104 protein-coding genes and 2 riboswitches (1 of these 106 cut by a window edge) are annotated in these 113,707 nt (G+C 70.8%); of the genes, 40 read left to right on the forward strand and 64 right to left on the reverse strand.

All coding sequences use genetic code 11. The features are described 5' to 3' along the window. Positions 1–282 precede the first annotated feature (282 nt). From ACYSUO_RS26890 to rsmH, 16 genes are all read right to left on the reverse strand, one after another. Positions 283–1,446 carry a DivIVA domain-containing protein gene (locus tag ACYSUO_RS26890; protein ID WP_461778822.1) on the reverse strand — a complete coding sequence of 388 codons (1,164 nt, stop codon included), beginning with the start codon at positions 1,444–1,446 and terminating at the stop codon, positions 283–285. Between the two features lie 55 nt (positions 1,447–1,501). After that, positions 1,502–1,786, reverse strand: coding sequence for a YggT family protein (locus tag ACYSUO_RS26895; RefSeq protein WP_461778823.1), 285 nt, complete (start codon positions 1,784–1,786; stop codon positions 1,502–1,504). Positions 1,787–1,860: 74 nt separating this feature from the next. After that, a complete protein-coding gene (locus ACYSUO_RS26900; RefSeq protein ID WP_461778824.1) occupies positions 1,861–2,505 on the reverse strand; it encodes a cell division protein SepF in 645 nt (214 codons plus the stop codon). A gap of 126 nt (positions 2,506–2,631) precedes the next feature. Beyond that, positions 2,632–3,360 (reverse strand): YggS family pyridoxal phosphate-dependent enzyme, encoded by a 729-nt coding sequence (locus ACYSUO_RS26905; protein WP_461778825.1) that lies wholly within the window; start codon positions 3,358–3,360, stop codon positions 2,632–2,634. 6 nt (positions 3,361–3,366) lie between these two features. Next, a complete protein-coding gene (pgeF, locus tag ACYSUO_RS26910; protein WP_461778826.1) occupies positions 3,367–4,107 on the reverse strand; it encodes a peptidoglycan editing factor PgeF in 741 nt (246 codons plus the stop codon). A gap of 45 nt (positions 4,108–4,152) precedes the next feature. Then, a complete protein-coding gene (gene ftsZ / locus ACYSUO_RS26915; RefSeq protein ID WP_461778827.1) occupies positions 4,153–5,394 on the reverse strand; it encodes a cell division protein FtsZ in 1,242 nt (413 codons plus the stop codon). 298 nt (positions 5,395–5,692) lie between these two features. Then, a complete protein-coding gene (locus ACYSUO_RS26920) occupies positions 5,693–6,496 on the reverse strand; it encodes a cell division protein FtsQ/DivIB (RefSeq protein ID WP_461778828.1) in 804 nt (267 codons plus the stop codon). A 28-nt stretch (positions 6,497–6,524) separates the two neighbouring features. Beyond that, positions 6,525–7,613, reverse strand: coding sequence for an undecaprenyldiphospho-muramoylpentapeptide beta-N-acetylglucosaminyltransferase (murG, locus tag ACYSUO_RS26925; RefSeq protein ID WP_461778829.1), 1,089 nt, complete (start codon positions 7,611–7,613; stop codon positions 6,525–6,527). A gap of 6 nt (positions 7,614–7,619) precedes the next feature. Next, entirely contained in the window at positions 7,620–8,948 is a 1,329-nt protein-coding gene (gene ftsW, locus ACYSUO_RS26930) for a putative lipid II flippase FtsW (RefSeq protein ID WP_461778830.1), read from the reverse strand. Between the two features lie 91 nt (positions 8,949–9,039). Then, on the reverse strand, positions 9,040–10,470 hold the full coding sequence (gene murD, locus ACYSUO_RS26935) for a UDP-N-acetylmuramoyl-L-alanine--D-glutamate ligase (protein ID WP_461778831.1): 1,431 nt from the start codon (positions 10,468–10,470) through the stop codon (positions 9,040–9,042). Beyond that, positions 10,452–11,525: a phospho-N-acetylmuramoyl-pentapeptide-transferase gene (gene mraY, locus ACYSUO_RS26940; protein ID WP_266720569.1), complete on the reverse strand. Its 1,074-nt coding sequence runs from the start codon at positions 11,523–11,525 to the stop codon at positions 10,452–10,454. The genes murD and mraY overlap by 19 nt, the downstream gene beginning before the upstream one ends. Continuing rightward, positions 11,525–12,925, reverse strand: a complete 1,401-nt coding sequence (locus ACYSUO_RS26945) for a UDP-N-acetylmuramoyl-tripeptide--D-alanyl-D-alanine ligase (RefSeq protein WP_461778832.1) — start codon at positions 12,923–12,925, stop codon at positions 11,525–11,527. The genes mraY and ACYSUO_RS26945 overlap by 1 nt, the downstream gene beginning before the upstream one ends. Positions 12,926–12,929: 4 nt before the next feature. Then, positions 12,930–14,477 (reverse strand): UDP-N-acetylmuramoyl-L-alanyl-D-glutamate--2,6-diaminopimelate ligase, encoded by a 1,548-nt coding sequence (locus ACYSUO_RS26950; RefSeq protein WP_461778833.1) that lies wholly within the window; start codon positions 14,475–14,477, stop codon positions 12,930–12,932. Positions 14,478–14,626: 149 nt separating this feature from the next. Beyond that, the gene (locus tag ACYSUO_RS26955) at positions 14,627–16,642 is read right to left on the reverse strand and encodes a peptidoglycan D,D-transpeptidase FtsI family protein (RefSeq protein ID WP_461778834.1); all 2,016 of its coding nucleotides are present in this window, start codon (positions 16,640–16,642) and stop codon (positions 14,627–14,629) included. Positions 16,643–16,646: 4 nt separating this feature from the next. Then, positions 16,647–17,207: a septum formation initiator family protein gene (locus ACYSUO_RS26960; protein WP_461778835.1), complete on the reverse strand. Its 561-nt coding sequence runs from the start codon at positions 17,205–17,207 to the stop codon at positions 16,647–16,649. A gap of 36 nt (positions 17,208–17,243) precedes the next feature. Further along, positions 17,244–18,200: a 16S rRNA (cytosine(1402)-N(4))-methyltransferase RsmH gene (rsmH, locus tag ACYSUO_RS26965; protein WP_426904077.1), complete on the reverse strand. Its 957-nt coding sequence runs from the start codon at positions 18,198–18,200 to the stop codon at positions 17,244–17,246. 392 nt (positions 18,201–18,592) lie between these two features. Between rsmH and ACYSUO_RS26970 the strand changes: the two genes are divergently transcribed. The 4 genes from ACYSUO_RS26970 to ACYSUO_RS26985 all read left to right on the forward strand — a co-directional run bounded on the left by ACYSUO_RS26970 (position 18,593) and on the right by ACYSUO_RS26985 (position 24,299). Then, a complete protein-coding gene (locus ACYSUO_RS26970) occupies positions 18,593–19,210 on the forward strand; it encodes a beta-class carbonic anhydrase (protein WP_461778836.1) in 618 nt (205 codons plus the stop codon). 225 nt (positions 19,211–19,435) lie between these two features. Then, entirely contained in the window at positions 19,436–20,479 is a 1,044-nt protein-coding gene (locus tag ACYSUO_RS26975) for an AAA family ATPase (RefSeq protein WP_461778837.1), read from the forward strand. Beyond that, a complete protein-coding gene (locus ACYSUO_RS26980) occupies positions 20,479–21,900 on the forward strand; it encodes a DUF58 domain-containing protein (RefSeq protein ID WP_461778838.1) in 1,422 nt (473 codons plus the stop codon). Before ACYSUO_RS26975 ends, ACYSUO_RS26980 begins: the two co-directional genes overlap by 1 nt. Continuing rightward, positions 21,897–24,299 carry a transglutaminase TgpA family protein gene (locus tag ACYSUO_RS26985; RefSeq protein ID WP_461778839.1) on the forward strand — a complete coding sequence of 801 codons (2,403 nt, stop codon included), beginning with the start codon at positions 21,897–21,899 and terminating at the stop codon, positions 24,297–24,299. Before ACYSUO_RS26980 ends, ACYSUO_RS26985 begins: the two co-directional genes overlap by 4 nt. A gap of 165 nt (positions 24,300–24,464) precedes the next feature. Here ACYSUO_RS26985 and ACYSUO_RS26990 read toward each other — a convergent pair whose 3' ends face one another. From ACYSUO_RS26990 to ACYSUO_RS27000, 3 genes are all read right to left on the reverse strand, one after another. Further along, on the reverse strand, positions 24,465–24,887 hold the full coding sequence (locus tag ACYSUO_RS26990) for a DUF3040 domain-containing protein (protein ID WP_461778840.1): 423 nt from the start codon (positions 24,885–24,887) through the stop codon (positions 24,465–24,467). Between the two features lie 283 nt (positions 24,888–25,170). Continuing rightward, positions 25,171–25,974, reverse strand: a complete 804-nt coding sequence (locus tag ACYSUO_RS26995; protein ID WP_461778841.1) for a methyltransferase — start codon at positions 25,972–25,974, stop codon at positions 25,171–25,173. A 115-nt stretch (positions 25,975–26,089) separates the two neighbouring features. Next, positions 26,090–26,653, reverse strand: a complete 564-nt coding sequence (locus ACYSUO_RS27000; RefSeq protein WP_461778842.1) for an SAV_6107 family HEPN domain-containing protein — start codon at positions 26,651–26,653, stop codon at positions 26,090–26,092. 161 nt (positions 26,654–26,814) lie between these two features. Here ACYSUO_RS27000 and ACYSUO_RS27005 point away from each other — a divergent pair, with 161 nt between their 5' ends. The 4 genes from ACYSUO_RS27005 to ACYSUO_RS27020 all read left to right on the forward strand — a co-directional run bounded on the left by ACYSUO_RS27005 (position 26,815) and on the right by ACYSUO_RS27020 (position 32,310). Further along, the gene (locus tag ACYSUO_RS27005) at positions 26,815–27,633 is read left to right on the forward strand and encodes an ATP-binding cassette domain-containing protein (protein WP_461778843.1); all 819 of its coding nucleotides are present in this window, start codon (positions 26,815–26,817) and stop codon (positions 27,631–27,633) included. Further along, the gene (locus ACYSUO_RS27010; protein ID WP_461778844.1) at positions 27,605–29,689 is read left to right on the forward strand and encodes a YhgE/Pip family protein; all 2,085 of its coding nucleotides are present in this window, start codon (positions 27,605–27,607) and stop codon (positions 29,687–29,689) included. The genes ACYSUO_RS27005 and ACYSUO_RS27010 overlap by 29 nt, the downstream gene beginning before the upstream one ends. Before the next feature lie 35 nt (positions 29,690–29,724). Then, positions 29,725–30,351: a TetR/AcrR family transcriptional regulator gene (locus tag ACYSUO_RS27015; RefSeq protein ID WP_461778845.1), complete on the forward strand. Its 627-nt coding sequence runs from the start codon at positions 29,725–29,727 to the stop codon at positions 30,349–30,351. Between the two features lie 462 nt (positions 30,352–30,813). Further along, entirely contained in the window at positions 30,814–32,310 is a 1,497-nt protein-coding gene (locus tag ACYSUO_RS27020; RefSeq protein WP_461778846.1) for a phytoene desaturase family protein, read from the forward strand. A 110-nt stretch (positions 32,311–32,420) separates the two neighbouring features. Here ACYSUO_RS27020 and ACYSUO_RS27025 read toward each other — a convergent pair whose 3' ends face one another. From ACYSUO_RS27025 to ACYSUO_RS27050, 6 genes are all read right to left on the reverse strand, one after another. Continuing rightward, complete coding sequence (locus ACYSUO_RS27025) at positions 32,421–33,305, reverse strand: hypothetical protein (protein ID WP_461778847.1); 885 nt, start codon at positions 33,303–33,305, stop codon at positions 32,421–32,423. A gap of 45 nt (positions 33,306–33,350) precedes the next feature. After that, on the reverse strand, positions 33,351–34,271 hold the full coding sequence (gene metF, locus ACYSUO_RS27030; protein WP_266720542.1) for a methylenetetrahydrofolate reductase [NAD(P)H]: 921 nt from the start codon (positions 34,269–34,271) through the stop codon (positions 33,351–33,353). Between the two features lie 94 nt (positions 34,272–34,365). After that, a complete protein-coding gene (gene thiE, locus ACYSUO_RS27035) occupies positions 34,366–35,016 on the reverse strand; it encodes a thiamine phosphate synthase (protein ID WP_461778848.1) in 651 nt (216 codons plus the stop codon). Positions 35,017–35,096: 80 nt separating this feature from the next. After that, complete coding sequence (locus ACYSUO_RS27040) at positions 35,097–35,462, reverse strand: Rv2175c family DNA-binding protein (protein WP_461778849.1); 366 nt, start codon at positions 35,460–35,462, stop codon at positions 35,097–35,099. An 84-nt stretch (positions 35,463–35,546) separates the two neighbouring features. Beyond that, entirely contained in the window at positions 35,547–36,788 is a 1,242-nt protein-coding gene (locus tag ACYSUO_RS27045) for an NAD(P)/FAD-dependent oxidoreductase (RefSeq protein WP_461778850.1), read from the reverse strand. Between the two features lie 119 nt (positions 36,789–36,907). Continuing rightward, positions 36,908–37,255: a hypothetical protein gene (locus ACYSUO_RS27050; protein WP_461778851.1), complete on the reverse strand. Its 348-nt coding sequence runs from the start codon at positions 37,253–37,255 to the stop codon at positions 36,908–36,910. 52 nt (positions 37,256–37,307) lie between these two features. Beyond that, positions 37,308–37,421, forward strand: a riboswitch (TPP riboswitch). Here ACYSUO_RS27050 and thiO point away from each other — a divergent pair. The 6 genes from thiO (at position 37,419) to ACYSUO_RS27080 (ending at position 43,161) form a co-directional block, all read left to right on the forward strand. After that, a complete protein-coding gene (gene thiO / locus ACYSUO_RS27055) occupies positions 37,419–38,597 on the forward strand; it encodes a glycine oxidase ThiO (RefSeq protein WP_461778852.1) in 1,179 nt (392 codons plus the stop codon). Its footprint overlaps the riboswitch before it by 3 nt. After that, the gene (thiS, locus tag ACYSUO_RS27060; protein WP_266720532.1) at positions 38,594–38,794 is read left to right on the forward strand and encodes a sulfur carrier protein ThiS; all 201 of its coding nucleotides are present in this window, start codon (positions 38,594–38,596) and stop codon (positions 38,792–38,794) included. The genes thiO and thiS overlap by 4 nt, the downstream gene beginning before the upstream one ends. 7 nt (positions 38,795–38,801) lie before the next feature. Beyond that, complete coding sequence (locus ACYSUO_RS27065) at positions 38,802–39,596, forward strand: thiazole synthase (protein WP_461778853.1); 795 nt, start codon at positions 38,802–38,804, stop codon at positions 39,594–39,596. 100 nt (positions 39,597–39,696) lie between these two features. Then, entirely contained in the window at positions 39,697–41,652 is a 1,956-nt protein-coding gene (gene pknB / locus ACYSUO_RS27070; RefSeq protein WP_461778854.1) for a Stk1 family PASTA domain-containing Ser/Thr kinase, read from the forward strand. A 48-nt stretch (positions 41,653–41,700) separates the two neighbouring features. Next, positions 41,701–42,564, forward strand: a complete 864-nt coding sequence (locus ACYSUO_RS27075; RefSeq protein WP_461778855.1) for a deoxyribonuclease IV — start codon at positions 41,701–41,703, stop codon at positions 42,562–42,564. 51 nt (positions 42,565–42,615) lie between these two features. Further along, a complete protein-coding gene (locus ACYSUO_RS27080; protein WP_461778856.1) occupies positions 42,616–43,161 on the forward strand; it encodes a DUF4396 domain-containing protein in 546 nt (181 codons plus the stop codon). A gap of 36 nt (positions 43,162–43,197) precedes the next feature. Here the strand turns inward: ACYSUO_RS27080 and ACYSUO_RS27085 are convergent, their stop codons facing one another. Next, positions 43,198–43,830: a sulfite oxidase-like oxidoreductase gene (locus ACYSUO_RS27085; protein ID WP_461778857.1), complete on the reverse strand. Its 633-nt coding sequence runs from the start codon at positions 43,828–43,830 to the stop codon at positions 43,198–43,200. 175 nt (positions 43,831–44,005) lie between these two features. Between ACYSUO_RS27085 and bfr the strand changes: the two genes are divergently transcribed. Next, positions 44,006–44,485 (forward strand): bacterioferritin, encoded by a 480-nt coding sequence (gene bfr, locus ACYSUO_RS27090; protein WP_399234629.1) that lies wholly within the window; start codon positions 44,006–44,008, stop codon positions 44,483–44,485. Here the strand turns inward: bfr and ACYSUO_RS27095 are convergent. Next, a complete protein-coding gene (locus ACYSUO_RS27095; protein ID WP_461778858.1) occupies positions 44,482–44,757 on the reverse strand; it encodes a (2Fe-2S)-binding protein in 276 nt (91 codons plus the stop codon). The genes bfr and ACYSUO_RS27095 overlap by 4 nt on opposite strands. Before the next feature lie 158 nt (positions 44,758–44,915). Then, positions 44,916–46,268 (reverse strand): class II 3-deoxy-7-phosphoheptulonate synthase, encoded by a 1,353-nt coding sequence (locus ACYSUO_RS27100; RefSeq protein ID WP_461778859.1) that lies wholly within the window; start codon positions 46,266–46,268, stop codon positions 44,916–44,918. Positions 46,269–46,554: 286 nt separating this feature from the next. On the opposite strand from ACYSUO_RS27100, the gene ACYSUO_RS27105 reads away from it, so the two are divergent. Continuing rightward, entirely contained in the window at positions 46,555–48,444 is a 1,890-nt protein-coding gene (locus tag ACYSUO_RS27105) for an anthranilate synthase family protein (RefSeq protein ID WP_461778860.1), read from the forward strand. Here the strand turns inward: ACYSUO_RS27105 and ACYSUO_RS27110 are convergent. From ACYSUO_RS27110 to ACYSUO_RS27130, 5 genes are all read right to left on the reverse strand, one after another. Further along, a complete protein-coding gene (locus ACYSUO_RS27110; protein ID WP_461778861.1) occupies positions 48,384–49,394 on the reverse strand; it encodes a 2-hydroxyacid dehydrogenase in 1,011 nt (336 codons plus the stop codon). The genes ACYSUO_RS27105 and ACYSUO_RS27110 overlap by 61 nt on opposite strands. Positions 49,395–49,411: 17 nt before the next feature. Further along, positions 49,412–50,440, reverse strand: a complete 1,029-nt coding sequence (locus tag ACYSUO_RS27115; protein ID WP_461778862.1) for a 6-phosphofructokinase — start codon at positions 50,438–50,440, stop codon at positions 49,412–49,414. A 52-nt stretch (positions 50,441–50,492) separates the two neighbouring features. Next, positions 50,493–51,173, reverse strand: a complete 681-nt coding sequence (locus ACYSUO_RS27120) for a response regulator transcription factor (protein WP_327670071.1) — start codon at positions 51,171–51,173, stop codon at positions 50,493–50,495. A 47-nt stretch (positions 51,174–51,220) separates the two neighbouring features. After that, positions 51,221–52,435 (reverse strand): MacS family sensor histidine kinase, encoded by a 1,215-nt coding sequence (macS, locus tag ACYSUO_RS27125; RefSeq protein WP_461778863.1) that lies wholly within the window; start codon positions 52,433–52,435, stop codon positions 51,221–51,223. A 68-nt stretch (positions 52,436–52,503) separates the two neighbouring features. Next, positions 52,504–53,265: a lysophospholipid acyltransferase family protein gene (locus ACYSUO_RS27130; protein WP_461778864.1), complete on the reverse strand. Its 762-nt coding sequence runs from the start codon at positions 53,263–53,265 to the stop codon at positions 52,504–52,506. A 307-nt stretch (positions 53,266–53,572) separates the two neighbouring features. Here ACYSUO_RS27130 and ACYSUO_RS27135 point away from each other — a divergent pair, with 307 nt between their 5' ends. The 4 genes from ACYSUO_RS27135 (at position 53,573) to ACYSUO_RS27150 (ending at position 56,799) form a co-directional block, all read left to right on the forward strand. Beyond that, positions 53,573–54,370 carry an alpha/beta hydrolase gene (locus ACYSUO_RS27135; RefSeq protein WP_461778926.1) on the forward strand — a complete coding sequence of 266 codons (798 nt, stop codon included), beginning with the start codon at positions 53,573–53,575 and terminating at the stop codon, positions 54,368–54,370. Beyond that, the gene (locus ACYSUO_RS27140) at positions 54,261–55,019 is read left to right on the forward strand and encodes a hypothetical protein (protein WP_461778865.1); all 759 of its coding nucleotides are present in this window, start codon (positions 54,261–54,263) and stop codon (positions 55,017–55,019) included. The genes ACYSUO_RS27135 and ACYSUO_RS27140 overlap by 110 nt, the downstream gene beginning before the upstream one ends. A gap of 156 nt (positions 55,020–55,175) precedes the next feature. Continuing rightward, positions 55,176–55,802, forward strand: coding sequence for an RNA polymerase sigma factor (locus tag ACYSUO_RS27145; RefSeq protein ID WP_461778866.1), 627 nt, complete (start codon positions 55,176–55,178; stop codon positions 55,800–55,802). After that, positions 55,795–56,799 carry a CU044_5270 family protein gene (locus ACYSUO_RS27150; RefSeq protein WP_461778867.1) on the forward strand — a complete coding sequence of 335 codons (1,005 nt, stop codon included), beginning with the start codon at positions 55,795–55,797 and terminating at the stop codon, positions 56,797–56,799. Before ACYSUO_RS27145 ends, ACYSUO_RS27150 begins: the two co-directional genes overlap by 8 nt. Here the strand turns inward: ACYSUO_RS27150 and ACYSUO_RS27155 are convergent. The 6 genes from ACYSUO_RS27155 to ACYSUO_RS27180 all read right to left on the reverse strand — a co-directional run bounded on the left by ACYSUO_RS27155 (position 56,796) and on the right by ACYSUO_RS27180 (position 61,694). Further along, positions 56,796–57,560 (reverse strand): endonuclease/exonuclease/phosphatase family protein, encoded by a 765-nt coding sequence (locus ACYSUO_RS27155; RefSeq protein WP_461778868.1) that lies wholly within the window; start codon positions 57,558–57,560, stop codon positions 56,796–56,798. The two genes, ACYSUO_RS27150 and ACYSUO_RS27155, sit on opposite strands and share 4 nt — an antisense overlap. Before the next feature lie 67 nt (positions 57,561–57,627). Next, positions 57,628–58,581 carry an ROK family glucokinase gene (locus ACYSUO_RS27160; RefSeq protein WP_461778869.1) on the reverse strand — a complete coding sequence of 318 codons (954 nt, stop codon included), beginning with the start codon at positions 58,579–58,581 and terminating at the stop codon, positions 57,628–57,630. 66 nt (positions 58,582–58,647) lie between these two features. After that, the gene (locus ACYSUO_RS27165) at positions 58,648–59,121 is read right to left on the reverse strand and encodes a DUF5304 domain-containing protein (protein WP_461778870.1); all 474 of its coding nucleotides are present in this window, start codon (positions 59,119–59,121) and stop codon (positions 58,648–58,650) included. A gap of 68 nt (positions 59,122–59,189) precedes the next feature. After that, the gene (locus ACYSUO_RS27170; protein ID WP_461778871.1) at positions 59,190–60,290 is read right to left on the reverse strand and encodes an ArsA family ATPase; all 1,101 of its coding nucleotides are present in this window, start codon (positions 60,288–60,290) and stop codon (positions 59,190–59,192) included. Positions 60,291–60,403: 113 nt separating this feature from the next. Further along, a complete protein-coding gene (locus ACYSUO_RS27175; RefSeq protein ID WP_461778872.1) occupies positions 60,404–60,841 on the reverse strand; it encodes an SRPBCC family protein in 438 nt (145 codons plus the stop codon). Between the two features lie 91 nt (positions 60,842–60,932). After that, on the reverse strand, positions 60,933–61,694 hold the full coding sequence (locus tag ACYSUO_RS27180; protein WP_266725529.1) for a metallophosphoesterase family protein: 762 nt from the start codon (positions 61,692–61,694) through the stop codon (positions 60,933–60,935). A 322-nt stretch (positions 61,695–62,016) separates the two neighbouring features. Here ACYSUO_RS27180 and ACYSUO_RS27185 point away from each other — a divergent pair, with 322 nt between their 5' ends. Beyond that, positions 62,017–63,813 carry an AMP-dependent synthetase/ligase gene (locus ACYSUO_RS27185; protein ID WP_461778873.1) on the forward strand — a complete coding sequence of 599 codons (1,797 nt, stop codon included), beginning with the start codon at positions 62,017–62,019 and terminating at the stop codon, positions 63,811–63,813. Between the two features lie 1,406 nt (positions 63,814–65,219). On the opposite strand, the gene ACYSUO_RS27190 is transcribed toward ACYSUO_RS27185, so the two are convergent. Next, on the reverse strand, positions 65,220–66,371 hold the full coding sequence (locus ACYSUO_RS27190; protein WP_461778874.1) for a glycosyltransferase family 4 protein: 1,152 nt from the start codon (positions 66,369–66,371) through the stop codon (positions 65,220–65,222). Positions 66,372–66,463: 92 nt separating this feature from the next. On the opposite strand from ACYSUO_RS27190, the gene ACYSUO_RS27195 reads away from it, so the two are divergent. Further along, positions 66,464–67,708, forward strand: a complete 1,245-nt coding sequence (locus ACYSUO_RS27195; RefSeq protein WP_461778875.1) for a glycosyltransferase 87 family protein — start codon at positions 66,464–66,466, stop codon at positions 67,706–67,708. Between the two features lie 8 nt (positions 67,709–67,716). Here ACYSUO_RS27195 and ACYSUO_RS27200 read toward each other — a convergent pair whose 3' ends face one another. From ACYSUO_RS27200 to ACYSUO_RS27220, 5 genes are all read right to left on the reverse strand, one after another. Continuing rightward, entirely contained in the window at positions 67,717–68,928 is a 1,212-nt protein-coding gene (locus tag ACYSUO_RS27200; protein WP_461778876.1) for a hypothetical protein, read from the reverse strand. A 35-nt stretch (positions 68,929–68,963) separates the two neighbouring features. Next, entirely contained in the window at positions 68,964–69,995 is a 1,032-nt protein-coding gene (locus ACYSUO_RS27205) for a C40 family peptidase (RefSeq protein ID WP_461778877.1), read from the reverse strand. 266 nt (positions 69,996–70,261) lie between these two features. Beyond that, positions 70,262–71,287, reverse strand: coding sequence for a C40 family peptidase (locus ACYSUO_RS27210; RefSeq protein ID WP_461778878.1), 1,026 nt, complete (start codon positions 71,285–71,287; stop codon positions 70,262–70,264). Positions 71,288–71,588: 301 nt separating this feature from the next. Further along, positions 71,589–72,941: an NYN domain-containing protein gene (locus ACYSUO_RS27215; RefSeq protein ID WP_461778879.1), complete on the reverse strand. Its 1,353-nt coding sequence runs from the start codon at positions 72,939–72,941 to the stop codon at positions 71,589–71,591. Between the two features lie 32 nt (positions 72,942–72,973). Further along, positions 72,974–73,213 (reverse strand): hypothetical protein, encoded by a 240-nt coding sequence (locus ACYSUO_RS27220; protein WP_009309707.1) that lies wholly within the window; start codon positions 73,211–73,213, stop codon positions 72,974–72,976. A 112-nt stretch (positions 73,214–73,325) separates the two neighbouring features. On the opposite strand from ACYSUO_RS27220, the gene ACYSUO_RS27225 reads away from it, so the two are divergent. The 7 genes from ACYSUO_RS27225 to ACYSUO_RS27255 all read left to right on the forward strand — a co-directional run bounded on the left by ACYSUO_RS27225 (position 73,326) and on the right by ACYSUO_RS27255 (position 79,616). Continuing rightward, on the forward strand, positions 73,326–74,069 hold the full coding sequence (locus ACYSUO_RS27225; protein WP_461778880.1) for a rhomboid family intramembrane serine protease: 744 nt from the start codon (positions 73,326–73,328) through the stop codon (positions 74,067–74,069). Further along, positions 74,066–74,347: an Lrp/AsnC family transcriptional regulator gene (locus ACYSUO_RS27230; protein ID WP_266720470.1), complete on the forward strand. Its 282-nt coding sequence runs from the start codon at positions 74,066–74,068 to the stop codon at positions 74,345–74,347. Before ACYSUO_RS27225 ends, ACYSUO_RS27230 begins: the two co-directional genes overlap by 4 nt. Positions 74,348–74,428: 81 nt before the next feature. Further along, the gene (locus ACYSUO_RS27235; protein ID WP_461778881.1) at positions 74,429–74,740 is read left to right on the forward strand and encodes a small secreted hydrophilic protein; all 312 of its coding nucleotides are present in this window, start codon (positions 74,429–74,431) and stop codon (positions 74,738–74,740) included. Then, positions 74,637–76,208: a sensor histidine kinase gene (locus tag ACYSUO_RS27240; protein WP_461778882.1), complete on the forward strand. Its 1,572-nt coding sequence runs from the start codon at positions 74,637–74,639 to the stop codon at positions 76,206–76,208. The genes ACYSUO_RS27235 and ACYSUO_RS27240 overlap by 104 nt, the downstream gene beginning before the upstream one ends. Continuing rightward, positions 76,205–76,867: a response regulator transcription factor gene (locus tag ACYSUO_RS27245; protein ID WP_327663722.1), complete on the forward strand. Its 663-nt coding sequence runs from the start codon at positions 76,205–76,207 to the stop codon at positions 76,865–76,867. Before ACYSUO_RS27240 ends, ACYSUO_RS27245 begins: the two co-directional genes overlap by 4 nt. 84 nt (positions 76,868–76,951) lie before the next feature. Continuing rightward, positions 76,952–78,364 (forward strand): SLC13 family permease, encoded by a 1,413-nt coding sequence (locus ACYSUO_RS27250; RefSeq protein ID WP_461778883.1) that lies wholly within the window; start codon positions 76,952–76,954, stop codon positions 78,362–78,364. A 19-nt stretch (positions 78,365–78,383) separates the two neighbouring features. Next, positions 78,384–79,616, forward strand: coding sequence for a glycerate kinase family protein (locus ACYSUO_RS27255; RefSeq protein WP_461778884.1), 1,233 nt, complete (start codon positions 78,384–78,386; stop codon positions 79,614–79,616). Here ACYSUO_RS27255 and ACYSUO_RS27260 read toward each other — a convergent pair. From ACYSUO_RS27260 to ctaE, 6 genes are all read right to left on the reverse strand, one after another. Beyond that, positions 79,568–80,953 (reverse strand): aminotransferase class V-fold PLP-dependent enzyme, encoded by a 1,386-nt coding sequence (locus tag ACYSUO_RS27260; protein ID WP_461778885.1) that lies wholly within the window; start codon positions 80,951–80,953, stop codon positions 79,568–79,570. The genes ACYSUO_RS27255 and ACYSUO_RS27260 overlap by 49 nt on opposite strands. Positions 80,954–81,128: 175 nt before the next feature. Further along, a riboswitch (SAM riboswitch) is annotated at positions 81,129–81,246 on the reverse strand. An 87-nt stretch (positions 81,247–81,333) separates the two neighbouring features. Then, positions 81,334–82,398, reverse strand: a complete 1,065-nt coding sequence (gene trpD, locus ACYSUO_RS27265; protein ID WP_461778886.1) for an anthranilate phosphoribosyltransferase — start codon at positions 82,396–82,398, stop codon at positions 81,334–81,336. 133 nt (positions 82,399–82,531) lie between these two features. After that, positions 82,532–84,172 carry a cytochrome bc1 complex cytochrome b subunit gene (gene qcrB / locus ACYSUO_RS27270; protein ID WP_461778887.1) on the reverse strand — a complete coding sequence of 547 codons (1,641 nt, stop codon included), beginning with the start codon at positions 84,170–84,172 and terminating at the stop codon, positions 82,532–82,534. Beyond that, positions 84,169–85,224, reverse strand: a complete 1,056-nt coding sequence (gene qcrA, locus ACYSUO_RS27275; RefSeq protein ID WP_461778888.1) for a cytochrome bc1 complex Rieske iron-sulfur subunit — start codon at positions 85,222–85,224, stop codon at positions 84,169–84,171. The genes qcrB and qcrA overlap by 4 nt, the downstream gene beginning before the upstream one ends. Continuing rightward, entirely contained in the window at positions 85,221–86,030 is an 810-nt protein-coding gene (gene qcrC, locus ACYSUO_RS27280) for a cytochrome bc1 complex diheme cytochrome c subunit (RefSeq protein WP_327663716.1), read from the reverse strand. Before qcrC ends, qcrA begins: the two co-directional genes overlap by 4 nt. Positions 86,031–86,111: 81 nt before the next feature. Beyond that, on the reverse strand, positions 86,112–86,732 hold the full coding sequence (gene ctaE / locus ACYSUO_RS27285; protein WP_326014682.1) for an aa3-type cytochrome oxidase subunit III: 621 nt from the start codon (positions 86,730–86,732) through the stop codon (positions 86,112–86,114). A 174-nt stretch (positions 86,733–86,906) separates the two neighbouring features. On the opposite strand from ctaE, the gene ACYSUO_RS27290 reads away from it, so the two are divergent. Next, positions 86,907–87,308 (forward strand): DNA-binding transcriptional response regulator, encoded by a 402-nt coding sequence (locus tag ACYSUO_RS27290; RefSeq protein ID WP_404004414.1) that lies wholly within the window; start codon positions 86,907–86,909, stop codon positions 87,306–87,308. Between the two features lie 95 nt (positions 87,309–87,403). Here ACYSUO_RS27290 and ACYSUO_RS27295 read toward each other — a convergent pair whose 3' ends face one another. From ACYSUO_RS27295 to ctaC, 4 genes are all read right to left on the reverse strand, one after another. Then, complete coding sequence (locus ACYSUO_RS27295; protein ID WP_461778889.1) at positions 87,404–88,660, reverse strand: L,D-transpeptidase; 1,257 nt, start codon at positions 88,658–88,660, stop codon at positions 87,404–87,406. A gap of 144 nt (positions 88,661–88,804) precedes the next feature. After that, on the reverse strand, positions 88,805–89,203 hold the full coding sequence (locus ACYSUO_RS27300; protein WP_461778890.1) for a cytochrome c oxidase subunit 4: 399 nt from the start codon (positions 89,201–89,203) through the stop codon (positions 88,805–88,807). Further along, on the reverse strand, positions 89,200–90,930 hold the full coding sequence (gene ctaD, locus ACYSUO_RS27305; RefSeq protein ID WP_327663713.1) for an aa3-type cytochrome oxidase subunit I: 1,731 nt from the start codon (positions 90,928–90,930) through the stop codon (positions 89,200–89,202). Before ctaD ends, ACYSUO_RS27300 begins: the two co-directional genes overlap by 4 nt. Beyond that, positions 90,927–91,886: an aa3-type cytochrome oxidase subunit II gene (gene ctaC, locus ACYSUO_RS27310; protein WP_326024159.1), complete on the reverse strand. Its 960-nt coding sequence runs from the start codon at positions 91,884–91,886 to the stop codon at positions 90,927–90,929. The genes ctaD and ctaC overlap by 4 nt, the downstream gene beginning before the upstream one ends. Before the next feature lie 514 nt (positions 91,887–92,400). Here ctaC and ACYSUO_RS27315 point away from each other — a divergent pair. After that, positions 92,401–93,780, forward strand: a complete 1,380-nt coding sequence (locus ACYSUO_RS27315) for an aminotransferase class V-fold PLP-dependent enzyme (protein ID WP_461778891.1) — start codon at positions 92,401–92,403, stop codon at positions 93,778–93,780. Positions 93,781–93,887: 107 nt separating this feature from the next. On the opposite strand, the gene ACYSUO_RS27320 is transcribed toward ACYSUO_RS27315, so the two are convergent. Continuing rightward, positions 93,888–94,862: a carbohydrate kinase family protein gene (locus ACYSUO_RS27320; RefSeq protein WP_461778892.1), complete on the reverse strand. Its 975-nt coding sequence runs from the start codon at positions 94,860–94,862 to the stop codon at positions 93,888–93,890. Between the two features lie 135 nt (positions 94,863–94,997). Here ACYSUO_RS27320 and ACYSUO_RS27325 point away from each other — a divergent pair, with 135 nt between their 5' ends. Both ACYSUO_RS27325 and ACYSUO_RS27330 read left to right on the forward strand, forming a co-directional pair. Beyond that, complete coding sequence (locus ACYSUO_RS27325; protein ID WP_461778893.1) at positions 94,998–95,207, forward strand: hypothetical protein; 210 nt, start codon at positions 94,998–95,000, stop codon at positions 95,205–95,207. Between the two features lie 83 nt (positions 95,208–95,290). After that, the gene (locus ACYSUO_RS27330; protein ID WP_461778894.1) at positions 95,291–96,817 is read left to right on the forward strand and encodes a hypothetical protein; all 1,527 of its coding nucleotides are present in this window, start codon (positions 95,291–95,293) and stop codon (positions 96,815–96,817) included. A 67-nt stretch (positions 96,818–96,884) separates the two neighbouring features. Here ACYSUO_RS27330 and ACYSUO_RS27335 read toward each other — a convergent pair whose 3' ends face one another. Further along, complete coding sequence (locus ACYSUO_RS27335; RefSeq protein WP_111661853.1) at positions 96,885–97,241, reverse strand: HesB/IscA family protein; 357 nt, start codon at positions 97,239–97,241, stop codon at positions 96,885–96,887. Positions 97,242–97,479: 238 nt separating this feature from the next. Here ACYSUO_RS27335 and nadA point away from each other — a divergent pair, with 238 nt between their 5' ends. Next, positions 97,480–98,685 carry a quinolinate synthase NadA gene (nadA, locus tag ACYSUO_RS27340; RefSeq protein ID WP_426904020.1) on the forward strand — a complete coding sequence of 402 codons (1,206 nt, stop codon included), beginning with the start codon at positions 97,480–97,482 and terminating at the stop codon, positions 98,683–98,685. A gap of 109 nt (positions 98,686–98,794) precedes the next feature. Here the strand turns inward: nadA and ACYSUO_RS27345 are convergent, their stop codons facing one another. The 5 genes from ACYSUO_RS27345 to ACYSUO_RS27365 form a co-directional block, all read right to left on the reverse strand. Then, a complete protein-coding gene (locus ACYSUO_RS27345; protein WP_461778895.1) occupies positions 98,795–101,929 on the reverse strand; it encodes an efflux RND transporter permease subunit in 3,135 nt (1,044 codons plus the stop codon). A gap of 176 nt (positions 101,930–102,105) precedes the next feature. Then, positions 102,106–102,804 (reverse strand): response regulator, encoded by a 699-nt coding sequence (locus tag ACYSUO_RS27350; RefSeq protein WP_461778896.1) that lies wholly within the window; start codon positions 102,802–102,804, stop codon positions 102,106–102,108. Continuing rightward, on the reverse strand, positions 102,801–104,084 hold the full coding sequence (locus ACYSUO_RS27355) for a sensor histidine kinase (RefSeq protein ID WP_461778897.1): 1,284 nt from the start codon (positions 104,082–104,084) through the stop codon (positions 102,801–102,803). Before ACYSUO_RS27355 ends, ACYSUO_RS27350 begins: the two co-directional genes overlap by 4 nt. A 1,079-nt stretch (positions 104,085–105,163) precedes the next feature. Continuing rightward, entirely contained in the window at positions 105,164–105,442 is a 279-nt protein-coding gene (gene pspAA / locus ACYSUO_RS27360) for a PspA-associated protein PspAA (RefSeq protein ID WP_461778898.1), read from the reverse strand. A 43-nt stretch (positions 105,443–105,485) separates the two neighbouring features. Further along, on the reverse strand, positions 105,486–106,286 hold the full coding sequence (locus tag ACYSUO_RS27365; RefSeq protein ID WP_461778899.1) for a PspA/IM30 family protein: 801 nt from the start codon (positions 106,284–106,286) through the stop codon (positions 105,486–105,488). Between the two features lie 252 nt (positions 106,287–106,538). Between ACYSUO_RS27365 and ACYSUO_RS27370 the strand changes: the two genes are divergently transcribed. After that, complete coding sequence (locus tag ACYSUO_RS27370) at positions 106,539–107,135, forward strand: DUF3043 domain-containing protein (protein ID WP_461778900.1); 597 nt, start codon at positions 106,539–106,541, stop codon at positions 107,133–107,135. 35 nt (positions 107,136–107,170) lie between these two features. Then, positions 107,171–107,935, forward strand: coding sequence for a class I SAM-dependent methyltransferase (locus tag ACYSUO_RS27375; RefSeq protein ID WP_461778901.1), 765 nt, complete (start codon positions 107,171–107,173; stop codon positions 107,933–107,935). 166 nt (positions 107,936–108,101) lie between these two features. Here the strand turns inward: ACYSUO_RS27375 and ACYSUO_RS27380 are convergent, their stop codons facing one another. Beyond that, positions 108,102–108,335 (reverse strand): hypothetical protein, encoded by a 234-nt coding sequence (locus tag ACYSUO_RS27380; protein ID WP_461778902.1) that lies wholly within the window; start codon positions 108,333–108,335, stop codon positions 108,102–108,104. 85 nt (positions 108,336–108,420) lie between these two features. Between ACYSUO_RS27380 and ACYSUO_RS27385 the strand changes: the two genes are divergently transcribed. Continuing rightward, complete coding sequence (locus tag ACYSUO_RS27385; RefSeq protein WP_461778903.1) at positions 108,421–109,626, forward strand: bifunctional adenosylcobinamide kinase/adenosylcobinamide-phosphate guanylyltransferase; 1,206 nt, start codon at positions 108,421–108,423, stop codon at positions 109,624–109,626. Positions 109,627–109,641: 15 nt separating this feature from the next. Here ACYSUO_RS27385 and ACYSUO_RS27390 read toward each other — a convergent pair whose 3' ends face one another. Continuing rightward, positions 109,642–110,715, reverse strand: coding sequence for a class I SAM-dependent methyltransferase (locus ACYSUO_RS27390; protein WP_461778904.1), 1,074 nt, complete (start codon positions 110,713–110,715; stop codon positions 109,642–109,644). 234 nt (positions 110,716–110,949) lie between these two features. Between ACYSUO_RS27390 and cobT the strand changes: the two genes are divergently transcribed. From cobT to ACYSUO_RS27405, 3 genes are all read left to right on the forward strand, one after another. Next, complete coding sequence (gene cobT / locus ACYSUO_RS27395; protein ID WP_461778905.1) at positions 110,950–112,026, forward strand: nicotinate-nucleotide--dimethylbenzimidazole phosphoribosyltransferase; 1,077 nt, start codon at positions 110,950–110,952, stop codon at positions 112,024–112,026. Between the two features lie 208 nt (positions 112,027–112,234). Next, entirely contained in the window at positions 112,235–113,005 is a 771-nt protein-coding gene (locus ACYSUO_RS27400) for an adenosylcobinamide-GDP ribazoletransferase (protein ID WP_461778906.1), read from the forward strand. Between the two features lie 132 nt (positions 113,006–113,137). Next, positions 113,138–113,707, forward strand: partial view of a leucyl aminopeptidase gene (locus ACYSUO_RS27405; RefSeq protein WP_461778907.1) — the 5' portion only. Its footprint extends 969 nt past the window's final position; 570 of the gene's 1,539 nt are visible here — the first part of the coding sequence; it begins with the start codon at positions 113,138–113,140; the stop codon falls past the right edge of the window.

Below are 113,707 nucleotides of genomic sequence, written 5' to 3' on the forward strand. Positions count from 1 at the left end.
GATCTTTCCAGCCCCGCCGGCGATTGAGGCGCGGGGTCCGGGGCAGAGCCCCGCGGCCGGAGGACGGCCGACCGCAACGATCAACATCCCAAGGGCCGCCCCGCCAGAAACGTTTCTGTCGAGACGGCCCTTCGGCGTTTCGTACCCCCTACGTACACCAGAACGCCCACCCCCACCGACCAGCAAAAAGACCTTGGCCCGGATCGCAGAAACGATCCGGGCCAAGGCCTGAATGAATGCCGACGCCTAGCTACTACCTGGCGCTACAAGCAAACGCGCCGCTCAGTTGTCGTCCTCGTCGATGAGGAACCCACGCATCGGCGAGGGCGCCTGCCCCATCGGCGACGGACCCTGCGGCCGCACCGGAGCCATCGGCTGCGTCATCGCGGGCGACATCTGCTGCTGGCCGCCGCCGTACGACGGACCGCCGCTCTGCTGGTTGCCACCCATCGACTGGTTGCCACCGTAGGACGGCGCACCCGCACCGGCCGGAGCCATGGAAGGCGCCGGGGACGGCGGCAGGCTCGCGGTCGCCGGCGTACGCGGCGGGGCCAGCGAGTCGTCGGCCTGGGTCTCCAGCTGGCGCAGCTGCGACTCCAGGTACGACTTCAGACGCGTGCGGTACTCGCGCTCGAAGCCGCGCAGGTCCTCGACCTTGCGCTCCAGCGTGGCTCGGGCGGACTCCAGGGAGCCCATCGCCACGCGGTGCTTCTCCTGCGCGTCCCGCTCCAGGGCATCGGCCTTGGCACGGGCGTCACGCTCAAGACCCTCGGCACGGCTGCGCGCCTCGCCGACGATCTTGTTCGCCTCGGAGCGGGCCTCGGCGATCGCCTGGTCGGCGGTCTGCTGGGCCAGCGAGAGGACACGGGCGGCGCTGTCGCCACCGGGGCCCTGACCGGGCTGCGGCAGCTGCGGGCCACCGTGGCCGCCCATGGGACCGCCCATCGGGCCGCCCAGCTGCGGCTGCTGGCCCATCGGCCCCTGGCCCATCGGGCCGGGACCCTGCGGGCCACCCTGCGGACCGTGTCCGCCAGGACCGGCCGGCAGCTGCGGGGCACCGCTCGGCAGCTGGGGCGGGCCGCCCATGGGGCCGCCCATCTGCTGCTGCGGCGGGCCCGATATACCGGCGGGCACCGGAGCGCCCGGGCCTCGCATGCCCTGCGGAGGACCCTGCTGCTGGTCCTGCGGACCGTCGGGTCCACCGGGACCGCCAGGCCCACCAGGACCGCCGGGGCCCTTGCGCATGCCGCCCTGCTGCTGGTTCTGCGCAGCGGCGCGGGTGGCTGCGGCAAGTTTCGCGCGCAGGTCCTCGTTCTCACGTAGGAGACGGGTCAGTTCGGCTTCGACCTCATCGAGGAAGGCATCGACCTCGTCCTCGTCATAGCCTTCTCGGAGGCGGACGGTCGTGAACTGCTTGTTCCGCACGTCCTCGGGGGTCAACGGCATCTCTTCACCTCAACGTTGTCGTCGGCATTCGGCAAGACCGTAGTTGACATCGCGCTCACACCGAGCCCACGAGGGTAATCAGGATGTAGACGATGATCATGAGTACGAAGAAGGACAGGTCGAGCGCCACGCCCCCGAGACGCAGCGGCGGAATGAACCGCCGCAGAAGCTTGAGCGGTGGATCAGTGACAGTGTAGGTGGCCTCCAGAACGACCACCATCGCCTTGCCGGGTTGCCACGAGCGGGCGAACTGGAAGACGTAGTCCATGACCAGCCGGAAGATCAGCACGATGAGGAAACACATCAGCGCGATGTAGACCACATCAAAAACCACGCCCATGTCGGCGGTTCCCTCTCCCCTGTTACTCGTGCCTTGTGACTAGTTGGTAGCTAGCCGTCGTACTTTGCTGCGTCTCAGCTCTGGTTGAAGAACCCGCCCTCTGCGATACGGGCCTTGTCCTCCGCCGTGACATCGACGTTAGCAGGCGACAACAGGAACACCTTCTGTGTCACTCGCTCGATGCTCCCGTGAAGACCGAACACAAGACCGGCGGCAAAGTCGACAAGTCGCTTCGCATCGGTGTCGTCCATCTCCGTCAGATTCATGATCACCGGAGTGCCCTCACGGAAGTGTTCCCCGATGGTACGGGCCTCGTTGTAGGTCCGGGGGTGCAATGTGGTGATGCGGTAGGGCTCCCGCTCGGACACGACCTTGGGCATGATCACCGGTGCGTTCTTCTCCAGGCTCTGACGTTCAGGTGTGATGGATGCCACGGGGGCGATTCGTGCCGGACGTCCGGATTCAGCGGCAAGCGAAGCAGGTTGGCGCACCGGCTCACGCGGAGCCGGGGGCTGCACTACTCTGACCGATTCGTCCACATCCGTCACGGCGTGGGAATTGTGTGACTGATGCGACGGCTCGTGCCGTCGACGGTCACGCTCGGGCTCCGGGTCGAGTTCGGGCTCGAAGTCGTCATCGGGGTCGAACCCCCGGCCGTCGTACCCATCGTCCTCCACGAGGCCGAGGTAGACCGCCATCTTGCGCATCGCGCCGGCCATTCTCTGAGTCCTCCGCTCTGTGGTGGATCGGCTGACGTCAACCAAAGTGCCCGCGATCCACGTGGCCTCCCCGCCCATCAGCGAGAATGACCATATTTTCTGCTGTGGTCCGACTTCTTCGCGACGTTACCCGAGCCGGGGTCGGACACCGAGGACCGCGGTACCGACGCGCACATGTGTCGCTCCGGCCGCCACAGCCTGCTCGAGGTCCGAACTCATCCCTGCCGAGACCATGTTCGCAGCCGGATGGGCCGCGCGCACGGCAGTCGACAAATCCATGAGCCGCTCGAACGCCGCCTGTTGCCGCCCCGCGTAGTCCCCGGTGAGCGGTGCGACGGTCATCAGTCCGTCGAGCCGCAGCCCCGGAGCCTCGGCCACGCGCGCGGCCAACTCCTCCACTCCGCCGGGGCCGATGCCCCCGCGCTCCCCCCGGCCGTCCGCGTCGGCGTCGAGCGCGACCTGGATCAGACACCCCAGTTCGCGCTCGGCCCGCACGGCTTCCTTGGACAGCGCCGTGACGAGCTTGCCCCGGTCCACGGACTGCACCAGACCGGCGTAACTCGCCACGGAACGGACCTTGTTGGTCTGAAGCTGACCGACAAAGTGCCAAGTAAGCGGCAGATCCGAGCATTCCGCGGCCTTGGGCGCCGCGTCCTGGTCCCGGTTCTCCGCCACGTGCCGCACCCCGAGCCCGGACAGGATCCGCACATCGCTCGCGGGGTACGTCTTGGTGACCACGATGAGGGTCACGTCGTCCCGCTTGCGCCCGGCCGCCGCGCAGGCCGTGGTGATACGTTCCTCCACCGTGGCCAGGTTCGCGGCGAGCTCTGCCGTACGTTCCTGAAGGTTCGTCATGTCGTCTCAGTCCAGCCAGACATAGCCGGCGAGTCGGCCGGTGGCCTTGTCGCGGCGGTACGAGAAGTGATCGTGCGACTCAAGTGTGCACACCGGCGACTGCTCCCGGTCACGCACCCCGAGCCTCTCCAGCTGCGCATGCACACCCGCGGTCACATCGACGGCCGGAGTGCCCCAGCTGGTCTCGGCGTACGCCGCCGGTTCCACCGCCGCGACCTCGGCCCGCATCTCGGCCGGCACCTCGTAGCAGCGCCCGCAGACCGCGGGCCCCGTACGGGCGATGATCCGGGCCGGCTCGGCGCCCCGCTCCACCATCGCCCGGACCGCGGCCGGGACCACTCCGGCGACCATGCCGGGGCGTCCCGCGTGTGCGGCGGCGACGACCCCGGCGACCGGGTCGGCGAGAAGAACGGGGGTGCAGTCCGCCGTCAGCACGGCGAGCGCGAGTCCGCGCCGCGTGGTGACGAGGGCGTCGACGCACGGAATGTCGGCTTCGGTGGGCCAGGGCCCGTCCACCACCGCCACGTCGGGGCCGTGCACCTGGTTCATCCACACGACTCGGGAGGCCTCGAGACCGAGCGCCTGCGCGGCCAGCTCCCGGTTGCGCAGCACGGCTTCGGAGTCGTCGCCGACCGCGCCGCCGAGATTCAGCTCCTCGTACGGAGCGGCGCTCACCCCGCCCCACCGGTCGGTGAAGGCGAAGTGCGCGCCACTCTCGGAAGACACTGTGTGATGTTGTCCTGTCACTGCGGTGATCCGACCTGCTCCACGATCACGTTCAGAAACACGTGATCACTTGAGGAAGTCCGGCACGTCGAGCTCCTCGGCCTGGCTGTCCGGGTAGGACGGCCGCGGAACCTGCGGGGCGGTGGCCGGGGCCGCCGGGGCCTCGTTGACCGGGGCGGGCGCCTCGGCAGGCGGGGTCGGCGTCTGCGGCTGGGACTCCTCGCGCTGGGTGACGCTGCCGAGGTTGCCGAAGGCCGGACGCGCGGGCTCGGGGGCCGGCGTCGAAGGCCGCGCCGGCGTCGCCGGCTCCTCGCGCTTGGCGGTCGACGAACCGACCACGTTGTCCCGCTTGTTCGGCGGCTGGCCGCCGTCGAAGCCGGCGGCGATGACGGTGACCCGCACCTCGTCGCCGAGCGCGTCGTCGATGACGGCGCCGAAGATGATGTTCGCCTCGGGGTGGGCCGCCTCGCTGACCAGCTGCGCGGCCTCGTTGATCTCGAAGAGACCGAGGTCCGAGCCGCCGGAGATGGAGAGCAGCACGCCGCGGGCGCCGTCGATGGACGCCTCGAGGAGTGGCGAGGAGATCGCCATCTCGGCCGCCGCCACCGCGCGATCGTCGCCGCGGGCGGAGCCGATGCCCATCAGGGCCGAACCCGCCTCGGACATCACGGACTTCACGTCCGCGAAGTCGAGGTTGATGAGCCCCGGGGTGGTGATGAGGTCGGTGATGCCCTGGACACCGGAGAGCAGGACCTGGTCCGCCGACTTGAAGGCGTCGAGGACGGAGACCTGCCGGTCCGAGATGGACAGGAGCCGGTCGTTCGGAATGACGATGAGGGTGTCGACCTCTTCGCGGAGCTCGGCGATGCCGTCCTCCGCCTGGTTCGCCCGGCGCCGGCCCTCGAAGGTGAACGGCCGTGTGACCACACCGATCGTGAGGGCGCCCAGCGAGCGCGCGATGTTGGCCACGACGGGTGCGCCGCCGGTGCCGGTGCCGCCACCTTCACCGGCGGTGACGAAGACCATGTCGGCCCCCTTGAGGACCTCCTCGATCTCCTCGCGGTGGTCCTCGGCCGCCTTGCGTCCGACGCCCGGATTGGCTCCGGCGCCGAGTCCGCGGGTGAGTTCACGGCCGACGTCGAGCTTGACGTCCGCGTCGCTCATCAACAGGGCTTGCGCATCGGTGTTGATGGCGATGAACTCGACGCCCTTGAGACCGACCTCGATCATCCGGTTGATGGCATTGACACCACCGCCGCCGACACCGATGACTTTGATGACTGCGAGGTAGTTCTGCGGTGCTGCCACGTCGAAGGCCTCTCGCCTCGAGTTACGTGTCGCCGCCTCGCGTTCTACGGTGCGACGACTGATGCCGAATTGGGGCGGTCCGGACTACTAGTTGACTACTAGTCGACTGCCGACCCGAACCCTAACGCTGAAGTTTAGGGTTACCAGTGTGTCTGTTTCCTGGACTCTTCCGAACCTGACACTAAGTCGACAAGTGGCGCCCGTTCAACGAACACGCCGAACCTCCCGTTTTTCTTTTCACCCTATGTGATCAGCCATGTCGATGCCCAACCAGGGTGCTGGCCTGCATCGATGTGCGTCAACTCCCGGACGCGGCAGGGGCCGTGGGAACACTCACGTCCAAGTGCCTGCCCTTCGGCTCGGCTTTCATGAGAGCGATGAGAGTGCGTGCCTTCGTGTCACCCTGCTCGGCACTCCCCCAGTCGACGGTCCGCCCTCCGGTCAGCTCCAGCGAGATGGCGTCGTACGAACGGACCTTGACGGTCCGCGTGTCACGGGCGACCGACTTCGGAAGCTGCCCGGCGACGCGCACCGCTTCCCGTACGAGCCGGTCGGGTCCGAAGCGCCGCAGACTTGCTTCGGCGCGCCCCTGATCCGGCGTCAATTCCAGGCGGGGAACGTGCTTCAGGGGCTTGTCGACCGTCGCGAAACGAACGCCTTCACGGTCGACTTCGACGAACTTGTCTGAATTTCCGCCGTCTTCGACAATCAGGACCGGCTTGCGCTCCGTCACTTTCAGCCCGATTCCGTGCGGCCATGAACGGACCACATCAACGGAGTCGATTCGGGGCAATTTCCGGCGCAATCGGTCCTCAATGGCATCCGTGTCGACGGAGATCAGCGGGGCGCCGACCGGCACGGCGGCCGCGTCCCGGACCTGAGACGGCGTCAGGACCCGGGTGCCGGAGGGCTTGACGCGCTCCACGCGCAGCCACGGCGAGCCGTACAGCAGCCAGGTGCCGCCCGCGCCGATCAGCACGAGCAGCACTCCGGCCACGACAAGGGTGCGCACGCTCGGCATGCGCACCCATCGCGCGGCGGGGGGCGGCTCGGACGCCTCGGACGACTCTCGTTCGCGATCGGTCGTGGTGGGTCCGGCCACTGTCCCCTGCCTTACATTCGTCCACTCGCTAACGACGCGAGTTGATCGCCTCGTACACCATCCCGACGAGCAGGTCGTCGGCGTCCCTGCGGCCGAACTCGGCGGCCGCGCGGGACATCTCGTACAGCCGGTGCGGGTCGGCGAGCACGGGCAGGACATTGGCCTGGACCCACTCGGGGGTCAGCTCCGCGTCGTCGACCAGCAGGCCGCCACCGGCCTTGACCACCGGCTGGGCGTTGAGCCGCTGTTCGCCGTTGCCGATGGGCAGCGGGACGTAGGCGGCCGGGAGTCCGACGGCGGAGAGCTCGGCGACGGTCATCGCGCCCGCGCGGCAGAGCATCATGTCGGCCGCGGCGTACGCGAGGTCCATCCGGTCCACGTACGGTACCGGGATGTAGGGGGGCATCCCCGGCATCTGCTGGACCTGCGGCAGTTCGTTCTTGGGGCCGACCACGTGCAGCACCTGGATGCCGGACTGCTGGAGGAACGGCGCGACGCGCGTGACGACCTCGTTCAGGTGGCGGGCGCCCTGGGAGCCGCCGGAGACGAGCAGCGTCGGCAGGTTCGGGTCGAGGCCGAACGCGGCGCGCGCCTCGGGACGCTTCTGCGCCCGGTCGAGGAGGGCGATGGTGCGGCGCAGCGGGATGCCGATGTAGCGCGAATTGCGCAGCTTGCTGTCGGGCGAGGAGACCGCGACCTGCGCCGCGTACCGCGAACCGATCTTGTTGGCCAGACCGGGCCGCGCATTGGCCTCGTGCACCACGATCGGCACGCCGAGCCGCTTGGCCGCGAGATAGCCGGGCAGCGCCACGTATCCACCGAAGCCGACGACCGCGTCCGCCTTGGTGCGCTCCATGACCTGCTCGGCCGCCTTGATGGTGCCGCGCAGCCGGCCGGGAACCGTGATCAGTTCGGGCGTGGGCTTGCGCGGCAGCGGTACGGCGGGGATCAGCGCCAGGTCGTAGCCGCGCTCCGGTACGAGACGGGTCTCAAGGCCGCGTTCCGTGCCCAGGGCCGTGATGCCCACGGTCGGGTCCTGCCTGCGCAGGGCGTCCGCGAGGGCGAGCGCCGGCTCGATGTGGCCGGCGGTCCCCCCACCGGCGAGTACGACATGCACCGAAATTCACCGCTCTCTGGACGGACGCGCCGAGGCGCGCCGTCGCATCGTGTTCCATCTCATCCCCCGGACTCCCGGGCTCCGCCGCATGGCGAGGGCGGCCCGCGCCGCCGGCTCGTCCCGCGCGAACGCGATCAGCAGCCCCACGGCGAACATCGTCGGAAGCAGCGCGGACCCACCGTACGAGAACAGCGGGAGCGGGACTCCGGCAATCGGCAGCAGGCCGAGCACCGCACCGATGTTGACCACGGCCTGTGCCGTGATCCACGTCGTCACGCCTCCCGCGGCATAGCGAACGAAGGGGTCCTCCGTGCGTCCGGCCACGCGGATACCCGCATAGCCTAGAGCCGCGAACAGGGCGAGCACCGACAGCGTCCCCGCCAGGCCCAGTTCCTCACCGGTGATGGCAAAGATGAAGTCGGTGTGCGCTTCGGGAAGTTGTCCCCATTTTTCCACACTCGCCCCGAGGCCGGAACCGAAGAGTCCGCCGGAGGCCAGGGCGTAGATCCCGTGCAGCCCCTGCCAGCACATGTCGCCGGGCCCCGCATCGGCGCTGCCCAGGCAGGCGAGGCGTGCCATGCGGTTCGGGCTGGTCTTGATGAGGAGCAGGCCGATCACGGCGGCCACCGAGAGCACGCCCACGAAGAGCCGCGTAGGTGCTCCGGCCGTCCACAACAGGCCGAAAAGGATCGCGGTCAGCAGGATCGCGGTGCCCATGTCGCCGCCGAGCATGATCAGCCCGAGCAGCATGAACGCCACCGGAACGAGCGGCACCAGCATGTGCTTCCACTGGGTCAGCAGCCGCTTGTCGTGTTTGCGCGCCAGCAGATCGGCGCCCCACAGGATCAGCGCCAGCTTCCCGAACTCACTGGGCTGCAGCATGAAGGGGCCGCCGAGCGAGATCCAGTTCTGGTTGCCGTTGATCGACACCCCTATCCCCGGCACCTGCACGAGGACCATGAGGAAGACGCTGACGGCGAGGATCGGATAGGCGAGCGCCCGGTGCAGTTTCACGGGCATCCGCATCGCGATCAGCAGCAGGAGGCCGCCGATGACGGCCGCGACGAACTGCTTGCGGAAGAAATACGAGCTGGACAGGCCCATCTGCAGGGCCGTGATCATCGAGGCCGAGTAGACCATGACCAGGCCGAGGACCGTGAGCAGCAGCGCGGCCCCGATGATCAGGTAGTACGCCGTGAGCGGCCGGTCCCAGGCGCGCTTGGCCTGGGCGTACAGGCGCTGCATCGGGTTGACCCGGGCCCGGTAGACCTTGCTGGTCCTCCGCGGCGGTGCGGCGGGGCGCCCGGTCGTGCGGGGAGGACTGCTACCGGCCATGACCGTCCCCCACCGATGAGCCGTACGTCTGCGCTGCCACGTTCCCCTCCCGAAGGGTGCCCGGCGTCACCGGGCGCCCTCTCGAGCCCCGTCAGACGCTGGTGGCGCCCAGTTCGCGGACCGCTTCCGCGAACGCCTCGCCACGCTTGTTGTAGTTGGTGAACATGTCCATCGACGCGCAGGCCGGGGCCATCAGCACGGTGTCCCCCGTGCGGGCGAGCCGCGCGGCCTCCTGGACCGCCGCCGACATCGCCCCAGTGTCGGTCCGGTCGAGGTCGACGACCGGTACCTCCGGGGCGTGTCGCTGCAGGGCTTCCCGGATCAGGGCCCGGTCCGCGCCGATCAGGACGACGCCGCGCAGCCGCTTCGCCGCGCCCGTCACCAGCTCGTCGAAGGTCGCGCCCTTGGCGAGCCCGCCCGCGATCCACACGATGGACTCATAGGAGGCCAACGACGCCTGGGTGGCATGGGTGTTGGTCGCCTTGGAGTCGTCCACGTACGCGACACCGTCCACATCGGCGACGTGCTCGATGCGGTGGGCGTCGGGGCGGAAGTTCCGCAGCCCCTCGCGTACGGCCTGGGGCTCGACGCCGAAGGCGCGGGCCAGGGCCGCCGCGGCGAGCGCGTTGGCGATGTTGTGCGGGGCCGGCGGGTTGACGTCCGCGACCTCGGCCAGCTCCTGGGCGTTCTTCTGCCTGTTCTCGACGAAGGCGCGGTCGACCAGGATGCCGTCCACGACGCCGAGTTCGGAGGGGCCCGGGGTGCCGAGGGTGAAGCCGATGGCGCGGCAGCCCTCCTCGACGTCGGCCTCGACGACCAGGTCCTCGGTCGCCTTGTCCGCCACGTTGTAGACGCAGGCGACCTGGTTGCCCTCGTAGATGCGGCCCTTGTCGGCGGCGTACGCCTCCATGGAGCCGTGCCAGTCGAGGTGGTCGGGCGCGAGGTTCAGGACGGCGCCGGAGTGGGCGCGCAGCGAGGGCGCCCAGTGCAGCTGGTACGAGGAGAGCTCGACGGCGAACACGTCGTAGGCGTCGTCGCCTTCGAGGACGACGTCGATGATCGGCGTACCGATGTTGCCGACGGCCGCGGTGCGCAGGCCCGCCGCGTCCAGGATCGACGCGAGCATCTGCGTCGTCGTGGTCTTGCCGTTGGTGCCGGTGATCGCGAGCCAGGGCGCGGCGTTCGGGCCGCGAAGGCGCCAGGCGATCTCGACGTCGCCGACGACGTCGACGCCGGCGGCCGCGGCCTCGGCGAACAGCGGCGAGGAGGGCTTCCAGCCGGGCGAGGTCACGACGAGTTCGGTGCCGTCGGGCAGCGTGGTCGAGTCACCGAGCTGGACGGAAATCCCCTCTTCTTTAAGAAGGGCCGCCTTTTCGCGGTGCGCCTCGCTGTCGCCGCCGTCCACGACGGTCACCGACGCGCCGAAGCCGGCCAGGGCGCGGGCGGCGCTGATGCCGCTCACGCCGAGACCGGCGACGGTGATGTTCATGCCCTGCCAGGAGGTCACTTCTTGGCTGCCCATCCTGCGTAGAAGAGGCCGAGTCCGACGATCACGCACATGCCCTGGATGATCCAGAACCGGACCACCACAAGGACTTCGGACCACCCCTTGAGTTCGAAGTGGTGCTGGAGTGGCGCCATCTTGAAGACCCGCTTGCCGGTCATCTTGAAGGAGCCGACCTGGATCACGACGGACATGGTGATCAGGACGAACAGGCCGCCCAGGAGCGCGATCAGGAGCTCCGTGCGGGAGCAGATGGCGAGGCCCGCGAGGGCGCCGCCGAGGGCCAGCGAGCCCGTGTCACCCATGAAGATCTTGGCGGGCGAGGTGTTCCACCACAGGAAGCCGAAGCAGGCGCCCATCAAGGCCGATGCGACCACCGCCAGGTCGAGTGGGTCTCTGACCTCGAAACACGCACCTGGGTTGGTGAGGGTCTGCGCGTTGGCGCAGGACTCCTGGAACTGCCAGACACCGATGAAGGTGTAGGCGCCGAAGACCATCACGGAGGCGCCGGTGGCGAGGCCGTCGAGGCCGTCCGTCAGGTTCACGCCGTTCGACATCGCGAGGATCATGAACAGCGCCCAGACCACGAACAGGACCGGGCCGATCGACCAGCCGAAGTCCTCCACGAAGGAGAGCTTGGTGGATGCGGGCGTATTGCCGCGCACATCCGCGAACTGGAGTGAGATCACCGCGAAGGCGATACCGACGATCAGCTGTCCGGCCATCTTGGCCTTGGCTCTGAGGCCGAGCGAGCGCCGCTTGACGATCTTGATGTAGTCGTCGAGGAAGCCGACGAGCCCCATGCCCGCCATCAGGCCGAGCACGAGCAGACCCGACAGGGTCGGCGCGGCGCCGGTGATCAGCTTGCTGAGGAAGTACGCGATGAGGGTCGCCAGGATGAAGGCGATACCACCCATGGTCGGCGTGCCGCGCTTGCTGTGGTGCTCGCGCGGGCCGTCGTCACGGATGAACTGGCCGTAGCCCTTGCGCGCAAGGAGCTTGATCAGCAGCGGCGTTCCGGCGAGCGTCAGGAAGAGACCGATGACACCCGCGAACAGGATCTGCTTCATCATCAGGCATCAACCCCACCCTGCACGTCCGCGAGCAGCGCCTGTGCCACGCTCTCCAGGCCCACCGACCTGGATGCCTTCACGAGCACGACGTCTCCCGGGCGCAGCTCGCTGCGCAGCAGGTCGATCGCCGCCTGTGCGTCGGACACGTGCACCGACTCCTCACCCCACGAACCCTCGTTATAGGCGCCCAGTTGCATCCAGGACGCTTCCCTGCCCCCGACTGCAACGAGCTTGCTGACGTTGAGCCGGACGGCGAGCCGTCCGACGGCGTCGTGCTCGGTCAGCGACTCGTCGCCGAGCTCGGCCATCTGCCCGAGCACCGCCCACGTCCTGCGTCCCTTGCCCATGGCCACCAGCGCGCGCAGCGCCGCTCGCATGGACTCGGGGTTCGCGTTGTAGGCGTCGTTGACGATCGTGACGCCGTCCGAGCGCTCGGTGACCTCCATCCGCCAGCGGGACAGGTTGCCCGCCTCGGAGAGCGCGAGGGCGATCTCCTCCACGGACATGCCAAGGTCATGGGCGACGGCGGCCGCGGCGAGCGCGTTCGACACGTGGTGCTCACCGTACAGGCGCAAGGTCACGTCGCTGCACCCGGAGGGTGTGTGCAGGCTGAAGGAGGGCTGCCCGGTCTCCGTGAGTCGGACATTCTCGGCGCGTACGTCGGCGCTGTCGGCCTCTCCGAAGAAGAGCACCTTCGCCTTCGTCCGCGAGGCCATGGCGCGCACCAGCGGGTCGTCCGCGTTGAGGATCGCGGTCCCGTCCTCGGGCAGCGACTCGACCAGCTCGCCCTTGGCCACCGCGATCTGCTCGCGGCCGCCGAACTCGCCGATGTGCGCGGTCCCGACGTTCAGGACGACTCCGACCTTCGGGGGCGTAAGGCCCGTCAGGTACCTGATGTGGCCGATGCCGCGGGCGCCCATCTCCAGGACGAGGAACTGCGTCTCGTCGGTGGCGGTGAGCGCGGTCAGCGGCAGGCCGATCTCGTTGTTGAACGAGCCGGGCGTGAAGACCGTGTCGGCCTTGCGGCGCAGCACCTGGGCGATCAGGTCCTTGGTGCTGGTCTTGCCTGCCGAGCCGGTGAGGCCCACGAGGGTGGCGCCGAGGCGGGCGACCACGTGCCGGGCGAGCGCGCCGAGCGCCGCCTGGACGTCGTCGACGACGATGGCGGGGGCACCGACCGGGCGCGACGCCAGCACGGCGACGGCTCCCTTGTCGACGACTTCGCGCGCGTAGTCGTGGCCGTCGACCCGCTCGCCCACGAAGGCGGCGAACAGGCTTCCCGGCTCGACCTTGCGCGAGTCGATGACGACCGGCCCGGTGACCCGGACCTGCGGGTCCGGTATGTCGTACGTCTGCCCGCCGACGGCTGAGGCGATCTCGGCGAGGGAGAGGGCGATCACAACTTCATCCCTGGGTTTTCTGGTGGTCGACGGTGACTGCGGCCGCCTCGATGGACGCGCGGAGCACCTGGCGGTCGTCGAACGGGCGGATCACACCGGCGATGTCCTGGCCCTGCTCGTGGCCCTTGCCCGCGATGAGCACCGTGTCGCCGGGCTCGGCGCGCGCCACGGCGGCGGCGATGGCGGCGGCCCGGTCCTCGAACACGGCGACGTCGCCCCGCTCGTGGGCCGGCACGTCGGCGGCGCCCGCGAGCATCGTGGCGAGGATCGCGAGGGGGTCCTCGGAGCGCGGGTTGTCGGAGGTGAGGATGGCGGTGTCGGCGAACCGGGCCGCGGCGGCGCCCATCGGCATCCGCTTCGTCTTGTCCCGGTCGCCGCCGCAGCCGAGCACGATGTGCAGCTTGTTCTCGGTGACCTTGCGCAGCGCCCGCAGGACGGACTCCACGGCGTCGGTCTTGTGCGCGTAGTCGACGACGGCGAGGTACTTCTGGCCGGCCTCCACGCGCTCCAGGCGGCCGGGCACGCCGGGTACGGCGGCGACGCCGTCGGCCGCGGTCTGCGGGTCGATCCCGGCGACGGCGAGGGTGACGATCGCGGCGAGGGTGTTCGCGACGTTGAAGGGGCCCGGCAGCGGCGCCTTGGCGCTGATCCGCTCGCCCTTGGGGCCGATGACGGTCAACGTCGAGCCCAGCTGGCCGACTTCGACGTCCTCGGCGCGCCAGTCGGCGTCCGGGTGGCCCTCGGCGGAGAAGGAGACGACCGGGACCTCGGACTCGTCGATGAGCCGGCGCCCGTACTCGTCGTCGTAGTTCACGACGCCCTGTTTGCTGCGGGCCCGCTTGAACAGCCGCGCCTTCGCCTGGAAGTAGTCCTCCATGTCGGAGTGGAACTCCATGTGCTCCGGGCTCAGGTTGTTGAAGACCGCCACGTCGAAGACGCAGCCGTCGACCCGGCCCAGCACGAGGGCGTGGCTGGAGACCTCCATGGCGACGGCGTCGGTGCCGCGCTCGCGCATGACCGCGAACAGCGCCTGGAGATCGGTGGCTTCCGGAGTGGTGCGCTCCGACTTGATCCGCTCGTCGCCGATCCGCATCTCGACCGTGCCGATGAGGCCGGTGCTGCGGACCGTCTTGAGACCGCCCTCGATGAGGTACGCGGTGGTGGTCTTGCCCGAGGTACCGGTGATGCCGATCTGGAGCAGGTCCTTGCCGGGGTGGCCGTAGATCGTGGCAGCCAGCTCGCCCATCCTGCCGCGCGGGTTCTCCACGACGAGCGGCACCAGGCCGGCCTCGGAGACGCGCTGCCAGCCCGCCGGGTCGGTCAGCGCGGCGACGGCGCCGAGCGAGGCGGCCTGCGCGGCGAAGTCTGCGCCGTGCGCGCGGGCTCCGGGCAGCGCGGCGTACAGATCGCCCGGCCGCACCGCACGGGAGTCATGGGTGATGCCGGTGACCTCTGCTACGGCCTTGGGCGTCGAGACACCCAGTTGATCGGCGAGTTCCGCGAGGGGGGTGGCGGAGACCTCAGCCGGTCGCGGCGGCCCGGGGTATGTCACGGGTGCGCCCTTCTGGGTGGTTTGGGACTGATCAGCGTGTGGCACGGCGTGAGCGTACCGGGCGCACCCCCCGCCGGGCGAAGCGAGGGGCGTGGCGCGAGACGGTTCCCTGAATCGGGGGTGATGGCCGTCACGAAGATCACCGTCGGTCACGGCTCGAACGTCACGGGCAGCCGGGCCGGCTTGTTGCCCGTGGGCGGGGCCTGAAGCGTCTTCAGGGCGAACTCCATGACCTTCTTGTAGATCGGTCCGCAGATCTGGCCGCCGAAGTAGCCGCCCTTGGTGGCGTTCTGGATCGCGCAGTAGACGGTGACGCGCGGCTTGTCGGCGGGCGCGAAACCGGCGAACGACGACGTGTAGCCCTTGTAGCGGCCGGTGGCCGGATCCACACGGTTGGCCGTGCCGGTCTTGCCCGCGACGCGGTAGCCCGGGATGCGGGCCTTCGTACCCGTGCCCTCTTCGTCGTCGACCACGGACTCCAGCATCTGCGCGACGGTCTTCGCGGTCTTCTTGCTGACGACGCGGGTCTCCTTGGGCTTCGCCGCCGGCGTGAACCGCCCGTCGGGGCCCTTGGTGCCGCGGACGAGGCTCGGCTCGACCCGTACGCCGTCGTTGGCGATGGTCGAGTACACGGAGGCGGCCTGCATCGCGTTGATCGAGAAGCCCTGGCCGAAAGGGATCGTGTACTGCTGCGAGGTCGACCACTTGTCGGCGGGCGCGAGGATGCCGGACGTCTCACCGGGCATGCCGAGGCCGCTCTCCCTGCCGATGCCGAACTTGCGCAGGTACGAGTAGAGCGTCTTGTTGGCCGCCGGCTGCGTCTTGCCGAGCTGGCCCGTCGCCAGGATGGTGCCGATGTTGCTGGACTTGGCGAGCACGCCGTTGAGCGTGAGGTGCCAGGTCGGGTGGTCGACGTCGTCCTGGAAGAGGCGGTCGCCGCGGTGCAGCCGGTTGGGCACGGTCACATGGGTCCCCGGCGTGGCCGCGTTCTCCTCCAGGACGGCCGCCATCGACATGACCTTGGCGGTGGAGCCGGGCTCGTACGCGTCCTGGAGCGCGGCGTTGCCGAGGGCCTCGGCCTTGGCGTCGGACAGGTCGTTCGGGTCGAAGCCCGGCGCGTTCGCCATGGCCAGGACCTCGCCGGTCTTGGTGTCCTGCACTATCACGTAGCCGCGGTCCGCCTTCGACTCCTTGACCTGCTCGTCGATGGCGTTCTGCGCGGCCCACTGGATGTCGCGGTCGATGGTCAGCTCGACGTTCGAGCCGGGGACCGCGGGCTTTTCGGTGCTGCCCGCGGTCGGCACCTGCTGGCCGCCGGACTGGGCGTAGCGGATCTTTCCGGCCTTGCCCGCGAGCTCCTTGTCGAGCTGCTGCTCCACACCGCCGCCGCCCTTGCCGTCGGCGTTGACCCAGCCGAGGACGCCCGCGGCGAGGTCGCCGTTCGGGTAGACGCGCTTGCTGCTGGGGTCGGCGACCACGCCGGAGAGCACGCTCGCCTCGCGGCCCGCCGCGTTCGCCTTCTCGTTCAGCGTGGTCCTGAGGTCCTTGATCTGCTTCCAGACCTGCGGCGTCTGCCGCGGGGCGAGCCGCACGTACCGCGTGTTCTTCGTCTTCAGCTTCTTGGTCAGCTCGGCCGCGTCGACCCCGATGATCGGCGACAGGAGCGCCGCCGCCTGCTCGGGCGCGTCGTCGACCTTGGTGGCCTTCTTCGTGAAGAGCGTCGGGTCGGCGGTGATGTCGTACGCGTCCACGCTCGCGGCGAGTTCGACGCCACTGCGGTCCGTGATGCCGCCGCGCTCGGCGGCGATGGAGTGACTGACGTACCGGTTCAGCGAGGCCTTCGCCGCGTACGCGCTGGCGTCGACGCCCTGCACCTGGAAGAGGCGGACGACGAAGACCATCAGGACCAGCGTGAGGCCCAGGCTCACCATGCGCAGGCGCGGCCGGGGGCTGCCCAGGCGGAGCCGGGAGGGCGCCTTCGGCTTCGGCGGGGCGGGGCGCGGGCGGCGGGCGGCCGGGCGTGCGGCCTTGGAACCGGGCTTCGGCGCGGGCCTGGCGGTGCGCTTGGCCGCCCCCTTCGGCGCGGGCTTGGGCGCGGGCCGTCCGGTGCGCGGCGGGCGCGCGGGTCCTGGCACGCGGCGGCGCGGGGGCTCCCTGTCGGTCATGGCGTCACCTGCCGGTGCTCGAAGGGGAAGGCTCGACCGAGGAGTTCGGACTCGCCGACTCGGACGGATTGGCGGAAGGAGAGGTACTGGCCGACGGGGACGGGCTCGTGGAGGGCGACGGACTCGCGCTCGCGGCTTCCGGCGTCTGCGTCGGCTCGACGAGGGGCGGGGCGGGCGGCCCGGCCGCCGGGCTCGGCCTGCCCTTGACGGTGCCGTTCGGCTCCAGGAACACCGGGTCGCCGCCGGGCACCATGCCGAGCCCGCGGGCGCGCCGCAGCAGGGCGTCGGGGGCCGAGTAGGAGTCGACGTCGCGCTGGAGTTCCTGCTCGTCGTCGGTGAGCTCGGTGGTCTGCTTCTTGAGCTTGGTGAGCTGGAACGAGCCCTCGTTGAGCGAGGAGTTCAGCATCAGGAGCGTGATCAGCCCGCCGCCGAGGAGCAGCACGACGAGGAGGACGAACGGGGTGCGTGCGGCCTGCGTGCCGCCGGACGGGCCGAGCGGGAGCAGCCGCGCAAGGCGGGCGGCCCTGCCGCGCAGCGAACCTTTCGAGCCACTGCTGGCGCTCATGACCACCCCTCCACGCACGCGTACGTCACTCGGCCGTCACCCCTCGACATCCTCGCGGATGCGCTGCGCACCCCGCAGCCGTGCCGGAGCGGCCCGGCGGTTCTCCGCGACCTCTTCCTCCGTGGGGAGTTCGGCGCCGCGCGTGAGCAGCGTGAGCCGGGGCTGGTACTGCTCGGGGACGACGGGCAGTCCGGCCGGCGCCGTATTGCTGGCTCCGGCCGCGAACACCTGCTTGACCAGCCGGTCCTCGAGCGAGTGGTACGACAGGACGGCGATCCGGCCGCCGACCGCGAGCGACTTCACGGCTCCCGGGATCGCCCGCTCGAGCACGCTCAGCTCGCCGTTGACCTCGATGCGCAGGGCCTGGAAGGTGCGCTTGGCCGGGTTGCCGCCGGTGCGCTTGGCGGCCTGTGGCAGGGAGTCGCGGATCAGCTCGACGAGCCGGGCGCTGTTGCTGAACGGCTCCTTCTCGCGCTCGCGCACAATGGCCGAAACAATGCGCTTGGCCTGCTTCTCCTCGCCGTACTGGCGGAGAATCCGCACCAGTTCACCCGGCGGGTACGTGTTGAGGACCTCGGCAGCGCTCATGCCCGTCGTCTGGTCCATGCGCATGTCGAGCGGCGCGTCCTGCGCGTACGCGAAACCGCGGTCGGCCTCGTCGAGCTGCATGGAGGAGACGCCGAGGTCGAACAGGACGCCCTGCACCTTCGGGATGCCCAACCGGTCGAGGACCTCGGGCAGTTCGTCGTAGACGGCGTGCACGAGGGTGGCCCGGTCACCGAAGGGCGCGAGCCGCTCGCCGGACAGCCGCAGCGCTTCCTTGTCGCGGTCGAGCGCGACGAGGCGGCAGGAGGGGAACGTGGAGAGCAGCGCCTCGCTGTGCCCGCCGAGGCCGAGCGTGCAGTCGACGACGACCGCCCCCGGCTGGGCGAGTGCCGGAGCCAACACGTCCAAGCAGCGTTGGAGCATGACCGGAACGTGTCGCTGGCTCAAGGGTCCCTCTCAGGTCCGGCGTGGGGGCGTACGCACTGCCGGGTCCCCGCCCGCTCGTGAAGGGGAAGTGGTCCGTCGGCGCCGGGGAAGTGACGCCGGCCGACCGGAGCGGGAGGAGGCCGAGCCGTACGTACGCGCCGCGCACGCGGGGAGCGTTCCGACAGGTGCCGAGGCGGCAGTGCCGGGATCTCCGTGTTGCATCGTTGCGTGGTTATCTGGGGTCGGCGTCACTTTAGTCCACGGTGCCCCCCGGTCAATCAACCGGTCGACGAAGCCGACTGCGCGTCGCGGCCACGACGGCCCGGAGGCGCGAATCGGGTGAATTCACCCGAGCGGCCGAGGTCGCACCTCCCTGTGGGCACGCTCTGTGGACTCGCTCACAACAACGCTCAATGATGTTCTTTGTCCGCTCTCACAGCGGGCCCGGACCAGGCGTGACGGCTACCGTCATAGCCATGACGACTTCTGCTCACCTCCCCTCTGGAGCCCCCTCCGAAGGCGCCATATCCGCCGACGGCAGCGTGACCGACCGCCTCGTCGACGCGAACGAGCGGTACGCCGCGGCGTTCTCCGACCCCGGCATGGACGCGCGTCCTGTGCTGCAGGTCGCGATCGTCGCCTGCATGGACGCCCGCCTCGACCTGCACGCCGCCCTCGGTCTCGAACTCGGCGACTGCCACACGATCCGCAACGCGGGCGGCGTCGTCACGGATGACGTGATCCGCTCCCTCACCGTCAGCCAGCGCGCGCTCGGCACCCGCAGCGTGGTCCTCATCCACCACAGCGGCTGCGGCCTCGAAGGCCTGACCGAGGACTTCAGGACCGACCTGGAGATGGAGGTCGGCCAGCGCCCCACCTGGGCGGTCGAGGGCTTCCGCAATGTCGACCAGGACGTGCGCCAGTCCATCCAGAAGGTGCGCACCTCCCCCTTCCTGCTGCACACCGACGACGTGCGCGGCTTTGTCTTCGACGTGAAGACGGGCCTGCTGCGGGAGATCGAACCGGCCTGACACCCCGCCCGGCCGCGGTCGACCTTCCTCCCAAAAGGCTCCAAGCCCTGACATATCGCGGCCAGTTGTCCACAGGCGAGTGACACGAACCGGTAACGCCAACAAGAATGCGTGTGTGACATCCGCACGAGCGGCGAACATCTCGTGCGCGCTGTCCGTGTATCGGGGTGGGCCGGTTCGCGTCGTTGCGCGTCGGCTTGGAAAGTACGGGCCGAGGAGGGCTGGGTGACGACCTATGACGATCGAGCGAGCCTCACTGATCTGACCACCACCGCAGAGCGCGTGCGGGGGTCGGTGGAAGCTGTGATCGAGGGCAAGCCGGAGGTCGTACGGCTCTCGCTGACCGTGCTGCTCGCCGAGGGGCACCTGCTCATCGAGGATGTTCCGGGCGTCGGCAAGACGATGCTGGCGAAGGCGCTCGCGCGGTCCATCGACTGCTCGGTGCGCCGCATCCAGTTCACGCCCGACCTGCTGCCCTCGGACATCACCGGGGTGTCGATCTGGGACCAGCAGCGGCGGGACTTCGAGTTCAAGCCGGGCGCGATCTTCGCGCAGATCGTGATCGGGGACGAGATCAACCGCGCGTCCCCGAAGACGCAGTCCGCGCTCCTGGAGTCCTTGGAGGAGCGCCAGGTCACCATCGACGGCACGACCTACGAACTGCCCAGCCCCTTCATGGTGGTGGCCACCCAGAACCCGGTCGAGATGGAGGGCACCTACCCGCTGCCCGAGGCCCAGCGCGACCGCTTCATGGCCCGCGTCTCCATCGGCTATCCGAGCCCGGAGGCCGAGCTGCAGATGCTGGACGTGCACGGCGGCGTGAACCCGCTGGACGACCTGCAGCCGGTGGCGCACGCGCACGAGATCGTGAAGCTCATCGACGCCGTGCGCACGGTCCATGTCGCCGACGCCGTACGGCGCTACGCGGTGGACCTGGTCACCGCCACGCGCACCCACCCCGACCTCAGACTCGGCGCATCCCCGCGCGCGACGCTGCACCTGCTGCGCGCGGCCAAGGCGACCGCGGCCCTCAGCGGCCGCGAGTACGCGCTGCCCGACGACGTGCAGTCGCTGGCCGTGGCGGTCCTCGCGCACCGTCTGCTGCCCACCGCCCAGGCCCAGTTGAACCGGCGCACCGCCGAGCAGGTCGTCCTCGACATCCTGCAGCGCACCCCGGTCCCGGCCGCGGAACCCCGCGCCGCGCAGCCCTTCGATTCGACGACGCCCCCGCTGTACGGCCAGCAGCCGCCCGGTCCGCGGAGGCTGTGATGACGTCGGGGGGACAGGCAGGGAGCTACGCGCCGGATCCGGGGGGCGGATTCACGGACGGCGGCGCGGGCAAGAACGTCGGCGACAAGAGCGGGCTGCGCACCGCCCTCGCCGGACTCACCACGCGCGGCCGTTCGTTCCTGGCCGCCGGCATCGCGGCGGGGATCTGCGCGTACGTCCTCGGGCAGAGCGATCTGCTCCGGGTCGGTCTGCTGCTCGCGGTGCTGCCGCTGGTGTGCGCGGGCGTCCTGTACCGCACCCGCTACCGGGTCGCGGGCAGCCGCAAGCTCTCCCCCGCGCGCGTACCGGCGGGTTCCGAGGCGCGCGTGCACCTGCGCATGGACAACATCTCCCGGCTGCCGACCGGCCTGCTGATGCTCCAGGACCGGGTGCCGTACGTGCTCGGGCCGCGGCCCCGGTTCGTCCTCGACCGGGTCGAGGCGGGGGGCCGCCGCGAGGTGTCCTACCGGGTCCGCTCCGACCTGCGCGGGCGCTATCCGCTGGGGCCGCTGCAGCTGCGCCTGTCCGACCCCTTCGGCATGTGCGAACTGACCCGGTCCTTCTCCACGTACGACAGCCTGACGGTGATCCCGCGCGTGACGGCGCTGCCTCCGGTGCGGCTCACCGGTGAGGCCAAGGGGTACGGGGACGGGCGGCAGCGCTCGCTCGCGCTGGCCGGCGAGGACGACGTGATCCCGCGCGGCTACCGGTACGGGGACGACCTGCGCCGCGTCCACTGGCGACTGACCGCGCGCTACGGCGAGCTGATGGTGCGCCGCGAGGAGCAGCCGCAGCGGGCCCGCTGCACCGTGCTGCTCGACACCCGCGCGCCCGCCTTCCAGGGCGCCGGGCCCGACTCGGCCTTCGAGTGGGCGGTGTCCGCCACGGCCTCCGCCCTGGTGCACATGCTCGAACGAGGCTTCTCCGTCCGCCTGTTGACCGACACGGGCAACGCGGTGCCGGGCGAGGGCACCGACGGCTTCGCGGGCGCCAGCCAGGAGTCGGCCGACGCGGCGGGCCTGATGATGGACACGCTCGCCGTCGTCGACCACTCCGACAGCGGCACGCTCTCCGCCGCGTACGACGTGCTGCGCGGCGGCAACGAAGGACTTCTGGTGGCCTTCTTCGGCGATCTGGACGAGGAGCAGGCCTCCGTCGTCGCCAAGATGCGCCGCCGCAGCGGTGGCGCCCTCGCCTTCCTCCTGGACAGCGGCTCCTGGACCCAGGGCCCCGGGGCGCCGGTCTCGGAGCGCTGCACCGAGCGGCTGCGGATGCTGCAGGAAGCGGGCTGGACCGCGGTGGCCGTGCCGCACGGCGCCTCCCTCGAGGAGCTGTGGCGGCAGGCGGACCGGGAGCGTACGGGACTGTCCGCGCCGGCCGGTCCCCCGCGTTCCCCGAACACTTCAGGGGGTTGGTCATGAGCGGCGGCGCCCGCCTGTCGATCTGCGCCACGCTGGCCACGTTCCTGGCCTCGTGCGCGCTGCTCCCGCTGGTCGACCGGTCCACCTGGCTGATGCAGACCGCGATCCTGCTGGTGATCCAGGCCGTGGTGGGCGCGCTCGCCCGCCGGGTGCCGCTCGCCCGCGCGCTGACCGTGGCGGCGCAGGCCCTGGTGTCGCTGCTGCTGCTCACCGTCCTCTTCGCCCGCGACCAGGCGATCGCCGCGGTCCTGCCGGGCCCCGATGCCTTCCGGCACTTCGGCCAGCTGCTCCAGGCGGGCGGCGAGGACGTGGGCCAGTACGCCATACCGGCGCCGCTGACCGACGGCATCCGGCTGATGCTGGTGGGCGGCGCGCTGGTGATCGGTCTTTTCGTGGACGCCCTCGCGGTGACGTTCCGCAGCGCGGCCCCGGCCGGGCTGCCGCTGCTCGCCCTGTACTCGGTCGCCGCCGGGCTCTCCGAGGGCGGCGCCGACTGGCTGTGGTTCCTGCTCGCGGCCGCCGGCTACCTCCTGCTGCTGCTCGCGGAGGGGCGCGACCGGCTCTCCCAGTGGGGCCGCGTGTTCGGCGGCTCCGGGCGGGTGCCCGGCGCGTCCACGCCCGTGCAGGAGGGCGGCGGCGCCCTCGCCCCGGTCCGCACCGGCCGCCGGATCGGCGCCGTCGCGCTGGGGCTCGCCCTGGTGGTGCCGCTCGCCCTGCCCGCCCTGGACGGCGGGATCCTCGGCCCGTCCGGCAAGGGTGTGCGCGGCGGGACCGGGGGCGGCGGCACGATCTCCGCGGTCAACCCGCTGGTCTCGCTGCAGAACAGCCTGAACCAGCCGGAGGACCGGGAGGTGATGACGTACCGGACGAACACGGACGAGACGTCCGACATGTATCTGCGGATCGTGGCGCTCGACGAGTTCGACGGGACGACCTGGCGCCCCTCCGTGCGCAGCATCGACGACGTGCCCTCCCCTCTGCCGGATCCGCCGGGTCTGGGCGCCGACGTGCGCAGGACCCAGGTGCGGACGTCGATCTCGGCGGCCGACTGGTACGCGCAGGACTGGCTGCCGATGCCCTATCCGGCGACGCAGGTGGGGATCGACGGGCGCTGGCGCTTCGAGCGGGTCGGCCGGACCCTGGTGGGCGACCACGGGCAGACCACGCGCGGGAAGACGTACACCGTCGACAGCCTGATCGTGCGGCCGACACCGCAGCAGCTCGCCGACGCTGGAGCGCCGCCCGGCGACATGGTCCGCGAGTTCACCAAGGTGCCCGCCTCGCTGCCGGACGTGGTGAGCACGACCGCGCTCAAGGTCACCGAGGGCGCGTCGAACAACTACGAGCGTGCCGTGAAGCTGCAGGACTACTTCGCGGTCAACGGCGGCTTCACGTACAACACGGAGGTGCGGGCCGGCAGCGGTTCCGCCGCGATCGCCCGGTTCCTGAGGCAGAAGGAGGGCTTCTGCGTCCACTTCTCCTTCTCGATGGCCGCCATGGCGCGCACGCTGGGCATTCCGGCCCGCGTCGCGGTCGGCTTCACGCCGGGCGTGCCCGCGGGTGAGGGGAAGTACTCGGTGGGCCTGCGCGACGCGCACGCCTGGCCGGAGCTGTACTTCGAGGGCGTCGGCTGGACTCGCTTCGAGCCCACGCCCAACCGCGGCACGGCCCCGGACTACACGGTCGAGAACAACCCGGCGGGCAGCCCCAGCAATCCGGCGGCGCCCAGTGAGTCCGCCTCCGCCACGCCCTCGGCCCCGGAGCCCTCGGCGTCCGAGAGCTGCTCGATCGCCCAGCGCAGGGAGGGCAGCTGCGCCGTCACCGAGCCCGCGATCGTGGGCGCCTCGCCGGACGACGGGCCGCCGTTCGGCACGATCGCCGTGGTCGCCCTGATCGCGCTGCTGGTCGTCGCGGTGCCGCTGCTGCCGATGCTGTGGCGAAGGCGGCTGCGGGCACTACGGCTCGGTTCGGCGGGCCGTACGGACGCGGATGCCGCCGGGCGCACGCTGGCCGCCTGGCGTGAGGTCACGGACACGGCGTGGGACCACGACATCGCGCCGGACGAATCGCAGACCCCGCGGACGGCGGCGGCCCGCATCGTCCGGATCGGTGAACTCGAGCCCGACGCGGCCGACAGCGTGCACCGGGTGGCGGCGGCGGTGGAGCAGGTCCTGTACGCGCCCCGGCCCCGGCCCGCGTCGGGTCTGGGCGAGGACGTGCGCCGCCTGCACGACGATCTGCACGCGAAATCGAGCCGGTCGACGCGGCTGCGTGCAACGTTCGCGCCCCGCTCGACCGTCCGGGTGGTGTGGGCGGCGGGGCGGCGCTGGGAGGCGTTCACGCTGAGCGTGCGCGGCCGATTCACCCGGCCGACGCGGCCGAACCGCCAGGAGGGCTGAGCGGGCCGGTCCGCCAGGGCCGGGGCGGTCCACCAGGGCCGGGCCGGCCGCCACCGCCAGAAGGGTTCTTACAGCCAGGGCTCTACAGCCAAGGAGCCTCGTTACGCAGAAAGGGTGACCGCGCGACGCGGTCACCCTTCACACTCGTATGCCGACGGCCTGTTCCTAGCGGCCGCCGCCGCCCTGCTCGTCCCGGCGGCGCTGCCAGCGCTGCTCGATGCGGTCCATCATGGAGCGCTTCTGTTTGCCCTGCCGTCGGGTCGTTGGCGCGCCCGGCACGGCTCCGGCGGACCCGGCCGCAGGCTGCTCCCCTGGTTTCGGCGCTTTGCGCCAGCCGGTGACGGCGAGCACCGCACACCCCAGCATGACGAGGAACCCCACCACGCTGATCCAGATCTGCTGCGCGACCATTCCTGCCATGAGGAGCGCGATACCCACCAGGAAGCCCACGACTGCCTGGTAGACCCGACGTCGGGTGTATGTACGCAGCCCGCTTCCCTCAAGCGCTGTCGCGAACTTGGGATCTTCGGCGTACAGCGCTCGCTCCATCTGCTCGAGCATGCGCTGCTCGTGCTCCGAGAGCGGCACGGAGTCCTCCTCATCGTGCAGTCGCCGGGGCGACCGGGGGTCCCCTTCAGGATAGGCAGGGAATCGCCCCCGTGAAACCCGCCCCTCTACGCCAACTTCGCCATTACCGACCGCGACACGGCGTCCCGGCTCACAGGGCGACATGCCCCGGAGGCCGACCCGTCATGCCGGACCGTCACCTCAGATCATACGGCGCCGAGCGCCCGATCGGGGGGCCTGTGGCGTACTCCATCAAACGCTGCGCCGCTGATCAGCGGCAGCTCCCGGCCACCGGTCGGCGCGGTCAGCCCTCTTCGGCCACTCGCTTCTCACCGAGCACGTGCAGTTGCGTGGCCACGGCATGGAAGGCGGGCAGCTCGGCGGCGGCCGCCTCGAGCTTCAGCAGCTCCCGCTGCGCGCTCGGCTCCGTGTCCACGAGGACGCCCGGGACGAGGTCCGCGAAGACCCGCACACCGTGCACCGCGCCGACGTCCACTCCGGCCCCACCGAGGAGCTCCGTGAGCTGCTCGGCGGTGAAGCGGCGCGGCACCGGGTCGCCCTCGCCCCAGCGGCCCGCCGGGTCGTCGAGCGCCTGCCTGGCCTCCTTGAAGTGCCCCGCGAGGGCCCGCGCGATGACGGCGCCGCCGAGGCCCGCGGCGAGCAGGCTGAGCACGCCGCCGGAGCGCAGCGCGCCCACGGCGTTGCGCACGCCCTCCGCCGGCTCCTCCACGTACTCGAGGACGCCGTGGCACAGGACCGCGTCGTATCCGTCGCGCTCGACCACGTCGAACAGGCCCGAGACATCGCCCTGGACGCCGCGCACCCGGTCGGCGACTCCGGCCTCCGCCGCCCTGCGCTCCAGGGCGAACAGCGCGTTCGGACTCGGGTCGACGACGGTGACGCGGTGGCCCAGCTGGGCGACCGGCACCGCGAAGTTGCCGCTGCCGCCTCCGGTGTCGAGGACATCGAGGGCCTCGGTCCCCGCCGACTTGGTGCGCCGGTCGAGGGCGTCCTGGAGGACGTCCCAGACCACGGCGGTGCGGAGGGAGGCGCGGGGCCGCGAGGAGTCGGAGCGCGGTGACGTGGTTCGAGGGTGGTGATCCGACACGGCAGGTGACTCCTCGGGGCGGCTCCGACCGGCGGCGGAGCAAGTACTGGTTCGGGCGCCTCCACCCTAATGGGCGCCGCCCCGCGCCCATGCCATCCGTGCGCGAGCCCCTGCGCTACCCGGCGTCCTGAACCTTTCCCCGGCCCGCGCGCTCGTCCCCCTCCCGCCGGGGCTGGGGCAGCACCGGCTGCAGCACGAGCGTGCGCTCGACCAGGCGCAGGAACATCGCCACGTCACGCAGCAGGTCGTCGGCGTCGCGGGCGGTGGCCGCGTCGCGGATGCCCGCCTCCGCGCGCGCCCGCTTCGTGGCGCCCGAGGCGAACAGGGCGCCCCACTCCGCCAGTTCGGGGGCTATCTCGGGGAGCACTTCCCACGCGCTGCGTATCTTGGCGCGGCGCCTGGGCGTGGACTCGGGCCTGCCGCGGGCCGCGAGCACGGCGGCCGCGGTGCGCAGCGCGGCGAGATGGGCCGTGGCGTACCGCTCGTTCGCGGTCTCCAGCACGGACGCCTCGTCGAGTCCTGCGCGGGCCTGGGCGAGCAGATCGAGGGCGGCGGGCGGAGCACCGGCCCGGCGGAGCACCGGGTGGATGTCGCTCGCCGGTCCGGTGGGTGAGGGGGCAGGGCCGGTGGCGCCGCGGCGGCGTGGGGCAGCTGTGGTGGGTGCCTTGCGTCCAGCCATGACGAACCTCCTGTCGTCTGTGTGACGGCACTGTGGCCGTATGTGTCCATCGTGGGGTACGCCACTGACAATCGGCCCTGACCAGGCATTTTGCTTCGATCGGAGGTTCGGGCTAACTTTTGCACTGACCAGTCAGTTCAAAGAAGTGCCCAGGGGGAACCATGGACGGCCCGGCAGACGGGGCGACGAGCGCGGACGAGCACGGGGCGACGGCCGGAGCCTCGGTCGCCGCCACGGAGTTCGGCCTGAAGGGGCCGCGGGGCTGGGCCTTCCGGGGCATCGACCTCGACGCGGCGGCGGGCTCGCTCGTCGCGATCGAGGGCCCCTCCGGCAGCGGGCGCACCTGCCTGCTGCTCGCGCTGACCGGGCGGATGAAGCCGAGCGAGGGCACGGCGCGGGTCGGCGGGATGCGGCTGCCGAAGCAGATGACCGCCGTACGCAGGATGAGCGCGCTCGCGCACGTACCCGGCGTCACCGAGCTCGACCCCGCCCTGACCGTGGCCGAGCACCTGCGGGAACAGGCGCTGCTGCAGCGGCGGTTCGACGGAACGCTCCGCGGGCTGCTGCGCACGCCCGCCGAGCGGCGGGCCGAGGCGAGCCTGCGCATCGACGCCGCGCTCGCCGCCGCGGGGCTCGACACCGAGACGCTGCCGAAGGGCTCCCGCACCTCCGTGCGCGACCTGGAGCGCCTCGAAGCGCTGCGCCTGTCCCTGGCGCTCGCGCTGATCGCCCGGCCGCGCCTGATCGGCGTCGACGACACCGACCTGAAGCTCGCGGACGCCGAGCGGACCGAGATCTGGGCCCAGTTGCGGGCCGTGGCCGACGCGGGCACGACGGTCGTCGCCGTGTGCAGCGAGGCCCCCGAAGGGGCGGTCGTCGTATCGACCGCCCCGGTGAACACCACGAACGACACCACTGACGCCGCGAACGACACCGCGAAGGAGACGGCCGATGCGCTCGCCGAAGCTCGCCGCGCTTGAACTCAGGCGCTTCGGCAGGGGAAAGCTGCCGCGTGCCGCACTCGTCGCGCTCCTGCTGCTGCCGCTGCTCTACGGGGCGCTGTACCTGTGGTCCTTCTGGGACCCGTACGGCAAGCTCGACAAGATCCCCGTGGCGCTCGTCAACGACGACAAGGGGGCGACGGCCGCGGGCAAGAAGGTCACCGCGGGCGACGACATCACCAAGGGGCTGTACGACAGCGACACCTTCCAGTGGCACGAGGTCGACTCCGCGCAGGCCAAGAAGGGCCTGGAGGACGGCACGTACTACCTGTCGCTGACCATGCCGAAGGACTTCAGCAAGCGCATCGCGTCCAGTTCGGGCGACTCCCCCGAGACCGGCGCGCTTCAGGTGCGCACGAACGACGCGAACAACTACATCGTCGGGCAGATCTCCCGGACGGTCTTCTCCGAGGTGCGCTCCGCGGCGTCCAGCAACGCCTCGCGCTCGTTCCTCGACAAGATCTTCGTGTCCTTCTCGGACATCCATGACGCGACGCAGAAGGCGGCCAAGGGCGCGGACCAGCTCGAGGGCGGCATCGGCAAGGCCAAGAAGGGCTCGAAGGACCTGGCCGACGGCCTGAAAGACGCCAAGAAGGGCAGCGGCGACCTGGAGAGCGGTCTGACCAAGCTCACCACCGGAGCCGGTGACCTGGAATCGGGCTCCCGACAGGTCTCCGACGGCACGCAACAGCTCGCCGACAAGGTGAATGGCGCCGCCGACCAGGTACGCCCCTTCCTGAAGAACAACAAGAAGGCGATCGCCGACACGGCGCGGCTCGTCGCCGACTCCGCGGCGGGCGTGCGGCACAACCTGGACGACCTGGTGAGGATCGCCCCCACCGCGCGCACGGGCGCGCACGCGGGCTCCGACGCCCTGGACGCCGTCTACGAAAGGCGCTGCGAGAAGTCGGTCATCGACGACCCCGCCTGCCCGGACCTGAAGAAGGCCAAGACCGCGGCGAACGACGTCGCCAAGATCTCCGACGACCTGAACACGCTCATCCAGGACGAGCACGGGAACCTCGCCCAGATGGACAGCCACCTGGCGACCCTCCAGGAGCAGTCCGAGTCCCTGGCCAAGCACGCCCCGACGCTCGACCAGGACCTCGACAACGCGGTCGCCCAGATCAACAAGCTCAACGACGGGGCCGGCCAGGTCGCCGCGGGCGCCCAGAAGCTGCACACGGGGCTCGGCACGGCGCACTCCGGATCGGCCGAACTCAACTCCGGGGTCGGCGAGTTGAAGACCGGCGCGAACGACCTGAACGGCGGCATGTTCCAGCTGGCCGACGGCTCGGGCAAGCTCGCCGGCGGACTGCACGACGGCGTACAGAAGATCCCCGACTACGACAAGAAGGACCGCGATCAGCGCACCGGGGTGATGGCCGACCCCGTCAAGCTGGCCTCCCAGTCGCTGCACAAGGCGCCCAACTACGGGACGGGCTTCGCCCCGTACTTCATTCCGCTCTCCCTGTGGGTGGGCGCGATGGTCGCCTACATGTTGATCCAGCCGATGAACCGGCGCGCCCTCGCGGCCGGCTCCTCGTCCTGGCGTGTGGCGTTCGCGGGCTGGCTGCCCGTGGCGGCTCTCGGGTTCCTCCAGGTGGCGGCCCTGATGTCCGTACTGCACTGGGCACTTGGTCTTGAGATGCTGCACGCGGCGGGAACCGTCGGTTTCCTGTTCCTGGTCACGGCGTGCTTCGCGGCGATCGTGCAGTGGCTGAACGCACGCTTCGGAGCGGCGGGCCGCATCCTTGTGCTCGCCTTCCTGATGCTGCAGCTGACGTCGGCGGGCGGCACCTATCCGGTGCAGACGAGCCCCGGCTTCTTCAACGCGCTGCACCCGTTCCTGCCGATGAGTTACGTCGTCGAGGCCCTGCGGCGACTGATCTCCGGCGGCGGGCTCGGGCCGGTGTGGCAGGCCTGCGTGGTGCTCACGGCGTTCACGGTGGGCGCGCTCGCCCTCACCGCGTGGACGGCCCGGCGCAAGCAGGTGTGGACGCTGGACCGGCTGCACCCGGAGCTGAGCCTGTGAGCGCGCCCACATCGGCTCCTGTGAGAATCAGGGGCATGGAAAGCAGCACACGGCGCCAGGCCACCCGGCAGAAGCTCTACGAGGCCGCGGTCACGCTCATCGCGGAACAGGGCTTCTCCGCCACCACGGTCGACGAGATCGCCGAGCGGGCCGGGGTGGCGAAGGGCACGGTCTACTACAACTTCGCCAGCAAGTCGGTCCTCTTCGAGGAGCTGCTGCGGCACGGCGTCGGGCTCCTCTCCGCCTCCCTCCGGGAGGCAGCGCAGAAGTCGGACGAGAACGGCGGCAGCAAGGTCGACGCCCTGGACTCGATGATCCGTGCGGGTCTCGAGTTCATCGACCAGTACCCGGCCTTCACCCAGCTCTACGTCGCCGAGCTGTGGCGCACCAACCGTGCCTGGCAGTCCACGCTCGCCGTGGTCCGCAACGAGACGGTGGCCGTGGTCGAGGACGTTCTGCGGTCCGCGGTGGACAGCGGTGAGCTGAGCGAGGAGATCGATGTGCCGCTCACGGCGGCGGCCCTCGTGGGCATGGTCCTCGTGGCCGCCCTGGACTGGCAGGCGTTCCAGCCGGAGCGCTCGCTGGACGATGTGCACGGCGCGCTCTCGCTGCTGCTCCAGGGGCGGGTCGGCGGCGGCCAGCCGCTGACGGGCAAGGCCTGAGGCACGGCTGCCGGGGCCCGGCACAAATGAAGCGCCGGTCCGGCAGGGCCTGTGGTCGTTCTCAGGCCTCACCGGACCGGCGCATCCCCCGTGGATCCCCCGTTTTCCCCCGTGGGATCCCCCGTTCCCCCGTTTCCCCCGTTGGACCCCCGTCAGGTCTCCCCCAGGGCGGTCCCCCGTGCTCACTCCCGCCCTTGCGGGCGAGAGGAGCGGCAAGAGGCACTCGATCCGTTCCGCCGCCCCGTGTCGGCGGTGCCGCATCCGTGCCCCTCTCCGTGGCCTCCACTCTTCCGTCTGCGCAGGTCCGGACCCATCCGCGTACCTACTCATCTCGCCGACTAGGTACGGATACTCAGGCGTGCGTGCTCAGGCCCAGGGGTACTGCGTGCCCGCACTCAGCGGGCCGCCGGCCGGTGCGACCTGGCGGCGGTGTTGTCAGTGGTGGCGGATAAGGTCCCTGGCATGGCACGAATTGCGGTGATCGGCGCGGGGATGGGCGCCATGGCGGCCGCCGCTCGGCTGGCCGTCGCGGGCCACCGACCGGTGGTCTTCGAGCGCGCGTCGACGTACGGCGGGTCACTGGGCCGCATCGAGCGCGACGGCTTCGCGTTCGACACGGGCCCGGGGCTGCTCCATCTGCCCGCGGTCCACCGGGACTTGTTCATCAAGACCGGCAAGGAGCCGCTGGAGGACCTCGTCGGCCTCACCCAGATCGAGCCCGCCGTGCGGCACGTCTTCGCGGACGGCACGACGACGGACCTGCCGAACGCGCGGCGGGCAGGCGTCGCCGAGGCGCTGGACGCGGCGGTCGGCCCGAGGGCGGGCGCGCGCTGGTCCGCGTTCATGAACCGCGCGCGGGACGCCTGGGACCGCTCGCGGCGCCCGCTGCTCGAAGAGCCGCTGTGGCCGAACTGGCAGGTGCTGGCCGACCGCGAGCCGTACCCCGCGGTCGTGCACAAGCGGGTCCTGCGCAAGGACCGCGCGGCGACGACGCTCGCCGAGATCGGCGCGCTCGAGCTGGGCGGGGAGCCGCACCTCGTGGCACTCCTGGAGCAGTACGCGCTGGCGAGCGGCCTCGACCCCCGTACGGCCCCGGCGAGCGCGGCCGTACTGCCCTACATGGAGCAGACGTTCGGGACCTGGGCGGTGACCGGCGGAATGCGCGCCCTCGCGGACGCCGTGCACGCGCGCTGCCTGAAGCGGAAGGTCGAGTTCAGATTCGGCTCGGCCGTCACCCGGATCGTGGAGAAGGACGGACGCGCGGCCGGCGTGGAGCTGGCCGACGGCACCGTGGAGGAAGCCGAGTTCGTGGTGGCGGGCGTCGCCCCGGGCGTGCTCGACGGGCTGCTTCCGGGGCGGCCCGTGCGCTCCGAGGGGCCGGCCCAGCGCGAGTCGGCGTGGCCGAGCCGCCTGACGGTGCACCTCGCGCTGCGCGGGGCCCGGCCGGAGGCCACCCCGCACCGCACGGTGGTGCACGCGGCGGACCGGGACGCCGAGTTGGCCTGGCTCTTCGAAGGCGGCGCGGCGCCTTCGAGACCGACGGTGGCGGTGCTGCGCACCGATGAGCCGGCGGCGGTGCCGGACGCCGAGCACGAGGCGGTGACGCTCACGGTGACCGTGCCGTCGCACGCGCGCGTGGGCGAGGCCGACGTGGAGCGGGTCCTCGCGGCGGCCGAGCGCGCGGTGCCCGACCTGCGCGAGCGGCTGCTGTGGCACGAGGTGCGCACCCCGCAGGACATCGCCGAGGCCACCGGGGCCGAGGGCGGCGCCGTGCCCGCCCCCGCGCTCGCGGCGGCGCGCGGCGAGCTGCTGCACGCGTCGAACACCACGGCCCTGCCCGGTCTGACGACCGTGGGCGGCTGGTCCCACCCGGGCGGCGGCCTGCCGCACGCGGGCATGTCCGGCGCGCTGGTGGCGGGCCTGATCGTGGAGGGGCCGGACTTCCAGGGCTCGCAGTGAGCCCTGGGCGCCTACGTGAACTGCGGTAGCCCGCAAAGAGCCCCGAGCGCCTCAGGCTGCTCGGGGCTCCGCGTTCAGTGACTGGTTCGGTACCTGGTCCGGTACGTGGCTCAGTACCTGTACTGCTGCTCGTTGTACCCGTTGTTGTCGTACCCGGTGTTCGGGTCGTGCTGCGGGTACGCCGGGTACTGCTGCTCGGGCGGCAGTTCACCACCGTAGTCCTGCTGCCCGTCGCCGTTGCGCTGCTGCGGCACCCAGACGCCGCCGGGAGGCGTGTCACCGCCGTAGCCCGGAGCCGTCGCGTACGGGTCGGCGTAGCCCTGCCCGGTGGCGTACGGGTCGCCGTACTGGGGCTGCGCCGGGTAGGTCTGCGTGCCGATGTACGGGTCCGAGTACGGGGCGGCGTACGGCTGCTGAGCCGGGTCGTAGCCGTAGCTCTGCTGGTCGTAGCCGTAGGACCCGGCGTCGTAGCCGTAGTCCTGCGTCCCGTGCGCCGCTTGGGCGGTCTGGGCGTACGGCGAGTCCTGGTAGACGCCGTACTGGCTGGTGTCGTCGGGCATCGGCTCGGGGGCGTACACCGCCGTGCTCTCGGCCGCCGACTCCGGGACCTGCGCGTACTCGGGGACCGGCGCGTACTCCTGCGGCGCCTGCTCGTACTCCAGATCCGAGACCTGGAGCGTCGGGTCCTGGTGCAGCTCCTTCTCGGAGCGCCGCCCCCCGCCCATGCCGGGAACACCCGGCACACCCTTGAGCGCCCAGCCCGCGGCGAACCCGCGGCGGAACGACAGCGTGACGTATGTCTGCCCGATCGCGAACGCGATGGCCCCGACCCCGATGACGTACACCGACGGAATGAGGACACCGATCACGACTCCGAGGAAGCCGCCGAAGGCCAGCAGCCGCCAGCGCAGCCGCGCCTTGTACTGCAGCAGGACCTCACCGAGGAGCCACAGTGCCACCAGTCCGAACGCGACATAGAGGACCGCCCAGCCCATGTACGCCCCTCTCGTACGGCCGTAGCCCTGGTGGGTACGGCGAAGTCAGCCCCGCTCTTGGTGCAGGCCCAGGTTCTCGTAGATCTCCAACGTTGCCGTGGAGTTGTTGAGCGTAATGAAGTGCAGACCCGGCACTCCCTCGTCAAGCAGCTTGGCGCAAAACTCCGTAGCGAACTCGATGCCAATGGAGCGTACAGCGGCTGGATCGTCTTTTGCTGTGAGGATTCGCTCTTTCAACTCCGGAGGGAAGTCCGCGTTGCTCAGCTTGGGCAGGCGTTCGAGCATGCGCACGCTCGTCACCGGCATGCATTCCGGGATGATCGGCGTCTCGCAGCCGGCCGCCGCGACCTTGTCGCGCAGTCGCAGGTACTCCTCCGGGTAGAAGAACATCTGCGTGATCGCGTAATCGGCGCCCGCGCGGCACTTGTCGACGAAGTGCCGCACGTCGGAGTCCCAGTCCGCGGAGCGCGGGTGCATCGCGGGGAATGCGGCGACGCCGACGCAGAAGTCCCCGGACTCCTTGATCAATTCAACGAGTTCGGCCGCGTACGTGAGGCCCTCGGGGTGCGAGATCCAGTCGCCCATGGGGTCGCCGGGCGGGTCTCCGCGGACCGCGAGCATGTTCCGGATCCCGGCGTCGGCGTACTGGCCGATGATGTTGCGCAGTTCGGCGACCGAGTGCTCGACGGCGGTGATGTGGGCCACCGGCGTCAGCGTCGTGTCGGCGACGATCTGCTGGGTCTCCTTGACGGTGCCCGCGCGCGTGGAGCCGCCCGCGCCGTACGTCACGGAGACGAAGTCGGGCGAGACCGCCTCTACCCTGCGCAGGGCGTTCCACAGGTTGCGCTCGCCCTTCGGGGTCTTCGGCGCGGAGAACTCGAACGAGAAAGCCGTCTTGCCGGGCGCGAGCATGTCGCGCACGGTGCGGGCACGATCAGTCCTGGTGGAAGCGGTACCTAGGGCCATACGGGCAGGTTACTGACGGATATCCAAAGCCCCTAATCCCCGTCCACCTTGCGGACAGGGGCACGCAGCGGCCGTGCCGGAGGGGTCGCGCAGGTCAGGCGGCGCGCAGGCGCTTCGCGAACTCGGCTGCCGCGGCCGCCGGATCGTCGGCCTCCGTGATGGCCCGGACGACGACGGCTCTGCGGGCGCCGGCCTCCAGCACCTCGTCCAGGTTCGTGAGGTCGATGCCGCCGATCGCGAACCAGGGGCGGTCCGTGTCCAGGCCCGCCGTGTAACGCACCAGGTCCAGGCCGGGGGCGTAGCGCCCGGGCTTGGTCGGGGTCGGCCAGCAGGGGCCCGTGCAGAAGTAGTCCACGCCCTCCTGGACGGCGGCCGCGGCGGCCTCGTCCTCGGCGTGCGTGGAGCGGCCGATGAGCACGTCCTCGCCGAGGACGGCGCGGGCCGCGGGGACCGGCAGGTCGCCCTGGCCCAGGTGCAGCACGTCCGAGCGGATCGCGTGGGCGACGTCCGCCCGGTCGTTGACCGCGAAGAGCTTGCCGTGGCGGCGGGCCGCATCGGCGAACACCTGGAGGTGCTCCAGCTCCTCGCCGGCCTCCATGCCCTTGTCGCGCAGCTGCACGATGTCGACGCCGCCGGCCAGCACGGCGTCGAGGAACTCCGGCAGATCGCCCTGGCGCCTGCGCGCGTCGGTGCACAGGTAGAGCCGCGCATCGGCGAGCAGCGCGCGCTTGGACGATTCCGCCATGAAGTCCCCCCGTGGGTCGTGCGATGTCGGTGGCGTGCGCACCACGAGAATCGCGGTGCGCACGCCGGACGGTTGTCAGCTCAGAGGGCGAGCGCCTGGGCGCGGCGCTTCACCTCCGTACCGCGATTCTCGCTCAAGGCCTGCGCGGGCGTGCCCGGCAGGCTCGGGTCGGAGGTGAAGAGCCACTCCAGCATCTCTTCGTCACTGAAGCCGTCGTCCCTCAGAACCGTCAGGAGGCCGACGAGCCCCTTGACGATCTTGTCGCCGTCGATGAAGGCGGCGGGCACGTACAGCGCCCTGTTCTCACCGCGGCGCACGGCGATCAGCTGGCCTTCCTTGACCAGCTGTCGCACGCGCGTCACCTCGACATCGAGCTGTTCCGCGATGTCGGGGAGGGCGAGCCAGGCAGGGACAAGAGCATCGATCTTTGCGTCAATCTCGGTCACACGACAAGCGTGCCATCCCGGACTGACACTCGGAAGCCGAGCCGGTGCGGATGGGCCACGACTCCTCCCGTTTCGCCCCTTCTGTCACGCCTTGGAGGCCACCGCGGACTTCAGCGGGCGGGCCGGATCCGCGAGGAGCTCCGGGTCGAGCGCGGTCCCCGCCTGGATGAGTTTGCGCCCCTGGGCCAGGTCACGCGGCTTGCCGACGGCGAGGACCGCCACCAGGGCGCCGTCACGCAGCCAGCACACCGACCAGGCCGCGCCGGCGGGGTCGCCGCGCCACACCGTCGTGTCGGCGCCCGCGTGGTGCCCGGCGTACTGCACGAACCGGCCGAACTGCTCGGACCAGAAGTAGGGCACCGGGTCGTACACCGCCGGGGTCTCGCCGACGATGTTCGCCGCCACCGTGCGCGGCCCCTGCAGCGCGTTGTCCCAGTGGTGGACCATGAGGCGCTCCCCGTAGCGCTCCGAGGGGAACGAGGAGCAGTCCCCCACCGCGTACACGTCGGGCACGGATGTGCGCAGCCCGTCGTCCGCGAGGACCTCGCGGTGGGCGCCGAGCTCGATGCCGGAGCCGGCCAGCCAGCGGGTGGCGGGGCGGGCGCCGATGCCGACGACGACGGCTCCCGCGGGCAGCCGCGTGCCGTCGTCGAGGACGACGACGCCCGGCTCGACGCTCTCCACGCGCGCGTTGGTGCGCAGCTGCGCTCCGGCGTCGGCGTACCAGGCCGCCATGGGGGCGGCGATCTCGGCGGGCAGCGCCCCGGTCAGCGGCCGGTCGGCGGCCTCCACCACCGTGACCCGGCAGCCGGCCTCGCGGGCCGCGGTGGCGAACTCGGCGCCGATCCAGCCGGCACCCACGACCACCACGTCGTGCTGCTCCGCAAGGACGGGCCGAAGCCGCTCGGCGTCGTCGAGCGTGCGCAGCAGGTGCACGCCGGGGGCGGACCGCGCGCCCGGCAGCTGCACGGGCTCGGCGCCGGTCGCCACGACCAGCACGTCGTACGGGACCGGGCCATCGGCCGTGTCGAGCTCGTGGTCGCCGGGCCGCAGCCCTGTCACCTCGCGGCCCAGTTCCAGGGAGACGCCGAGCGCCTCGAAGTCCACGTCGAAGGCCGAGCCCTCGGCCTTGCCGAGCAGCACCGCCTTGGACAGCGGTGGCCGGTCGTACGGCTGGTGGGGTTCGGCGCCGAGCAGCGTGACCGCGCCGGTGAAGCCCTGCTCGCGCAGCGCCACCGCCGTCTGCACACCGGCCATGCCCGCGCCCACGATGACGACGTTCCGCTGCCCCGAAGGCGCTCCGCTCCCGCTCCGCTGCTCGCTCACGGGATCAACCTTAGGCACGCGATCTTGCGTCGGTCAGCGGTGCGGGCCACTCCCGCGCCGTGACGTCCTGCACATGTGCCGGCGGTTTAGCGATCAAGGCAAGGGCGGCGCCGCGGCGTTCACACCCGGCCGGGGAGCTCCTCGACCACGCTGGTGCCGCTGCCTTCCTGCGACTCCCACTCCCAGGTCTCGTCGAGGCGCACCCGGCCGTCCGGGAGCTCGGACACGGTCGAGACGCAGTGCCCGGAGGAGGTCGTTCCGTCGGTCTTCAGCTGTACGTAGCGGAAGTCGATCCCGTCCCCGGAGCGCGTGCCCACAAGGTGCCCCTCCACGACATCGCCGCCTACGTAAGCGGCCGAAATCCGGCCGTCCTTCTCCCGGTACGTGAAGCGGGTCCGCGTACCCACCTGACCCGGGGCCTGGTCGACAACGGGGGACAGAACAAGACCGTCAAGAGAACGGGCCACGAGCTGAGACTCCCTTACTGGAGGCCATGGTGAACGGCTAGGGTGGCCAACGTAGAGCACTCGCGGGAGCCCGTACGCAGCGGGCTGAGAGGGAGGCTGGAGCGGCCTTCGACCGTACGAACCTGATCCGGGTCATACCGGCGAAGGGAGGGGCTTGACGCCCATGTCGTCGACGCCATCCGTTCATTCGCACACCTGCGACGTCCTCGTCGTCGGTGGCGGCATCATCGGTCTCGTCACCGCCTGGCGGGCCGCGCAGCGCGGTCTCTCCGTCGCGGTCGCGGACCCCGAACCCGGCGGCGGGGCCGCCCAGGTGGCGGCCGGAATGCTGGCCGCCGTCACCGAACTCCACCACGGCGAGCAGACGTTGCTCGGCCTGAACCTCGCCTCCGCGCGCCGCTACCCGGACTTCGCGGCCGAGCTGTCGGAGGCCACCGGGCAGGACCTCGGCTACCGCGCGTGCGGCACGCTCGCGGTCGCGCTCGACGCCGACGACCGCGCGCACCTGCGCGAACTGCACGCGCTGCAAACGAAGTCGGGGCTCGAGTCCGAGTGGCTCTCGGGCCGCGACTGCCGCCGCCTCGAACCGATGCTCGCGCCGGGCGTGCGCGGCGGACTGCGCGTCGACGGGGACCACCAGATCGACCCGAGAAGGCTCGCGGGCGCCCTCGTGACGGCCTGCGAGCGCTCCGGCGTGACCTTCCACCGGTCGTGGGCCGAAAGGCTCCGTGTCGTCCGCGACCGGGCGTGCGGCGCGGTCCTCGCCGACGGCACCGAACTCGCCGCGGACCAGGTCGTGCTGGCGGCGGGCAGCCGCAGCGGACAGCTCGCGGGGGTGCCCGACGCGGTGCTGCCGCCGGTCCGCCCCGTGAAGGGCGAGGTGCTGCGCCTGACGGTGCCGAAGCGGTACGCACCCTTCCTCAGCCGCACGGTCCGCGCGGTCGTGCGCGGCGGCCACATCTACCTGGTGCCGCGCGTCAACGGCGAGCTCGTCGTGGGCGCCACGAGCAACGAACTCGGCTGGGACACCACGGTCACCGCGGGAGGCGTCTACGAACTCCTGCGGGACGCCCACGAACTCGTCCCCGGCATCACCGAACTCCCGCTCACCGAGACCCGCGCGGGCCTGCGCCCCGGCTCCCCCGACAACGCACCGCTGCTGGGGCCGACCGCCCTGCCCGGCCTCCTCCTGGCGACCGGCCACTACCGCAACGGCGTGCTCCTGACGCCGATCACCGGCGACGCCATGGCGCACGTCCTGACCACGGGTGAACTCCCGGAAGAAGCCCGCCCGTTCACACCGCAACGCTTCGGCACAGCCCTCCTGGAGCAGCCCGCATGAAGGTCCACATCAACGGCGAACCGCGCACCGTAGTAGCGGGCACCACGCTCGACCTCCTGGTCACCACGCTCACCACCGCCCCAAAGGGCGTCGCCGCCGCGCTCAACGAAATCGTCGTCCCCCGCACCCAATGGCCCGCCACGGCGCTCTCCGATGGAGACCGCGTCGAGGTCCTCACGGCCGTACAAGGAGGCTGAACCGTCCATGGCCGACGACACTTTCGTCCTCGGGGGCGACGCGTACTCCTCGCGTCTGATCATGGGTACGGGCGGGGCGCCCAGCCTCGACGTCCTGGAGCGCTCCCTGGTGGCCTCCGGGACCGAACTCACCACCGTGGCGATGCGCCGGGTGGACGCGAGCGTGCACGGCTCGGTGCTCTCCGTCCTGGAGAAGCTGAACATCCGGGTGCTGCCCAACACGGCGGGCTGCTTCACCGCGGGAGAGGCCGTCCTGACGGCCCGCCTCGCGCGCGAGGCGCTCGGTACGGACCTGGTGAAGCTGGAGGTCATCGCCGACGAGCGCACCCTGCTGCCCGATCCGATCGAGCTGCTCGACGCGGCGGAGACGCTGGTGGACGACGGCTTCACGGTCCTGCCGTACACGAACGACGACCCGGTCCTGGCCCGCAAGCTGGAGGACGTGGGCTGCGCGGCGATCATGCCGCTCGGCTCCCCCATCGGCTCCGGGCTCGGCATCCGCAACCCGCACAACTTCCAGCTGATCACCGAGCACGCGCGCGTGCCGGTGATCCTGGACGCGGGCGTGGGCACGGCCTCCGATGTGACACTCGCCATGGAGCTCGGCTGCGCCGGTGTGATGCTCGCCTCGGCGGTGACCCGCGCGCAGGAGCCCGTCCTCATGGCCGAGGCCATGCGGCACGCGGTGGAGGCGGGGCGGCTCGCGTTCCGCGCCGGGCGCATCCCCAAGCGCCATTTCGCGGAGGCGTCCTCGCCCATGGAGGGGCGCGCGCACCTGGATCCGGAGCGCCCCGCCTTCTGACGCGGGCGCACGGCGGCGCCGGTCACAGCTGTGCTGCAGTACGGGCCCGGTCCTGCGGCACGAGAGCTGAGTGTCGGTCACTCCTCGTACACTCGCCTGCGTGGACACGACCCTTCAGGACCCGTTGCTCGGGCACGTGCTCGACGGCAGGTACCGCGTCGACGCACGCATCGCGGTCGGCGGGATGGCCACGGTCTACCGGGCCGTGGACACCCGCCTCGACCGCGTGCTCGCGCTCAAGGTGATGCACCCCTCGCTGGCCGCCGACGCCTCGTTCGTGGACCGTTTCATCCGCGAGGCCAAGTCGGTGGCCCGCCTCTCGCACCCCAACGTCGTGGGGGTCTTCGACCAGGGCACCGACGGCGCGTACGTGTATCTGGCGATGGAGTACGTCGCCGGCTGCACCCTGCGCGACGTGCTGCGCGACCGGGGCGCGCTGCGGCCCCGCGCCGCCCTCGACATCCTGGAGCCGGTCCTCGCCGCACTGGGCGCGGCCCACCGCGCCGGCTTCGTGCACCGCGACATGAAGCCGGAGAACGTCCTGATAGGGGACGACGGCCGGGTCAAGGTGGCGGACTTCGGCCTGGTCCGCGCGGTGGACACGGTCACGAGCACGACGGGCGCGGTCCTCGGCACGGTCTCGTACCTGGCGCCCGAGCAGATCGAGAACGGCACGGCGACACCGAGCGTCGACGTCTACGCGTGCGGTGTCGTGCTCTACGAAATGCTCACGGGCGGCAAGCCGCACGCGGGCGAGTCCCCCGCCCAGATCCTCTACAAGCACCTCCACGAGGACGTTCCCCCGCCCTCGGCCGCGGTCCCCGGCCTCCCCTACGAGCTCGACGAACTGGTCGCGTCGGCGACGGCGCGCACCCCCGAGGTGCGCCCGCACGACGCCGTGGCCCTTCTCGGGCAGGCCAGGGGCGCCCGGTCGGCGCTCACCGACGCCCAGTTGGACACGGTGCCGCCGCAGGCGCTCGACACGGAGCACGTGGGGGCAGACGACCGTACGAGCGTGATCCCGCGCGCGCTGGGCACGTCCGTACAGCTGCCGCTGCCCACGGACTCCGCGGACCAGGCGCAGCTCAACCGGACGAGCCGCCTGGAGATGCCGCCGCCCATGCCGCCCACGGCCCCCGGGCCTGCGCACGGCAGCGGTCGCGGTCGCGGCCCGCAGCGCCGCACCCTCGCGATCCTCGCGGCGGTCCTGCTGGTCCTCGGCCTCGGCACCGGTGTCTGGTACATCAACTCCGGCCAGTTCACGAAGGTCCCGTCCGTCCTCAACCAGACGCAGACGCAGGCCGAGAAGCGCCTGGCCGACGCGGGCCTGGAGCGGGGCACGGTCACCCGCGCGTACAGCGACACGTACAAGCGCGGCACCGTCATGGACAGCGACCCGGGTTCCGGCGACCGCATCCGCAACGGCGGCACGGTGGACCTGACCGTGTCCAGGGGCGCGAAGACCGTGAAGGTCCCCGACCTCAGCGACACCCCGCTGAACCAGGCGAAGAGCGAACTCAAGAAGCGCGACCTCGAACCGGGCATGACCACCAAGAAGTTCAGCGACCAGATCTCCAAGGGCTCGGTGATCAGCACGGATCCCGGCGCGGGCGCGACCCGCAAGGCCGGTTCCGCCGTCGCCCTGGTCGTCTCCAAGGGCTCCCCCGTCGACGTCCCCGATGTCACGGGCGAGTCCGAGCAGGACGCCATCGCCGACCTCGAGGACGCGGGCCTGAAGGTCGAGATCTCCACGAAGCGGGTCAACTCCGAGGAGGACAAGGGCAGTGTCGCCCGGCAGTCCCCCGCCGAGGGCAAGCAGCTCGCCGAGGGCGACACGGTGACCCTGACGATCTCCAAGGGCCCCGTCATGGTCGAGGTCCCCGACGTCACGGGCCTGAAGGTCGACGAGGCGAAGTCGCGGCTCGGCGCGGCGGGCTTCGACGTGGAGGAGAACCGCGGGCTGCTCGGCCTGTTCGGTGACACGGTCAAGAGCCAGTCCGTGGAGGGCGGCGACGAGGCCCCGAAGGGCTCCAGCATCACGATCACCATCCGGTAGCGGCGGCCCGGCCCCGGGCGTTCGAACACCCATGACACCCTGGGCCGGGTGAACAGCAGCATCCGCAACCCGATCGGCGGTCACGTCCCCGTGGCCGGCGGCCTCGCGTCCGTAGGCCTCTCCTACGCCCGTGACCTCAAGGCCGAAACCGTCCAGGTCTTCGTGGCCAACCCCCGCGGCTGGGCCACCCCGCCCGGCAACCCCAAGCAGGACGAGGACTTCCGCGCCCAGTGCGCCGCCGAGAACATCCCGGCGTACGTCCACGCCCCGTACCTGATCAACTTCGGCTCGCACACCGAGGCGACCGTGGAGAAGTCGGTGGAGTCCCTGCGACACTCCCTGCGCCGGGCCCGCGCCATCGGCGCCCTCGGCGTCGTCGTGCACACCGGCTCCGCGACCGGCGGCCGGGAGCGCGAGGTCGCCCTCGCGCAGGTCCGCGAGCGCATGCTGCCGCTGCTCGACGAGCTGACCCACGACGACGACCCGTTCCTGCTCCTGGAGTCGACCGCAGGCCAGGGCGCCTCGCTGTGCTCGCGCACCTGGGACTTCGGCCCGTACTTCGACGTCCTGGACCGCCACCCCAAGCTGGGCGTCTGCCTCGACACCTGCCACATCTTCGCGGCGGGCCACGACCTCACGGGTCCGGCCGGCATGAAGCAGACCCTCGACCTGCTCGTGGACACGGTCGGCGAGGGCCGCCTCAAGCTGATCCACGCCAACGACTCCAAGGACGTCGTGGGCGCCCACAAGGACCGGCACGAGAACATCGGCTCCGGCCACATCGGCGAGGACCCGTTCCGCGAGCTGCTGGCCCACCCCGCGACCGAGAACGTTCCCCTGGTCATCGAGACGCCCGGCGGCAAGGAAGGGCACGCGGCCGACGTCGCACGCCTCAAGGAACTTCGAGTCTGACGACTTCGAATCCGCGAATCCCACAACCTGAGGAATACCCCTGGGGGGTATATGGTTCTCCTGGTGACAGCATCCGCAGCGACGACTGGGGGAACCATGCAGCACGAGACGCACGCCGGGCACGAACACCACGGCACGCACGGCGCACCCGGCACCGGCGGCAAGGTCAGCTGGTCCATGGCTGCCCAGGCCACCCTGCACTGCCTCACCGGCTGTGCCATCGGGGAGGTCCTCGGCATGGTGATCGGCACCGCGCTCGGCTGGGGCAACGTACCGACGATGATCCTGGCGATCGTGCTCGCCTTCTTCTTCGGCTACTCGCTGACGCTGCGCAGCGTCCTGCGCGCGGGCGTCGATTTCAAGACGGCCTTCCGTGTCGCACTCGCCGCGGACACCCTGTCGATCGCGGTCATGGAGCTGATCGACAACGGCGTCATCGCCCTCTGGCCGAACGCGATGGACGCCCATCTCTCGGACGCCCTGTTCTGGGGCGCTCTCGCCGCCTCGCTGGCGATCGCCTTCGTGGTGACGACCCCGGTCAACCGCTGGATGATCGGCCGCGGCAAGGGCCACGCGGTGGTGCACCAGTACCACTGACCCCCAGGGGGTACCCCGAAGCCCGGGGTGAGGGGTCTAGAACTCGGGCCCTTCGTCGGGCCCCTCCTGGTACGAGTACCGCTGCTCGCGCCACGGGTCGCCCACGTTGTGGTACCCGCGCTCCTCCCAGAACCCGCGCCGGTCCGCCGTCATGTACTCGACGCCGCGCACCCACTTCGGGCCCTTCCAGGCATACAGGTGGGGCACCACCAGACGCAGCGGGAAACCGTGCTCCGCGGTGAGCAGCTCGCCGTCCTTGTGCGTGGCGAAAATGGTCCGCTCGGACACGAAGTCGGACAGTCGCAGGTTGGACGAGAATCCGTATTCGGCCCACACCATCACATGGGTGACATCGGGCCCGGGAGGGGCGAGCTCCAGGATCGTGGAGGCGCGTACGCCGCCCCATTCGGCGGCGAGCATGCTGAACTTCGTGACGCAGTGCAGATCGCCGAGCACGGTCGCGTACGGCAGCGCCGAGAACTCCTCGTGGTTCCAGCAGTGCTTGTCACCGTCGGCGGTCGCGCCGAAGACCCTGAACTCCCAGCGCTCGGGCCGGAACTTGGGCACCGGGCCGTAGTGCGTGACGGGCCAGCCGCGCTGCAGACGCTGCCCCGGTGGAAGCTCCGGCTGCACTGCTCCCCCAGACTCGCGACCCACCGGATGACCCATGCCTCCATCCTGACAGACCAGGAGCAGTGGACGTGACCACGCCCACCCCGCCCGGACCTGCCACGACCGCTGATTGGGGCAACTCCTACTAAGCGTGCACTTACTGGACGCACTCGTGTGCCGGTGCAAGGATGCGCGAAACCTGCCCAGTAACCGCTTGGAAGGAGCCTCTGCGATGCAGGGCGACCCCGAGGTCATCGAGTTTCTCAACGAGCAGCTGACGGCCGAGCTCACGGCCATCAATCAGTACTTCCTGCACGCGAAGATGCAGGACAACTTCGGCTGGACGAAGCTCGCGAAGTACACACGCTCCGAGTCGTTCGACGAGATGAAGCACGCGGAGGTGCTGACCGACCGGATCCTGTTCCTGGACGGTCTGCCGAACTACCAGCGGCTCTTCCATGTCCGGGTCGGCCAGACGGTCACCGAGATGTTCCAGGCGGACCGGCAGATCGAGGTCGAGGCGATCGACCGTCTGAAGCGGGGCATCGAGCTGATGCGCGGCAAGGGCGACATCACGTCTGCGAACATTTTTGAGTCGATCCTCGAGGACGAGGAGCACCACATCGACTACCTGGACACGCAGCTGGAGCTGGTGGAGAAGCTGGGTGAGGCGCTGTACATCGCGCAGCTCATCGAGCAGCCGGAGAGCTAGGCCGCTTCCGGCAGCTCGGCCGATTCCGGCAGTCCCGCCGACTCCGCTTGCGACGCGAGGGCCACGGCCGACCCGCCCTGGTCGACGAGCTCCCTGCGGGGGCACGCGCTCCGGCCGAGCAGCGCCTGGATCCGGCGGACGCAGGAGCCGCAGTCGGTGCCGGCCTTGCAGGCCGACGCTATCTGGCGGGGGGTGCAGGCACCGTCCTCCGCGTGCTTCTTGACCTGTGCCTCGGTGACACCGAAGCAGTTGCAGACGAACACGCGGTTCACCTCCCGGTCGGACTGTCGTCGGGACTCATAGGCAACGCCGTCCCGATTGATCGGTGAGGCTAACCTAACCTTACCCGCCGGGCCGGATGTACAAAAGTGCCGTGGGGCGCGGATCCCTGTGATCCGCGCCCCACGGCATTTGTTCGAAGACCCGAAGGTCACTGGTCGCTGTACATCTCCGCCACCAGGAACGCCAGGTCGAGCGACTGGCTGCGGTTCAGGCGCGGGTCGCAGGCCGTCTCGTAGCGCTGGTGCAGATCGTCGACGAAGATCTCGTCGCCGCCGCCCACGCACTCGGTGACGTCGTCACCGGTGAGCTCGACGTGGATGCCGCCCGGGTGCGTGCCGAGCGCCTTGTGGACCTCGAAGAAGCCCTTGACCTCGTCGAGCACGTCGTCGAAGCGCCGGGTCTTGTGACCGGAGGCCGCCTCGTACGTGTTGCCGTGCATCGGGTCGGTGATCCAGGCGACCTGCGCGCCGGACGCCGTGACCTTCTCGACCAGCTCGGGCAGCTTGTCGCGGACCTTGTCGGCGCCCATGCGGACGATGAAGGTCAGCCGGCCGGGCTCGCGGTCGGGGTCGAGGCGCTCGATGTACTGGAGCGCCTCCTCGGCCGTCGTCGTCGGGCCGAGCTTGATCCCGATCGGGTTGCGGATCTTCGAGGCGAACTCGACGTGCGCGTGGTCGAGCTGACGCGTGCGCTCGCCGATCCAGACCATGTGGCCCGAGACGTCGTACAGATTGCCCGTACGCGAGTCCACGCGGGTCAGCGCCGACTCGTAGTCGAGCAGCAGCGCCTCGTGGGAGGCGTAGAACTCGACCGTCTGGAACTCGGCCGGGTCGGTGCCGCAGGCGCGCATGAAGTTCAACGCGTTGTCGATCTCGCGGGCGAGCTTCTCGTAGCGCTGGCCGGACGGGGACGACTTCACGAAGTCCTGGTTCCAGGCGTGCACCTGGCGCAGGTCCGCGTAGCCGCCCGTGGTGAAGGCGCGCACGAGGTTCAGCGTCGAAGCGGACGCGTGGTACATCTGCTTCAGGCGCTGGGGGTCGGGGATCCGGGCGGCCTCGTTGAACTCGAAGCCGTTGACGGAGTCGCCGCGGTAGGTCGGCAGCGTGACGCCGTCGCGGGTCTCGGTGCCCTTGGAGCGCGGCTTGGAGTACTGACCGGCGATCCGGCCGACCTTCACCACCGGCACCGAGGCGGCGTACGTCAGCACGGCGCCCATCTGGAGCAGGGTCTTCAGCTTGTTCCGGATGTGGTCGGCGGAGACGGCGTCGAAGGCCTCGGCGCAGTCGCCACCCTGGAGCAGGAACGCCTCTCCCTTGGCGACGGCCGCCAGGCGGTTGCGCAGCTGGTCGCACTCGCCGGCAAAGACGAGCGGCGGATACGACTCGAGGTCCGCGATCACATCGCGCAGAGCCTCGGCATCGGGGTACTCGGGCTGCTGCGCCGCGGGCAGGTTTCGCCAGGTGTTGCCAGCGCTCGCGCTGGTCTTAGCGTTCACGGTCACCTCGTAAACATTACGGGGTCATGTCGCCCGTCCATCCCCCCGCTCATCTTTTGAGACGGACGCGACACGTCTGAGCCCCACGCGCGGGCATCGGGTACGGTGACGCTCATGTTCGCGCAACTTCTGCACCGCACCTGGTGGTGGACCGCACATCCGGCGGCCCACTGACTGCGCGTATCTGAAACCGCGAAGGCCGCCCGAGGGGCGGCCTTCAGTGTTTTCACGGGCTGTTCCTCCCTGACGACTCCCGAAGTCGACGACTGTCGAAGTCACCGGAAGGAACCACATGCTGGACACCCTGCTCACCGACGACCGCCCCTTCGCACTACTGCGCCGCCGCACCCCGGGCCGCGAGCACGACACGGTCGAGGTCCTGATCGGCCAGGTCGGCGCGTACGAACGCCTGGCCGACATCCCCGAAGGGCTCGCCCTCGTCCCCTTCCGGCAGATCAGGGAACGCGGCTTCGACGTCCGCGACGACGGCACCCCGCTCACGGTCCTCACCCCCGAGGAGTCGTACGAACTCCCGCTCGCCGAGGCCCTGGAGCAGCTTCCGCGGCACGACGTACAGGTCCGTGACGGCGGCTTCGACGTCGACGACGACGCGTACGCGGGCATCGTCGGCCGGGTGCTGCGCGAGGAGATCGGGCAGGGCGAGGGCGCGAACTTCGTGATCCGCAGGACGTACGAGGGTGAGATCGCGGGATTCTCGCGGGCCGACGCCCTCGCGCTGTTCCGGCGGCTGCTCGACGGGGAGCGGGGCGCGTACTGGACGTTCGTCGTGCACACCGGGGACCGGACGCTGGTGGGCGCGAGCCCCGAGGTGCACGTCCGGATGTCCGGCGGCACCGTCGTCATGAACCCGATCAGCGGCACGTACCGCTACCCGGCAGAGGGCCCGACGCCCGAGCACCTGCTGGACTTCCTCGCCGACGGCAAGGAGATCGAGGAGCTGTCGATGGTCGTCGACGAGGAGCTCAAGATGATGTGCACCGTCGGCGACATGGGCGGTGTCGTCGTCGGCCCGCGCCTCAAGGAGATGGCGCACCTCGCGCACACCGAGTACGAACTGCGCGGCAAGTCGACCCTCGATGTGCGGGACGTGCTCAAGGAGACGATGTTCGCGGCCACCGTCACCGGCTCGCCCGTGCAGAACGCCTGCCGGGTCATCGAGCGGCACGAGGTCGGCGGCCGCGGCTACTACGCGGGCGCGCTCGCGCTCGTCGGCCGGGACGCGGGCGGGGCGCAGACGCTCGACTCCCCCATCCTGATCCGCACCGCCGACATCGACGCCTCCGGGCGGCTCCGCGTCCCGGTCGGCGCGACCCTGGTGCGCGGCTCCGACCCGGCGAGCGAGGTCGCGGAGACGCACGCGAAGGCGGCGGGCGTGCTGGCCGCGCTGGGCGTGCGCCCCGGGCGCCCGCGCGCCGAGAGCACGCGGCCCGCGCTCGCCGACGACCCGCGGGTGCGGGCGGCGCTCGACGGGCGCAGGTCGGCGCTCGCGCCGTTCTGGCTGCGGATGCAGAAGCGCGAGAACGAGCTTTCCGGGCACGCGCTCGTCGTCGACGGCGAGGACACCTTCACCGCGATGCTGGCGCACGTGCTGCGTTCGACGGGGCTCGACGTGACGGTGCGGCGCTACGACGAGGAGGGCCTGCGGGAGGCGGTCCTCGCGCACGAGGGCCCGGTCGTGCTGGGCCCCGGCCCGGGCAACCCCTCCGACCTCACCGACCCGAAGATGCGCTTCCTGCGCTCACTGACCGCCGACGTGATCCGCACGCACGAACACGGTGTGCTCGGCGTCTGCCTGGGCCACGAGCTGATCGCGGCGGAGCTGGGCCTGGAGATCGTCCGCAAGGAGGTGCCGTACCAGGGCGCGCAGACCGACGTCGAGGTGTTCGGGCGGACAGAGAAGGTCGGGTTCTACAACAGCTTCGTGGCGTCCTGCGACGACGCGGCGGCGACCGAGCTTGCGGCGCACGGCGTGGAGGTCAGCCGGGACCGGGCGACCGGCGAGGTGCACGCGCTGCGCGGGCCCTCCTTTGCCGGCGTCCAGTTCCACCCGGAGTCGGTGCTGTCGCTGCGCGGCGCCGGGATCGTACGGGAGCTGCTGGCTCAACTGGTCGACGGCGCCTCGGCGGGGACCAGCACGTTCTCGGAGCGGCGCCCCGCCTGATAGTCGAGGACGTTCTGCACCGTGGTCTCGATGATCTGTCCGACCGCGTCCACGGTGTAGTACGCCTGGTGGGACGTGACCAGGACGTTCGGGAACGTGACGAGGCGGGCCAGGGTGTCGTCCTCGACGACGTCGAGGGACTTGTCGAGGAAGAACAGGCCCGCCTCCGCCTCGTAGACATCGAGGCCGACGCCCGCGAAGCGGCCCTCGCGGAGCTCCTTGACCAGGGCCTTGGTGTCGATGAGCCCGCCGCGGCTGGAGTTGATCAGGATCGCGTCGTCCTTCATGGCGCGCAGCGCGGCGGCGTCGACGATGTGCTCGGTGGCGGGCAGCAGCGGCACGTGCAGGCTGATGACGTCGGCCTCGGCGAACAGCTGCTCCTTGTCGACGTACTTCATGCCGAGGGCCGTGCAGTTCGGGTTCTCGGCGACGTCCCAGCCGAGCAGGTTCATGCCGAAGCCGTGCGCGATCCGGGTGAAGGCCTCGCCGATCTTGCCGGTGCCGAGCACGCCGACGGTGCGGCCCCGCAGATCGCGGCCCATCAGCCCGTCGAGGCGGAAGTCGAAGTCGCGGGTGCGGGTGCTGGCGCGGACGATGCGGCGGTTGACGGCCATCGCGAGGGTCCAGGCGAACTCGGCGACCGAGTACGGCGAGTAGTACGAGACGCGTGCCACGGTCAGGCCGAGCCGCTCGGCGACGTCCAGGTCGATGTTGTTGAAGCCGGTGGAGCGCTGGGCGATCAGTTGCGTGCCGCCGGCCGCGAGGGTCTGGAGCACGCGGTGGTTGAGGGTGGCGTTGACGCTGGTGGAGACGATCTCGTAGCCGGCCGCGATCGGTGCGGTGTCCTCGTTGAGGAAGACGTCGAGGCAGCGGACGTCGTGGTGCCCTTCGAAGGCCTTCTCGATCAGGGGCTTTTCGTCGGATTGCACACCAAAAGCGAGAATCTCCATAGGCGTGAGCCTACGGCTCAGCCAAAGAAGACGCCCACTTCTTCGTACAGGGCCGGGTCCACCGTCTTCAGGCGGGCCGTCGCCTCCGCTATCGGCACGCGCACGATGTCCGTCCCCCGCAGCGCCACCATCTTCCCGAAGTCCCCGTCCCGCACCGCCTCGATCGCGTGCAGGCCGAACCGCGTGGCCAGCCACCGGTCGAACGCGGACGGTGTGCCGCCGCGCTGCACATGGCCGAGGACCGTCGTCCGCGCCTCCTTGCCCGTGCGCTTCTCGATCTGTTTCGCCAGCCACTCCCCCACGCCGGAGAGGCGCACGTGTCCGAAGGAGTCCAGGGACTCGTCCTTCAGCACCATGTCGCCGTCGCGCGGCATCGCCCCCTCGGCGACGACCACGATCGGGGCGTACGAGGAGCGGAAGCGGGAGGTGACCCAGGCGCAGACCTGCTCGATGTCGAAGCGCTGCTCGGGGATGAGGATGACGTTGGCCCCGCCGGCCAGGCCCGAGTGCAGCGCGATCCAGCCCGCGTGCCGGCCCATGACCTCGACGACGAGGACCCGCATGTGGGATTCGGCGGTGGTGTGCAGCCGGTCGATGGCCTCGGTGGCGATGCCGACGGCCGTGTTGAAGCCGAAGGTGTAGTCCGTGCCCGAGAGGTCGTTGTCGATGGTCTTCGGTACGCCGACGACCTTGATGCCGTACTCGTCCGCGAGCCGGGCCGCGACGCCGAGGGTGTCCTCGCCGCCGATCACGATGAGGGCCCCGACCTCCTGCTTGGCGAGGTTCTCCTTGACGCGGCGGATGCCGTCCTCCGCCTGGAGGGGGTTGGTCCGCGAGGAGCCGAGGACGGTGCCGCCGCGGGGCAGGATGCCGCGCACCGCGGGGATGTCGAGAGGGACGGTGTCGTTCTCCAGGGGGCCGCGCCAGCCGTCCCGGAACCCCACGAAGTCGTAGTCGTACTCCTGCACGCCCTTGCGCACGATGCCCCGGATGACAGCGTTCAGTCCGGGGCAGTCACCGCCTCCGGTCAGCACTCCGACCCTCATGGCGTAACTCCCTTGTCACGGCGAGTGGTTGGGGCCACTCTCCCGCGCGGGGTCAGTCGTCGTCCAGACCTCGCTCGATCGCGTACCGGACGAGTTCCACGCGGTTGTGCAGCTGGAGTTTGCCGAGGGTGTTCTGCACGTGGTTCTGGACCGTGCGGTGCGAGATGACCAGGCGTTCGGCGATCTGCTTGTAGCTCAGGCCCTTCGCGACGAGGCGCAGCACCTCGGTCTCCCGGTCCGTGAGCTGCGGGGCCGCGCCCGACTCGTCGGCGTCACCGGCCGGGGACGGGTCCGAGGCGAGCCGCCGGTACTCACCGAGGACGAGGCCCGCGAGTCCGGGCGTGAAGACGGGGTCGCCGACGGCGGTGCGCCCCACCGCGTCGATCAGCTCGTCCGTGGAGGCCGACTTGAGCAGATAGCCGGTGGCACCGGACTTCACCGCCTCCAGTACGTCGGCGTGCTCACCGCTCGCGGAGAGGACGAGGACGCGCAGCCGGGGGTCGGCGCCGACGAGTTCCTTGCAGACCTGGACGCCGGGCTTGGCCGGCAGGTTCAGGTCGAGGACGAGGACGTCGGGCCCCGCGGCCTGCGCGCGGCGCACCGCCTGCTCGCCGTCGCCGGCCGTGGCGACGACCTCGAAGCCGGCCGCGCCCAGGTCGCGGGCGACGGCGTCGCGCCACATCGGGTGGTCGTCGACCACCATGACCTTGATGGATCCGTTCGCTTCGCTCATCTCTCCGGTCCTGCCTTCCCCCGTGGCCCGTGCGGGCGCTTCCTCAACTACTTCTTCGGTACGCGCAGTTCGACCTCGGTGCCCTGGCCGGGAACCGAGATCAGCTCGGCGGTGCCGCCGATGTCGCGCAGCCGGCCCCGGATCGACAGGGCGACGCCGAGCCGGCCCTCGCCCTCGGCCTGCGCGAGCCGACCCTCCGGGATGCCCGGCCCGTCGTCCCGTACCGTCACGATGACCGCGTCCGGCTCGTCCTCGACGAGGATCCACGCGTTCGCGTCCTCACCCGCGTGGAGACGCACATTGTCCAGGGCGGCGCTGACGGCGGCGGCCAGTTCGCGGGCGGCGGCGGGCTCCATCGGGACCGGGGCGCCCGGCTCCGAGAAAGTGGTGCGCCCACCGGCGTGCCCGGCGAGGAGGGGGCGCAGATCGCGCGGGCCCGCGCCCTCGTCGTCCGCCGGTTCGGCCGGCTCCACCACGGTGCGTACGACGGCGCCGTCCTCCGCGTCCTCGGACACACGCGATGCGGGTACGAGGCCCCCGGCGACCAGCGTGCGCAGCGCGACCTCCTGCTCGCCCGCCATCCGGCCGAGCTCCGCCGCCTCGCCGCCGAGGGCGGTGCCGCGGCGCTGCACCATCGCGAGGACCTGGAGCACGCTGTCGTGGATGTCGCGGGCGAGACGCTCCCGCTCGCGCGTCGCCGCCTCGATCTCCAGGGCGCGGGCGAGGGTGCGCTCGGAGGCGCGGGCCACCTCCACGACGTAGCCGATCGCGATGGAGGCGATGCAGACCAGAAGGACGCTGTGGACGAGGCCGCGGGTGACGTCGCCGCGCTGCAGCACATTGGCGACGCCGACCAGCAGGGACGCTCCGGCCGCCCACCGCCAGCCGCCCTTGAGCGCGAAGGCGAGGACCGCGCCCGCCGTCCAGATCGACGGCAGCGTGGCACCTCCGGTGACGGCCCGCTCGTGCCCGGCGACCGGCGAGAGCAGGATGCCGGCGACGGCGATCGTCAGGTCGGCGGTGAGGAACCGCTTCGTGCAGCGCCGGGCGCCCGACACCTGCGGCAGCGTCGCCAGCGTCCACACCGCGAGGACCGCGAAGTAGCCGGCGCCGACCCACGGGCGCTCGTACACCTCGTACGAGGAGGCGAACAGCCCGATCGCGTACACGAGGGTCAGCAGGCGGTACCCGGTGAGAGCGCGCCACAGCGGCTGCTCGACCGACATCCGCACGACCCGCTCGCGCCCGACCGTGTTCCCCATGTCCCCTGTCCCCACCCTTGGCACTTCCGGGTACTTCCGCTCCCGCACCCTCCGTGGGAACGACGCGGCTAGGAGCCGCCCCGTTCCTTCTCCAACGCCTTCTTCGCCGCTTCCTTCTCGGCCTTGGCCGCCTTCTCAGCCTCGGCCTTGGCGGCCTTCTCCGCGTCCGCGATCTGCCGCTTGGCGGCTGTCGCGTACATGTCGACGTACTCCTGGCCGGAAAGCTTCATGATCTCGTACATGACCTCGTCGGTGACAGCCCTCAGGACGAAGCGGTCGCTCTCCATGCCGTGATAGCGGCTGAAGTCGAGGGGCTTGCCGATGCGGATGCCCGGGCGCATCAGCTTGGGCATCACCTTGCCGGGAGGCTGGATCTTCTCCGTGTCGATCATGGCGACGGGGATGACGGGGGCGCCGGTGGACAGCGCCACGCGCGCGAGGCCGCCCGGCTTGCCCCTGTAGAGGCGGCCGTCGGGGGAACGCGTCCCCTCCGGGTAGATGCCGAACAGCTCGCCGCGCTCCAGGACCTCGATGCCGCTCTTGATGGCGGCCTCACCGGCGCCCCGCGAACCGGAGCGGTCCACGGGCAGCTGGCCGACGCCCTTGAAGAAGGCGGCCGTCATCTTTCCCTTGACCCCGGGGGTGGTGAAGTACTCGGCCTTCGCGATGAAGGTGACCTTGCGGTCGAGAACGGCGGGGAGGAAGAACGAGTCGGAGAACGAGAGGTGATTGCTGGCGAGAATCGCGGGGCCCTCGGCGGGGATGTTCTCGAGGCCCTCCACCCACGGCCGGAAACCGAGCTTCAGCGGCCCTCCGATGGCCACCTTCATTGCGCCGTAGATCAACCCACTGCCTTCCCTCGTGCCCGGACCTCGTACCGGGACCAGTCCGAGGCTCCGACCTTAACCCGCGGGGCCGCCCCGGGGCCCGACGACCCTGGCCGACCTGCTTGCCCGGCCGGGGGTCCGGGGGTTGTCCCCCGGGAAGACACAGCACCCGCGGGGCCGCCCCAGGGCCCGACGACCCTGGTCGGTGTCAGTCCGGTCGCGTACCGTGAGGTTCACGTCGCTGTTGCCCGTCAGCTCGTTCCCCCGCACGTCCGTCCACCGTTTCTCTGCCATGAACAGGAGACCGAAGGTGCCGGTCCTTCCTGGAGCCGAGCCGTACCGCCACGACGGTGGCGAGGTCGGCGTCCTCCTCTGTCACGGATTCACCGGATCGCCCCAGTCGCTGCGGCCCTGGGCCGAGTATCTGGCCGAGCGCGGCCTGACCGTCTCGCTCCCGCTGCTGCCGGGCCACGGCACGCGCTGGGAGGACCTGGCCGTCACCGCCTGGCAGGACTGGTACGCGGAGGTGGACCGCGCTCTGCGCGAGCTCACCGACCGCTGCTCCCACGTCTTCGTGTGCGGCCTGTCGATGGGCGGCGCGCTCGCCCTGCGCCTCGCGGCCAAGCACGGGGACCGGATCGCGGGCCTCGTCCTGGTGAACCCGGGCAACAAGGTGCACGGCCTGTCCGCGTACGCGCTCCCGTTCGCCCGGCACGTGGTGCGCACGGTCAAGGGCATCACCAGCGACATCGCCAAGGAGGGCGCGGAGGAGGTCGGCTACCCCCGGGTCCCGCTGCACGCGGCGCACCAGCTGCGCATCTTCTTCCGGACCGTGGACCGTGAACTGCCGCAGGTGACGCAGCCCCTGGTGGTGCTGCACAGCGTGAACGACCATGTGGTGCCGCCCGCAGACTCGGCGCGGGTGCTCGGCCGCGTCTCGTCCACGGACGTCACGGAGATTTTGCTGGAACAGAGCTACCACGTGGCGACGTTGGACCATGACGCGGACCGGATCTTCGCGGAGAGCTACGCGTTCTTCGACCGGCTCGCCCCCGAAGTCGGCAAGATCCCCAGCGAGGGCGTGGAAGGGACGAGCACCGGTGACTGAGCAGGAGCGGGGCGGGTCCGAGCGGCCGGACAGCTCGGAGCCGCACGACAAGGAGGAGACCGGCGGGCAGTCGCGCGATCCCCTCCTGCCGAGCGACGAGGACGCGGCGTGGGCGGCGATCGTCGCGGGTTACGGGGAGGAGCCGCCGGACCCGCCGGGCGCCAAGCCGTTCAAGTCGGTGGAGGACCTGGCGCTGCTCGAACCGGAGACCAACGACGCGCCGGAGCCGTCCGGCACGGACCGGAGCGCCGCGAAGAAGGACGAGCCGGACGAGGACCAGGGAGAGCAGCGCCCCCTCGGCTCCTCGGTCTCCTTCGCCCCGGGCATCGCCGCCACTCCCGGCCCGCGCGACCACACGGCGCCCGAGCCCTCGGACGACGATTTCGACGCGGCCGACGAGGGCCACTTCGTCCCGCCCGAGCCGCCCCCGCTGCCGGAGGGCGACGTCACGGCCAGGTTCGCCTGGCTCGCGGTGGTCGGCGGCCCGATCCTGCTGCTCCTCGCGGTGCTGCTGGGCTGGGACATGACGTGGTGGCTGGCGACACTGTGCATCGGCGGCTTCCTCGGCGGCTTCGGCACACTCGTCGCCCGGATGTCCCCGGGCGACGACGAGGACGGCGACGATCCGGGGCGCGGGGCCGTGGTCTGAGACCCGCACGCGAGAGGGCCCGGCCGGAAATCCTCCGGCCGGGCCCTCTCGCGTATCCGGACGGAACCCGTTCGCGGGCTGCGGCGAAGTACCGGTGAACGACAGGTTGAACCAGCCCAAGCCTTCGAGGCGTTCACACGGACGAAAGGAGCCCCGATGGCCGTCGACCCCCGGGAGCACCGCCAGGACCTTCCAGGCGACAGCGACGCCCGGGCGATCGACCGGTCGCGGGATGAGCCCGAGCAGTTCGCCGTCCTCTTCGACCGGTACGCCGACGCCGTGCACCGTTACGCGGCGCGGCGACTTGGTCCCGAGGCGGCGGAGGACCTGACGGCGGAGACCTTCACCACCGCCTTCAAGCAGCGCCACCGCTACGACCTGACGCGGCCCGACGCCCGCCCCTGGCTCTTCGGGATCGCCACCAACCTCATAGGCCGGCACCGCAGGTCCGAGGCACGCCGCTTCAAGGCGATGGCCCGGCTGCCGGAGCCGGTCGAGCACGAGGAGCCGGTGGCCGATCGCGCGGTTTCCCGGGCCGGGGCGCGGGGCCTGCGCCGGGACCTCGCGGCCGCCCTCGCCGGCCTGTCGGCGCGGCAGCGGGACGTGGTGCTGCTCGTGGCGTGGGCCGACCTCGGCTACGAGGAGGCGGCCGAGGCGCTCGGCGTCCCCGTCGGCACGGTCAGGTCACGGCTGCACCGGGCCCGCAGCACATTGCGCGAAGCACTGGGTGGGACCGACCCGACCGCCGCGACCACCTTCCGGGAGGCACACGCCCATGACTGACCGCGAACTCGACCCCGTAATCGAGGAGTTGCGTGCCTGGGACGGGGATGCCCCGCCCCTGAGCCCGGCCGCGCGCCACCGCGCCCGCACCCGCCTGCTCGCCGCGGCGGACGGCCGGCGCCGCTCGCCGTGGCACCGCCCCGGCCTGCGTGTCGCCGCGTCCGGCCTGGTGACGGCGGCCGTCGCGGCGACCGTTCTGGTCGCGATCCACGACGACGGCACCGGCACGGAGCAGCAGACCGTCCGCCCGGTGTCCGCGCGCACCGTCCTGACCGGGGCTGCCGCCTACGAGCGCAAGCATCCACGGACGGTGACGACGCCGCCGCGCGACGACCAGTTCATCTACACGAAGGAGATCATCAAGGAGACGGACCGGGCGACGGGGAGGACGAAGACGCACATCGACGAGAACTGGCGCTCCGTGGACGACTCCCGGCCCTCGTGGGTGATGGAGATCGGCAAGGGCTGGTGGTCCGAGCCCTACAAGAAGCAGTCCGGCGACCACGTGGAGTCCGTGACGGTCTGGCCTCCGCAGGACTGGTCCCGGCTGGAGAAACTTCCCACCGATCCGAAGAAGCTTATTCTCTCGCTGCTGCACAAGTCGGGCCCGAACGACAAAAACGACTCGCTCGACGAGATCACGGACCAGGAGTGGAGGGACATCCACTTCAGCCTGGTCGGGCTGCTCAAGCTCGTCCCGGTGATGCCGGAGGGTCTGCGCCCGGCGGCGTACGAGGCGCTGGGCATGGTGCCGGGCGTCAAGTCGGTGCCTGACCAGAAGGACGCCAAGGGCCGCACCGGCGTAGCCATCACCTACCACGACCCCATGGGGCACAGCCGCTTCGGCAGCTACTTCATCTTCGACCCGAAGACCTACGCGTTCCTCGGCTTCAAGGACCACCGCACCTCCGGTGAGGGCGCCAAGAGGAAGACCTACACCCAGCTCTCCTACCTCGACAGCTGGGCGGTCACCGACAAGGCCAAGCAGCGCCCCTAAGCGGCAGGCACCCTGAGGGCGGCCAGGACCGGGAGGTGGTCCGTGGCCGCCCTCAGTTCGTCCGCGTCGAGGAAGTCGGGGACGCCGCAGCCGAGTACCTCGATGCCCTTGGTGGCGAGGATCGCGTCGATGCGTTGATGGGGGTCGGTCGGGGTCGAGGTGTACTCGCCGCCCCAGGGGCGGATCGCCCAGGCGTCGTTCAGGGTGCGTGCGAGGCGTCGGAAGGTGCGTCCGCCGGGGCGTTCGTTGAGGTCGCCGCCCGCGACGGCGTGCTCCACCCCCATGCCGGCGATCCGGTCGAGGAGCATCCCGCCCTGCGCGTACCGCTCGTCCTTCTGCAGGCTCAGATGGCAGCTGATCACGCCGAGCCGCGCGCCCCCGAACCGTACGACCGCGGTCGCGAAGCCGCGCCGGTGAAGGCCCGGCGTGAGCGGCAGCAGCACGTCCTCGGTGCGCTCGACGGTGGCGCGCAGCGAGCAGAGCAGCGCGGGCCCGGCGGCGCTGCCGCCCCCGGAGAGGATCACCAGGTCGGCCGCGCGGGCGAGCCGGGCGAGGTGCTTGCGCCAGCGGAAGAACCGGGGCGCCTCCTGGATCAGTACGAGGTCCGGGGCGCAGGCCTTCATCACGCGGGCGAGGGCGACGGGGCTGTCGCGCATCGAGCGGATGTTGTAGCTGAGGACGCGAATGACGGCCGAACCGTCCGCTTCCGTACGGGACTTGGGAAGTTCGGTGCGTTCTTCGGGGAGCGAGCCGGAGTCCATGAAGATCAAGATACGCCGGTGCCCGCCGCCCCCACGGGGAACGACGGGCACCAGGTGCGTATGTACGTCACATGACGGGGTCGGGCTCCCGCGCCAGGTCGGCGGCGCCGACCATGCCCGCCTTGTTGCCCAGCTCGGCCGCGATCACGTCGGCCACGGGCCGCCAGTTGCCGCCGACCAGCCACCGCTTGTACGACTTGCGGATCGGGTCGAGGACCAGCTCGCCCTCGTCCGAGAGGCCGCCGCCGACGATGAACGCCGACGGGTCGAACAGCGAGGCCAGGTCGGCCAGGCCCGCGCCGGCCCAGCGGGCCAGCTCGCGGTACGAGTCGACGGCCACCGGGTCGCCCTCGCGGGCTGCCGAGGAGATGTGCTTGCCCTCGATGCCCTCGGGGGTGCCGTCGCCGAGCGAGAGCAGGTACGAGGCGTTCTCCGGCGTCGCGTTCGCCCGCTGCTTCGCGTAGCGGACGAGCGCGCGGCCCGACGCGTACTGCTCCCAGCAGCCCTGCGAGCCGCAGCCGCACAGCAGACCGTCCGGCACCATGCGGATGTGGCCGAACTCGGCGGCCACACCGAAGTGGCCGCGGCGCAGCTTGTTGCCGATGATGACGCCGCCGCCGAGGCCGGTGCCGAGAGTGATGCAGATGACGTTGCGGTGGCCCTTGCCCGCGCCGAACTTGTACTCGCCCCAGGCGGCCGCGTTCGCGTCGTTCTCGACGACGACGGGCAGCTTGACGCGCGCCTCGACCTTCTCCTTCAGCGGTTCCTGGCGCCAGTCGATGTTCGGCGCGAAGTACACGGTGGAGCGCTGACGGTTGACGTAGCCGGCCGCACCGATGCCCACGCCCACGATCTCGTGCCCGGCCCTGGCACCTTCCACGGCCGAGGCGATCGCGTCGACGATCCCGTCAGGCGTGGAAGGCGTCGGCACCTTGAACGTGGAGAGGATGTTGCCCTCCTCGTCGACCACGCCGGCCGCAATCTTCGTGCCGCCGATATCGACGCCGATGGTGAGTCCCATGAATCCCTCAGTTCGGTCGAGCCCCGCTAGGGCCCACCCTAACCGAGCAGGGGCCCGGTCCCCGGCTCAGTCCAGGTCGATGTGCTCTCCACCGGGCCCGTCGTCCTTGGGGCCCTCGGTGTCCTCGGTGTCCTTCGGCGGGGCGGGCTCCTGGGTGCGCTGGGTCCAGCGGCGCTCCTGGCCCTCGACCGCGGAGCGGTAGGCGGCGAGCAGTTCGTTGCCCGCGGCGGCCAGGTGGTCGAACACGTCGGCGTTGCGGTCGATGACCGGCTCGATGACGGAGCGGGCCTGCCGTACGGCCTGCTTGGCGACCTGCTCGGCGGTGCCCTGGGCGACCGCGCCGAGGAACGGGGCCTGCACGGACGAGAGCTTGTCGGTGACGGCGTCGACGAGCTTCTTCAGCTCCTCGGCCGCGGACCCGGGCGGCGGCCCGTACTCGGCCCTGCGGCGGGCCCGCTCCTCCTCGAGATCCTCGGCGCACGCCTTCTCCCAGGCGTCGGCGTCGACCTGCTGGGCGGGGTGCTCGGTGGCGTCGCTCATGACGGCTGACTCCTGCGGAGAGCTGGACCGGTTACTCCTTCGACGTTACCCGAACGGGTGCGCCGCCTTCACCGGGTCTGCGGCCACAGATCCGGGTCGGGGGCGAAGCGGACCCGTAGTTCGCCGTCGACGAGTCCCGCGCCGGCCACGGTGCAGCGGCGGGGCGCGGAGGGCAGCGGGACGATACGCCGGAACGGGCCCGCGCCGACGACCAGTTCGTCGCCGCGCCGCATCAGGCTCAGCTCCTCGCGGACGGCCCCGGGCAGCGGTATCCGCCACACCAGGACGCCGTCCTCACCGAGCCGGTCCTCCACGGGCCACGGGGTGCGGGGGCCCGGCAGAGTCGCGGGCACCGGTACGTCCAGGTCCCCGGGGCGCGGGTCGCGGCCCAGGTGGGGCAGCTCGTGCGCGCCGGGCCACTCGGCGACGACCTTGCGCTGGCGGGCGGCGGCGTCGGCGAGCCACGGGTCGGTGGAGCCGTCGGGGAGCACGCGATTGGCGACGACCGACTCTACGTCGAGCCCGTGCAGGGCAAGGCCGGTACGGGTGGTGCGCAGGATCTCGGCGGCGGCCCGGGTGGGCTCCGCGACGAGTCGTACGCGGGTGCCGGGGGCCTCGATCACGGCCTGCGCGGCGGCGAGTTCGGCGTCCCAGCGGGCGGCGGACTCGTACAGCCACTGCGCGGGCATCGGCACCCCGGCGAGCCGGCCGAGCACGGGGCGCAGGGCGCGCGCGGCCTGCCGCTCCGCGGGGAGCAGGCGGCGCAGGTAGCGGCGGAGCTGCTCGGGCAGGGCGAGCGTGTCGATGGCGCGGGGCGCGGGCGGCAGATCGACGACGACCAGGTCGTACGGGCCTTCGGCGCTGTCCCGCAGGGCGCGGAGCAGCGCGAGCTCCTCGCTGCCGGGGAGCGGTGTGACCTCGTCCGCGTCGAGCCGGGTGGCGCCGAGGAGCTCGAGGCCGGAGGCGGCGCGGTCCTGGAGGGCGAGGAGGTCGCGGCGGAAGTCGTCGGCCGGGGTGAGCCGGAGGACGTCGACGTCGTCGAGCTCGGCGACCGGGTCCCCGGTGATGAGCCTCGTACGCACCCCTTGCCGAGCGGCCCGTTGGGCGGTGGCGGCGGCGACAGTGGTGCGGCCGGCGCCGCCGGGGCCGGTGACGAAGAGGGTGCGCATGGAGTGTGAGGCTACCTGTGGTTCCGGCCACCGTTGTCTGCGCCCGGCACCGGGGGCGAGGCCTCGGGGCTCTGCCCCGGACCCCGCGCCTCACCCCCCGGCGGGGCTCGAAATCACTCGCCCGACTCGACCCGCTTCTTCAGACCCGCCAACGCGCGGTCGATGATGACCTTCTCCGCCTTGCGCTTGATCATGCCGAGCATGGGGATCTTCACGTCGACCGTGAGGGAGTACGTGACCTCGGTCCCCGTGCCCGCCGGCTTCAGCACGTACGAGCCGTCGAGGGAGCGCAGCATCTGGGACTTCACGAGGGTCCAGGAGACCTCGTTCTCACCGGCCCAGGTGTACTTGAGCGTCTGGTCGTCCTTGATCGCCCCGGCGTCCATGACGAGCCGGACCTGCTCGGCGCGGCCGGCCCCGTCCTCGGCGATGACCTCCGCCTCCTTCACCTCACCCGTCCAGTCCGGGTAGCGGGCGAAGTCGGCGATCACCCCCATGACATCGGCAGGGGCCGCCTCGATCGTGATGCTCGAGCTGGTGTGTTCCGCCATCGCCGTGGCTCCTCCGGATACCGGTCTGGGTGCGCCGTGCCTGCCTGCGTGTGTGTCCCGTGAAGGCTATCGCGCGCATGCGCCGTCGCTGTCACCACTCCAGTGCCCAGGGCCTGCCCGATCCCGCGAAGTGGCCGACATTCACGCATTCCGTGGACCCGATCCGCATCCGGCGCGCGAGCGGCTGGTGGACGTGGCCGAAGAGCGAGTACCGGGGCCGGGTCCGGCGAATCGCCTCGAGCAGGGCGCGGCTGCCGCGCTCGAACCGCCGCGCCACGGTGTCGTAGACGAGATCGGGAACCTCCGGCGGGATGTGCGTGCACAGCACGTCGACCTCGCCCACGGCCTCGATCTTCGCCGCGTACTCCTCGTCGTCGATCTCGTACGGCGTGCGCATCGGCGTGCGGAGCCCGCCGCCGACGAAGCCGAAGACCCAGCCGCCGATCTCGACGCGCTCCCCGTCGAGCACGGTCGTGCCGGGGGCGGCGTACTCACTCCAGAGTTTTGGCATATCGACATTGCCGTAGGTCGCATACGTCGGTGTGGGGAACGCCGCGAACATCTCCGCGTACTGCTTGCGCACCGCTTTTTCGATGGCCGGCACACGGTCTATGCCCGCCCAGAGCTCCGCTCCGAAGGCGCGCGCCTCCTCGAAGCGACGGGCGGTGCGCAGTTCAACGATGCGGTCCGCGTTCTCGACTCCGAACAATTCGGGGAAAATGCCGCGCGCATGATTTGCGTAATCAAGGAACAACACCAGGTCACCGAGGCAGATGACGGCATCGGCGCCGTCTCCCGCTCGTGCGAGGTCGGTGGAGTTTCCGTGCACATCGCTGACCACATGTACGCGCATGCCGATCACCCTAGGACGATGGGTCCCGGAATGGGTAGAGGCGGCCGGACCTGCGGTTACTTCCAAGTCGGTCGGCTTCTGGACTAGGGTGCGAGAACAGTCGCGGCGGCGTGTGACGCAGCGAACATCTGGTCCGACCCCCCTATCGAAGAAGCAGTACCGGTGGGTAACGTCCGGGCAGTCCAGTCGTGTTCAGTTCAAACAATGAGCGCCGCCGAGTTGGGGCGGACAATTCATTGATGCACTGTGCACCTGCCCGATCTTGGACCGCACCGACGCATCACAGAAGAGTGGCGCCGGCGCCCTACGAGGAGCAGCAGTCTTGCGCGAGTTCAGCCTTCCCGCTTTGTACGAGGTCCCCGCGGACGGCAATCTGACCGACATCGTTCGCAGAAACGCCGCGCAGCACCCGGACGTCGCCGTGATCGGCCGCAAGGTCAACGGCACGTGGACGGACGTCACGTCCGTCCAGTTCCTCGCCGAGGTGCGCGCGGCCGCCAAGGGTCTGATCGCGTCCGGCGTGCAGGCCGGTGACCGCATCGGACTCATGTCGCGCACCCGCTACGAGTGGACGCTGCTCGACTTCGCGATCTGGAGCGCGGGCGCGATCACCGTCCCGGTCTACGAGACGAGCTCGCCCGAGCAGATCCAGTGGATCCTCGGCGACTCGGGCGCGGTCGGCATCCTCGTCGAGCTGGACGCGCACGCCGCGGCCGTCGCCTCCGTACGCGACCGGCTGCCCGAGCTGCAGCACGTCTGGCAGATCGACGGCGGAGGCATCGACGAGCTGTACCGCGTCGGCGCCGAGCTCTCCGACGGGATGGTTGACGACCGCAGCGCCATCGCGAAGGCCGACGACCCGGCGACCATCGTCTACACCTCGGGCACCACCGGCCGCCCCAAGGGCTGTGTGCTGACCCACCGCAGCTTCTTCGCGGAGTGCGGCAACATCGTGGCGCGCCTCGGCCCCCTGTTCCGTACGGGCGAGTGCTCCGTGCTGCTCTTCCTCCCGGTGGCGCACGTCTTCGGCCGGCTCGTCGAGGTCGCCTCGCTGATGGCCCCGATCAAGCTGGGACACGCGCCCGACATCAAGCACCTCACCGATGAACTGGCCGCGTTCAGGCCTACGTTGATCCTGGGCGTGCCGCGCGTCTTCGAGAAGGTCTACAACTCGGCGCGGGCCAAGGCGCAGGCCGACGGCAAGGGCAAGATCTTCGACAAGGCCGCCGACACGGCGATCGAGTACAGCCGCGCGCTGGACACGCCGAACGGCCCGTCGCTGGCCCTGAAGCTCAAGTACAAGACGTTCGACAAGCTCGTCTACGGGAAGCTGCGCGCCGTCCTCGGCGGGCGCGGCGAGTACGCGATCTCGGGCGGCGCGCCGCTGGGCGAGCGGCTCGGACACTTCTTCCGCGGCATCGGCTTCACGGTCCTGGAGGGCTACGGCCTCACCGAGTCCTGCGCGGCCACGGCGTTCAACCCGTGGGACCGCCAGAAGATCGGCACGGTCGGGCAGCCGCTGCCGGGCTCCGTGGTCCGGATCGCCGACGACGGCGAGGTGCTGCTGCACGGCGAGCACCTCTTCACGGGCTACTGGAACAACCAGGGCGCCACCGAGGAGGCCCTGGCCGACGGCTGGTTCCACACGGGCGACATCGGCACGCTCGACGAGGACGGCTACCTCCGCATCACCGGCCGCAAGAAGGAAATCATCGTCACGGCAGGCGGCAAGAACGTCGCTCCGGCGGTGATCGAGGACCGCATCCGCGCGCACGCGCTGGTCGCCGAGTGCATGGTCGTCGGCGACGGCCGCCCGTTCGTCGGCGCGCTCGTCACCATCGACGAGGAGTTCCTCGACAAGTGGGCCGCGGACCACGACAAGCCGGCCGGGTCCACGGTGGCCTCGCTCCAGCACGACCCCGACCTGCTGGCCACGGTCCAGGCGGCCGTGGACGACGGCAACGCGGCGGTGTCCAAGGCGGAATCGGTACGCAAGTTCCGCATCCTCGGCGCCCAGTTCACCGAGGACTCGGGCCACCTGACGCCTTCGCTGAAACTGAAGCGGAATGTGGTGGCGAAGGACTACGCGGACGAGATCGAGGCGATCTACCGCGGTTAGCGGTACCGGGTGACATCCGCCGGGCGCGTTTCTTGTGCGTTGCGGCGGATGTTGCGTTTCGGCGGATGCGGCGTGTGGGCTGAGTTGCGTGTCGCGGCGGATGCTGCGTTTCGGCCGACCGCTCCCCACGCCACGGGGCTCCGCCCCCGACCCCGCGCCTCAATCGCCGGCGGGGCTGGAAAACCGGGGCTCCGCCCTGGACCCGTTGGCTCTCGCCCCGGGACGAGCTTGATTTCGCGGAACCGGCATTGCGGCCACGGGGCTCTGCCCCGGATCCCGCAGGCGCTCGCCCCACGGCGAGCTTGACTTCCCGGAACCGGCATTACGGCCACGGGACTCCGCCCCGGACCCCGCAGGCGCTCACCCCACGGCGAGCTTGACTTCCCGGAACCGGCATTACGGCCACGGGGCTCTGCCCCGGACCCCGCAGGCTCTCACCCCACGGCGAGCTTGATACTGCCCGCCTCCCCGCAGGCGATCGCCCTGCCCCCGCCCATCTCCCACCCACCCGCCCCCTCCGGGGCGTCGGCCTCGCGGGGTGCCGCCCCGCCTCGGGTGAGTGGCCTCAAGCACGGCTCTCCGCCCGCGGCCCTCGCCCGCAACCGCCTTGGGCAATCTGCCGCCTTGGGCGGCAGGGTGGGCAAGGCGGCCCCCGGTGCAGCGCAATAGAAACGGCAGGCGCCAACCACGCCGGCTTCCCGGCCCCCCGGTGCTGCACCGCCATCAGGACAGGCACTGCCCCGGCGAAACCCCGGGCCCCGGGAGGCAGAAGCCCCCGGAGGGGGCGGGAGGGCGGGAGATCAGCAGGCACCGGCACAGCCAGAAAGCACCGGCGCAGCGCACCCATCACCACAGACCACAACCCCGGCACAGACCCCAACTCCCGGCTACCGGCACCCGGCACCCGGCACCCGGCACCCGGTCACGATCACCAGGCGCCGGCACACTCCCGGGCCCCGGGAGGCCGAAGCCCCCGGAGGGGGCGGGAGGGTGGGAGATCAGCAGGCACCGGCACAGCCAGAAAACACCGGCGCAGCGCACCCATAGCCACAGACCACAACCCCGATACCAGACCCCAACTCCCGGCACCCGGCACCCAGCACCCAGCACCCAGCACCCAGCACCCAGCACCCAGCACCCAGCACCCAGTCACGATCCACAGGCCCCGACACGCTCCCGGGCCCCGGGAGGCCAACGCCCCCGGAGGGGGCGGGAGGGTGGGAGATGACCGAGCAACGGCGCAGCCGGACAAGGACCGGCGCCGCGCGACAGTCACCTCAGACGTCGGTCACGGCCCAGCCCCACAACCCCGGTACCGCGCACCCCTCACGACGGGCATCGGCCACGACACAGCCCCGCAACCCCGGCACCGCGCAACAGGAACCGCGCCGCCCACCCCGTACCAGTTACAACAACCCCCGCAACCGCTCCGCCAGCAAATCCCAGCGCCACTTCTCCTCGACCCATTCGCGCCCCCGCTCCCCCATCCGCCGCCGCAGCTCCGGGTCCTGGAGGAGGGTCACCACGCGGTCCGCCGTTTCCGATTCCGAGCCGCCGCGGACGACCCACCCCGTCTCACCGTCGAGCACCGCGTCCGGCGCGCCCCCGGAGTCACCGGAGACGACCGGGAGCCCCGTCGCCGACGCCTCCAGGTAGACGATGCCGAGGCCCTCCACATCGAGCCCGCCCCGCCGCGTACGGCACGGCATCGCGAACACGTCCCCCGCCCCGTAGTGCGCGGGCAACTCCTCCCACGGGACGGACCCCGTGAAGCGCACCGAGTCCGCGACGCCCGTCTCCGCCGCCAGCTTGCGCAGGTCCTTCTCGTACGGCCCACCGCCCACGATCAGCAGCACCGCGTCCGGCACCGCCGCCAGGATCTTCGGCATGGCGAGGATCAAGGTGTCCTGGCCCTTGCGGGGGACCAGCCGCGAGACGCACACCACCACCGGGCGGTCCGTCAGGCCCAGCCGGGCCCGGACCACATCGCCGCCCGACCCCGGGTGGAACGTCTTCTCGTCGACACCCGGCGGAAGCTGCTCCATCCGCCCCGCCGCCGCGGGCGTGAGCGCCGCCGCGATGCGCGAACGCGTGTACTCACCGAGATACGTGATCGTGTCCGTGCCCTCACCGATCCGCCGCAACAGCTGCCGGGACGCCGGGAGTTGGGCCCACCCCGCCTCGTGCCCGTGCGTCGTCGCGACGATGCGCGAGGCACCCGCCCTGCGCAGCGCCGGCGCCATCAGGCCGAGCGGCGCCGCCGCCCCGAACCACACCGACGTACAGCCGTGCGCCCGCAGCAGTCCCGCCGCGCGCTTGGTCACGCGCGGGGTCGGCAGCAGCATCGTCGTGTTGTCGCGCACCACGGTGAACGGCTGCTCGGCGTCGAAGGCCGCCGTGGCCTCGATGCCCTCACGGCTGCGCTTCCACGTCGAGGCGTAGACGACGAGCCGCTCCGGATCCAGGCGCAGCGCCATGTTGTGCAGGAACGCCTGGATCCCACCGGGGCGCGGCGGGAAGTCGTTGGTCACGAGCAGAGTCTTCGGTGTCTGGCGCATCACCGCCGACAGTACCGAACGCGCCCGGCGAGAGCCGCCGCGCCGCGGGGGTCCATGGCCAGGCCACGGGGCTTCCCTGCATCATGTATCGAATGAAGACGCGAACGCCCGCCGGGCTCCTGGTCACCTGGGTACTGACCCGCGCGCTGCTTCTGCTGTGCGTCTTCAAGGTCATCGTGGTTCCGGGTCCCGACGTCACCAGCGACGTCCACGTGATCTACCAGGGCTGGTTCGACGTGCTGCGCACCGGAACGTTCCCTCTGGACGACGTCACGTGGCAGTACCCGCCGGCTGCCGCGACGGCGATCCTCTCCCCCGCGCTGCTGCCCTTCCTGGAGTACGCCTCCGCCTTCTTCCTGCTCGCGTTCCTGGCGGACGCCGTCGTCCTGCTGATGCTCCTCTACGTCTCCGAACGGCGGGGCGGCTCGCGGCGCGGCACCTGGGTGTGGGTCATCGGACTGCCGCTGCTCGGCCAGACCGTCTACGCGCGCTACGACGTGATGGTGACGGCCGTCGCGATCGCGGCGCTGCTCGCGGCGGCCCGGCATCCGCGGGCCGCGGGCGTCTTCGCGGCGATCGGCGCGATGATCAAGGTGTGGCCCGCGCTGCTGCTGCTCGGCACGCGGCGCGGCCGGGCCACCCGGCAGACGTGGGGCACGGCGGTCCTGACGGCGGCCGGGCTGCTCGTCGCCTTCACGGTCACGATGCCGGGCGCGCTCGCCTTCCTCACGTTCCAGAGGGACCGCGGCACGGAGGTGGAGTCCCTCGGCTCACTCGTCTTCCACGTGGCACGCCAGTTCGGCTGGAACGGCACGGTGCAGCTGAACTACGGCTCGGTGGAGTTCCTCGGCCCGTACGTGGACGTGGTGAGCACGCTGGCGCAGGTGCTCACGGCGCTCGCGTTCGGCTGGCTGCTGCTGTGGCGGTTCAAGGCACGCGCCTGGCAGCCCGCGACGCTCGCCGACGCGGGCCTGACGGCGGTGCTGCTGTTCACGACGACGAGCCGCGTGATCAGCCCGCAGTACATGGTGTGGCTGGTGGGCGTCGCCGCGGTCTGTCTCCTCTTCCGGGACAGCCGGATGACGCTGCCGGTGTGGCTGGTGGTCGCGGCGACCTTCGTGACGTTCCTGGAGTTCCCGCTCTACTTCGGCAACGTGGTGGCCAGCGATCCGATCGGCGTCACGCTCCTCTTCGTACGCAACGGCCTGCTGGTCGTGGCCTCCCTCAGCGCCTGCCGCCGGCTGTGGCGCGCCACGGTGACCGAACCCCGGCGCGCCGAGCACGCCGCTGTGCCACCCACCCCGACCTCGCGCGACAACGCGGTACCGACGCCCTAGCTCGGGCCTCAGCCCAGCTCGGACCGCACGTACTCCCGCCACTGCGCGACGAACTCCTGCTCGTCGATGCCGAGCGCCTGCCGCAGCGCGCCGTCGACGGACCCTTCCCGCTGCTTGTGACCGCCGACCGCCTTGTAGAAGGCGTTGAGCTTCGCCTCGCCCCAGCGGTCCGCGATCATCCGGCAGGCCAGCCAGCCGCTCTCGTACGCGCGGGCGAGCTTGGCGGAGTCGCCGGAGAAGCCGAAGTCCTTGTCGTCGGGGAGCCGCGCCGGCGCCGCGCTCTGCTGGACCGCGCGCCGCAGTTCGGGCGCCGCCTGGGCCGGGGTGCGGTCGCTCTCGCGGTAGCCCGCCCAGTCCGCGTACCCCTCGGAGAGCCACAGCGGGGTCGCGGCGGACGTCGCGCGGCGGGTGGCGACGTGGGCGGTCTCGTGGGTGAGGACGACCTGCTTGCCGACCTCGCCGAGCACGCCGTACGCCTCGGGGTTGAGGATCACCCGGTCCGCGGGCGCCGTCCGGGGACCGCCCGCCTCGCCCGTCGTGACGGCCGCGATCCCCTGGTAGCCGGCGGCGGGCGAGCCCAGCAACTCGCCCATCTCGTCGAGGGACTCGGGCACCAGCACGACGACCCGGCGCGCCCAGTCGTCACCCCAAGAACGCTGCACCGAGGGCACCGCCTCGTCGGCGAGCTTCGCGTACGAGCGCAGTTCGGAGCGCGGTCTGCCGACCCCGAGCACCAGGCTGTGCGCGCCCTTCACCGCGGCCACCTGCCCCTGCTCCCACAGCTGCTCGCCCGCCTTCTTGCCTGGCCGGTCCCCGGTGACGTACCAGCCGTCGTCGCCGTGGCCGAGCGTCAGCCTGCGTTCGGCGACGACGGGCGCCTTGTCGTACCCGTCGACGCGGTAGCGCAGTTCGGCGGTGGCGGTGGCGCGGGACCCGGAGCGCTCCAGGTGGGTGAGCTTGTACTGCCAGGAGTCGAGCGGGACTTCGGAGAGGTCGTCGAGCAGTCCGGGCTCCGCGCTGCCCGTCGACCGGTACGCGGGCCCGTCCCGGGTGACGACGGCGTGCGCCCGCTGGTCGAGCACCCGCTGCACGGCGGACGCGTCCGCGCCCTTCGGCCTCTCGTCCTTGCCGCACCCGGAGAGCGCGGAAAGCCCAACGAGCAGGGCGCCCAGTGCCACCGCACTCCCCGCCCTGCCCACCGCACGCCCTCGACCAGCCATCTTGTCGATCGTACGGCGAAGTCCCGCGGGAGGCGTCAGACGCGGGTCACGGATGAGACGGGCATCATGCCGACCGGGTCGTAGCGCACCGGGGCTCCCGGGTGCGGTGCGTGGATCACCTGGCCGTTGCCCGCGTAGATGCCGATGTGGTGGGCGTCGGAGCCGTACGCCACGAGGTCGCCGGGCTGCGCCTGGGAGACCGGGACCTGGCGGCCCGCGTACCGCTGCGCCTGCGAGGTGCGCGGCAGACCGACGCCCGCCTGCCCGTACGACCACTGCATCAGGCCCGAGCAGTCGAAGCCGGAGGGCCCTGTCGCGCCCCAGACGTACGGCTTGCCGATCGCCGACTTGGCGGCGGCGAGCGCGGCGGCCGCGCGGTCGGATGAGGCGGGCCCCGCACCGGCCAGGTCGGGTCGGGCGCCGCCGCGCGAGGCCCGGTCGTAGGCGGCCCGCTCCCCGCTCGGCATCGCGTTGAGCAGCTGCCGTGCCTTGGCCAGCTTCTTCTCCACGGTCCGCTTGTGCTGCCGGACGGCCTTGCGGGCGGCCTCCAGCTCGGCGAGCTCGGACCGCGCCTCGGCCCTGCGCTGGTCCAGATCGCGCTGGGCGCCCCGCAGTTCGACCAGTTCGCCCGCGTGCCGCGCGCCGATCCGGTCGAGCGTGCCTGCCTTGTCGAGGTAGCCGTCCGGGTCGGAGGAGAGCATCAGGGCGAGCGAGGGGTCCATGCCGCCGGACCGGTACTGGGCGCCGGCCACCACACCGAGCGCGCGCCGCATCGCGTTGATCCGCTCCTGCCCGCGGGCCACCTGGTCCTGGGTGTCGGCGAGTTCCTTGCGGAGCCTGTCCGTGCGCTCGTCGGCCCGGTTGAACGCCTCGGTGGCCTTCTCGGCCTGCTCGTACAGGCGGTCCACCGCGGCCTTGCCCGCGGGCCTGTCCTGCGGCGCCGCGCCCGCGGGGGCCGCGCCGAGGGCCGCCGCCGCGGAGGCCGCGGCCACGCCCAGAACGGTCGCGCGCGTACTCCGGTCGAGGCCCGAGTGCCGAGAGTGCGAGATACGGCGATGAGAACCCACGGGTTGCCGCTCCCCCTTCCGCTGACGGACCCCCGTGATCGGGGGAATGCGCGCCGACAGTAGTCGGGCGACTACCGCCTGGCCAAAGACCGTTCAGGGGACACACAGCGCGGCGCCCCGCCTCTGACGCAGGTCATGGGCGGGGCGCGGGGGTCAGCGCGGGTCCGTGGAATTCGCCCGAACGGGCGCGTTTCCAGGGCATGTTGGGAATGGGGAAGCGGGCCGTCCCGGCGAGTCCGCCGGAAGGCCCGCTTCGGCCGCGACGGTCAGATGCGGCGGGCGGTCTGGTAGGGGCCGACCGTGTCCATCGACTCGTAGCGCACGCTGGCACCGGGGTGCGGGGCGTGCAGCACCTGGCCGTTGCCCGCGTACAGGCCCACGTGCTCGGTGTTGTTGAAGAAGACCAGGTCACCGGGCTTGAGCTGGCTCCTGGCCACCTCGGTGCCCTCACCGATCTGCGTGTACGTGGTCCGGGTTATGGAGACACCGGCCTGGTTGTACGCCCACTGGGTCAGGCCCGAGCAGTCGTAGGAGTTGGGGCCCGAGCCGCCGGAGACGTACGGCTTGCCGATCTGGGTGGCGGCCGCGGAGAGGGCGGCGGAGGCGCGGCCCGAGGCGGGCAGCGCGTCGCCGAGGTCGACGCGGCTGGCGGAGTCGCGGCTGGCGCGCTCCTGCTCGGCGGCCATCTTGGCCCGCTGCTCGGCGGTCAGCGTGTTGAGCAGCTTGCGGGCCTCCGCGAGCTTGCTCTGGACCTGGTCCTTCTTCTTGCCGAGCTCGGTGCGGGTGTCGGCGAGGTCCTTGAGCTTCTGGGAGGCCTCGGCGCGCTCCTGGGCGAGCGTGCGCTGCTTCTCCTGGACCTTCTTGAGCGACTCGAGCTGCTGGGCGCTGAGCGAGTCGAGCGTGGAGGCCTTGTCGAGGTAGCTGTCCGGGTCCGAGGAGAGGAAGAGCTGGACCGAGGGGTCGATGCCACCGGAGCGGTACTGCTGGCCCGCGAGCGTGCCGAGGCCGGAGCGCAGCTCGTTGAGGTCGTCCTGGCCGCGGGCGACCTTGTCCTGGAGATCGCCGATCTCCGACTCGAGCTTCTTCTGCTTCTCCTTGGCCCCGTTGTAGTGGTCGGTCGCGAGACCGGCCTCTTCGTAGAGCTTGTCGACCTTGGCCTTGACTTCACTCTTGCTGGGCTTGGGTGCTGCGTTGGCGGCCTGAGAGGTGAGGGCCACGGCAGCGGCGGCGGTCGCGGTGAGCACGGTCACGCGGGTGCGGCTCGGCTGCTTGGGTCGACGGTGGGACGCCACGAAGGCGAGCTCCTTCTTCCTCCAGCCGCCTACCGATGCGCCGGCGGGCGGTGTCCCTCCACCGTCACCCCTTTTAGGTGATCACCCGAGCGGAGGTTCGAGCCGACCCTAGTGACCTCTTCGTGATCAGTTCAAATCCCTCAGAGAAAAAACTCCGTCACTCGCTGCATTCTTTGCACTCAACTCACATGCAGTGATGTCCGCTTGACGCTACGTTGCGTGAAGGTTTCGCCAATTCGGGCATTCGACACGGATGTTGCGCGTGTGACATAGGTAACTCGGGGCCCCTTTTGGGGGAACGTCAGCCGTGCGAGAGTCGTTTGAGGAGCACCACGGAGGCGACAGGACGCGCCCCCGCCTTCGCCACGCCGTCCGCGACCTCCCGGTCGGTCGACACGACGATGACGGGGCGCCCCGACGGCTCGGCGCGCACGAGCTGACGGATCAGCTCGTCCGCCGTGACCCCCGGTTTGGAGAACAACACCCGCACCCCGCGCGGCGGCGCGAGCAGTACGGGCGCGGCGAGTTCGGCCCCGTCGAAGACACAGGTCACCTCGGCCCCCGTCTGCGCCGCGAGCTGGGAGAGCGAGCCGAGCAGGCGCAGCCGCTGCTTCTCCAGGGGCATCGTCGGATACCCGGTCTTCGTCACGTTGTAGCCGTCGACCACGAGGTGGGCCTGCGGCAGCGCCAGCAACTGGTCGAGGATCGCCGGGTCGTGCTCGTGCAGAGCGCGCGCCGCGATGTCCTTCGGGGTCATCCTGCCCGGCTCGACGGCGTCCACGGAGTCGGCGGGCCGGGAGGACACCGGCGGCAGCGCGAGCTCCCTGCGCAGCCCCTGGGCCGCGTCCAGGACCGTGTCGAGCAGCAGCCGCACCCGCATGTCCTCGATACTGCGGCCCTCGCGGGCCGCCCGGCGGGAGGACTCGAGGGCCGACTCCGCCTCGCCGAGCCGCGATTTGAGCCGGCGCGACTCGCTCTCCGCGGCGGACACCTGGGCCTGCCCCTCGGCGCGCACCGCGTCGGTCTCGCCCTTCGCCTTGCGCACGGCGGCCTCGCCGCGCTTCACGTCGCTGAGCGCGGCCCGCAGCTTGCGCTCCACCGCGGCGACCTCGCGCTTGGCGGCGTCGAGCTCCGAGCGGAGCCGCTCCGTCTCGGTCTTGGTGTGGGCGCGGGCCTCGGCCAGCTCGGCGCGCAGCCGCTCGAGTTCGGCGCGGGTCTCGTCGTCGGCGCGCTCGGCGTCGGCCCGCTCCGCGTCCTCGCCCGCGGCGGCGACGAGCTTCACCCAGCCGACGGGCCGCAGCACATAGGCGGCCGCCGCCACGTCGAGCGGATCGGCCGCGGGCGGCGGGGAGCCCGCCTCCAGGGCGGCCGCCAGCTCGGGCTGGGCGTCCCGCAGGCGCTCCCCGATCCGCTGCCGGAACAGCGGGTCGCTCTCCAGGGCCGCGGCCATCGCGTTGCCCGCGAACTTCATCCGCCGGGTCGGGGTGAACCGGGCATACTGCCGCAATTGGGCCGGAAGTTCACCTACCGTCAGACCGCCGAAGCCGTCCGAAGCGATCTGCACGACCCGTCGTCGTACCCCTTCGGGCAGCGGACGGTCGAGCACCTCGGCGGCGCCGCCCTCCCCGGCCTCCCCGCCTGTGCTCTCCACCATCCGTCACCCCAATGTCGCTGTGGAGCCGCTCCTCAGGAGTCGGCGCCCGGCCTGTCCACCAGTTCCACCTGATCCACCGCGTTGCACCAACGACAGCGCACCGACTCGATGGTCTCACTGACCACCTCGCGCTCCTCCACCTTCGGCTCACCGGCCAGGTCCAGGTGGACGTACTCGACGACCTTCGAGGACCGCGTGACGTCGAAGCGCGTCAGATTGCCGCACAGGGTGCAGCGCCAGCGGGTGGTGGCGGTCGGCAGGGGAACCGTCATCGAGTGGTGCCTTCTTCCGGATGCATGCGGATTGCGTGGTGCTGCTTTATTGCCCGTAACCCTACGGCCTGCCGTACGCCGCCCGCTCCCCGCCTTGCGTCATGCTCTGTCCATGATCGGCAATGGGCGCTCCGCGATCGACAGGCTGACCGCTTTCCTCAGAGGCCACCCGGCTCCGGTCACGTACAGCATCATCGCGGTCTGTTGCGTGGTCTTCGTACTGTCCCCGGCCTCGGGTCTGAACCCCGGATACGGCACCGGGGACCAGCTGCTCGCGGCGCAGAGCGCCTACTTCGAGCGCTGGGGCGTTGTCCCCAATGAGCTGTTCGACGGTTCGCCAGGGGCTCTGCTCACCCCTCTCACGGCCTTGTTCGTGCACGGCAGCTGGCTGCACCTGCTGGGCAACATGCTCTTCCTCTATGTCTTCGGGGCAATGGTCGAGGAACACATGGGCCGCCTGTCGTACGCCCTGTTCTATGGGGTCAGCGGCTATGTGGCGCTTCTCGGGTACGTGCTCGCGCACACCGATTCCGATCAGAGCCTGGTCGGCGCGTCGGGGGCGATCTCGGCGGTCCTCGGCGCGTTTCTCTTCTTGTTCCCCGAAGCCCGCGTGACGAGCCTGTTCCCCTTCCTCCTGTTTCTGCCGCTGCGGTTCCCGGCGTGGGTGGTGCTGCCGTTCTGGGTGTCGCTGCAGTGGGTGGCGGCGGGGCAGGACAGCCAGGGGCCGGGGGTGGCGTATCTGGCGCACCTCGTGGGGTTCTCCGTCGGGTTCCTGTACGCGTGGGTCCGCTATCGGAGCCGGGCTAAGGTTGAGGCGACCCATGCCACGGCCACCGAGGGAGACAGCCAGCCGTGATCACCGCGATCGTGCTCATCAAGACCAGCGTGGACCGGATCCCCGAGATCGCCGAGTCGATCGCGGCTCTGGACAACGTGAGCGAGGTCTTCTCCGTCACCGGTACCTACGACCTGATCGCCATGGTCCGGGTCGCCCGCCACGACGATCTGGCGGACGTCATCCCCGGGAAGATCAGCAAGATCCAGGGCGTCGAGGGCACGGACACGCACGTCGCGTTCCGTACGTACTCGCAGCACGACCTGGAGGCGGCGTTCGCGATCGGTCTCGACGCGTAACAGCGCCCATGGCGGCTGTATGAAGGTTTCTTCATCCGCCGCTCATCATGCCGACCGGGTACGCCGCCGAACGTGGCTGCCATGGCCTTCTCCCACCGCATGGCGGCCCTCGCCGCGGTCGTCGCGATCCCGCTCGGCATCGCGGCGACCAGCTACGCCCTGACCGACAGCCCGGATCCCCCGAAGTCGCCGCCGAAGGTGGAGCTGGAGAGCGGCTCGCCCTCGCCGCGCCCGACGCCCAGTGACGAGACGGTGTCCCCGCCACCGGTGAGCGAGAAGCCCTCAGCCGATGACAGCACGGCCAGCGCAGACGACTCGGACGACGACGGAAACGACGACCGCGGCGGCAGGGACGACGACGGCGCCGACGACGGACCGGGCGACGACGGCTGAGCCCGCGCCCCGGTGGATCTCCGCCCGCGTCCGCATCCTGCTGTGGCTGCTCGTCGTGATGGCGGTGGCGCTCACCGCGGTCGCCGCCACCACCCGCTCGGTGCTGCTGCGCGATGTGGACCACCGCGTGGACCGGCTGCTCGCACAGGAGACCGGCGAGTTCGCCAACTTCGTACGCAAGGGCGTCGATCCGCGCAGCGGCAAGCGGTTCACCGATCCCGACCCGCTGCTCAAGCTGCACCTGGAGCGGCAGTACGCCGACCCGGACGAGGAGCTGCTCGGCCTCATCGACCGCGGCGCGAACCGCACCCCCGCCAAGAAGGAGCAGTCGCGGGCGCCCGACGTCGACCACGCGCTCGCTCAGGACCCGGCGGGTCTGCGTGCCGTCTTCGGCTCCCCCGACGCCACCGGCACCCTGGACCGCCCCGGCGGCGTGATCCGCTGGTCGAAGGTGGAGATCGGGGCGGACGGTGCGCGGCCCGCGGCGGCGTTCGTCGTCGCCTTCCACCCGGAGCGCGAACAGGCCAAGGCGGAGGGCGTCTTCCACATGCTGCTCGCCATCTCCGGGGTGGCGCTGCTGATGACGACCGGCATCGGGTGGGCGGTCGCGGGCCGCATCCTGCGCCCCGTGCGTCTCGTGCGCACGACGGCCGCGCAGCTCACCGAGCAGGACCTCACCCGGCGCATCCCGGTGCAGGGCCGCGACGACATCGCGGCGCTCGCCGAGACGTTCAACGGGATGCTCGACCGGCTGGAGCGGGCGTTCGCGGCGCAGCGCGAGTTCGTCGACGACGCCGGACACGAGCTGCGCACGCCCATCACCATCGTCCGCGGCCATCTGGAGCTGATGGGCGACGATCCGCGCGAGCGCGAGGAGACGGTGCGGATCGTGATGGAGGAGCTGGACCGGATGAGCCGCATCGTCGAGGACCTGCTGCTGCTCGCGAAGGCGGAGCGCCCGGACTTCGTGACGCCGGAGCCGGTGCAGCTCGCCGAGCTGACCGCCGATGTCTTCGTCAAGGCGCGGGCGCTCGGCGAGCGGGACTGGAAGCTGGCCGAAGTGGCCGACACCGAGGCCGAGTTGGACCCGCAGCGGATCACGCAGGCGATGGTCCAGCTCGCGCAGAACGCGGTGCAGCACACCGTGCCCGGCCAGCGCATAGGGATCGGCTCGCGGGTCGTACGCGAGCGGGCCGAGCGTGACCGGGGCGAGCGAGGCGATCGTGAGCGGATCGAGCTGTACGTCGCCGATGCCGGGCCCGGCGTCACGGACCAGGACGCCGCCGTGATCTTCGAGCGGTTCCGGCGCGGCACCGCACGCCGTGGCTCGCGCGGCACGGGCGCCGGCCTCGGCCTCGCCATCGTCCAGGCCATCGCCCAAGGGCACGGCGGCCACGCCGAGTTGAGCCGCACCGACGGCGGTGGCGCCACCTTCACCCTCGTACTCGACCGGACGGAGCCGAAGTGAACCGCATCCTGATCGTGGAGGACGAGGAGCGCATCGCCTCCTTCGTCGAGAAGGGGCTGCGCGCCGGCGGCTTCACGACGACCGTCGTCGGGGACGGCGACTCCGCCCACGACTACGCCCTGACCGGCGGCTTCGACCTGATCGTCCTCGACATCGGGCTGCCGGGGCGGGACGGTTTCACGGTCCTGCGGCAGCTGCGCGAGGCCCGGGTGACGACGCCCGTGATCGTGCTGACCGCGCGCGACTCGGTGCGGGACACGGTGGCGGGCCTGGAGGGCGGCGCCGACGACTGGATGACCAAGCCGTTCCGCTTCGAGGAACTCCTCGCGCGGGTCCGGCTCCGGCTGCGCACGGCCACCGGCACCCCCGAGGTGACGATGCTCGGCAGCGGCGACCTCACCCTCGACCTGCGCACGCGCCGGGCCCGTGCGGAGGGGCGGACGGTGGACCTGACGGCCCGCGAGTTCGTCCTCCTGGAGCTGTTCCTGCGCCACCCCGGCCAGGTCCTCTCGCGCGAGCAGATCCTCTCCCACGTGTGGGGATACGACTTCGATCCCGGCTCCAACATCGTCGACGTGTACGTGCGGGCGCTGCGCAAGAAGCTGGGCGCGCGGCACGTGGAGACGGTGCGCGGGATGGGGTACCGGTTGCCGGGGTGAGCCCCCCCTCCAAAAAAGGGCGCGTGAACTTCCTTTCATTTACGGCTCATTGGAGGCTCACGGCGCCGCACCACGCTGAACGGCGTGACCCTGAACCTCCGCAACGCCGCGACCCTGTGCATCGCCCTCAGCATCTGCGCGCTGCTCGTGGTCCCCGGCAACTTCCCCGGACTGACCGGCGACGCCCGGCTCACGCTCGCCGTGTTCGCCCTGGCGACCTGCGCGTGGATCGGCACGTCGATCGACGACACGTACATCGCGCTCGGCGCGGGCCTGGCGCTCACCGCGACGGGCGTGATCAGCAGCGAGACGTTGTTCAGCACGCTGGGCGACGAGACGGTGTGGCTGCTGATCTGCGCGTTCGTGCTCGCGGCGGCCGTGGCCCGCAGCGGGCTCGCGGGACGGGCGGCGGCGTTCCTGGTAAGCGGGGCGCGCGGCGTGCGGCAGCTGACGCACCTGACGACGGCGGCGCTCGTCGTCACCGCCTTCGCGGTACCGGCCACCTCGGGGCGCGCGGCGCTCGCACTGCCGGTCTTCCTGGCCCTCGCGAAGGTGCTGGCCGACCGGCGCCGCCTGGTCGTGATGCTGGCCCTCCTCTTCCCCACCGTCATCCTGCTCTCCGCCGTCGCCACGCTGATCGGCGCGGGCGCGCACCTCATCACGGTGTCCGTGCTGTGGGAGGCGACGGGCGAGCGGATCGGCTTCACACAGTGGCTGCTGCTCGGGCTGCCGCTCGCCGTCGTCTCGTCCCATCTGGCGGCGGAGGCCGTCCTGTTGACGACGACGCGGCGCGCGGACCGCAAGGGCCCCGTACGCATCACGCTCGACGACCTCCAGGAGCACAGCGAACAGCCGGTCACCGGCCCCTGGGAGCCGGCCGAGACCCGCTGCGCGCTGCTCCTCGCCACGGTCGTCGCCCTGTGGTGCAGTGAACCGCTGCACCAAGTGCCGCCCGCCGTCGTCGCGTTGATCGGTGCGGTGGTCGCGGCCTCCCCCGCGCTGGGCACCGTACGACTGAAGGACGCGCTCGGTACGGTCCCGTGGTCGCTGCTCCTGTTCATGGCGGCGACGATGGCGATGGGTGTCGCGCTCGCCGAGTCGGGGGCCGCGAAATGGCTGGTCGGCGGGGTTCCACTCGACGTGCCGCCGTGGCTGTTCCTCGCCGTGGTGATCGCGGTGAGCACGGCCGCCCACCTGATCCTCCAGTCCCGCTCGGCCCGCTCCTCCGTGCTCGTGCCGCTGGTCGTGGCGGCGGCCGTCGGCGCGGGCGTCAACCCGGTCGCCGCCGCCCTCGCCTCCACGGCCGCCGCTGGCTTCTGCCACACGCTGCCCGCCTCCGCGAAGCCGGTGACGCTGTTCGCCCAGATACCCGGCGTACCCACCTACACCCCGCGCGACCTGCTGCGCCTGTCCGCCGTCCTGGCCCCGCTGACGGCCGCCGCCGTCCTGCTGTGCGCGCTCACGCTGTGGCCGCTGCTCGGCGTCCCCGTTCGCTGAACCCACCCTGGAGACCGACGTGTTGACCCATTTCGCCATCGCCCCGAGCGGCTTCAAGGAGTCCCTGTCCGCGGGCGCCGCGGCCGATGCCATCGCCGCGGGCGTACGCCGCGTGGTCCCGGACGCCGAGACCGACCTCATCCCCCTCGTGGACGGCGGCGAGGGCACGGCCCGCGCGCTGGCGGCGGAGGCCGGTGGACGGCTGGTCGCGCTGCCGGCCACGGGGCCGGTCGGCCAGCGGATCGGCACGCACTTCGCGCTGCTCCCCGACGGCACGGCGGTCGTCGAGATGGCGGCCGTCGCCGGGCTCTCCCTCGTCCCGCGCGAGCTGCGCGACCCGGCCGCCACGACGACGTACGGCGTCGGCGAGCTGATCCGCGCGGCCCTCGACGCGGGCGCCCGCCGCATCCTGGTGGGCTGCGGCGACTCGGGCACGTCGGACGGCGGCGCTGGCGCACTCCAGGCGCTCGGCGCCCGGCTGCTCGACGCGTACGACCTGGAACTCCCGCTGGGCGGACGGGAGTTGATGCACCTGCACCGCATCGACCCGTCCGGCCTCGATCCCCGCCTGAAGGACACCGAGATCCGCGTGGCGTGCAATCCGTTCAACGTGCTGTGCGGGGTGCGCGGTGTCGCCCGCGTCTTCGGTCCGCAGAAGGGCGCGACACCCACGCAGGTCGAACAGCTGGCGGCCGCCCTGGAGCACTGGGCGCACGTCCTGACGCGGGACCTCCGCGTCCGTACGGACCTCTTCACGGGCCCCGGAACGGGCGCCTCCGGCGGACTCGGCGCGGGCCTCGCCGCGCTGGGCGCCCACCTGCTCCCCCGCTTCGACGTCCTCCTCGACCACCTCGACCTGGACGCCCGACTAGCCCGCGCCGACCTGGTCGTCACCGCCGAGGGCGCGCTCGACCACCAGACGCCGCGCGGCAAGGTCCCCGCCGAAGTGGCCCGCCGCGCCAAGCGGTTCGGCCGCCCGGTGCTCGCCCTCGCGGGCACCATCGGCGACGGCGCGCACACGGTGACGGCCACCGGCGTCGACGCCTACAGCTCGATCCTGCCCGCCCCGGTGACGCTCGCGGAGGCGCTGGGCCGCGGCGGCGAATTCCTCACGGACGCCACCGAGCGGGCCCTACGCATGATCGTCCTCGGCAGCCGACTCCGTACGGCCCCTCAGCCGGGCCGGGCGACCCCCGAGCCGGATCAGGCGCTCGCCGTGTCCGGCACGCAACGCCCGTCCTCCGTGCGGTAGTTCCACCGCGCGCCGTCCTGCACGAGCTCCTTCACGGCGGACACGAACCGCTCCACGTGCTCGTCCGGCGTACCGGCGCCGAAGCTGACGCGGATGGCGTTGAGCGACTTCTCGCCCGGCGCGGCCTCCGGGGCGCCGCACTCGCCCTGCTGCTGCGGGTCGGAGCCGAGCAGCGTGCGCACCAGCGGGTGGGCGCAGAACAGGCCGTCGCGGACCCCGATGCCGTACTCGGCGGAGAGCGCGGCGGCGAAGTGCGAGGAGTTCCAGCCGTCGACGACGAAGGACAGCACGCCCACGCGCGGCGCGTCGTCCCCGAACAGGGAAAGGACCTTCACCTCGGGCACCTCGGCGAGGCCCTCCTGGACCTTGCGGATCAGGTACTGCTCGCGGGCGACGAGGTTGTCGAACCCGGCCTCGGTGAGCGCCTTGCAGGCGGAGGCGATGGAGTACACGCCGATGACGTTCGGTGAACCGGCCTCGTGGCGGGCGGCGGTGGCGTGCCACTCGACGTCCACGCCGCCGTCCGTGCGGCGCGCGACCTTCTTGGACGCGCCACCACCGGCGAGGTACGGCTCGGCCTCCGTCAGCCAGTCGGAGCGGCCCGCGAGGACACCCGAACCGAACGGGGCGTACAGCTTGTGCCCGGAGAAGGCGACCCAGTCGACGTCCAGGTCCTGGACGGAGACCGGGTGATGGGGCGCGAGCTGCGCGGCGTCGAGCACGATGCGGGCACCGTGCGCGTGAGCGGCCGCCGCGAGCTCGCGCACCGGCCAGAGCTCACCGGTGACGTTGGAGGCACCGGTGACGCAGACGAGGGCCGGACCGTACGGGTCGCGGTCGGCGAGCGCCCGCTCCAGGGTGGCGACAGCCTCGGCGGGCGTACGAGGGGCGTTGAGGTACGTGACCCGCGCGTCGCGCCACGGCAGCAGCGACGCGTGGTGCTCGGTCTCGAAGACGAACACCTCGCAGCCGGCGGGCAGCGCGGCGGCGAGCAGGTTGAGCGAGTCGGTGGTGGAACGGGTGAAGACGACCTGGTCGTCCTCGCGGCAGCCGAGGAACTCGGCGACGGCGACGCGCGAGTTCTCGAACAGGTCGGTCGACAGCTGCGACAGGTACCCGGCGCCGCGATGCACGCTCCCGTAGTACGGCGCGTAGGCGGCGACGTCGTCCCAGACCCGCTGGAGGGCCGGCGCGCTGGCGGCGTAGTCGAGGGCGGCGTACGTGACCTCGCCACCGGTGACGAGCGGCACGGTGACGTCCCGGCCGAGGACCTGAAGCGGGGCCGTGATGTCGGAAGGGGCAGCGATACAGGCGGCGGCGTCGACGGAAACAGACATGGGTGAACTCCCTGGCGCGATCAGCGAATTGACCATGCCGGAACCAGAACCACGTGGCTCGACGGCATGGAAAGAAAGATGAAACGGGTACGCGGAGGCGGGGCCGAAACGCCCTATCGCATTCGCTTGCTCACGAGACTGCTCCCTTGAGGACCAGGACCCCAGGGTTGCGAGGGGTCCGCGCTTGCCACACGCCTTGCTGCGCACGGCCTGGTCTTCACCCAGGGCACCCCGCCACGGACGGAGGGTTGCCGGACAGCGGGCTGGGGCCTCAATCGCTGTCACTCATGACCTTGAAAAGCATCCTGCCACACGTCTCGGATACGGCAAGGGCGCAGTCCAAAATTTGGACTGCGCCCTGCGTCACATCCGACGCGTGCTCAGCGGTTGCTGGCCGCCACCCACCGCTCCAGGGCGGCCTTCGCGGCGCCGGAGTCGATCGATTCGGCCGCCCGGTCCATGCCCGCCCGGATCTGCTCGACGAGCGTGCCCTCGCCGGGCCGCACGGCCACCAGGGCCGCCGCCGAGTTCAGCAGCACCGCGTCGCGCACCGGCCCCCGCTCGCCGTCGAGGAGGCGCCTCGCGACCTCCGCGTTGTACGAGGGGTCGCCGCCGCGCAGCGCCTCGATGGGCACGATGTCGATGCCGACGTCGCGCGGGTCGAAGGACTCCTCGCGGACGGCGCCGTCCCGCACCACCCACACGCGCGACGTTCCCGTGGTGGTCAGCTCGTCCAGCCCGTCGTCGCCGCGGAACACCAGCGAGGAGTTGCCGCGCTCGGCGAAGACGCCGGCCACGATCGGCGCCATCCGGGCATCGGCGACGCCGACGGCCTGCGCCTTCACCTTGGCCGGGTTGGTCAGCGGGCCCAGCAGGTTGAAGACCGTGCGGATGCCGAGCTGGCCGCGCGCGGCGCCCGCGTAGCGCAGCGCGGGGTGGAACTTTATGGCGAAGCAGAACGTGATGCCGGCTTCCTCGGCGACCTCGGGCACCCGCTTCGGCGACAGGTCGAGATTGACGCCGAGCTTCTCCAGTACGTCGGAGGAGCCCGAGGCGGAGGAGGCGGCGCGGTTGCCGTGCTTGACGACCTTGGCGCCCGCTCCGGCGATCACGATCGCCGCCATGGTGGAGATGTTGACGGTCTTGGCGCCGTCGCCGCCGGTGCCGACGATGTCGACGGTCTCGCCGGGCACCTCGATCACATTGGCGTGCTCGTACATGCCGCGTACGAGACCGGTGATCTCCTGCACGGTCTCGCCCTTGGCGCGCAGCGCCACCGCGAAGCCGGCGATCTGGGCGTCGGTGGCCTCGCCCCGCATGATCCGGTCCATCGCCCACGCGGTGTCGTCGGCGCTCTGGTCGCGGCCCTCCAGCAGGCCGTTCAGGACGGCGGGCCAGGAACGGCCCGCCGCGGTGTCGCCTCCAGCGGGGTTCAAAGCGCTCATGGCCGCTCCTGTGTGCATCTGTGGGTTGAGGGTGGTGCCGACCCCACCCTATCCAGGTCCCGGGACCGCAAAGAGCCCCCGTCCAGGCACTGGACGAGGGCTCCCGCGGTGGCTTACAGCAACGCTTCAGAGATCAGTGGTGGCCGTGGCCGCTGGTGATCTCCTTGTACTCCTCGGCGGTCGGCTTCGGGATCTGGTTGTTCTCCCCGTAGTAACCGCGCGAGAGCTTGCCGCGCAGCTTCTGCAGCCGCGTGACCTTGCGCTCGACACCGTTCTCGTCGACCGTCGGGCCGAGTTCGACCGGCGCGTACTGCTCGTGCGCCGTGAGCGTGTGCAGGGCCTCCTGGTCGAGCGGCTCGTGCACCTCGATGAACTCACCGTGCGGCAGGCGCTTGATGATGCCGGACTCGCGTCCGTGCAGCACCTTGTCCTTGTCCCGGCGCTGGAGGCCGAGGCAGATCCGCTTGGTGACGATGAAGGCGATGACCGGTCCGACGAAGAACGCGATCCGGACAAACCAGGTGATCGCATTGATCGACAGGTGGAAGTGCGTGGCCCAGAGGTCGTTACCACCACCGATGAGCAGCACCATGTACCAGGTGATCCACGCGACACCGAAGGCCGTACGCGTCGGAGCGTTGCGCGGGCGGTCCAGGATGTGGTGCTCGCGCTTGTCGCCGGTGACCCAGGCCTCGATGAACGGGTAGACCGCGATCGCGACCAGGACCAGCGGGAAGATCACGACCAGCGGGATGGCCACGCCCAGGACGAGCGTGTGACCCCAGAAGTCGATCTCCCAGCCCGGCATCACTCGGATCAGGCCTTCGGAGAAGCCCATGTACCAGTCGGGCTGCGCACCGGTGGACACCTGGTCCGGCCGGTACGGCCCGATGGCCCAGATCGGGTTGATCGTGGCGATCGCGGCGATCACCGCGATGACACCGAAGACCAGGAAGAAGAAGCCGCCCGCCTTGGCCATGTAGACCGGGAGCAGCGGCATGCCCACGACGTTCTTGTTGGTCTTTCCGGCACCCGCGAACTGCGTGTGCTTGTGGTAGAAGACCAGGATCAGGTGCGCCGCCATCAGGCCGAGCATGATGCCCGGCAACAGCAGGATGTGGATCGAGTAGAACCGCGCGACGAAGTCGCCGCCCGGGAACTCTCCGCCGAACAGGAAGAACGACATGTACGTGCCGACGATCGGCACGGACAGGATCGCGCCCTCCATGAAGCGGACACCGGTGCCGGAGAGCAGGTCGTCCGGGAGCGAGTAACCGGTGAAACCGGTGAACATGCCCAGGACGAACAGCAGGAAGCCGAAGACCCAGTTGACCTCACGCGGCTTGCGGAACGCACCCGTGAAGAACACGCGCATCATGTGCACGAACATGCCCGCGAGGAAGATCAGCGCGGCCCAGTGGTGGATCTGACGGATCAGCAGGCCACCGCGCACATCGAAGGAGATGTGCATCGTCGAGTTGAAGGCCTCCGACATCAGCTGCCCCTGGAGCGGGACGTAGCTGCCGTCGTAGGTGACCTCGTTCATCGACGGGTGGAAGAACAGCGTCAGATACACACCCGTGAGGATGATGATGATGAAGCTGTACATGCAGATCTCGCCGAGCATGAAGGACCAGTGGTCCGGAAAGATCTTGCGCATGTTGGACTTGGCCAGGGAGTAGATCCCCAGACGTCCGTCGGCCCAGTCGGCTACGCGCTCGCCGGCCGGTGCCTTCTCGCGCGCAGGCGCGTCGTTCGTGGTCGTAGTACTCATCCGCGCTCCCAGAAGGCAGGACCGACGGGCTCAGCGAATTCGCTCAGCGCCTCGAGGTGACCCTCTTCGTTGACGCCGATGCGCAGCTGCGGCAGCGCGTGACCGGCAGGACCGAAGATCACCCGGGCGCCGTCGGAGAGGTCGAAGGTGGACTGGTGGCACGGGCACAGAGCGTGGTGCGTCTGCTGCTCGTACAGCGAGATCGGGCAACCGACGTGGGTGCAGATCTTCGAGTAGGCCACGATGCCCTCGTGGGACCACTCGAGTTCCTGCTTGTCCTTGATGTTCTCCGGCTGGATCCGGACGAGCATCAGGGCGTCCTTGGCGATCTTCGTCTGGAATTCCTCGTCGTGCTCCTCCAGGCCCTCGGGCTTGGCGAAGGTGAGCGAGCCGACCGCGATGTCCGAAGGACGCAGCGGCTCGTTCGTGTTCATGTTGACGAGGGTCAGGCCCTTCTTCCACGACGTGGTGCGCAGCTTCTTCTCGGGCAGCGGCCCGAGGTCACGAAGCAGGACCACACCGGAAAGGGGCACCAGCGCCAGCGCGCCGAACAGGGTGTTGCGGATCAGCTTGCGCCGGCCGAACTGCGACTCGCGGGCACCGTCGGCGAAGTCCTGCAGGACCTTCGCCTTGACCTCGGGCTCCGCCTCGATCGGGTGCCGCTCCTGGATGACCTCTTCGTCGGACATCAGGGTGCGGGCCCAGTGGACCGCGCCCGCGCCGATGCAGAACAGCGCCACACCGAGGGTCATACCGAGCGCGAAGTTCAGCGCGCTGATGTGACCCAGCGGGAAGATGTAGACGCTCGTATCGACGTCGATGGTGACGTACGAGGCGATGAAGCCAATGGTGGCCAGCATCGACACCATGAACAGGAAGGCAACGACGCGCTCGGACCGCTTGGCGGCCCGCTCGTCGAGGTCCTGGATCCGGTGCTCGTGGGGCGGCAGACCCGGGTCGGTGAAGGGCTCGTCCTTCACCGCGACCGAACCGTGCTCCTCGGCGTCCTGCTCAGTGGGCAGGTTCTCTTCTGGAATGTCTTGGCTACTCATGACTTCTTGGCCTTTGCGGTCCGAGCGGCAACCCAGATGGCGACGGCGATCAGACCGCCCAGCCCGAAGATCCAGGCGAACAGGCCCTCGCTGACCGGGCCGAGCCCGCCCAGCTTGAGTCCGCCGGGGCTCTCGGTCTTGTCACCGTTGACCGCGTCGAGGTACGCGATGATGTCCTTCTTGTTCTGCTTGGTCATCGTCGTGTCCGGGAACGACGGCATGTTCTGCGGGCCGGTCTGCATGGCCTCGTAGATGTGCTTCGGGGCGACACCCTCGAGGCTCGGTGCGAACTTGCCGTGTGTCAGCGCGCCACCCTCACCAGTGAAGTTGTGGCACTGGGCGCAGTTGGTGCGGAACAGCTCGCCACCCTTGGCGATGTCCGCGCCGTTGGCGCTGTAGTCCTTGTCGGTCGGCGTGACCGGACCGGCACCCAGCGACGCGATGTACGCCGCGAGCTGGTCGATCTCGGCCTGCGAGTAGATGACCTTCTTCTTCGGGACCTGCGCGCCCGGCTGCTGGGCCGGCATACGGCCGGTACCGACCTGGAAGTCGACGGCGGCGGAGCCGACGCCCACGAGGCTCGGCCCGTCGGAGGTGCCCTGACCGCCGGTTCCGTGGCAGCTGGCGCAGCCGACGGAGTAGAGCTTCTTGCCCTCGTCGATGGCGAGGGACTGGGCGGTTTCATCGGCCTGCGCCTTGTCCGCGGGTGCGAACGCGGCGTACAGCCCCCCGGTGGCCGCCAGCGCGAGGAGTAGGACGACGACCGCCGCCAGCGGATGGCGTCGTCGTGCGGAGAGCTTTTTCACGGATTACCCCGGTGTCAGGATCTTCTGCGTCGGTGCTGCGGAAATGTGTCGGGTACTTCGCCCGATGCTGTGATCGTCGAACTACTTGATCAGGTAGATCGTGGCGAAGAGGCCGATCCAGACGACGTCCACGAAGTGCCAGTAATAGGACACGACGATGGCGGCTGTCGCCTGATGGTGGGTGAACCTCCGGGCCGCGTACGTCCTGCCGAGGACGAACAGGAAGGCGATGAGGCCACCTGTCACGTGCATGCCGTGGAAGCCGGTGGTCAGGTAGAACACCGAGCCGTACGGGTCGGAGGAGAGCGAGAGCCCATCCTTCTTGACCAGCTCGGTGTACTCGTAGACCTGACCGCCGATGAAGATCGCACCCATGATGAAGGTGACGATGAACCACGACCGGAGCTTCTTCACGTCGCCGCGCTCTGCGGCGAACACGCCCATCTGGCACGTGAGTGAGGAGAGCACCAGGATCGTGGTGTTCGTCGCGGAGAACGGAAGATTCAGCGCATGCGCCATTTCCTTCCAGTGATCCGGCCCGGTCACCGATCGCAGGGTGAAGTACATCGCGAAGAGGGCCGCGAAGAACATCAGCTCGGAACTCAGCCAGATGATGGTTCCGACGCTGGTGAGGTTCGGTCGATTGACCGACGGGTGCGCGTGCCCGGTTTCTACTGTCGTTGCTGTCGCCACGACCGACATTATGTCGGTCGCTTATCTCGCCCTCACTCCGGGGGGTGCCGTTCGGAGTGTCTGGGTGGTGTGTCCAGCCCATATGGCCCATCGGAGCCGCGTGCGAACCGGTGTTGACGGGGTGTCGGGAGGAGTAGGCTCCGCGGGAGTTACGTTCTTGGACGCCGATGTCTCGGAGGAACGATGCAGTCGACCGCGACGGTTCTGGTCTACAGCGACGACGCCAACACCCGCGAGCAGGTGCGCCTCGCGACAGGCCGACGGCCCGCCTCCGACACCCCCGAGGTGCAGTTCATCGAATGCGCGACGCTTCCGGCCGTCATGAAGGAGCTGGACCGCGGCGGGATCGACGTCTGCGTGCTCGACGGCGAGGCCGTTCCCGCGGGCGGCATGGGCGTGTGCCGGCAGATCAAGGACGAGATCTTCCACTGCCCGCCGGTGCTGCTCCTGATCGGCCGCCCGCAGGACGCGTGGCTGGCGACGTGGAGCCGCGCGGAGGCGGCTGTGACGCTCCCTGTGGAGCCCGTGGAGTTCGCCGAGGCGCTGGCCTCCCTGCTGCGCTCCCGGCTCGCTGTCGGCGCCTGAGGCGCCCGCACGGACCGGCCCCGGACGCACCCGACTCCCGTACACCGATGGCGTACGGGAGTCGGAAGTCACACCGCTGATCCTGCCGTGCGGCCTCAGACCTGAGGGCTGAGCCGCGCCTGGAGGGCCGGGTCGGGCTTGTCGGCCTTCTTCGTGAGGGCGCTGCCCGCCTTCCACTTCTTCCAGCTGAGGTTCCAGTCGCCGAACCCGTTCCCGAACGGGTCCATTTCGGAGCCGTAGCTGTTGACGACCTTCACGATGTCGCCCTGGCGCACGGTGTCGAAGAACCAGGCGGCGTTGTTGGTGCTCATGCCGGTGCAGCCGTGGCTGACGTTCGCGGAGCCCTGCGAGCCGACGGACCAGGGCGCGGCGTGCACGTACTCGCCGCTCCAGGTGACGCGGGTCGCGTAGTACACGGGCAGGTCGTACGAGTCCGAGGAGCCCTCGGAGATGCCGATCGTCTCGCCCCGCATCCGTACGTAGTACTCCTTGCCGAGCACCACCTTGATGCCGTTCCGGGTCTCGAAGCCGGCCTTGCCGGTGGTGACCGGGATGGAGTTGATCTCTTTGCCGTTGCGGTAGACCGTCATGGAGTGCGAGCCGGCGTCGGTGACGGCCACGATGCGGTCGCCCGTGCTGATGGTCAGCGGCTTGGAGCTGCCGCCCCACAGCCCGTCCCGGATCTTCACGCCGTCCAGCCTGCTGGTGGCGGTGATCTTCGCCTGTGTGGGCCAGTACCCCTTGGGGCGGTAGTGCAGTTCGGTGCTGTCCACCCAGTACCAGGAGCCGTCCACGGCGGGCTTGGAGTCGACCTGCAGGGAGCGCTCCACCAGTGCGCGGGACTTCTCGTCCCGGACGGGCTTGTTGAGTTCGGCGGTGATCGGCTGTCCGACGCCGTATGTGCCCTTCTGCGGGCCGAACGTGACCTTGAGGGCCTTCTCCTTGGTCGGGCGGCCGGTGTCGAAGCCCAGGACCTTTCGGCCGGGTCCGCCGTCCTCGTCCTCGGTGCTCACCCGGACCGTGTAGTGGGTGTTCGCGGTCAGCGGCGCCGTGGTGTGCCATCTCGTGCCGTCGGCGGAGAGTTCGCCCGCGACGTAGCGGCCCATGGCGTCCTGGGCGGTGACGTCGGTGATGCGGGACTCGTCGCCCTGGGCGGTGACCTCCAGCGGCTTGTCCGGGTCCGCCTTCTTGGCGCTGCCCACGGGACCGTTGAAGGAGATCTGGCTCGCCGCGTCGTACGGCTCGGCGGAGAGCGGATGGGAGGAGTTGCCGCATGCCGCTGTGCCCGCACCGAGTGCGGCCACCAGCACGGTGCAGCCCAGAACCGTACGGATACGCGGTGAGTGGTTCATGAACTCACCGTAAGAAGGAACTCCCGGTCCAGCGCGGCGAGTGAGCCGCACGGGGCAACCGTCAGTATGCCGAAGGGCCCGGACACTCCATCAGGAGTGTCCGGGCCCTTCGGTTACGGAAGTTCAGTACCGGTCAGCCGAGGCTCACTGGTTCTGGTTCTCGCCGCGGTAGTACTCGAAGACCCAGCCCCACAGGCCGAACAGGATGATCGGGGCCGAGAAGTACAGCAGCCACCAGCCGATCGCCACGGCCAGGAACGCGAGCGCGCCACCGACAGCAAGCGAGAGCGGCTGCCAGGAGTGCGGGCTGAAGAAGCCCACCTCGCCGGCGTCGTCCGCGACGTCGGCCTCCTTGTTGTCCTGCGCACCGGTGTCGACACGCCGGGCCGTGAAGGCCAGGTAGTAGCCGACCATGATGCACAGGCCGAACGCCAGGAAGAGCGCCGTCGTACCGGCCGGCTCCTTCGACCACACGCCGTAGACACCGGCCATGATCAGGACGAAGAGGCTCAGCCAGATGAACATCTTGCCTTGGACCTTCACTTGCCGGCCTCCTTAGCAAGAGCCTTGTCGCCGTGACCGGCGTTCTCCAGCTGGTCCAGGGCGGCGATCTCCGGGTGGTGCAGATCGAACGCCGGGGATTCCGAACGGATGCGCGGCAGCGTGAGGAAGTTGTGCCGCGGCGGCGGGCAGGACGTCGCCCACTCCAGCGAACGGCCGTAGCCCCACGGGTCGTCGACCTCGACCTTCTTGCCGTACTTGGCGGTCTTCCACACGTTGTAGAAGAACGGCAGGATCGACAGGCCGAGCAGGAACGAGGAGATCGTCGAGATCGTGTTCAGCGCGGTGAAACCGTCGGCCGCGAGGTAGTCCGCGTACCGGCGCGGCATGCCCTCGACGCCCAGCCAGTGCTGCACCAGGAACGTGCCGTGGAAGCCGATGAACAGCGTCCAGAAGGTGATCTTGCCGAGACGCTCGTCGAGCATCTTGCCGGTCATCTTCGGCCACCAGAAGTGGAAGCCGGCGAACATCGCGAACACGACGGTGCCGAACACCACGTAGTGGAAGTGCGCCACCACGAAGTACGAGTCCGAGACGTGGAAGTCCAGCGGCGGGGCCGCCAGGATGACGCCGGTCAGACCACCGAAGGTGAAGGTGATCAGGAAGCCGATCGTCCAGAGCATCGGTGTCTCGAAGGACAACGAGCCCTTCCACATCGTTCCGATCCAGTTGAAGAACTTCACGCCTGTTGGCACGGCGATGAGGAACGTCATGAACGAGAAGAATGGAAGCAACACACCGCCGGTGACGTACATGTGGTGCGCCCACACCGTCACGGAGAGACCGGCGATCGCGATCGTCGCACCGATGAGGCCGGAGTAGCCGAACATCGGCTTGCGCGAGAAGACCGGGATCACTTCGGAAATAATTCCGAAGAATGGCAGGGCGATGATGTACACCTCTGGGTGTCCGAAGAACCAGAAGAGGTGTTGCCAGAGCAATGCGCCGCCATTACTGGCGTCGAATACATGGGCACCGAACTTACGGTCCGCCTCCAGGGCGAACAGCGCGGCGGCCAGCACCGGGAAGGCCAGCAGGACCAGCACACCGGTCAGCAGCACGTTCCACACGAAGATCGGCATGCGGAACATCGTCATGCCAGGAGCGCGCATGCAGATGATCGTGGTGATGAAGTTGACCGAGCCGAGGATCGTGCCGAAGCCGGAGAAGGCCAGACCCATGATCCACATGTCGGCGCCGATGCCCGGCGAGCGGACCGCGTCCGACAGCGGGCTGTAGGCGAACCAGCCGAAGTCGGCGGCGCCCTGCGGGGTGAGGAAGCCACCCACCGCGATCAGCGAGCCGAACAGGTACAGCCAGTAGGCGAACATGTTCAGTCGCGGGAACGCGACGTCGGGGGCACCGATCTGGAGCGGCATGATCCAGTTCGCGAAGCCGGAGAACAGCGGCGTCGCGAACATCAGCAGCATGATCGTGCCGTGCATCGTGAACGCCTGGTTGAACTGCTCGTTCGACATGATCTGCGTGCCGGGGCGAGCGAGTTCGGCGCGCATGAAGAGCGCCATGACGCCGCCGATGCAGAAGAACGCGAACGACGTGACCAGATACAGCGTGCCGATGGTCTTGTGGTCAGTGGTGGTGAGCCACTTGATCACCGTCGCGCCGGGGCTCTTGGGCCGGGCCGGCAGCTCGTTCTCGTACGAGTCGCTTGCTGCCGCGGCACCCTGGGGTTCGTTGAGGATGCTCACAGGTTCTTCGTCTCCCGGTCCTTCTCGTGGTCCGTCTGGGCGATGCCAGCCGGGACGTAACCGGTCTGCCCCTTCTTGGCGAGGTCCTTGAGGTGCTGCTGGTAACGCTCAGGAGAGACGACCTTCACGTTGAACAGCATCCTGGAGTGGTCGACGCCGCAGAGCTCGGCGCACTTGCCCAGGAAGGTCCCCTCCTTGTTGGGGGTCACCTCGAAGGAGTTGGTGTGGCCCGGGATGACGTCCTGCTTCATGAGGAACGGCACCACCCAGAAGGAGTGGATGACGTCACGCGAAGTCAGAACGAAGCGGACCTTCTCGCCCTTGGGGAGCCAGAGGGTCGGGCCGGGGTTGTTGGTCTGCGGGTTCCGCTCGCCAGGAGTACCGACCTCGTAGACACCACCGGCGTTCGCCGGGAAGTCCTCCTTGAAGCGCTTCGGAATCGCCGAGAGCTCCTTGGAGGTCTTGGCGTCACCGTCGACACCCGGCACGTTCTCGACGTAGTTGAAGCCCCAGCTCCACTGGTAGCCGACCACGTTGACGGTGTGCGCGGGCTTGTCTTCGAGCTTCAGAAGCTTCGACTCGTCGCGCGCGGTGAAGTAGAAGAGGACCGACACGATGATCAGCGGAACAACCGTGTACAGCGCCTCGAGCGGCATGTTGTACCGCGTCTGAGTTGGAACCTCGATCTTGGTGCGGCTGCGCCGGTGGAAGATGACACTCCACAGGATCAGACCCCACACCAGCACGCCCGTGGCGAGCGCTGCCGCCCACGAGCCCTGCCAGAGGGAGAGGATCCTAGGGGCCTCCTCCGTCACCGGGGTGGGCATACCAAGACGAGGGAAGTCCTTGTATGTGCAACCGGTAGCGGTTACCAGGATCAGGCCCGCAGTCAGCACCTGCGGCAGCTTCCGCCGCATCGGGCGCCGCGACGAGCGGTCGGAGCCGTTGGGACTCACGTAGCGCCTTCCCGAGAGTCTCGCCCGCGCTCTTTGGTTGGCTACGGCCGCCATCTCGCTGGTCGCTCGCCGCCCTGGCACACGGGCAGGGGTTTGGATGTTTATGCGGACCAAACCCTACTGGACGCTATTTGGGGTCGCGCGGGGAGGGTGCCTAACGCGCCGCGGGTCACTCCGAAGGGTGGGATCGGGGGGCGTTTGAGGGTTTCTGACGGGGGGTCGGGGGGCGCCTCAGGCGGACGGGGGCTGGTTACCTGCGGGTTGCGGTCCACCGGGGCTGGGCGCGCAGTTCCCCGCGCTCCTGGGGGAGGCGGGGGCTGGCCAGTCCGGCGGGTGGTGGTCCACCGTGGTTGGCGTGCGCAGTTCCCCGCGCCCCTGAGGGAGGTGGGGCTTGGCCCCTCCGGCCAGTGGCGGTCCACCGTGGCTGGGTGCGCCCCGCGGATCGGAGCCGCTGATGTCGCAGTCCCGCGGCCCTGAAGGGCGACTCGGCCCCGGCGCCCCTTAGCGTTACGGCGTGGCGTACTTCGATGTGGCTTCGGCTGCTCCTCTTCATTCCGTCGCTCGGCAGGCGTTGCAGGCCTCGTTTGATGAGGGGTGGGCTGATCCATCCCGTTTGTACCGGGAAGGAAGACGGGCGCGGCTGTTGCTTGACGCCGCGCGGGAAGCCGCCGCCGAGGCCGTGGGGTGTCGGGTTGATGAGCTCGTGTTCACGTCGTCGGGGACCCGAGCCGTGCACGACGGGATCGCGGGGGTGCTCGCCGGGCGGCGGCGCGCCGGGAAGCACTTGGTCGTGTCAGCTGTCGAACATTCGAGCGTGCTCCATTCGGCCGCAGCGCACGAAGGCCTCGGCGGGTCGGTGACTCAGGTCGGGGTGGGGCGCGAAGGGCGCGTCACCGTCGAGGCGTTCCGGGATGCGCTGCGCGAGGACACCGCGCTGGCCTGTCTGCAGTCCGCCAACCACGAAGTGGGGACCGAGCAGCCGGTCGCCGAGGTGGCCGAGGCGTGCCGGGCCGCTGGGGTGCCGCTGTTCGTGGATGCCGCGCAGTCGTTGGCCTGGGGGCCGGTGGCGGGTGACTGGTCGGTGCTCGCCGGGAGTGCCCATAAGTGGGGCGGGCCGGCCGGGGTCGGTCTGCTCGTCGTACGCAAGGGGACGCGGTTCGCCCCTCAAGGGCCCGCCGACGAGCGGGAGTCGGGGCGGGCCCCCGGGTTCGAGAACATTCCGGGCATCGTGGCCGCGGCCGCGTCGCTCCGGGCCGTCCGGGCGGAGGCCGCCGAGGAGGCGGCGCGGCTCAAGGAGTTGACGGCACGGATCCGGACCCGGGTGCCGGAGCTGCTGTCGGACGTGGAGGTCGTCGGGGATCCGGTGCGACGACTTCCCCACCTGGTGACGTTCTCCTGCCTGTACGTCGACGGGGAGAGCCTGCTGCACGGGCTCGACCGTGCCGGTTTCTCCGTTTCGTCCGGGTCGTCCTGTACGAGCAGCACGCTGACGCCCAGCCATGTGCTGCGCGCGATGGGCGTGGTGAGCGAGGGGAACGTACGGGTGTCGCTGCCGTTGGGCACGGAGGCCGCCGAGGTGGAGCGGTTCCTCGACGTGCTGCCGGGCGTGGTGGGCGAGGTACGGGAGAAGCTGGGCGCGCCGGTCGCGGGTGTGGAGGGCTCCGCCGAGTCCGTGACCGTCGACGCGCTGGGGATGACCTGCCCGCAACCCGTCATCGAACTCGCGAAGGCGATCGGCCGCGTACGGGCGGGCGGCACCGTGAGCGTCCTGGCGGACGACGAGGTGGCGGCGGTCGACATCCCGGCGTGGTGCTACACCCAAGGCCACGAGTACGTAGGAGCAGACCCCCGGACTGATGGGGGCGCAACATACGTGGTGCGCAGGACCATGTAGCCCTAGGGGCGCGGGGAACTGCGCAAACGCAACCACAAGACAGGCCGCAGTCGCGTCTGCTCACGAAAGAACAGACACGGCCGCGGCCTGTACCGAACGCCAGGGCGTCAGCCCAGGTGCGCCTCCACCTCCGCAGCGGCAGCGTCCCCGTACTGCTTACGGAACCGGTCCATGAACGGCGCCCGCCGCAACTCGTACTCCTGGGTGCCCAGCGTCTCGATGACCAGCGTCGCGAGCATGCACCCGACCTGCGCCGCACGCTCGTGCGAGACGCCCCAGGCGAGGCCGGACAGGAAGCCCGCGCGGAACGCGTCGCCGACGCCCGTCGGGTCGACCTTGGCCTCCTCCTCCGGGACGCCGACCTCGAGCGGGTCCTCGCCGGCCTTCTCGATGCGCACGCCGCGCGCGCCGAGCGTGGTGACGCGGTGGCCGACCTTGCCGAGGATCTCGGCTTCGGTCCAGCCGGTCTTGGACTCGATGAGTCCCTTCTCGTACTCGTTGGAGAAGAGGTACGTGGCGCCCTCCAGGAGCGTCCGGATCTCCTCGCCGTCCATGCGCGCGATCTGCTGCGAGAAGTCGGCGGCGAACGGGATCGACCGGCTTCGGCACTCCTCCGTGTGACGGAGCATCGCCTCCGGGTCGTCCGCGCCGATGAGGACCAGGTCGAGACCGTCGACGCGGTCCGCGACGGTCTTCAGCTCGATGAGCCGGGCCTCGCTCATGGCCCCCGTGTAGAAGGAGCCGATCTGGTTGTGGTCGGCGTCCGTGGTGCACACGAAGCGGGCCGTCTGCAGGGTCTCGGAGATCCGGACGGATTCCGTGTCCACACCGTGGCGCTCCAGCCAGGCGCGGTACTCGTCGAAGTCCGAGCCGGCGGCGCCGACCAGGATCGGGTTCGTGCCGAGCTGCCCCATACCGAAGGCGATGTTGGGGCCGACGCCTCCACGTCGTACGTCGAGGGCGTCGACGAGGAAGGAGAGGGAGACCGTGTGCAGCTGGTCCGCGACCAGCTGGTCGGCGAAACGGCCGGGGAAGGTCATCAGGTGGTCAGTGGCGATGGAGCCGGTGACTGCGATTCGCACGGCGTGAGCACGCTTCCTGAATAAGGGGAGGAGTTGACGCTTCACGCTACCCGCTCGGGGTGCGCGGGCTGAAGTATGGAAAATGCCTGATAGCGGGTCTTTCTTCGGAAGTCACCTCAGGGCTACCGTGCCGTCATGACCTACGACGTGTCAGGCATGGTCCAGGACGATCTCGCGGCGCTGCGCGGTGACTGCGTCCGGATGCTCCCGCACTGGGTGACACCACCGGCACCGTGGGAGGTCGAGCGGCCCGGCGCCGCGCCCGGTCCCGCCGGGATCCACGGGGTCGTCGTGCCCGAGTCCTCCGCGCGGTTGATCGACTCCATGGCCGGTTTCGGCGACTGACAGACGACTGACGGCTTCCGGAAGGGAACCGCGCGTCCACCCACCCCGTCCCATCGGTGTCCCCGGTGAGAAGGAGCGATGCGGTGAGCAGCGAAGAGCGGACGCGGGACCGGCTCCGGCGACGGCGCACGGCGGCTGTCGTGTCGGTCGCGGCGGCCGTCCTGCTGGCCGGTGGCGGCGGCGCGTATCTGGCGGCGAACGCGATGGGCGGGTCCGACGACGAGGGGTCGGGCCGACCCGGAGACGCCGGCCCGGGCACTCCCCCGCCGCTCGCCCTGGACGGCTACTCCGACGCCGCCCCCTCCTCCGGCTCGGCGCCGCCCGGCATCGCGCCCGGTGAGCCCGACCCGAACGGCACCCGCTACAAGGCGACCGGCGATCTCCCGGCGGGCCCCGGGAAGGCGCCCGTGTACCGGGCGAGCGGCGGAGTGACCGCCGCCGAGGCCGGCACGCTCGCCGAGGCCCTCGACGTACCGGGGAAGATGCAACGGTCCGGTGACGCCTGGAAGGTGGGTCCGGCGAAGGACGGTTCGGGGCCCTCGTTGCAGGTGAGCCGGAAGGCGCCGGGGACCTGGACGTACTCCAGGTACGCGCCGTCCGCCGACGGCAAGTGCGGTGGCGTGGCGAAGTGTTCGGACCCGACGGGCGGGGGCGGTTCCAAGGACGCGGTCAGTGAGGCCGCCGCGAAGAAGGCCGCCGCGCCGGTCCTGAAGGCCCTCGGCCAGGACGACGCCAAGCTGGATGCCGGGCAACTCATGGGCGCCACCCGCGTGGTGAACGCCGACCCGGCGGTCGGCGGACTGCCGACGTACGGCTGGTCGACCGGGATCCAGGTCGGTTCGGACGGTCAAGTGGTGGGCGGAAGCGGCCAGTTGAAGGCGCCGACCAAGGGGGCAACGTATCCGACGGTGGGGGCGCGCGAGGCCCTTGAGCGGATGAACGGGGCGGCGGCCGGGGGCCGGGTGTCCGTCGGTGGGTGCGCGAGTCCGGTGCCGCTGGGCGAGGACAAGGGCGAGGGCGGGGACAAGAACGCGGACTGCGCTTCCGCGCCGCCCAAGCCGTCCACGGTCGCCGTCACCGAGGCGACGTTCGGGCTCGCCGCGCACACCGTCGAGGGGCGGCAGGCACTGGTGCCGTCGTGGATGTTCGAGGTGCGGCCCAGCGGGTCGGACGCCGCGTTCACCGTGACGTATCCGGCGGTGGAGCCCAAGTACCTGGCGGCGCCGAAGAGTTCACATCCGAGCACGAAGCCCACGCCGTCGGACCCCTCGAAGCCCTCCGAGCCCTCCGGCAAGGCGGGCGGCGACGCCCGCACCGTGCACGTTCAGGGCTACAGCGCCAAGGGCAGGACCCTGACCCTGCACTTCACGGGCGGCGTGTGCGCGAAGTACACGGCGTCGGCGGACGAGTCTGGGGGCCGGGTGAGCGTGAAGGTCACCGAGACGCAGAAGAAGGGCACCGTCTGCATCGAGCTGGCGAAGTTCTATACGTTGCCGGTGACGCTGGACGAGCCGCTGGGTGAGCGGAAGGTCGTGGCGGCCGACGGGGCCGCCGTGCGGCCCGCGCAGAAGAACGCGCCCGGCGGGGTCGAGCCCGCGCCCCGCGGCTGAGCGGGCAGAGCAATGCCGAAGGGGCGGCCCCGTGGGGCCGCCCCTTCGCGCGTTACAGCTGTACGGCTTAGCTGAACGAGTCGCCGCAGGCGCAGGAGCCCGTGGCGTTCGGGTTGTCGATGGTGAAGCCCTGCTTCTCGATGGTGTCGACGAAGTCGATGGAGGCGCCGCCCAGGTACGGGGCCGACATGCGGTCGGTGACGACCTTCACGCCGCCGAAGTCCTTGACGACATCGCCGTCGAGCGAGCGCTCGTCGAAGAAGAGCTGGTAGCGCAGGCCGGAGCAGCCGCCGGGCTGAACAGCCACACGCAGGGCCAGGTCGTCACGGCCTTCCTGGTCGAGCAGAGCCTTGACCTTGGCGGCGGCTTCGTCGCTGAGGATGATGCCGTCGCTGACGGTGGTGGTCTCGTCCGATACGGACATCTACATCTCTCCCGGGTTGTTCGGAGACTGCTTGCCGACCATTGCAACCGGCAAAGGCCCGGATCCATTCCGGGTTTCGCACTTCTTCTCTTCATGCTCGCACACCGCGCGGGGACGGGGCACGGTGCAGGTGCGGCGGATTGCGTCACATCGACGACATTGCCATCGTCAAACTGACGTGAAGCACGTATGATAGATAGCGTCAAATCGACGAAAAGTCGAGCAGAGCTAAGAAAGGGTGCGTGACGTGACCACGGCCCAGTCCCCCCAGGCCCCCGTTGACCTGGATGTTTCCCCCACGCCTCTGGCGCTCCTGCTGCTCGGCCGCGAGGCCGACCCCAAGAGCGAGCGCGGTGTGGAGTGCCCCGGCGACCTGCCCTCGCCGTCCGACCCGGACCTGGTGGAGCGGGCGCGCGCGGCAAAGGAAAAGCTCGGAGACAAGGTGTTCGTGCTCGGACACCACTACCAGCGCGACGAGGTCATCCAGTTCGCCGACGTGACCGGGGACTCCTTCAAGCTGGCGCGGGACGCGGCAGCCCGGCCCGAGGCCGAGTACATCGTGTTCTGCGGTGTGCACTTCATGGCCGAGTCGGCCGACATCCTCACCGGGGACGACCAGAAGGTGGTCCTGCCCGACCTCGCCGCCGGCTGCTCCATGGCGGACATGGCGACGGCCGAGCAGGTCGCCGAGTGCTGGGACGTGCTGACCGAGGCCGGCATCGCCGAGTCCGTGGTGCCCGTCTCGTACATGAACTCCTCCGCGGACATCAAGGCGTTCACGGGCAAGCACGGCGGCACGATCTGTACGTCGTCGAATGCCGAGCGGGCCCTGAACTGGGCGTTCGAGCAGGGCGAGAAGGTCCTCTTCCTGCCCGACCAGCACCTGGGGCGCAACACCGCGGTGCGGGATCTGGGGATGTCGCTCGACGACTGCGTCGTCTACAACCCGCACAAGCCGAACGGCGGTCTGAGCGTCGAGGAGCTGCGGGCCGCGAAGATGATCCTGTGGCGCGGGCACTGCTCCGTGCACGGGCGCTTCTCGCTGGAGTCGGTGGAGGACGTGCGGGCGCGCATCCCCGGGGTGAACGTCCTCGTGCACCCCGAGTGCAAGAACGAGGTCGTGGCCGCGGCGGACTACGTCGGGTCGACCGAGTACATCATCAAGGCGCTGGAGGCGGCGCCGGCCGGGTCGAAGTGGGCCATCGGCACGGAGCTGAACCTCGTACGCCGGCTCGCGAACCGGTTCGCCGCCGAGGACAAGGAGATCGTCTTCCTCGACAAGACGGTGTGCTTCTGCTCGACCATGAACCGGATCGACCTGCCGCACCTCGTCTGGACCCTTGAGTCCCTGGCGGACGGGCAGCTGGTCAACCGCATCGAGGTCGACCGGGAGACGGAACAGTTCGCCAAGCTCGCCCTCGAGCGGATGCTGGCGCTTCCGTAACCACATCAAGCCCCTGCGGCGATTGAGCAGCGGGGTCCGGGGCAGAGCCCCGAGGCCGGGGGACGGGGCGAGCGCCTGATGAAGCGCTCGCCCCGCACCGGGGCTTGATCTACACGTTCGCCGGCTCCGGTTCCGTGGCCGGGGACTGGGGCGGGACCCCGCCCCCGTCACCCTTCTTCGCCGCCCGCTTCGCCGCCCGCCGCTCCTTGCGAAGCTCCAGCATCGCGTAGAGCGTCGGCACGAGAAGCAGTGTCAGCAGCGTCGACGAGATCAGACCGCCGATCACGACCACGGCCAGCGGCTGCGCGATGAAGCCGCCCTCGCCGGTGACGCCGAGCGCCATCGGGAGCAGGGCGAAGATCGTCGCCAGGGCCGTCATCAGGATCGGCCGCAGCCGGTGCCTGCCGCCCTCGACGACCGCCTCGACCACGCCCAGGCCCTGGGCCCGGTACTGGTTGATCAGGTCGATCAGGACGATCGCGTTGGTGACCACGATGCCGATGAGCATCAGCATGCCGATCATCGCCGGGACGCCCATCGCCGTACCCGTGGCGACCAGCAGACCGATCGCGCCCGTGGCCGCGAACGGGATGGAGACCAGCAGGATCAGCGGCTGGGCCAGCGAACGGAACGTCGCCACCAGGAGCATGAAGACGATCGCGATCGCCGCGAGCATCGCCAGGCCCAGGTTCTTGAACGCGTCGTCCTGGTCCTCGCTGACGCCGCCGATGGTCGCCGTGGCGCCCTTCGGCAGATCCAGCGAAGCGAGCTTCGTCTGCAGGTCGGCGCTGACCGCGCCCGTGTTGTCGCCGTCCGGCTTCGCCGTGATCGTCGCCGCGCGGGCGCCGTCGATCCGGGTCATCGAGACAGGACCGTCGACCGTCTTCACGGTGGCGATGTCGCCGAGGGTGACACCGCCGGGACCCATCGGCAGCTTCTTCAGCTCGGCCATGGTGGTGGCCGGCTTCGCCGACTTCACGACGATGTCGCGCTCGGTGTCGTCGATCGTCGCCTTGCCGCTGGTGGTGCCGCGCACCGCCTGGCCGACGGCGGCGCCGAGCGTCGTGTCGTTGAATCCGGCGGCGGCCGCCTTGGCGTTGGCCTTCACCGAGATCCGCGGCACCGACTGCGACAGGTCGCTGGAGACGTCCGTGACGTCGTCGAGCGAGGAGACCGCGTCCTTGACCTGCTCGGACGCCTTCTCAAGCACGTCGCCGTCGGCGGCCTTCACGACCACGGACAGGTCCTGGCTGCCGAAGCCGTCACCGGCCGCGATCGTCGTCGTACCCACACCGGAGAGCTGGCCGAGCTCGCGCTCGATGCGCTTCTGCGTGGCCTCGTACGTCGAGCTGTCCTTCAGCTTCACCTGGTACGACGCCTGGTTGGTGTCGGTGCCGCCGCCGAAGGCCGCCATGAAGCCGGAGGAGCCGATGGTGACCTGGTAGTCCTCGATCTCGTCGATGCCCGAGAGCATCTTCTCGATCTTCTTCGCGGAGGCGTTCGTCGTCGACAGGCTGGTGCCGGGCTGCAACTCCTGCTTGATGGAGAGGACTTCCTGGTCGCCCTGGTCGAAGAAGTTCGTCTTGAGCATCGGCGCCATGCCGAACGTGCCGACGAGCACGACCACCGCGATCAGTAGCGAGGTGAACCGGCGACGCGTCGCGAACCGCAGCACGGGAACGTACATCCGCTGCAGCCAGGAGCGCGCCTCCTTCTCCTCGGCCTTGCGCCGGGCCTCCTCCGGGTCGACGCCGCGGGCCGCCTTGGGCGGGCGCAGGAACCAGTAGGAGAGGACCGGGACGACCGTCAGCGACACCAGCAGCGAGGCGAGCAGCGCCGCCGTGACCGTGATGGAGAACGAGCCGAACAGCTCGCCCACCATGCCGCCGACCAGGCCGATCGGCAGGAAGACCGCCACGGTCGTGAGGGTGGAGGACGTCACCGCGCCCGCGACCTCGCGGACCGCCTTGAGGATGGCCTCCCTGCGTTCCTCGCCGTAGCCGAGATGGCGCTTGATGTTCTCCAGGACGACGATCGAGTCGTCGACGACTCGGCCGATCGCGATGGTCAGCGCGCCGAGCGTGAGCATGTTGAGCGACAGGTCGCCGGTCCACAGGACGATCAGCGCGAGGACGACGGACAGCGGGATGGAGACCGCCGTCACGAGCGTCGAGCGCAACGAAGCCAGGAAGATCAGGATCACGATGACCGCGAAGAGCAGGCCGAGCGCGCCCTCCGTGGTCAGGCCCGAGATGGACTTCGAGACGGCCGGGCCCTGGTCGCTGACGACGGTGAGCTCGGCGCCGGAGCCGAGGTCGTCACGGAGCTGCGGCAGCTTGTCCTTGACGGCCTTGGAGATGGCGACCGCGGAGCCGTCCTGGTCCATGGTGACCGCGACCGAGAGGCTGGGCTCGCCGTCGGTACGGGTGATCGAGTCGGCCGTGGACGGCTGCTGCTTCACCGTGGCGATGTCACCGAGGCGTACGGGCTTCTTGACGCCCTCACCCGTGATCATCAGGTCCTGGAGCTGCTTCAGGGACGTGAAACCGCCGCCGACCTGGACCGCCCGGTTCTTGCCCGCCTCGTCGAGCGAGCCCGCGGGCATGGTGGCGCCGCCGGCCTTCAGGGACTCGGCGAGGGCCTGGGTGTTCACCCCGGCCGCGGCCATCTTCCGGTCGCTGGGCGTGATGTCGACCTGGAGGTCGCGGACGCCGTCGACGGTGACCTGGGAGACGCCGTCGATGTCCTTCAGCGTCGGCACGACGGTCTTGTCGAGCTGGTCGGCGAGCGCCTGCTGGTCCTTGTCGGAGGTGACGGCGAGGACGACGGTCGGGATGTCGTCGGTCGAGCCGGCCACGACCTGCGGGTCGACGTCCTCGGGCAGCTGGGCGCGGGCCCGGTTGACCGCCTGCTGGACGTCGGCGACGAGCTGCTTGCTGCCGTCCGAGCCGTAGTCGAACTGGGCCATCACCAGGGCGTTGCCCTCGCTGGCCGTCGATGTGACGCCGGTGATGCCGTCGACCGCGTCGATGGAGTTCTCAAGAGGCTCGACGACCTGCTTCTCCACCACGTCCGGGGACGCGCCCTGGTAGGGGGCGATGACGGAGACCATGGGCAGTTCGATCGAGGGCAGCAGCTGCTGCTTGAGTTGAGGGATCGCGATCGCGCCGAAGACGATCGCGATGATCGAAATCAGCCCGATGAGGGCGCGTTGAGCGAGGCTGAATCTCGACAGCCAGGACATGGATCGGGTCTCCGTGGGACGTGAGCGGAAGATGAGGGCCGGGCCATGACAACCGGTGCGGTGAGAGGCGTGGGACCCACGGTCCAGCCTCGGTCATGCGTGCGACCCGATTCGTCGCTCCCAGGTCCCGTTCTTGTCCGTCGCCTACTGCGCCCGTAGTACGCGCCCCGTAAGGGTCACTCCACCCGTGGACGTACCAGGCCCGATTCGTACGCGATGACGACGAGTTGGGCGCGGTCGCGGGCGCCCAGCTTGGCCATGGCGCGGTTGACGTGGGTCTTCACGGTGAGCGGGCTGACCTCGAGGCGCTCGGCGATCTCGTCGTTGGAGTGGCCGCCCGCGACCTGGACGAGGACCTCGCGCTCGCGTCCGGTGAGCGCGGCGAGCCGCTCGGCGCTGCCGTCCGTGGGGCGGGCACCCTCCTCGTAACCGTCCCCCTGCGCGAGGAACTTGGCGATCAGGCCCTTGGTCGCGAGGGGCGAGAGCAGGGCCTCGCCCGCGGCCGCGATCCGCACGGCGCCGAGCAGTTCGTCGGGCTCGGCGCCCTTGCCGAGGAAGCCGGAGGCGCCGGCCCGCAGCGACTGCACCACGTACTCGTCGACCTCGAACGTCGTCAGCATCACGACGTGTACGTGGCCGAGGGCCGGGTCCGCGCTGATCTCGCGGGTGGCGGCGAGGCCGTCGGTGCCGGGCATCCGGATGTCCATCAGCACGACGTCGGGGCGCTCGGAGCGGGCGAGCCGGACGGCCTCGGCGCCGTCGGACGCCTCCCCCACCACCTCCATGTCGGGTTCGGAGTCGACGAGCACACGGAAGGCGCTGCGCAGCAGGGCCTGGTCGTCGGCCAGGAGCACCCTGATCGTCGCGCTGGTCATGTCGTGGCGTCCTCGGAGGTGTTGGTGCCTTCGGCGGGGGCGGCGCCGCCGGTGCGGGCCTTGGTCGGAAGGATCGCATGGACGCGGAAACCGCCGCCGTAGCGCGGTCCCGCGGTGAGGGTGCCGCCGAACGCGGTGACGCGTTCGCGCATGCCGAGGAGGCCGTGGCCGCCGTGCGCGTCGGGCGCCGCGGGTGCGGTGGGGTCGCCGGGGTTGTCGCCGTATGCGGCGGTGGCGCCGGGGCCGTTGTCGAGGACGGTGATCTCCACGTTCGGCCCCACGCGCACGACGCTGACCTCGGCCTTGGCCTCGGGGCCCGCGTGCTTCTGTACGTTCGTCAGCGCTTCCTGTACGACGCGGAAGGCGGCGAGGTCGACGGCGGCGGGCAGGGCGGGGGCGTCCTTCGCGCGGGCCACCTCCACGGGCAGGCCCGCGTGCCGGAAGGTGTCGACGAGGTCGTCGAGCCGGTCGAGTCCCGGGGCGGGCTCGGTGGGTGCCTCCGGGTCCCCTGTCTGCCTCAACAGGCCGACGGTGGCGCGGAGTTCGTTCAGCGCGGAACGGCTGGCCTCGCGGACGTGGCCGAGGGCCTCCTTGGCCTGGTCGGGCCGCCGGTCCATGACGTGTGCGGCGACGCCGGCCTGCACGTTGACGAGCGCGATGTGGTGGGCGACGACGTCGTGCAGATCGCGGGCGATCCGGAGCCGCTCCTCGGCGACGCGGCGCCGCGCCTCCTCCTCGCGGGTGCGTTCGGCGCGTTCGGCGCGCTCCCTGATCGCGGTGACGAAGGCGCGACGGGAGCGGACCGCGTCACCCGCGGCGGCGGCCATCCCGGTCCACGCGAAGATCCCCAGATTCTCCTGGGAGTACCAGGGCAGCGGTCCCGCGAACATGGCCACGCCGGTCAGCAACGCCATCGAGGCGAGGCCGACGCGCCAGGTGGTGGGGCGGTCCGTGGTGGCGGCGACCGTGAAGAGGGCGACCACCGCGGACATCACGACGGGGGCGCGGGGGTCGCCGGTGACCAGTTCGACGACGGAGACGGCGGAGGTCGCCGCGAGTACGCAGAGGGGGGCGCGGCGGCGGAACACGAGGGCGGCGGCGCCGAGCAGCATCAGGACGAGGCTGAGCACGTTCGGCGTTCTCGCGCCCCAGGCGTACGTTCCCTCCGGGCCGTGCGGGTCGACGAAGGAGCCGGCGACCATGCAGAGGAGGACGCCGAGCGCGAGGGCGGCGTCCAGGGCCAACGGATGCGCCCTGGCCCACCGTACGAAGCGGTTCACCGGGGTCACGGTAGCGCGTCGCCTGCCGGCGGAAGCGGGGGTCGGGGGTGCGGCAGCCGGGGGCCAGAGCGGTGCCGGGGTCGACGCCTCCTGCGATCGGTGCGCGGGGCCGTGCGGTCTGCCCCCGACGCCTCCCGCAATCGCTGCGCGGCACCGTGCGACTTGCCCTGCACCGGGCCGATGGCCGCGGTCGGCTTTGCGCGGCACCGGGGTGACGCCTCGACCGGGGCCGGGCCCCAACCCGTCGCTGCGCCGAACGTCGCCGTGCTCGAAGCAGCCGCCATGATCGCGCGGCGCCGGGGTTCGCCGGCTGCCCGGGGCGAACCCCACGGGTACACCCCGGCCCGGTCCTGCCCCCGCAGCGCCCTCGCCCCTCTCCCACCCACCCGCCCCCTCCGGGGGCTTCGGCCCCCGGAGCCCGGGGCGCGCCGTGGTCGGCGCCTGTGGCGAGTGCTGCGCTGAGCCGGGACGTTGGGGCTCGCCGGTCACTTTCGTTGCGGCGCCAACGGGGTGACGGCTTCGGTGTGCAGGGCGCCGTGACGGCCCCTGTCCGCCGCACCGATCACCCGCCCACAGCCCACCCTCGGGCACGCGGCACCGTGAGCCGGCTTGTCCACCCTGCCGCCCTGGCCGGGGCGAGCCTCGCCGCCTCATGAGGAAAGCCGTGCCCGGCGGGAGAGCAACCGAAGTGGCACCCGCGCCCCGTCGCCGATGCCGATGCCGATGCCGATGCCGAGCGTCTCGTTGTGGGCGGAGCCGCTGGACTCGTGGCACAGGTTGGAGGAGCAGTCGGGCGCCCCGACGAATGGCTCCTCGTCGCACCCTCAGGGCGCGCCGGCGTCCCTCGGCGCGGCAGCGAGCGGCCGACGCGGCGCCCGAGCGGCGCCCTCACGGGACGGAAGCCGGGCCGGGCGGCGGGCGGCCGGAGCCCCCGGAGGGGGCGGGGGGTGGGAGAGGGGCGAGGAAGGGGGCATGGGCGGGACGGGCAGGACGGACGGGACGGACGGGCGTGCCGGAACCGGAGTCCCGTGGGGCCCGCGCCACGCCCCCGACCCCGACGGCAGGCCTCCGGCGAACGGCTAGCCCGGGATCAGGCCGTCGTCGCTGAGCATGTCGCGGACCTCCGTCAGCGTGGCGTCCGCCGCCGGCAGGATCAGTTCCGACGGTTCCAGGGCGTCGTCCGGCAGCGGAGTGCCCAGGCGGCGGACCGCGTCCAGGAGGGCGGCGAGCGTACGGCGGAAGCCCGCCTCGTCGCCGCTCTCCATCTCCGCGAGGAGTTCGTCGTCGAGCTTGTTGAGTTCGGTGAAGTGGTCGTCCGCCAACTTCACCTGGCCCTCCCCCATGATCCGGACGATCATGTCGGCCTCCTCAAGGCACTACAGCTCTACCGCTCTACAAGCACTACTGCTTGTCGAAGCGCGGGGTGTCCTGGGGCTGCGCTTGCGAAGGCTGACCCTGCTCCTGTCCGCCCTCGAGCGCCTGCTGCGACGAGGACGAGCCACCGGACAGCTCCGCCTTCATGCGCTGCAGCTCCAGCTCTACATCCGTACCACCGGAGAGCCGGTCCAGCTCGCTCTGGATGTCGTCCTTGGCGAGGCCGGACGAGTCGTCGAGCGCGCCGGAGGCGAGCAGTTCGTCGATGGCGCCGGCCCGCGCCTGCAGCTGGGCCGTCTTGTCCTCGGCACGCTGGATCGCCATGCCGACGTCGCCCATCTCCTCGGAGATGCCGGAGAACGCCTCCCCGATCCGGGTCTGCGCCTGCGCCGCGGTGTACGTGGCCTTGATCGTTTCCTTCTTGGTGCGGAAGGCGTCGACCTTCGCCTGCAGCCGCTGCGCCGCGAGAGTGAGCTTCTCCTCCTCGCCCTGCAACGTCTGGTGCTGCGTCTCCAGGTCCGTGACCTGCTGCTGGAGCGCGGCACGGCGGGACAGGGCCTCGCGGGCCAGGTCCTCCCGGCCGAGCGCGAGCGCCTTGCGGCCCTGGTCCTCGAGCTTGGACGACTGGGACTGGAGCTGACCGAGCTGCAGTTCCAGGCGCTTGCGGGACGTCGCCACGTCCGCGACCCCCCTGCGTACCTTCTGGAGCAGCTCCAGCTGCTTCTGGTACGAGTAATCGAGGGTCTCGCGCGGGTCCTCGGCCCGGTCAAGGGCCTTGTTCGCCTTCGCGCGGAAGATCATCCCCATACGCTTCATGACACCGCTCATGGGCTTCGCGCGCCCCCTTCTGACAGATCCAGCGTTGGTCCAGCTCCAGCACTGCGACAGAAACCACAGTACGGGTCCTGCCTCTATTACCGCACTGTTCAGGTACGGATGCGCTCATCCCCGAGGACGACTGCTTCCGGCCCCGCTCCGGCGCAAGGAGTAGATGACCCCTGACGAAGGGACGCGGGACGTTGCCGGATCGTTCCCCACTGCCCTGTGGTCGATGCATGACCACCACGTACCCTGGCGATTGTGTTCCGTAGCCGATCCAAGGACGACAAGGCCCAGGCCGCGCAGGCCAAGGTGACCATGTCCAAGCAGCCCAGAGACCCCGAGGCGCCCAAGGGCCGCCCCACGCCGAAGCGCAGCGAGGCCCAGACGCAGCGCCGCAGCGTGGCCAACACCAAGATGTCGCCGAAGGAGGCCCGCAGCCGCTCGCGCGACGAGCGCCGCACCGCGATGCAGCGCCAGCGCGAGGCGCTGGCCAACGGCGACGAGCGTTACCTGCCCGCCCGTGACAAGGGCCCGGTGCGCAAGTACGCGCGCGACTTCGTCGACTCGCGCTTCGCGATCGCCGAGTACTTCCTCCCGATGGCGGTGATCATCCTCGTCCTGAGCATGATCCGCGTCGGTTCGCTGCAGAACATCGCGCTGCTGCTGTGGCTGTTCGTGATCGTCGCGATCGTCGTCGACTCGGCCGTGACCGGTTTCCGCCTGAAGAAGATCCTCGCGGAGAAGTTCCCGAACGAGCGCCGCAAGGGCGCCGTCGCGTACGCGCTCATGCGCACGCTCCAGATGAAGCGGCTGCGCCTGCCGAAGCCGCAGGTCAAGCGCGGAGAGCGGCCCTGAGCACGGACAGCACGGAGGCTTTCGCCGGCGACGCTGTGCACTCCTGGCTGGACAAGCTCGGCGGCCTGCGCAACATCGTGCGGCAGGAGCTCGTGGCCAGGCAGCTCGACGAGCAGCTGGCCGCGCGGTTCCCCGTCGGTCAGCGGCTGCGGGTGCTCGACGTGGGGATGGGCCAGGGCACGCAGGCCCTGCGCCTCGCCCGCGCCGGGCACAAGGTGACCGGCGTGGAGCAGGATCCGGAGATGGTCGCCGTGGCGGGCCGGGCGCTCGCCGGGGAGCCCGCGGGGGTGCGTGATCGCGTCCGCCTCGTGCAGGGCAGCGGCATGGAGACCGGTGTGCACTTCCTGCCGGGCAGTTTCGACGTCGTGCTCTGTCACGGCGTCCTGATGTACGTCGACGATCCCGACGCGCTGCTGGCGGGCCTGGCCCGGATGCTGGCGCCGGGCGGCCTGCTCTCGCTCGTCGTGCGCAACGGGGACGCGCTCGCGATGCGGCCGGGGCTCGCCGGTGACTGGATCGGGGCCCTCGGCGCGTTCGAGTCGGTGAAGTACACGAACCGGCTCGGGCTCGATGTCAGAGCCGACCGGCTCGGGGCGCTGACGGAGACCCTTGCGGGGATCGGGGCGCCGTTGCACGCCTGGTACGGGGTGCGGGTCTTCACCGACCAGGCCGCGGATGGTGCGGTGGCGCCGGAGCACGGGGAGTTGCAGACGTTGCTCGCCGCGGAGGAGAAGGCGGGTCGGTCCGACCCGTACCGACGGGTGGCGGCGTTGCTGCATTTGTGCGGGGTGCGTGGCTGAGCCCCGCCACTTAAGCCCCTGCGGCGATTGAGCAGCGGGGTCCGGGGCAGGGCCCCGGGCCGCAACCACGGCGCCGTTGATGACGCCTCGGGGCTCCGCCCCGGACCCCGCGCCTCAAACGCCGGCGGGGCTGAATGTGCTCACCCGCCGCTGGGGCTTGACGTACTCACTCGTCGGCGGAGCTGGAAGACGCGTCCTCCGCATGCAGGCTCATCGGGCCGTAGATGACCTTGTCGTCCTCGCGGAGCGTGACCTGGTCGGCGCCGCCCTCCGCGAGCTGCTTCCAGTACTCGCCGATCCAGGACTCGGCGTCCCCCTGCGTGGTGAACTCCTCGGGCTGTACCGCGGGAGCCACCTCCGTCCCGTCGGACTTCTCGAACCGCCACGTCCACGCCGCCATGTCAGCCTCCCGGTTACGGATGTCCGATGTCCCCGGAAGCCTATCCGGGCGAGCGTCGATCAAGGGGGCGCGGGAGGATCTTCCTGTGGAACTGACTTTGCTCGGCACCGGCGGCCCCGACGGGCTGCCCCGCCCCGACTGCCCTTGCGCCGCCTGCGCGACCGCGCTCGGCCGCGACGCGCGTGCCGCGACGGCGGTCCTGATCGACGGAACGCTGCTGCTCGACCTGACGCCGGGGGCCGCATTCGCCGCGGCCCGTTCGGGGCACAGCCTCGGCGGCGTACGGCAGGTGCTGCTCTCGCATCCGCACGACGGGCCCGCGGTCGAGGTGCCCGCGGGGCTTCCGCAGCCCGGCCGGGTGCCGGACGGCCGGGAGCTGGCGCTGCTCACCGGGCACCGGGTGCGGGCGCTCGCCCTGGACGCGCCGGGCACCGGCTATGAGGTGACGGGGCCCGACGGCGAGCGGCTGCTCTATCTCCCGCCGGGCACCGCGCCCGCGGGTTTCGACGAGGCGCGGGCGCCGTACGAGATGGTCCTCGCCGATGTCGTCGGCCGCCCCGACGCGCTCGCCCGGCTGCGTTCCGCGGGGGCGATCGGCCCGACCACCGATGTCATCGCCGTCCATCTGGACCACGACGTCTTCCCGGGTTCCGAACTCGCGCGGCGGCTCGCGGCCGCGGGCGCGCGGGCCGTACCGGACGGCACGACCCTGGACGTCGGCACGTACGAGGACGTTCCCGATGTGCCCCGCAGGACGCTGGTGCTCGGCGGGGCCCGGTCCGGGAAATCGGTGGAGGCCGAGCGGCGCCTTGAGGCGTTCCCCGATGTGCTGTACGTGGCGACCGGCGGGACGCGCGGCGGGGACACGGAGTGGGCGCAGCGGGTGGCCGCGCACCGGGAGCGGCGCCCGGGGTCCTGGCGGACGGCCGAGACCTGCGATCTCGTGCCGCTGCTCGACGATCCCGAGGATGCCGCTCCCCTGCTCGTCGACTGTCTGTCGCTGTGGCTGACGTACGCGATGGACGAGGTCGGGGCCTGGGACGACGCCGAGTGGGCGGGCGGTGGTGAGAAGGCGCTGCGGGAGCGGGTGGCCGAGCTGGTCGACGCCGTTCGGCGCACGCGGCGTACCGTCGTCGCCGTCTCGAACGAGGTGGGGTCGGGGATCGTGCCCGCGACCGCGTCGGGGCGCCGCTACCGGGACGAACTCGGCCGTCTGAACGCGGCGTTCGCGTCCGAGTGCGAGCACGTGCTGCTCGTCGTCGCGGGTCAGCCGCTCGCGCTGCGCGGCTGACCCGCGTCCCCCGACCTACGCGTCCGGGTCGCGGCGCGCGATCACCCGGTACGCGTTGGAGAAGCGGGTGCGGCGGGCCAGCGGCGCGAGGACCCGGTCGGCCGCGCAGGCGGCGAGGAACGCGGGTGCGACGGCGTACATCAGGACCTTGCGCAGGATGCGCTGGGCCCCGCCGGGGGCCTTGGTGCGCCAGGGGTCGTCGGCGTCGGGCAGGTGCCGGCCCGCGAAGAGGGCGAGTCCTGCCGCGAGATCCAGCGGGATGTGGGGCTCGCTGCGGTCGACGGCGACGACCGTGTAGCCGAGGGCGCGCAGTTCGGCGCGGAGGTTGGCGAGCGGGATCAGATGCAGGTGCTGCGGCTGGAAGTACGAGATCCACCACTTGCCGAGGAGCTTCGCGAAGCGGCTCTCTGGGTCGGGGAGTTCGATCATCAGATGCCCGCCGGGGCGCAGCACGCGGTGCGCGGCCTTCAGTTCCTCGCGCGGATCGCGGGAGCGGCCCAGGTAGTGGAACATGCTCAGCGCGTCGTAGCCGCCCTCGAGTTCGGGGGCGAGATCGGTGAACAGGCCCTGGTGGGCCCGCTCGACGCGGCCCGCCTTGCGCCCCTCCTCAACGCCTTCGCCGCTGTCGAGGCCGTCGAAGGCCGTGTACGGCAGGACCTCTCGGGCCACCGCGGGGAAGTGGCCCTGTCCTGTGCCGATGTCGAGCCAGCTCTCCGGTTCGGCGAACGCGGCGAGGGCGCGGGCGCGGGACCGGTCGCGGTGAGTGGAGGTGCGCGCGCGGAAGATCCACTCGGCCTGGTCGGCGTAGCGGCCCTCGCAGAAGTCCCGGTAGTAGAAGTCCAGGCCCTCGGGGGTGAGGCGGGGGTTCTGGAACGAGTGGGCGCAGGACCCGCACTGAACGAGGGTGAAGCTGCCGGGCTTGTGCTGGAGGAGGTCGGTGGTGCGCAGGCGGGTGCGCAGCCGGGTGCTGCCGCACCAGGGGCAGTCGGGGCGGCGTGGCTCGTGGAAGCGTTCGGTGCCCTGGGCGAGTTCGGTGAGGTAGGCGGGGCGGCGCTCGGCGACGGCCTGGGGGGTGGCGGGGGCGGTCATGGGTGAGGCCTCCAGTCGTGGCAGTCATGGTCTGCGTTGCCGCAACGAGCGCGCGAGATATGACAATTCGACGCGAACATGAACGCAACCGATCATCCCCGAGCAGTTCATGACACCCGGGAGGCGACTCACCGCCCGTCGTCGGCGTCCGCCGGACGGACGCACCCATCGGTGCCCTGTGACGGACGGTGCAGCTGGGGCCAGACCCTCGCGACGGCCGGTACTGTTCGGCGAATGAGCTCGCTGAACCTCGACGACTTCACCGATCTGATCGAGCGCCCCGACGGCGGCACCCGCCGCGACGCCGAGGAGCGCAGGGCCCGCTTCGCCGTGCCGCCGGGCGCCCTCGGCCGCCTCGACGAACTGGGCGAGTGGCTGAGCGCCGCCCAGGGCGCGGTGCCCGTACGACCGGTCGCGCGGCCGCGGGTGGTCCTCTTCGCCGGCGACCACGGCGTGGCCGGACTCGATGTGTCGAAGCGGCCGGCGGGCAGCGCGGCCGACCTCGTACGGGAGGTCGTCGAGGGCGCCTCCACGGGCGCGGTGCTCGCGCGCCGGCTCGGCGTCGGCGTCCGCGTCGTCGACCTCTCCCTGGACTGCGAGCCCGACGAGCTGCCCAAGTCCGTCGACGACCGGCGCGTGCGGCGCGGCTCGGGGTGCATCGACACCGAGGACGCGCTCACCCTCGAAGAGGCGGAGGCCGCGTTCCGCGCGGGCATGGCGGTCGCCGACGAGGAGGCCGACTCCGGTACGGACCTCGTCGTCCTCGGCGACATCAGCGTCGGCGGTACGACGGCGGCGGCCACGCTGATCGCGGCGCTGTGCGGCACGGACGCGTCCGTGGTGACGGGGCGCGGCGGCGACCCCATCGACGACCTCGCCTGGATGCGCAAGTGCGCGGCGATCCGTGACGCGCTGCGGCGGGCCCGGCCCGTTCTCGGCGACCAGTTGCAGCTGCTCGCCACGGTGGGCGGGGCTGATCTCGCGGCGGCGACCGGGTTCCTGTTGCAGTGTGCGGTGCGGCGTACGCCGGTGCTGCTTGACGGGGTGGTCTCCGCGGCCTGTGCGCTCGTCGGCCAGCGGGTCGCGTTCCGCGCCCCCGACTGGTGGCTCGCCGCCCATGCCAGTGGTGAACCGGCCCAGGCGAAGGCGCTCGACCGGATGGCCATGGACGTACTCCTCGACCAGGACGTCCGGGTGGGTGGCGGGACGGGAGCGCTTCTTGCGCTTCCGCTGGTGCAGGCGGCGGCCGCGCTGGCAGCGGAGCTGCCGGAGGCGGCGGACGTGGCGGAGTCGGCTGACCAGGAGGCGTAAGGGGGCGGCCTCCCGGCCTCACGCCACGGGGCTCTGCCCCGGACCCCGCGCCTCAAACGCCGGCGGGGCTGGATTTGCTCACCCGCCGCCTGGGCGTGCGGGCGTCGCCGCCTTGGGCGGCAGGGTGGGCAAGGCGGCGCCCCCGGTGCCGCGCAACCAGGACGGGAGGCGTCGGCCACGAGTGGGCGGTGGCGGGTAATCTCCAGCGGTGTCCGAAAACACCTCCCCCGCCACCCTGCCGGACGGCATACGTTTTGCGTTTGGGACGCTCAGCGTTCTTCGCGTGAAGGTCACCCGCTGGGATCGTGCGGCCGCCCGGAACGGGATGCTCTGCGCGCCGCTCGTCGGGCTGGTCGTCGGGATCGCCGCGGCCGCGGCCGGTGTGGCGTTGACGTTCCTCGGGGCGGGTGCGCTGCTCGCCGCCGTCGCCGCCGTCGCGGTGCCGGCGGCGCTGACCCGCGGACTGCACCTCGACGGGCTCGCGGACGTCGCGGACGGCCTGGGCAGCGGGAAGCCCGCCGACGACGCGCTGCGGATCATGAAGCAGTCGGACATCGGGCCCTTCGGCGTGGTCACGCTCGTCCTGGCCCTGTTCGCCCAAGTCGCCGTCCTGGCCGACCAGTTCGGGCAGTCGTGGTGGCGCGGCGCCCTCGCCGCGACCGTCTCCGCGGTGACCGCGCGCCTCGCCCTGACCTTCGCCTCCCGCACCGGCGTACCGGCCGCCCGCCCCGAGGGGCTCGGCGCGGCGGTGGCGGAGACCGTGTCGCGTCGCGCGGCGTTGATCGTGGGCGTGGTGGTGGTCGCGGCGAGCGCCGCCTTCTCCCTCCAGGCCGCCCTCGCCGTCGTCCTGGGCTGCGCCGCCGCCGAACTCCTGTCGCGCCGCTGCGTCTCCCGCTTCGGCGGGGTGACCGGTGACGTGTTCGGCGCACTCGCCGAGACGGCGGCCACGGCGGCACTGGTGATCCTGGCCCTCGGCTGATCCCGGCGGCAGGGCGCACCTGGACGAAGCGGCCCAAGAACGACGGGCGTAGGCTCGGCCCGGGCGGGCCAACTACCCCCGGCCCCGGCGAAGAAGCCGGGGTTCACCCGATGAAAGAGGGACCTCACCACCGTGACTGCTCTGACTCTCAGCACCGCCGCGGCGACCGGCCTGCGCGCCGACGCGATCGTCGTCGGCGTCGTGAAGGGCGACAACGGCCCGGTCGTCGCGCACGGCGCGGAAGCCGTGGACAAGGCGTACGACGGAAAGCTCGGTTCCGTCCTGGAGACCCTCGGCGCCAGTGGCGGCGAGGGCGAGGTGACCAAGCTCCCGGCACCGTCCGGCTTCAAGGCGCCGCTCGTGCTGGCGGTCGGTCTCGGCGGCGAGCCCGAGAAGGACGGCGCGTACGACAGCGAGGCGCTGCGCCGCGCCGCCGGTGTCGCGGCCCGCGCCCTGGCCGGTTCGAAGAAGGCCGCGTTCGCGCTGCCGGTCGACGACGCCGAGGACGCCGGCGCGATCGCGGAGGGCGCGCTGCTCGGCGCGTACTCCTTCGACACCTACAAGGAGGTCTCCGACGACAAGGGGACTCCGAAGAACGGCAAGGCGCCGCTCGCCGAGGTCGCGATCCTCGGCGGCAAGCCCCGCGACAAGGCGTACAAGGCGGCGATCGAGCGCGCCCTCGCGGTGGCCGAGGAGCTGAAC

The sequence above is a fragment of the Streptomyces sp. UC4497 genome, assembly GCF_054871485.1.

What these genes read in the sequence shown, in the direction of transcription:
- ACYSUO_RS26890 (WP_461778822.1), bottom strand. Translation starts at nt 1,446, where the DNA reads ATGCCGTTGACCCCCGAGGACGTGCGGAACAAGCAGTTCACGACCGTC.
- ACYSUO_RS26895 (WP_461778823.1), bottom strand. Translation starts at nt 1,786, where the DNA reads ATGGGCGTGGTTTTTGATGTGGTCTACATCGCGCTGATGTGTTTCCTC.
- ACYSUO_RS26900 (WP_461778824.1), bottom strand. Translation starts at nt 2,505, where the DNA reads ATGGCCGGCGCGATGCGCAAGATGGCGGTCTACCTCGGCCTCGTGGAG.
- ACYSUO_RS26905 (WP_461778825.1), bottom strand. Translation starts at nt 3,360, where the DNA reads ATGACGAACCTTCAGGAACGTACGGCAGAGCTCGCCGCGAACCTGGCC.
- ftsW (WP_461778830.1), bottom strand. Translation starts at nt 8,948, where the DNA reads ATGGCCGGTAGCAGTCCTCCCCGCACGACCGGGCGCCCCGCCGCACCG.
- murD (WP_461778831.1), bottom strand. Translation starts at nt 10,470, where the DNA reads ATGGGCAGCCAAGAAGTGACCTCCTGGCAGGGCATGAACATCACCGTC.
- mraY (WP_266720569.1), bottom strand. Translation starts at nt 11,525, where the DNA reads ATGATGAAGCAGATCCTGTTCGCGGGTGTCATCGGTCTCTTCCTGACG.
- ACYSUO_RS26955 (WP_461778834.1), bottom strand. Translation starts at nt 16,642, where the DNA reads ATGACCGACAGGGAGCCCCCGCGCCGCCGCGTGCCAGGACCCGCGCGC.
- ACYSUO_RS26960 (WP_461778835.1), bottom strand. Translation starts at nt 17,207, where the DNA reads ATGAGCGCCAGCAGTGGCTCGAAAGGTTCGCTGCGCGGCAGGGCCGCC.
- ACYSUO_RS26970 (WP_461778836.1), top strand. Translation starts at nt 18,593, where the DNA reads ATGATGTTCTTTGTCCGCTCTCACAGCGGGCCCGGACCAGGCGTGACG.
- ACYSUO_RS26980 (WP_461778838.1), top strand. Translation starts at nt 20,479, where the DNA reads ATGACGTCGGGGGGACAGGCAGGGAGCTACGCGCCGGATCCGGGGGGC.
- ACYSUO_RS26985 (WP_461778839.1), top strand. Translation starts at nt 21,897, where the DNA reads ATGAGCGGCGGCGCCCGCCTGTCGATCTGCGCCACGCTGGCCACGTTC.
- ACYSUO_RS27000 (WP_461778842.1), bottom strand. Translation starts at nt 26,653, where the DNA reads ATGGCTGGACGCAAGGCACCCACCACAGCTGCCCCACGCCGCCGCGGC.
- ACYSUO_RS27005 (WP_461778843.1), top strand. Translation starts at nt 26,815, where the DNA reads ATGGACGGCCCGGCAGACGGGGCGACGAGCGCGGACGAGCACGGGGCG.
- ACYSUO_RS27010 (WP_461778844.1), top strand. Translation starts at nt 27,605, where the DNA reads ATGCGCTCGCCGAAGCTCGCCGCGCTTGAACTCAGGCGCTTCGGCAGG.
- ACYSUO_RS27015 (WP_461778845.1), top strand. Translation starts at nt 29,725, where the DNA reads ATGGAAAGCAGCACACGGCGCCAGGCCACCCGGCAGAAGCTCTACGAG.
- ACYSUO_RS27020 (WP_461778846.1), top strand. Translation starts at nt 30,814, where the DNA reads ATGGCACGAATTGCGGTGATCGGCGCGGGGATGGGCGCCATGGCGGCC.
- ACYSUO_RS27025 (WP_461778847.1), bottom strand. Translation starts at nt 33,305, where the DNA reads ATGGGCTGGGCGGTCCTCTATGTCGCGTTCGGACTGGTGGCACTGTGG.
- metF (WP_266720542.1), bottom strand. Translation starts at nt 34,271, where the DNA reads ATGGCCCTAGGTACCGCTTCCACCAGGACTGATCGTGCCCGCACCGTG.
- thiE (WP_461778848.1), bottom strand. Translation starts at nt 35,016, where the DNA reads ATGGCGGAATCGTCCAAGCGCGCGCTGCTCGCCGATGCGCGGCTCTAC.
- thiO (WP_461778852.1), top strand. Translation starts at nt 37,419, where the DNA reads ATGTCGTCGACGCCATCCGTTCATTCGCACACCTGCGACGTCCTCGTC.
- thiS (WP_266720532.1), top strand. Translation starts at nt 38,594, where the DNA reads ATGAAGGTCCACATCAACGGCGAACCGCGCACCGTAGTAGCGGGCACC.
- ACYSUO_RS27065 (WP_461778853.1), top strand. Translation starts at nt 38,802, where the DNA reads ATGGCCGACGACACTTTCGTCCTCGGGGGCGACGCGTACTCCTCGCGT.
- ACYSUO_RS27080 (WP_461778856.1), top strand. Translation starts at nt 42,616, where the DNA reads ATGGTTCTCCTGGTGACAGCATCCGCAGCGACGACTGGGGGAACCATG.
- ACYSUO_RS27085 (WP_461778857.1), bottom strand. Translation starts at nt 43,830, where the DNA reads ATGGGTCATCCGGTGGGTCGCGAGTCTGGGGGAGCAGTGCAGCCGGAG.
- bfr (WP_399234629.1), top strand. Translation starts at nt 44,006, where the DNA reads ATGCAGGGCGACCCCGAGGTCATCGAGTTTCTCAACGAGCAGCTGACG.
- ACYSUO_RS27105 (WP_461778860.1), top strand. Translation starts at nt 46,555, where the DNA reads ATGCTGGACACCCTGCTCACCGACGACCGCCCCTTCGCACTACTGCGC.
- ACYSUO_RS27110 (WP_461778861.1), bottom strand. Translation starts at nt 49,394, where the DNA reads ATGGAGATTCTCGCTTTTGGTGTGCAATCCGACGAAAAGCCCCTGATC.
- ACYSUO_RS27115 (WP_461778862.1), bottom strand. Translation starts at nt 50,440, where the DNA reads ATGAGGGTCGGAGTGCTGACCGGAGGCGGTGACTGCCCCGGACTGAAC.
- ACYSUO_RS27120 (WP_327670071.1), bottom strand. Translation starts at nt 51,173, where the DNA reads ATGAGCGAAGCGAACGGATCCATCAAGGTCATGGTGGTCGACGACCAC.
- macS (WP_461778863.1), bottom strand. Translation starts at nt 52,435, where the DNA reads ATGGGGAACACGGTCGGGCGCGAGCGGGTCGTGCGGATGTCGGTCGAG.
- ACYSUO_RS27130 (WP_461778864.1), bottom strand. Translation starts at nt 53,265, where the DNA reads ATGAAGGTGGCCATCGGAGGGCCGCTGAAGCTCGGTTTCCGGCCGTGG.
- ACYSUO_RS27140 (WP_461778865.1), top strand. Translation starts at nt 54,261, where the DNA reads ATGACGCGGACCGGATCTTCGCGGAGAGCTACGCGTTCTTCGACCGGC.
- ACYSUO_RS27145 (WP_461778866.1), top strand. Translation starts at nt 55,176, where the DNA reads ATGGCCGTCGACCCCCGGGAGCACCGCCAGGACCTTCCAGGCGACAGC.
- ACYSUO_RS27150 (WP_461778867.1), top strand. Translation starts at nt 55,795, where the DNA reads ATGACTGACCGCGAACTCGACCCCGTAATCGAGGAGTTGCGTGCCTGG.
- ACYSUO_RS27155 (WP_461778868.1), bottom strand. Translation starts at nt 57,560, where the DNA reads ATGGACTCCGGCTCGCTCCCCGAAGAACGCACCGAACTTCCCAAGTCC.
- ACYSUO_RS27160 (WP_461778869.1), bottom strand. Translation starts at nt 58,581, where the DNA reads ATGGGACTCACCATCGGCGTCGATATCGGCGGCACGAAGATTGCGGCC.
- ACYSUO_RS27165 (WP_461778870.1), bottom strand. Translation starts at nt 59,121, where the DNA reads ATGAGCGACGCCACCGAGCACCCCGCCCAGCAGGTCGACGCCGACGCC.
- ACYSUO_RS27170 (WP_461778871.1), bottom strand. Translation starts at nt 60,290, where the DNA reads ATGCGCACCCTCTTCGTCACCGGCCCCGGCGGCGCCGGCCGCACCACT.
- ACYSUO_RS27175 (WP_461778872.1), bottom strand. Translation starts at nt 60,841, where the DNA reads ATGGCGGAACACACCAGCTCGAGCATCACGATCGAGGCGGCCCCTGCC.
- ACYSUO_RS27180 (WP_266725529.1), bottom strand. Translation starts at nt 61,694, where the DNA reads ATGCGCGTACATGTGGTCAGCGATGTGCACGGAAACTCCACCGACCTC.
- ACYSUO_RS27190 (WP_461778874.1), bottom strand. Translation starts at nt 66,371, where the DNA reads ATGCGCCAGACACCGAAGACTCTGCTCGTGACCAACGACTTCCCGCCG.
- ACYSUO_RS27195 (WP_461778875.1), top strand. Translation starts at nt 66,464, where the DNA reads ATGAAGACGCGAACGCCCGCCGGGCTCCTGGTCACCTGGGTACTGACC.
- ACYSUO_RS27200 (WP_461778876.1), bottom strand. Translation starts at nt 68,928, where the DNA reads ATGGCTGGTCGAGGGCGTGCGGTGGGCAGGGCGGGGAGTGCGGTGGCA.
- ACYSUO_RS27215 (WP_461778879.1), bottom strand. Translation starts at nt 72,941, where the DNA reads ATGGTGGAGAGCACAGGCGGGGAGGCCGGGGAGGGCGGCGCCGCCGAG.
- ACYSUO_RS27220 (WP_009309707.1), bottom strand. Translation starts at nt 73,213, where the DNA reads ATGACGGTTCCCCTGCCGACCGCCACCACCCGCTGGCGCTGCACCCTG.
- ACYSUO_RS27225 (WP_461778880.1), top strand. Translation starts at nt 73,326, where the DNA reads ATGATCGGCAATGGGCGCTCCGCGATCGACAGGCTGACCGCTTTCCTC.
- ACYSUO_RS27235 (WP_461778881.1), top strand. Translation starts at nt 74,429, where the DNA reads ATGGCCTTCTCCCACCGCATGGCGGCCCTCGCCGCGGTCGTCGCGATC.
- ACYSUO_RS27240 (WP_461778882.1), top strand. Translation starts at nt 74,637, where the DNA reads ATGACAGCACGGCCAGCGCAGACGACTCGGACGACGACGGAAACGACG.
- ACYSUO_RS27260 (WP_461778885.1), bottom strand. Translation starts at nt 80,953, where the DNA reads ATGTCTGTTTCCGTCGACGCCGCCGCCTGTATCGCTGCCCCTTCCGAC.
- trpD (WP_461778886.1), bottom strand. Translation starts at nt 82,398, where the DNA reads ATGAGCGCTTTGAACCCCGCTGGAGGCGACACCGCGGCGGGCCGTTCC.
- qcrB (WP_461778887.1), bottom strand. Translation starts at nt 84,172, where the DNA reads ATGAGTACTACGACCACGAACGACGCGCCTGCGCGCGAGAAGGCACCG.
- qcrA (WP_461778888.1), bottom strand. Translation starts at nt 85,224, where the DNA reads ATGAGTAGCCAAGACATTCCAGAAGAGAACCTGCCCACTGAGCAGGAC.
- ctaE (WP_326014682.1), bottom strand. Translation starts at nt 86,732, where the DNA reads ATGTCGGTCGTGGCGACAGCAACGACAGTAGAAACCGGGCACGCGCAC.
- ACYSUO_RS27290 (WP_404004414.1), top strand. Translation starts at nt 86,907, where the DNA reads ATGCAGTCGACCGCGACGGTTCTGGTCTACAGCGACGACGCCAACACC.
- ACYSUO_RS27295 (WP_461778889.1), bottom strand. Translation starts at nt 88,660, where the DNA reads ATGAACCACTCACCGCGTATCCGTACGGTTCTGGGCTGCACCGTGCTG.
- ACYSUO_RS27325 (WP_461778893.1), top strand. Translation starts at nt 94,998, where the DNA reads ATGACCTACGACGTGTCAGGCATGGTCCAGGACGATCTCGCGGCGCTG.
- ACYSUO_RS27335 (WP_111661853.1), bottom strand. Translation starts at nt 97,241, where the DNA reads ATGTCCGTATCGGACGAGACCACCACCGTCAGCGACGGCATCATCCTC.
- ACYSUO_RS27345 (WP_461778895.1), bottom strand. Translation starts at nt 101,929, where the DNA reads ATGTCCTGGCTGTCGAGATTCAGCCTCGCTCAACGCGCCCTCATCGGG.
- ACYSUO_RS27350 (WP_461778896.1), bottom strand. Translation starts at nt 102,804, where the DNA reads ATGACCAGCGCGACGATCAGGGTGCTCCTGGCCGACGACCAGGCCCTG.
- pspAA (WP_461778898.1), bottom strand. Translation starts at nt 105,442, where the DNA reads ATGATCGTCCGGATCATGGGGGAGGGCCAGGTGAAGTTGGCGGACGAC.
- ACYSUO_RS27365 (WP_461778899.1), bottom strand. Translation starts at nt 106,286, where the DNA reads ATGAGCGGTGTCATGAAGCGTATGGGGATGATCTTCCGCGCGAAGGCG.
- ACYSUO_RS27380 (WP_461778902.1), bottom strand. Translation starts at nt 108,335, where the DNA reads ATGGCGGCGTGGACGTGGCGGTTCGAGAAGTCCGACGGGACGGAGGTG.
- ACYSUO_RS27390 (WP_461778904.1), bottom strand. Translation starts at nt 110,715, where the DNA reads ATGACCGCCCCCGCCACCCCCCAGGCCGTCGCCGAGCGCCGCCCCGCC.
- cobT (WP_461778905.1), top strand. Translation starts at nt 110,950, where the DNA reads ATGAGCTCGCTGAACCTCGACGACTTCACCGATCTGATCGAGCGCCCC.